Raw genomic sequence first — 111,401 nt, 5'->3', positions numbered from 1 at the left:
GACTTCACCAGCCTCGGCAAATTGGGTACGACGTGCGCCGCCCTCGTAATTCTTACCAAACTGTTTTTTGGTTGCCTTCAACTGGTCAGAAATGTTGCTCCATTGCAGCTCTTCCGAGGCCAGCAATGCAACCAGACCAGCGCGTTCTTCGCGCAGCGCGTCACGCTCGCGGACCAGCTCCATCTCTTCCAGGCGGCGCAGTGAGCGCAACCGCATGTTCAAAATCGCTTCGGCCTGAACTTCGGACAGCTCCCCCTGCCCTGCGACCGGCGAAACATATTCAGCCTCGGTCAGCGCGCGTGGGTATTCCCGGCTCCAGTCCTCACGAATTAGCGCAGCCTTGGGGTCATCGTCGTAGCGGATAATTTCAATCACCCGGTCCAGATTCAGGAAGGCGATGATAAAGCCCGCCAGCACCTCTAGCCGATGGTCAATCTTTTCCATCCGGTGTTGCGAACGCCGCTGCAATACATCACGACGGTGATCCAAAAAGGCGCGCAGCACCTCTTTCATCGAGCAGACCTTGGGTGTCACGCCGTCAATCAACACGTTCATATTGAGTGAGAATCGCACCTCGAGATCCGAACTGCGGTACATCATGTTCATCAGAACTTCGGGATCGACGTTTTTAGACCGAGGTTCGAGGATAACTCGAATATCTTCGGCCGATTCATCACGGACATCGCCCAAGATCGGAACTTTCTTGGTCTGGATGACTTCCGCTATTTTCTCGATCAGCTTGGACTTTTGCACCTGATAGGGAATTTCAGTGACGACAATTTGCCACTGGCCACGGCCCAGATCCTCGACCTCATACTTACAGCGCAGACGGAACGATCCGCGCCCAGTGCTGTAGGCTTGCGCGATATTCTCTTTTGGCTCAACAATAATGCCGCCAGTGGGGAAATCGGGGCCCGGCACATGGTTCAGCAAGGTATCGTCGCGTGCATCTGGCGTTTTGATCAGATGCAAACAGGCGTCGATCAGCTCGGCAATATTGTGCGGAGGGATATTGGTGGCCATGCCAACCGCAATACCTGCGGCACCATTAGCCAGGATATTCGGGAAAGTGGCAGGAAGAACCGCAGGTTCTGTCAAACGACCATCATAGTTGTCGCGGAAATCTACCGCGTTTTCATTCAACCCCTCCAGCATCGCCTCGGCGATGAAAGTCATCCGCGCTTCGGTGTATCGCGAGGCCGCCGGGTTATCGCCGTCGATGTTGCCAAAGTTACCCTGACCATCCACCAGCGGATAGCGGACGTTGAAATCCTGTGCCAAACGCGCCATCGCGTCATAGATCGCGGCATCACCGTGCGGATGGAAATCCCCCATGGTATCGCCCGAGATCTTCGCCGACTTCAGAAAACCGCCTGCAGAGGTCAATCGCAGACGACTCATTGCATAAAGGATTCGCCGGTGCACCGGCTTCAACCCATCACGCGCGTCTGGCAGCGCCCGGTGCATGATCGTACTAAGCGCATAGGTCAGATAGCGCTCGCCAATCGCTCGGCGCAGGGGTTCAAGGATCTCTCCTCCATCAGGAGAAGAGGGCAAGTCGGTGTGGTCTACCAAGTCGGTCATGGAATGGTGATACTTGCCCGACTGTATTTGGTAAAGCGGCAGCGTTGAAATTCATGCGTTTTGACACACTTCCGGCGAACCCGCTTACCTTTGGGGGAGAAACAGGATGACTCTCCCCTATTTTCCTATAGAGGATCCGCACTACCATTAAAGCTCCGGCAACCTGCTGTCGGTACTGTTAAACTGCCGCCGGATTATTCTAACAGATTTTCTCTGCCCGTATTTTCTCCGTCTACAAATTAATTGGGGGTTAGCGCCATGTCGCGCTTTGTAATGCTATCATTCGCGTTCATGGGTTGGGCGTTTTATGAACTGAGTGGAGGGAGCGATTTCGCCCCACCTGAAAGGCCGCAGCCCGCCCTTGTCTCCCAAACCGAAACGTCAGCAGAATATCAGGTTACTGCGGCCTCTTTGGTGTCGCAGCCAGTCATGCAGCCGGTAAAAAAGCCCGTCTTGAAGCCACGTGTTGCCAACAACACCCGATTACGACCAGATCGACCACTGGCAAATCCTAATCTACGGTCCGAAGTGGCCCTGGCGCAAATTACGGCGCTTGGCAACGATATGAAATTTGGCCTGAACCCGCTTGAAGAGCAGAGCGACGACTCTGGTATTCAGCTGGCTTCACTGTCAGGTGGGCTGGCTACGTTGACTGAAGGACGCGCGAATCCAATTATTGAAACGCCGCAAGCAGATCAGGCGCCAACCACTGCTGACATTCGGCACGTTACAGCTAGCCGAGTGAATATGCGTAGCGGTCCGGGCACCAGCTACCCCGTGATAACACAACTCAAGCAAGACGTCGCAGTCGAAGTGGTCGGCGATAAGAATACAGGATGGTTGCACCTGCGTGTCGTTGAAGGCGAAACAATTGGCTGGATTGCCGCTTCCCTGATCAGCAAGAAACGCCCATAACTCTGCCAGGGTACATTAGGTACAGCAGAGCAAAGAGGCGTTGATGCAAAAATCCATTCTGATTACAGGCTGCTCCTCGGGAATCGGCTTGGACGCTGCGCGAGGCATGCGGGATCGCGGCTGGCAGGTCTTTGCCTCGTGCCGCCAGCAGCGTGACTGTGACCGGCTGAAAGACGAAGGATTTGACAGCCCGCTGATTGACTACACCAACTCCGGAACCATCGCCTCGGGATTACAACAGGTACTAACTGCAACAGGCGGCACCCTGGACGCCCTGTTCAACAATGGCGCACATGGATTGCCTGGCGCTGTTGAGGACCTCCCCACAGAAGCTTTGCGAACTATTTTCGAAGCAAACTTTTTTGGCTGGCACGAACTGACCCGGCAGGTCATCCCGGTGATGCGCGAACAGGGACATGGTCGGATTATACAGAACTCATCGATTCTGGGGTTTGTCTCGTTTCCATGGCGCGGGGCCTATGTCGCCACCAAATATGCCGTCGAAGGCCTGACCGACACGCTTCGCATTGAATTGCGTGACACCGGCATCAACGTGGTCCTGATTGAACCCGGGCCCGTCACCTCCAAAATCCGGGAAAATTCGATCCCCCATTTCGAACGCTTTATTGACTGGAAAAATTCAGCGCTGCGGGATCTATATGAAAAGAGCCTCCTCAAGCGCCTGTACGAAAGTTCGGGCCCCGACACGTTTGAACTCCCCGCCTCGGCCGTTACATCCAAGCTGATTCACGCCTGCGAATCCCGTCGCCCAAGGCCGAGATATTATGTCACGACGCCGACCCATATCGGCGGCCTTCTTAAGCGCATGCTGACTACCCGCGCCACCGATCGAATTCTCGCAAAGCTGCGCTGAAAATCGAGGTCGCTTTCCCGCTCGGCCCGCGATAGACCAATGCACAGAATTTCATAGTCACGAGGGCGTAATGGCTGATTCACTTTTCTATCTGGTTGTTGCTGCAATGGCTTCTGTTGTTGTGGTGTTGGTCATCGGCATTGCGGGCTACGGCAAGGGCGGGGAATTCAACAAGAAACACGGTAACAAGATGATGCGGCTGCGGCTGCTGTTTCAATTTATTGCCGTCTTGCTGATTGTTGCCTACGTTTACCTGCGGAGCCAGGGAGGCCAGTAACATGGTTGTTCTGAACAAGATCTACACCCGCACCGGTGACAGGGGCGACACCGCGCTTGGTAACGGCGAGCGCGTCGCCAAACATGCCGCGCGGGTCAATGCCTATGGCACGTCAGACGAGTTGAACGCCTTTGTCGGCGTTGCCCGACTTGCCGCCAAAGATGATATGGACCAGGCTTTGGCACGCATCCAAAACGATCTGTTCGATCTTGGCGCCGATCTATGCCGCCCTGAAATGGATCTGGATGCCAAGGCCGAGTACCCACCTTTGCGCGTTGTCGCATCACAGATTGACCGGCTTGAAGCCGAAATCGACGAGATGAATAAAGACCTGGCACCCCTTCGCAGTTTTGTACTGCCCGGTGGTTCCCCCCTGTCTGCGCATCTGCATGTCTGCCGCACCGTGGCCCGCCGTGCAGAACGACTGGCGACCGAGCTCGCCACCAGCGAAGACATCAATCCCGCAGCCGTGAAATACCTGAACCGGCTGTCAGATTGGTTTTTTGTTGCATCGCGCGTGGCAAATCAAAATGGCGCAGATGATGTTCTGTGGGTTCCTGGAGCCAACCGGTAACAACAGTCCGGCTATCAGCCCTTCAACTATCGGTATAAATACTTTCGCTGCGCAATATTCTTGCAATGAAGTTGTCCCAAATCAATAAACGCGACGTCGATGATGGAAAACATGACGATTTTGCGCTGTTGTGCTGTGCTATGAGCCGATATCAACATCGCGAGAGCATGAAGGGGAGTCGTTTGCGCGGCTTGCCATTTGTTAAGGAGAGAACGCAAAATGAAGGTACTCGTGCCTGTCAAGCGCGTGATTGATTACAACGTGAAGGTCCGTGTTAAAGCGGATGGAAGCGGTGTCGATCTCGCCAATGTTAAGATGTCGATGAACCCATTTGACGAGATTGCCGTCGAAGAGGCTATCCGCCTGAAAGAGGCTGGTAAGGCAGACGAAATCGTTGCCGTGTCGATCGGTGTTAAACAGGCTCAGGAAACCCTGCGCACGGCGCTTGCCATGGGTGCGGACCGCGCCATTTTGGTTGTCGCTGCAGAAGACGTGCAGACCGACATCGAGCCGCTGGCCGTTGCCAAGATCCTTGCCAAAATTGTTGAAGAAGAGCAGCCCGGTCTGGTTCTGGCCGGCAAGCAAGCCATCGATAACGACATGAACGCCACCGGTCAGATGCTGTCAGCGCTGCTGGGCTGGTCTCAGGGTACGTTCGCATCCGAGCTGGACATCGACGGCGACAGCGCCGTTGTGACCCGCGAAGTCGACGGCGGCTTGCAGACCATCAAAGTTGCAATGCCTGCCATCGTCACTGTTGACCTGCGCCTGAACGAGCCGCGCTATGCGAGCCTTCCAAATATCATGAAGGCCAAGAAAAAGCCGATGGATGCCAAAACTGCCGAAGATTACGGCGTTGATGTCACCCCACGTCTGGAAATTGTGTCGACCACCGAACCTGACACCCGCGCCGCTGGTATCATCGTTGGGTCGGTTGACGAACTGGTTGAGAAACTCAAAGAAGCGGGGGCCGTGTAATGGCTGTTCTTCTCCTTGCTGAAGTAACCGACGGCACGCTGGCGCTGGATGCCACTGCCAAAGCGGTGACTGCTGCCGGTTCGCTGGGCGATATCACTGTGCTTTGTGCTGGCGCAGCTGCAGCTGCCGCCGGTGACGAGGCCGCCAAGATTGCAGGCGTTTCCAAGGTTCTGGTTGCCGAAGACGCATCCTTGGGCCACCGCTTGGCGGAACCCACCGCAGCGCTGATCGCAGGCTTGGCTGGCGATTACGAGCATATCGTTGCCCCAGCCACCACCGATGCCAAAAACGTTCTCCCTCGCGTCGCTGCGCTGCTGGACGTGATGGTGCTGTCCGACGTCTCTGGCGTTGTCGATGGCAACACATTCGAGCGCCCGATCTACGCCGGTAACGCCATCCAGACTGTCAAGTCGTCGGATGCCAAGAAGGTTGTTTCCTTTCGGACTTCAACCTTTGACGCAGCCACTGACGGCGGCTCGGCTTCTGTTGAAACCATTGGCGCTGCTGAAAACCCCGGCCTGTCCGAATGGGTTGAAGACAAGGTTGCAGCAAGCGATCGCCCTGAACTGACGTCGGCTGGCGTGGTTGTGTCCGGTGGTCGTGGAGTTGGCTCCGAAGAAGACTTCAAACTGATCGAAGGCTTGGCTGATAAGCTGGGTGCTGCCGTTGGCGCATCTCGCGCTGCAGTGGATTCTGGTTATGCCCCAAACGACTGGCAGGTTGGCCAGACCGGCAAGGTGGTTGCACCGGACCTGTATGTTGCTGTTGGCATATCAGGCGCGATCCAGCACCTCGCGGGCATGAAAGACTCAAAGGTCATCGTAGCCATCAACAAAGACGAAGAAGCGCCTATTTTCCAGGTTGCTGATTTTGGTTTGGTGGCTGACCTGTTCCAGGCCGTACCGGAGCTGACCGAGAAGCTGGGCTAAACACAAACGGTGCGTGCAAGCACACACCCTACACCAATAGACAACGGCCCGCTGTTTTGCAGCAGGCCGTTTTTTGTAGGCGCTGGCTATCAGCCCTTATCGAGTATCTTGCGCAACTTTGCGGTTGCTTCGTCGGCAATACGCATGTGCTCCATTGGCCCAATCACGTGCCCAGCCGTTGGCAGATCCATCTGCCCCAACACCATTCCGTCAGTATCATCAGCGCTGGCTGCAGTCTGAACCGGAAGTTCAATCACGCCCTTCACCTGCGATCTAAGCGCTTCGACCATTGATCTGTCTACCAGTGTCGGTTCTTGGTCCAGCATTGAGCCTTTGGTGTCCTCGTTGCCCAGGTTGTAGCGCAACCAGAGCAGCACCACCTTTCCATCCAGGCTTTCGATCATACTGCACATACGCGCCACCCAAGCGGTCTGCACTTCATCACGAACCGCACCAAAGCGCTCATCACAGCAACTTTCCAAGCCGGTCAGCATATGTTTGTTGAAATGATACTCTGTGAAGTCCACATCGCTATACAGCTCGCTCAGCGGCGCGCTTGCCTGAAGAAAACGATCATTGCGCCGTGGATGCACGCGATACAGCCGATTCGAGATATTCTGCGCCCCAAGCACCTGCAAAACGGTCAGATCGGCCTCGCTGCCAATCTTCTTTAAAACGCGATCTTGCTCAAAGCTGTCCAGTCCAGCATTCACGCTGCCAAGATTGATACAGCGGTGATCCAGCTGTTCTTCGATCCGCGACACAAAAGGACGCGCAACAAATCGTCCGTAGACTTCGGTCCCGCCCATAAACGCAACATAAGGCGCATCCAGGCCCCTTGCCGGGCCCCTGACCAAAAGTTTAGATTCGCCATAGCGGCATGGTTCGTCCGAAAGCGCTGACGCGCCCGTCAGTTCATAACTCATATTTCCCACCAATTTTTCACCCAAGACCCACTGTGAACTGAGTCTGTTGCCAAAATACTAATGTTAAAATTCGCTTAAATGAGTTGCGAACGGGCTTGTACCCGACGGGCGCTGCTCGGTAAGGTCGCGTCGCAGAAAACCCGAAAGGCCAATCCATGAGCATTCAAAAAATCGGCATTATCGGAGCAGGACAGATGGGTAACGGAATTGCCCATGTGATGGCTCTGGCAGATTACGAAGTCGTGCTGAACGATGTAAGCCAGCAGGCCCTGGACGGTGCCCTAGCCAATATTACCAAGAACTTAGAACGTCAGGTCAGCCGCGAGAAAATATCGGCTGATGCAATGACAGATGCTCTTGCCCGTATCACTCCAACACTGTCTCTGGCTGATGTCGGCGCCACCGATCTTGTAATCGAGGCTGCCACCGAGCGTGAGGAAGTGAAGCAAGCTATTTTCGATCAGCTGCAGCCACATCTCTTGCCACACACCATACTGACCTCGAACACGTCGTCTATTTCTATTACCCGGCTTGCCTCACGCACGGATCGACCCGAGCGCTTTATGGGGTTCCACTTCATGAACCCGGTTCCGGTCATGCAATTGGTCGAACTGATTCGCGGTATTGCAACGGATAAGGAAACCTATAGCGCCTGCCACGCAGTTGTAGAGCGCTTGGGTAAGACCGCAGCCAGTGCCGAAGATTTCCCAGCCTTCATCGTCAATCGAATTCTGATGCCGATGATCAACGAGGCCGTCTATACCCTGTACGAAGGTGTGGGCTCTGTGCAGTCAATCGACCAGTCCATGAAGCTGGGTGCCAATCACCCTATGGGGCCGCTTGAGTTGGCCGACTTCATCGGTCTGGATACCTGTCTTGCCATCATGAACGTGCTGCACGACGGATTGGCCGATACCAAGTACCGACCCTGCCCACTGCTTACTAAATACGTCGAGGCCGGATGGCTTGGTCGCAAGACACAACGCGGGTTCTATGATTACCGGGGGGAAACTCCCGTCCCTACTCGCTAAGACTTAGACAGGAACGCATTTCGCCCAGCACTTTGCGGGGCGAAATCCTGCGCGTCGTGCCTATCCGATTTAGGAAGCGTGTAAAACGCTTTAGGAGTTTTTGCCCAGCGACAAGGTATGCTCGCGAAGCCACGCCATGAAGCCACGAGGATCGCTGCTAAGCCGCTCCATCTGCTCATCGTTCAACACTTCGCCGACAACAGGGGCCTGCGGCTTGTTACAAGAGCGCACAATTTCATGCAGCAACAAACCCTGACGCAAGATTGCGGATATTTTGTTGGCAATCTGATAGGCGCGAGAGTTGCTGCCTGGAAAATACAAAGGCACCACTTTGGCACCAGAGCGTCGAATCAGCTGTGCAGTAAATACATTCCATTCGGCCTCTTGTGCCGGTCCAAACCAAGTTTCAGACGACATCACGACGCCCGAAGGGAACAGCGCCACGACGCCCCCTTCTTTTAGGTGCGCCATCGTCTTGGCCCGCATTTCAACCATCTTGCGCTGCGCTTCGGGATCATGCGGGAATGGGACGGGGATCATGAAAGACGTCGCGGCCTCGTCCAGACCGGTCAACACCGAACGGGTAAGAATGCGATAGTCCTGTCGGACCCGTCCGATGAGATCCGCAAAAATCATCCCGTCGACCATGCCATGTGGATGATTGGCAACCACTACTACAGGGCCGTCTGTGGGAATGTTACGCAGCTGTTCCTGAGGGGTTTTCAGCTCAATTCCCATGACGTCCAACGCACCACGCCAGAACGCCTGCCCACGAAACTTGGCATTTTGCTTCTCGAATTTGTTGACCATACGAAGAATGGTCAGTTTTCCCGTGAACCATTCGATGCTGCGGATTGCCAATGAAGTCCACCGGTCGTCAAAAGAATTGGCATAGGTCAGGGTACGGCGGTCATAGACCTCGCCGTTGCCCTGCCCCGCCTGCTCCAAGCGGTCGCTGTCATTGTCCTGAGCGGTATCCGCCACTGTTCAATTCCCGTTCTATTCAAACGCCGTTCGCGTTTAATACCCTTCGCCAAACTTGTCGGCGACCAAGGTCTCCAACGCATGCGCCAAGGCATCGCAGTCTGGACCCGAAGTTTCGACGTCAATAGTCGTTCCCTTCGAGGCTGCCAACATTAAAAGTCCCATGATGCTATCGCCCGACGCAGACAATCCATCCTTAGATACCTCTGCACTGGCGTCAAAGCCTTCTACAACTTCTACAAGTTTGGCTGAAGCACGGGCATGGAGCCCTTTTTCATTCACAATTTTGAGCGTTTTTTGCGTCATCTAAATCGATTGCTCCCCTTCGGGGCTGATATTCTGAGAGTTGATGTATTTCTTACCCGCTTCCAAAGCTTGACGCACAGCGTCTGCAACAGGCAGGTGACGTGTTTTTGCCAGTTTGATCAGCAGTGGCAAATTGGCTCCGTAAAGAATTCGACGATTGGTGGGTGCGCAAGCTCTTAAACTAAGATTCGAGGGAGAGCCGCCAAACAAATCGGTCACCACAACCACACCAGAACCGCTATCGACTTCATCCGCAGCAGCGCATATTTCCTGCTGCTTGGCTTCCCGGTCATCCTCGGGACTGATAGATATGGCTTTTAGCGATGGCTGTTCACCTACAACATGCTCGACCGCGGCCAGGTATTCACCAGCCAGCCCGCCGTGCGCAACAATCACAATCCCGATCAATCCGGCCTCTCCGTTCTACTGCTGGCCTTGCAGCTCGCGATGTCTAATTGACACCTGCTGGCCATCTTCTGCAAGGGCTTTAGCAAGGGTTTCTGCCAATGTTACCGACCTATGTTGCCCACCAGTACAACCAAAGGCGATTGTCAGGTGCGATTTGCCCTCTTCGCGGTAGGCCGGAAGCAACATCTGCGTCAAATCCGACACACGATCAAAGAACTCCTGGTATCGAGGATCAGCCATGACATAAGACTGCACTTCCTGATCCTGCCCATTCAGAGACCTCAGTTCTTTTTGCCAATAGGGATTCGTCAGGAAACGACAGTCAAAAACCATGTCTACGCTATGTGGAATCCCGCGTTTGTAGGAAAAACTCTGTATCGATAGGGTCAGTGAACGTCCATCCGGTGCAAACCAGTGCTCTATCTCGGCCTTCAGCTGATGCACATTCAAATCAGAGGTATCTAACAACATGTCCGCGCGATCGCGAATTGGTCGCATCAGATCCAGTTCACGGCGAACGCCAATCTCTGGTGTTTCAGCCGGTGCTAATGGATGTCGACGGCGGGTTTCTGAATAACGTCGCAACAATACTTCTGGCCTGGCATCCAGGTACAGCACCGTTAAAGCCGCGTGCTGATATCCCTCTAGGATTGCAATCAGATCCAGTAGAGATTCAGTGGAAAAATCGCGATTTCGACTATCCAGCCCTAATGCCATTGGCGACTTCATCTCATCTGTCAGGACCAGACGCGGCAGTAGCCGCAGCGGTAGATTATCTATCGCCTCGAACCCCAAGTCCTCAAGCACATTGATTGCACTAGATCGGCCGGCGCCTGATGGCCCCGTCACCAGCACCAAAGGCATCAAAGTTTCACTACGTCCTTGCATCGGGATCCTGCCGTCCAACCTTGAGGTATTGTAGCAGAGCTGGTGCAAAATAGGCAGCATCAAGTCGATGCAGCAACGTCACCTTCTGGCCTAGAATTTCGACATGACGGACTGGTGGCAGTCGCTCAGTTTCTGGCGTATCCAAGTCAACTTTTGCGCATATATCGGTCTGGCGGTACACTTCGGCCCGCAGCAAGCCCAGACCACGGGCCTCGATCAATCCGACAGTTGGCTCAGGTGCACGTGCAACCAGCACACCTCGCTGTAGGGAGATAAGCACTCTGTCATCTGCGACCAGCGTTGCGCCCATAGACATAAGCGACAGTGCCAGGGTCGACTTACCACTTCCAGAGGCCCCGCTAATAAGCAAGCCACGATTGTTCAGGGTTATACAGGTGGCATGTAGGCACAGATCTTTGCTGCCAACGCTCATGACTACACCGGCAGGCCTACCACAAACCGAGCCCCAAGAGGTTCTGACATCAGATCAACCTCGGTTGGGCGAATGTTCTCAGCCCAGACCACACCGCCGTGAGCTTCAACAATTTGCTTCGAAATCGCCAAGCCCAAGCCAGAGTTGTTGCCAAAGTGCTCTTCTGGTCGTTGCGAATAGAACCTTTTAAAGATCTTGCTCAGGGCTTGGTCAGGTATACCCGGACCAGTGTCCTCGACCACAATCAGCACCCGGTTGGCCCGGCGTCGCGCCCAAACCCGAATGGCGTCACCTTCATCACAGAAGGAAATTGCATTGGTAATCAGGTTGACAAACACCTGCGCCAGTCGCGCTTCGAGTCCGGTAATCATGATCGGCCCCTCGGCCAGATCAGTGATATAGTCGATCCCTTTGGCACGGGCATCTTCACCAAGATACTGATTCAGATTGCTCATCATCTGCAGTAGATCAAAACTCTCTTCTTCTTCTTTGACCAACTCGGCATCCAACCGTGAAGCATTTGAAATATCGCTCACCAGACGATCCAGTCGACGCACATCGTGCTCGATCACTTCCAGAAGTTTCTCCCGCTGATCGTCACGCTTGACAATGCGCATTGTACCAACCGCTGACTGCAAGCTAGCCAATGGGTTTTTGATCTCATGGGCAACATCAGCTGCAAATTGTTCGTTACTGTCGATACGACTGTACAGAGCTTTGACCATCCCGCGCAAAGCGCGGCTCAATCGACCAATTTCATCAGGTCGCGCGGATAGGTCTGGAATGCGAATACGGCCAGGTTGTACTTTGCGTGAATCCCGATCGCGACCAAGTTCCGCTGCTTCAGCCAAATCCGCCAGAGGGTTAGCTATGGTCGAGGCCAAAACCAAGGACAGGCCAACAGAGACCAGCAGCGCGATAACAAACATCTGCAGAACCCGCTCTCGCTCACTGCGGACAAAAGCATCAACTTCACCGGTAGGTGATGCAACGGCGACCACACCAATGGGCTGGCCATGTTGCAAAATTGGGGTGGCAGCCGAGAACACGGTGCCTCCGGCAGTATCGACAACGGATTCAACCTTGGTGCCATCCAACAAAGCCTGGGCCACCAGGTTACGCAGTTGATTTTCCAGAGTGTCAGGTTCAGTTGTTCGCTCTGATGGCAGAATCCGTTCTACGGCTGCCCACATGGCTGATAGTCCGTCACTAATCAGCGTCGGACCAGATTGGCTACCATTCAGATGGTCCAGAGCTTCAACGTCCGAATCGCCTTTGGTCTGACCAATGAGGTTTTCTTCTGCATCAAAGACAAGAACTTCAACACCTGTGCGCAGGCTCAGTCCAGACAATGTGTTGTCGACGTCTATACCATCACCTGTCGCCAGACTCACCGGACCACTGACGGGTAGCTGAGCTTCAAAGACATCTGCGATCAGGCGAGCTTCTCCAACCAAAGCACCAGCGCGTTGCAGCACAAGACTTTGACGCGAAGAGTTCAGATAGAGAATACCCGCAACCAAGATGATCAGTGCGATCAGATTGAAGGTGATGATTTTCCGGGTCAGCGGTGACCCTTTAAGTGAAAACAGGCCCCGACGAGCCCGCTTTGCTTGCATTTCCTGCGCAACGGTATTCTCTGGGGCGACCCAATCATCGCCCAGAACAACATCACCGTCGTGCTGGTTCTGTATCATGCCAGTGTCGCGCATTTGCGCCCTTCCACCAAGACCCACTAGGGTCGCTTATTCTTCGTTATACCGATACCCGATACCATACAGTGTCTCGATAGCCGAAAAATCAGCGTCTGCACTGCGCATCTTTTTGCGTAACCGCTTGATATGGCTATCTATTGTGCGATCATCTACATAGACTTGGTCATCATAAGCGACATCCATCAGCTGGTCACGGCTTTTAACAAAGCCCGGACGCTGGGCCAGCGCTTGCAACAGCAGGAACTCGGTCACTGTTAGCGAGACATCTTTGCCCTTCCAGCTGACCGAATGGCGCAATGGATCCATGCGCAGCTCACCACGTTCCATCACTTTGGTTTCTGTCGCAGGCGTAGTCCCCTCGGCATCACCGTTGATGGCTTCCTGACGGCGCAACAAAGAGCGAATACGCTCTACCAGCAAGCGTTGAGAGAAAGGTTTTTTGACATAGTCATCCGCGCCCATGCGCAGGCCTAAAACCTCGTCAATCTCATCATCCTTGGAGGTGAGGAAGATCACTGGCATTTGTGATTTCTGCCGCAACCGCTGCAGCAGGTCCATGCCGTCCATACGCGGCATCTTGATGTCCAGCACTGCCATATCCGGCAGTTTTTTGTTGAAGGCGTCTAACGCCGCCTGGCCATCGTTATATGTTTCAACTTCAAAACCTTCGGCTTCGAGTGTCATTGAGACGGATGTCAGGATATTCCGATCATCGTCAACCAACGCAATTTTTGACATCTTTAAGTGCCCCTAATCTGCTCTGAACTGCTTATTTTTTGCCCTATTCATCGCGGTTCTGCCGGTCCGAATCAATCCCCATTAACGAATCGCGGCAATGCTGCGTCCTAATTGAGACAAAAATGCCTTAATAACGGTTAACTGACCGCCTTGGATTTGGGCAGCTAAGCAATGGTTGCGCTAAAAGTTGGTGTGATGGCGCTAACTGCGTCAAACCTTCCTGTTCATGCCCCAAAACACCGTGTTAAGACCCCGGCCAACGGCCAAGCGGTCGTTACCATTGCCCCACGGCGGGATCACATTTGCCAGTGACCCTCGCCGCCAAAGGAGAGAGAACACATGACATCTGGACGGGTTAACCCGAACTTCCGCCTCGAAAATCAGGGCATCGAGGGACTGGGAAATGTCTATTATAACTTCTTAGAGCCTGCGCTGGTCGAAACAGCGCTGCAGCGTGGTGAGGGTACTTTGGGTAAAGGCGGCGCGTTTCTCGTCACCACCGGAAAATTCACTGGCCGTTCGCCCAAGGACAAACATGTCGTCAAGACAGACAGCGTAAAAGACACCATCTGGTGGGAAAATAACGCTGCGATGTCGCCCGAAGGGTTCGATGCGCTTTATACGGACATGCTGGAGCACATGAAGGGCAAGGACTACTTTGTTCAGGATCTGGTGGGCGGTGCGGATCCCAAACACTCGATCAATGTCCGCATGGTCACCGAGCTTGCCTGGCACGGTCTATTCATCCGCACCATGTTGCGCCGTCCCGATCGCGAAGACCTGAACGACTTCATTTCAGATTTTACCGTCATCAATTGCCCAAGCTTCCAGGCTGATCCGGCCAAGCACAACTGCCGTTCGGAAACCGTGATCGCGATGAATTTTGATCGCAAGATGATCCTGATCGGTGGTACCGAATATGCCGGTGAAAACAAGAAGTCGGTCTTCTCGCTGCTGAACTACCTGCTGCCCGAAAAAGGCATCATGCCGATGCACTGCTCGGCCAACCACGCCACAGGCAACCCGGTTGATACTGCGGTCTTCTTTGGTCTGTCCGGCACCGGCAAAACCACCCTGTCCGCTGACCCGGCCCGCACACTGATCGGCGATGACGAACACGGCTGGTCCGACAACGGCACCTTCAACTTTGAAGGCGGCTGCTATGCCAAAACCATCAACCTCAACCCCGAGGCTGAGCCCGAGATCTATGCCACAACATCCAAGTTTGGCACGGTCATCGAGAACATGGTGTTCGATCCGGAAACCAAAGAGCTGGATTTCAACGACGACAGCCTGACAGCCAACATGCGCTGCGCCTACCCGCTGCACTACATTTCCAACGCATCTGAAAGCGCAACCGGCGGCCACCCCAAAAACATCATCATGTTGACCTGTGATGCCTTTGGGGTACTGCCTCCGATTGCCCGCCTGACCCCAGCGCAGGCGATGTATCACTTCTTGTCCGGCTTCACCTCGAAGGTTGCTGGAACAGAGCGTGGCGTAACCGAGCCAGAACCAACATTCTCAACCTGCTTTGGTGCACCGTTCATGCCACGTCGCCCCGAGGTTTACGGCAACCTGCTACGTGAAAAAATCGCTGAGCATGGCGCGACCTGCTGGCTGGTGAACACCGGCTGGACCGGTGGAGCCTACGGTATCGGCTCGCGTATGCCTATCCGCGCGACCCGCGCTCTGCTAACCGCAGCTCTGAACGGATCGCTGGCTGAAACTGAGTTCCGCAAGGATAGCAACTTCGGCTTTGACGTGCCGGTATCTGCGCCTGGTGTAGCTGAGGTCCTGCTGGATCCACGTCGCACCTGGGATGATCAGGCCGCCTATGACACTCAGGCCGCTAAGCTGGTTCAGATGTTCTCAGATAACTTCAAGCAGTATCTCCCGCATATCGATGACGATGTGAAAGCCGCTGCAATCGGCTGATTCCGTCCAATCACACACAAAAGGCCCCGAATATTCGGGGCCTCTTCGTTTCTGCCACAAATCCTACTCAGGCACGGTATCACCACTGCCGCCCAACTCGGCGGGAAAGTCGCGGAGCTTGGGCAATCCGTCTTTGATCGGCAAAACCGTTTCAGCATAGTTGACATGCAGCCCCGGCTCAAATTTCTGGGTCGGGATGGTGGCGGCATAAACATCAACCAGCCCAAACCCCTTGTGACCCGTCATCACATGGCCACCGCATAGGGCACAGAACTGGCGCTGGCTGCTTTCATTCTTTTCAAACATGGTTAGATGCTCGGCGCCCTTGGTCACCGACACCGCTTCGGGCTTCCACAGAGTAAAAGCGTTCACCGGACCAGCCGACCACGACCGGCAGGATTCGCAATGGCAATAGCCCATTGCCTCGGGGGCGCCCTTTACTTCGATTGCAACAGCCCCGCAAAAACATTGCCCTTGTTGAACATCAGACATCTGTCACCTCATGAACTCATTACTGACACCCACCAATCTGTTTCAAACACAGATCAGTGGTACAATTCGATGTAGCGCTGTTTTGAGGATTGGTTCGTGCAAACACACTCCCTGCACAGAAAGTGACTGTTATGCCCTTATTCGACCTGAAACCGAACGTTCTACCGTAGCGTCCTCAGCCAAACACACCACGCCGGACTAGGTTCAACCCGGCCACAGCCAAGATCACCAACGTCGCTTTTTTGAACGTCGCCTGATCAATCCGGTCGTGCCAGCGCACCCCAGCCCACATGCCCACTAACGCTGGTGGAAGCAGCGCCAGCGACAATGGTAGCGTTTCAGCCCGCAGCACACCAGATCCGGTATGTGCAAACAGCAACGCAACTGCGCCCAAACCATAGATCACCCCCTGTACCCGGACATGTTCGCCCTTGGGCGTATCCAAAGCTGTCAGATAGGCCACAGTTGGCGGCCCCCAGACCCCAGACAGACCACCGATAAACCCTGCAAAGGCCCCAACCCCTGCCTCGACCCGAACCGAAGGTTTGGACAAGTGGAACCGAACCCCAAAAAGCTGCAAACAGGCAAAGAAGGTGATCGGCACGCCAAGGATCAGGAGGAAAGTCTGCGGCGACAACATACGTACCATCTGCGCACTGCTCAGCAGGAACACCAGCCCGACCAGCAGAAACACCCGAAACCGTTTTATCGAGCCCCAAGCTGCGCGCCAGCCTTGCCGCAAGGCCTGCAGCCCATTGGTAGCGACCGTGGCCATGATCAGCCCCGCCAGTGCCAATTCGGGGCTCAGAAACATACTCAGGCCAGAAATCAGGATCATCGGCATGCCGAATCCAACCATCCCCTTGATCACACCGGCCACCAGGGCAACGGCGAAAGCGGCGGTCAATTGTGAGGGGGAAAGCAGCAAAAACAATGTATCCATAATCCCCTGTAGCACATCCAATATGCTCTGCACTGCCTATTTCACCACGCAAGAATCGAACGCAATGCCGCAGTGCGGCGTATTTTTGTTGCGCTGAAAATGCAAACTGCTTACCACCTAACGGCAACACCTATGTGATTCATCGCTTCGACGGACAGGACCTGACTATGACACCGACACTTCTTCCCGACCTGCTGGCGCTGACCGCAGCTTCCCTGGCTCCGGTAGAGCTGGTTTTCGAGGCTGCACGCAGCGCCGTCAAAGACATGGTCACGCAAGATGGGCGCGTGTCGGGGCAGCTGGTTGAACAAAACCAAACCGCCGCACACGGGTTATCTTGGCTGGCAACCTATCAGCAGAGTCTGGTGCAAATGCAAAAATGGGCCGAGCGGCTGCAAGAGGATGGGAAGTTCGGCGAGATCGAACAGTTGATCCATCAAATCGCCTTTGGTGAATACCTTTGGCAGATCTACGGCGGTATTCAGATGAACCAGGGCGAGGTTGTCCGCCTTCAGGACATGGGTCTGCAACAGGACGACATGCGCGCGCTGATGGAACCCGCTGTCATGGCGCTGACCCAAGGCGGCAACACCCAAGCTGCTCGCACTCGACTGGTGGAGCTCATGCAAGAGCAATCGGCCAACCTCACCACTGGTGCCACAGGTTTGGATGACGAGCTGGAAATGATCCGCGAACAGTTCCGTCGCTTTTCCGTGGATCGGGTCGAACCGCATGCCCACGACTGGCATCTCAAGGACGAATTGATCCCGATGGAGATCATCGATGAACTGGCCGAGATGGGTGTCTTTGGCCTGACTATCCCCGAAGAGTTCGGCGGTTTTGGCCTATCCAAGGCCTCGATGGTTGTGGTCTCGGAAGAATTGTCACGTGGTTACATTGGTGTAGGATCATTGGGCACCCGCAGCGAGATCGCGGCCGAGCTGATCATCTGTGGCGGCACGGATGAACAAAAGCAAAACTGGCTGCCAAAGATCGCCAGCGCCGAAATCCTGCCTACAGCAGTTTTTACCGAGCCCAACACTGGATCAGACCTTGGCAGATTGCGCACCCGCGCGGTCAAGGATGCCAATGGCAATTACACCGTCACTGGCAACAAGACATGGATCACCCACGCCGCGCGTACCCATGTAATGACCCTACTGGCCCGAACCGATCCAGAAACCACTGACCATCGGGGTCTTTCCATGTTCCTGGCTGAAAAGACCCCGGGCAGCGAAGACAACCCCTTCCCCACCGAAGGCATGACCGGCGGCGAGATCGAGGTGCTGGGCTATCGCGGCATGAAGGAATACGAGCTGGGCTTTGATGGCTTCCAGGTCAAAGGTGAAAACCTGTTGGGTGGCGAAGAAGGCAAAGGCTTCAAGCAGTTGATGGAGACCTTTGAGAGCGCCCGCATCCAAACCGCCGCTCGTGCGATTGGCGTTGCGCAGTCAGCGCTGGATATCGCCACACAATATGCGCAGGACCGCAAACAGTTTGGAAAATCGCTGATCGAGTTCCCCCGCGTGTCAGGCAAGCTGGCAATGATGGCGGTGGAGATCATGATCGCCCGCCAACTGACCTATTTTTCGGCTTGGGAAAAGGACAACGGGCATCGCTGCGATCTTGAGGCCGGTATGGCCAAATTGCTTGGTGCCCGTGTTGCCTGGGCTGCGGCTGACAATGGCTTGCAGATCCACGGTGGCAACGGCTTTGCCACTGAATACAAGATCTCTCGCGTCTTGTGCGACGCCCGTATTCTCAACATCTTTGAGGGCGCCGCCGAGATTCAGGCGCAGGTCATTGCGCGCCGTTTGCTAAGCTAAGCCAGATCACTTTACAGCAACCGATTGCCCGGCCAATGTGCTGGGCTTTCTTGCGCGCGGGTGTCGCCATTGCCCAAACATCATCACCGCAGGAATGCCGGTAAAGATAATCCACTGCGGCATCGGCCACAGGGTTCCAAGCAGGGTCAGACCGTAAAGGATGAACAGGGCCGAGAAGCCCAACTGTGTAGCAATGACCATGGCATTTAGCGCCGGGTTATTGTTTCGGCTCAACCAGCCAATCGCAATCGCAAGCAGGATTAGGATCCAGGTGATTGCGTGCCAAATCACTGCCCCAACCCCACGGACAACAGGTGACAGCTCGCTGGCCTGAATAGGCGCGTGCACCTCGGGGCCTCCGGCAAAAACGTGGATCAAAACCGTCAACCACATAAGCCCAGCCGCAACGACATAATAGTAGTTAGTTCGCATGATGTTTCTCCGATTCCATACGGTAGCGTATGGAAATCAGAATCCCTTGCCAATGTCCATACGGCTCCGTATGTTTTCTTTATGACAAAACCACGCCTTACCCCTGTTGACTGGATATTTGCCGGGTTCAATGCCCTAGGCCAAGCAGGCCCCTCGGCGCTCAAGGCCGAGGTGTTGGCGCGCCGGCTGGGCACTTCCAAGGGCTCGTTCTACTGGCACTTTGCCGATGTCCCCACCTATCACGCATCAATGATGGACCTGTGGGAACAACGCGCTGTCACCGATATCATTAAAGATCTCGAGAGCATTACTGATCCAAGAGAGCGGCTCCGCGCCTTGGCCAAAGTTGCGACCTACACGCCCGAAGGGCTGGAGCCACACCATCAGGTCGAGGCCGCAATTCGCGCCTGGGCACGCTCGGCCCCTTTGGTGCAGGAAACGGTACAACGGGTCGATAGCCAACGCATGGACTATCTGAATGCACTGTTTGCCGAGGCAGGTATCCCCGCGGATCCATATGCGCGGATCACCTATGCAACCTATGTCGGGCTTGAAGAACTGCCAAAGCCCGATCAGCAATCAAAAGACGACATGAGCGAGTTGATCGAGCTCATCTTGGAGAAGTTTCCAGCACCTCGCTCATAAGCTCAGGAAAGACACTGTTTCTACCCGCAGGTGTTCTCAGCTGAACCGAATCCCGCTATGAAGCCTCATGTCTTTTGTTGTCCGTCTTTTCGCCATGATGGCCCTGCTATCCGGCTGCGTCGCCTCCGCTCCCAGTAATACCACCCCACGTATTTTGACGATGGGGGATTCCCTGTTGGCCTGGCACTCTCTCAGCGGAAAGTCCGTGTCCGACGCGGTTGCGCGCAACCTAAATGAACCTATCGTTGACCGCTCGGTCTCGGCCGCGCGCATCATCTATCGCCTGCCAATTTCGGGCAGTGCAGGGCTAAACATCCGCAAGCAATATAAACCCGGTGACTGGGATTGGATCATCATCAATGGCGGCGGCAATGATCTTTGGCTCGGCTGCGGCTGTGTGGCCTGTGACCGAAAGCTGGACAAAATGATCAGCGCTGATGGCCACAAGGGCGCGATCCCCGGCATGCTGGCAGAGCTGCGCCAAACCGGTGCCAAGATCATTTATGTCGGATATCTGCGCAGCCCGGGTGTTGGCTCCCCTATCGAAAACTGCCGTGATGAAGGCGACACGCTGGAGCAGCGCGTGACCAAACTGGCTGACACAGACGATGGCATCTACTTCCTGTCGCTCGCTGATCTAGTTCCCCATGGCGACCGCAGCTATCACGCTCTGGACATGATCCACCCATCGATCAAGGCAAGCTCAGCCATCGGCAACAGGATCGCCGAAGTTATCCGCAGCGAATAACAACGGATGGATCCGAGGCTTACATCATGAGCGCAGCACGCCCCCTCAGCCTATTAGCGCTGGCCAGCCTCAGCCTCATCTCCTGTCGCGGCGATGAAACAGTCACGGCCTATGGGGCTGCCGAAATTGAATGGACGCTGCAAGAAATTGATGGATCGCCCTTTGGCGCTGATGCATCCCTGCATTTCCCAGAGCCGGGTAAGATCGTAGGGCAAGCCCCCTGCAACCGCTTTAGCGCCACCATGGATGCCCCCTACCCCTGGTTCGAGATCCAGGACCTGATCCTCACCCGCATGACCTGTCAGGCGCAAAATGCTGAAAAATTATTCTTACGTACTCTGCAAGACATGACCCTCTCAGAGGTCTCCGGCCAAATCATGATCTTAAGCAATACCGATGGTCATGAGATGTTGTTCAAAGCCGCCGACTAAAGGCATCAACAAAGCGCCCCCGCGCCTCGGGAAGCGGGCGATGTCCAAGCGAGGGCGCCAGCCGCGCCTCAAGGAAGAAACCGGTTGTACGCAGTCCTTGCGCTATTTCGCCGTCGTCGGCTTCTCCCTCGCTACGTAGAACTGGCGGCAATGGCAACAGGCGGCTTGACCACTCACCTGCACCTTCAGCACAAACCGCACGCCCTGATTTTGGCGAAACATAGACCAAGCCCTCGGTCGCCCCAGTCACGGCACAGGCGCTAAGGTCCAAGCCAAACCCCATCTCTTCGAGCAGCGCCATTTCCCAGTGCAGATAGGCCAGTGGCCACAGCTCCTCTTGCTCCAGCAAATCCAGCAGCCGTTCAGACCTGGTATAGAGATCCGCATGTGGCTCTCTCTCAGGCAGGCAGAACGACAACAGCGCAGTGACCGCGTTTAATCCGGCCAGCGCCAGTCGGCCCGACATAGCCGCCGCCGCACGGCTGCGCAGGGGTTCGGCCTGATAGTGCCCCAAGTGATCTTCTAGCCGCGCCCGCCAGATCAAATCTAGCTGCGCCCCAGGCTGCAAAACAGGCGCCAGCTTACGACTGGTGCCCCCACGCACCACACCTGCATGACGACCGTGCTCTTCGGTGAATACATCTATGATCGCCGAACTTTCACCATGGCGGCGCAGGCTCAACAAAATGCCGTGATCACGCCATTCCACTGGCTGCCCTCCCTGGTTGATTGGTAGTGTTGCGCCAACAGACCGCAAGCATCGGCAAATCACAAGACACCTCTTGAATGCGGCCCTCTGCTGCCTATTTAAAATTAACATCTTTGTTAATTAGGAAAATCCAAAATGCGCGGCATCACCATTACCTATAAATACACCGGCGGCGAAACAGTCTGGCAGGCAGCCATGTCCGACTTCATTGACGCAATCAACACTGACCCCGAGGTCGCGGGGAAATTCACCTATCAGGTTGCTGTAGCCGACGACAAGGAAACCCGGTTTCACTGGGGCCGCTGGGACAGCGCCGAAACACTGGCCCATGTCCAGTCACAGGATTACTTCAAAACCTTTGCAGGCAAGGTGCGCGAATTTGCAGATGGAGCCCCCTCCGCCACGGGTCATGACATCTGCCTAAAAACCGACGGCTGGTAACTACTCCAGCCCCGGCTCATCCAACAGATGACGCCCTAAACGGTCCTCGACCTCGATCACCCATAGATCGGGGTCGAACTCCCGCTGTTTGCGGATTGAGGCATCAACTTCGCGCTCGTCGCCTTTGGTCAACTCGACCCACTTGCGATCACCGCTCATCAGATCAAACGAGCGCTGAAACACCACCGCCTGACCATCCAGCGTGTTCAGCTTGATCAGCACAGCCCCCGCCGTGTCATCCCCATGGGACACCACAAAGGCAGGGATCTCCTGAAACCGGAGCCGGGCAAGATAGGCATGGACCCAGAACTCAGCCGTAAGACGGGTCATGCAGCCAATACCCGCACGGCCTTCCACCACCCACAGAAAGCGCTGCCGATCGGCACCGCCGGGTACGGATGGGTGCCCCTAGGCGCAACAGTCCACCCGGCGGCCACCGAAGGGGCTAGGCCCAAGTCAAGCACAGGATCAATTCCCGTCTTTAAAGTCCAGGCCCATTTCCGAATAGCGTTCGGACTCGTCCTGCCAGTTGGGTCGCACTTTGACCTGCAGGAACAGGTGCACTTTGCGGTCCAAAAACTCAGTCAGTTCGGTGCGGGATGCCTGACCAATGGATTTGATCGTTTCGCCACTTTTACCCAGCACAATGCCTTTGTGCCCATCACGCACGACATAGACCACCTGATCGATCTTAACCGATCCATCCTTGCGATCTTCCCAGCCTTCGGTCTCGACCGTCATCTGGTAGGGCAGCTCCTGATGCAACCGTAGCGTCAGCTTTTCGCGGGTCATCTCGGCGGCGATCATTCGCAGCGGCAGGTCAGCAATTTGATCTTCGGGATACAACCAAGGACCTTCGGGCAGCTTACCGCCCAACCAGCTACGCAGATCCTCGACCCCATGGCCCCGCTCCGCTGAGATCATAAAGGTTTCAGCAAAGGCATAGCGTTCATTCAGTTTCTGGGCCAAGCCCAACAGAACTTCCGTTTCGACCTTGTCGATCTTGTTGATGGCCAAAGTCACCGTGCGCCCCTCACCAATCTCGGCCAGACCTTCCAGAATCTTCTCAACACCTTCGGTGATGCCCCGGTGGGCCTCGACCATCAGCACAATTACATCCGCATCCGCAGCACCGCCCCATGCGGCGGCAACCATGGCGCGATCCAACCGGCGACGTGGTGCAAACAGGCCAGGCGTGTCAACAAACACGATCTGGTTTTGGCCATCCATCGCCACACCGCGAATACGCGCACGTGTGGTTTGGACCTTGTGTGTCACGATCGAGACCTTGGCCCCAACCATGCGATTCAACAGTGTTGATTTACCAGCGTTTGGCTCACCAATCAGGGCCACGAATCCGGCGCGTGTGGTCATTGTTTTTGCTCCAGTTTGCTAAGCAGCGCAGTTGCTGCGGCCTGCTCGGCCTGTCGTTTTGATCCCGCAGTCGCCTGCGCTTTGGCTCCATCAGCGAGCTTCACCGCGATGGTGAAAACCGGCTGATGATCCGGACCGGTGCGTGAGACCAGCTCATATGCTGGGGGTTTCTCCCCCTTGGCCTGCACCAATTCCTGCAACGACGTTTTGGCATCACGCGCATCAGCGTCGACGGTGGATATGCGATCCCCCCAAAGACGTAGGATCATTGCCTGAGAGGCCTCGAACCCTGCATCCTTGTAAACAGCGGCGATCACGGCTTCCATCGCATCCCCCAACAGGGCAAGCTTGCGCCGCCCACCCGACATCATTTCTGAGCGGCCAAGCTTCAGCACCTCACCCAGATTGATCTCGCGTGCGACATCTGCACAGGCTTCTTTGCGGACCAGCGCGTTGAAACGTGGTGCCAACAGGCCTTCAGCGGCGGTTTTATCATTCTCCAGCAACGCAGTTGCCATCACCAGCCCCAACACCCGGTCGCCCAAGAATTCCAGCCGCTGGTTGTCGCTACGGGTCGGAGACGAGATCGATGGGTGGGTCAGCGCACGCACCAAAAGCTCGGGTCGGGCAAACTGATGCCCGATCCGCTCCTGAAAGCCACGCATTTCTGTCGACAGTTTCACTTGATCCCCTTGAAGAAACGATCACTGCGCCAAGTCCAGAAGAACAGCATAGAACGCCCGGCAGAAGAGAACATAATGCGATCCGCGCGGCCGATCAGGTTTTCAAACGGTACATACCCAACACCGCCAGCGACCTGCTTGAAACGACTGTCCGTCGAGTTGTCCCGATTATCTCCCATAAAGAAGAAATGTCCTTCGGGAACATGGAATACAGAAGTGTTGTCCGAGGTCTTGGTCACAATATTCAAGACCGGATACTCGGCACCATTTGGCAGTGTCTCAATCTTGCGCGACTTTTTACAAATGCCGCCCTCGCCGATTGCAGCATTATTCTCACAGCGTGGATAAGATCCCTGCGGCCCCTGGCGTTCCAGTATCTCTTCAAAGTCACCCGCATCTTTTTGTTCAACTGCAGTGCCATTAATAAAAATCACACCGTCTGTGATCTGGATCTTGTCACCAGGCAGGCCAATGACCCGCTTGATGAAATCGACACCACTCACTGGATGGCGAAATACGACGACGTCACCACGCTCGGGCTCATTGCCCAAAATTCTGGTGTTATCACCATCAAGAAATCCACAGATGTCTTCTGCGTCCACACCTGCAAAAGGCAAACTGGGGCAAGAAGAATAGGAATAGCCATAGGCCATCTTGTTGACGAACAGGAAATCGCCAATCAACAGAGTTTCCTTCATCGATCCTGACGGGATCCAGAAAGGTTGAAAAAACAGGGTGCGAAAAACACCGGCAATCAACAGGGCGTATACAATGGTTTTGATCGTTTCAACGATCGAACTTCCGGCTTTAACTTTGGTCGCCATCAGGCTCTCCGGTTCTGCAATAGGTCCGAGGCTACATGCGTCCCGGATGCAGGTAAGTCAAGCTTGGCTGTTTTGTTGATCTGCAGAACCAGCGGTTGGCCGCGCCTCAATCACCACGAAGGCCTGCGCCCAGGGGTGATCATCGGTCAGCGTCACATGAATCACCGCTTCATGTCCTGGTGGCGTCATGTCCTGCAACCGCTTTGCCGCCCAGCCAGTCACATGCATCACCGGCTGACCACTGCGCAGATTACTGACGGCCATGTCTTTCCAGGCAATTCCCATCCGCAACCCAGTGCCCAACGCTTTGGAACAGGCCTCTTTTGCCGCCCATCGCTTGGCATAGGTGCCTGCCACATCCAGGCGGCGTTCGGCTTTTTGCTGTTCAATGGTAGTGAAGACCCGATTTTTGAAACGGTCACCAAACCGATCCAACGTACGTTGAATGCGCTCAATGTTTGCCAGATCGGTTCCGATACCAAGGATCATACAAACAGCCTACCGTTGAGAGTTCACTCGTTTGGCAGCAGCCTTCAGTTCATTTTTCGCCCCCATCGAGACAAAAAACCTATTTCCAAAATACATTAAGGCAACCAAGAAAACGGTGATTCCGATCATCGGAACCATGCTTCCACCAATGTACGCAGCGGCGGTAGCTTTAAAAAACTCAGGCCCGACCAGCAGTACTCCCCAGAATGCCGATGCAGCAACCTCGACCACGACCCCAATCAGAGTTGCCCTGAGTGCAAAACTACTAACATCATCGGCCGGAACAGTCTGCCCATTATCTCTTGCAAACCGTTGTCCCATGAATAACGCGGCCATCATCGTTGGTAAAATCGACGTTACCGAAGAGGATAGATCCACGCCTACGGCAATCATAATCGCAATAAACGCTACTGGTAAAAGCATCCGCCAACCGATGAGCCACATTGAATAGCGAAGTAAACTAATTTTTTTCATCTAATATTCCTAAGTGCATCGCTCCAAAAAGCGTATTTCACAAGACAAATATATACATCAACAACCGTTAAGAGCGCGAACTGCAAGACAACCTTGATGATCAAATACTAGACACTGTTTGCTGAGGGCCGTCACTGGCGCGCTTCATCCATCAAACGCCGCATCTCTTGCACGGCAGGGACGAGTCCACGGAACACCGCCTCCCCAATCAGGAAATGGCCGATATTCAATTCACACACCTCAGGGAATGCAGCAATCGGCTTGACGCAATCATAGGTAAGCCCATGACCTGCATGGACCTCAAGTCCCAGGGAATGCGCATGGACCGACATCTCGCGTAGGCGTTCAAACTCGGCATCCCGCTCGTCAAACCGCTCTTCGGCGTGAAAATCGCAATAGGCCCCAACGTGCAATTCGATTATATCTGCACCTACCCGATGCGCAGCTTCAACCTGTCGCTGATCAGCCGCAATGAACAGTGAAATACGGCTACCGGCATCGCGCAGTGGTGCAATAAAGTCAGCCAGTTTGTTATGCTCGCGCGCAACTTCCAACCCACCCTCGGTAGTACGCTCTTCGCGTTTCTCGGGCACGATGCAAACCGCGTGGGGTTTATGGCGTAGTGCGATCTTTTGCATTTCATCGGTCGCAGCCATCTCAAAATTCAGCGGCAGCGTCAGCGCATCCATTAGCTTTTCGATATCGGCATCCACGATATGACGGCGATCTTCGCGCAGATGGGCCGTGATGCCATCAACACCTGCCTCCTCTGCCAGCTTTGCAGCGCGCACAGGATCCGGATACGCGCCACCACGCGCATTGCGCAGAGTCGCCACATGATCGATATTCAAACCCAATCTCAGAGAGTTATCAGCCATACATACAAATCCTAGCAAAGTGTATTTTTGGCGACAGTAGCCTTAAGCGTAAGAAGAGCAAACCATAAATGGCCTTACTGTGCTTTGCGCAGCGACCGCTTACGCCCGACCGATGGACCCACAATTCCATTTTCCACATGTGCCCGCGCCTTGATCGCACGGAACTTGGCCTTGATCTTAGAGCGGCGGCGATGCTGATACGCCCGGATCAATGGGACACTCAGGACATAACACACCACACCAGCCAGCAAGCCAGGGCCGATGCCGCCAATCAGATACGGCAGGAATACCTCGTTGTAGAACAGATAAACCCCGTCCCAATCCGCCTCACGATCGGAAACCAGCGCCACCAGATTTTCCCAAACGTCCTTGCTGACCCCAAAGAACTTGCCAATCAGGGAATGGTCGACCTCGGTGTCGAACTCGGTGCCCAGCAGCCAGTGCCCGCTTTGCAGCGAGACAACTCCAATAGGAACATAAGTCAGCGGGTTGCCAATAAAGGTACCGCTGAGGGCCGCAAGAATATTGCCGTGGCACAGGCGTGCGAACAATGCAGCTGCGACAAAGTGCAATCCATAGAAAGGGGTAAAGGCTGCAAAGACTCCCGCCGCAATCCCACGGGCAATACGTTCAGGTGAATCGGGCAAGCGACGTACGCGGTGCTTTACGTAATGAAACGCACGGGTCCAACCGCCACGAGGCCACAGAAAATCCGTAGTCGCACGTAACAAAGAACGTCGATCACGGCGCCTGAATACCAACGATTGCGTCCTTCTCAGTTGTGGCCCGGTTAAGGTCCTGTTTTTGGCTCCATCGCCTCGTTTGCAGCTATCGGCTCGCGCCGTGCTTTGCAGGCCAGTCGCGAATGCGCTCAACCGCAGCGACGTCGTTCTCTGCTTCCAGCATCAAGATCAACGAATGCAACTGCTCAACATCTCTCAATTCGACGTTTATCACCAAACGGTAAAAGTCTGGTTTCCGGTCGACAAATTCCAAGTCCGAGATATTGGCCTTTTTCTCGCCAATCAATGTGCAAATTCGTCCCAGTACCCCTGCATCGTTGCCAATGGTAAGCGCCAGAGTGATCCCGTAAACCGCTGGATGAGTGCCGTCGTGCCAATGCACGTCAACCCAGCGTTCAGGCTGATCTTCATAGTTGCCCAGATTGTCACAATCTGCCGCATGCACCACCACACCGCGACCGCGATACGTGATGCCGATGATACGTTCACTAGGCAGTGGCTGGCAGCATGGGGCACGTTCGAAACTCTGACCAGGCTCTAGTCCTATGACCGCACGTCGCGGCGAGATTTCGTCGCCATTATCGGGGGCTAGATCTGGGTAAACGGCTTGCACGACATCGTGACTAGTGATTTCAGCCGCGCCCAGTCGCGCCAACAGTTCGCGTTCATTGCCCAAACGCAGGGCGCGTGCGGCAGTTTCCAACGCCTTATCCGTTGCCTTACGCCCAACGTGATCAAACGCCGCGCGCGCCAATTCGCGCCCCAACTTCACAAAACGCTCGCGATCCGCATCACGCAAGGCCCGGCGAATAGCAGTACGCGCCTTACCCGTTGTCGCGATCTCAAGCCAGCTAATCTGCGGTGTCTGCCCTTCGGCGGTGATAATGTCGACCGACTGACCGTTGCGTAGCCGTGTCCACAATGGAACCCGTATGGCATCCACCTTGGCACCAACACAGGCATGCCCAATCCGCGTGTGAATGGCATAGGCATAGTCAATCGGCGTGGCCCCTTTGGGCAGCTTGATCACGTCCCCCTTGGGCGTAAAGCAAAACACCTGGTCCGAATACATCTCCAGCTTAACCGCTTCGAGGAACTCATCATGGTCCTCTTCAGCGTCAAACTGTTCGGTCAGCGAGGCAATCCATTTCACCGGATCCACGGCAAAGGGGTTCTGGGTTCGAACACCGTCGCGATACGACCAATGCGCGGCCACCCCGGTTTCGGCGACATCATGCATCTGCCGGGTACGGATCTGCACCTCTACTCGCTTACCATCCCGCCCTGACACTGTTGTGTGGATCGAACGATAGCCGTTGGATTTCGGCTGCGAGATGTAATCCTTGAACCGACCAGGCACCGCCCGCCAGCGTTGATGGATCGCGCCCAAAGTACGATAGGCATCCTCTTCACTGGCGGTAATAATGCGGAAACCATAGATGTCGGACAGACGCGAGAACCCCTGCTCCTTTTCCTGCATCTTGCGCCAGATCGAATAGGGTTTCTTGGCGCGGCCAAAGACCTCGGCTTCGATGTCGGCCTTTTCCAGTTCGCTGCGCATGTCGCCGGTGATCCGGTGGATCACATCGCCAGTTTCGCGTTGCAACGTGATAAAGCGACGAATGATCGACTGACGTCCTTCGGGATTTAGCACCCGAAACGCCAAGTCCTCCAACTCTTCGCGCATCCACTGCATACCCATGCGACCGGCCAAGGGTGCATAGATATCCATTGTCTCGCGGGCCTTTTGGGCCTGCTTATCCGGACGCATCGCCTTGATGGTACGCATATTGTGCAGCCGGTCAGCCAGCTTGACCAAAATGACTCGCAGGTCCTTGGACATCGCCATGAACAGCTTGCGAAAATTCTCGGCCTGCTTGGTTTCGCGGCTGGACAGCTGCAGATTGGTCAGCTTGGTGACCCCATCGACCAGCTCGGCAACTTCTGCACCAAACTTCTCGGCGACTTCTTCATAAGACGCTTTGGTGTCTTCAATGGTGTCATGCAGAAGTGCGGTGATGATGGTCGCATCATCCAGGCGCTGTTCGGTCAGAATAGCAGCAACAGCAACTGGATGGGTAAAATAGGGCTCTCCCGAATGCCGGGTCTGCCCTTCGTGCATCAGCTCACCAAAGTCATAGGCTTCGGTGAGACGCTCTGCATTGGTCTTGGGATTGTAGTTGCGGACCAGTGCAATCAGATCTTCAGTTGCAATCATACCCGGTCCGCAGCCTCAAATGTTTGTGCGGTTCAGCCCTGGCCTTGGGCTTCCATCAACGCACGCAAAAGTTTTTCTTCCGACATGTCGTCGTCAGCAGGTTTGTCAGCTTCGCCGCCCATCAGCAGAGCCATTGAATCTTCTTCAGGCTCATCAACTTCGATTTGGGTCTGGTTGCTTTCGATCAGACGTTCACGCAGCGAATCAGCGCTCTGCGTTTCGTCAGCGATTTCACGCAGTGACACAACGGGGTTCTTATCGTTGTCACGTTCAACAGTGAGCGGCGCACCAGCTGAAATTTCACGGGCGCGGTGAGCTGCCAGCATGACCAACTCAAAGCGGTTGGGAACTTTATCTACGCAGTCTTCAACCGTTACGCGGGCCATCGGCGACTCTCCAAATGAGTAAGGATCCAGAAAGCGTTTATGTAAGCCCGATTCTTTTCCTTGACAAGCGTTGAATGCCGCCGATTTGCCGCATCACAACGGTTGAACCTCTAAGACTTCGGATTTTGGTAAGGCCGCAAGCATTTCTGACACCGTTAGGCCCAACACCGGATGCACCCAATCCGGAGCAATGTCACTCAATGGCTGTAAAACAAATCCACGGTCCTGCAGCCTGGGATGAGGCAATATCAGCATTTCTGGCGCCCGGCGCATCTGCTCCTCAACAGGAAGGTTTTGCCAAAGCTCATAGGTCTCACGATCTGGTAATACCTGATCAGCGACAGCAACAAGATCCAAGTCCAGTGTTCGCATGCCCCAACGCTGGTCACGCACACGTGCAAACTGCGCTTCGACATCGTGCAAAATTGGCAAAATATCTGTGGCGGAGTCGGTACACAAAACTTCAATTGCTGCGTTTACGTAGTTAGGCCCAGCCCCGGCAGGAAAGCACGGGGTATGATAAAATCGCGACACGGATTTAATCCGCAGCCCCCTAATTGCGAGCGCAGAAATTGCAGCAACAAGTGTTTGTTGCGGGCTTCCAACACCGGAAGGAAGGTTCCCCCCAAGAGCAATTAACGCATTTGACCGGAATTCGGTCATTTTTGACCCCATTTCATATAACCGACACACTTGCAGCTCTTCGCAAATAACTTACATTAGATCTACCTGTTTCGCACAATTTAAGCATTCACTCACGGAACACTCAGTGCGGGGCGGTTTATACCGGAAGGACATTATTATGTTTTACAAAGACGAACGGCTAGCGCTGTTCATCGACGGGTCGAATCTCTATGCCGCTGCCAAAGCGCTGGGATTTGATATCGACTACAAGTTATTGCGTCAGGAATTCATGCGTCGTGGCAAAATGCTACGTGCATTTTACTACACTGCGCTGCTTGAGAACGATGAATATTCGCCGATCCGCCCACTCGTAGACTGGTTGCACTACAATGGATTTACCATGGTGACCAAACCAGCCAAAGAATACACCGACAGCATGGGGCGTCGGAAAGTCAAAGGCAATATGGATATCGAACTTGCTGTGGACGCCATGGAACTGGCTCCGCGCGTAGATCACATTGTGCTGTTTTCCGGGGATGGGGATTTCCGGCCGCTGGTTGCCAGCTTACAGCGTCAAGGTGTCCGCGTTTCGGTTGTCTCGACCATCCGTAGTCAGCCACCGATGATTTCTGATGAACTGCGCCGCCAAGCAGACAACTTCATCGAGCTGGAGGAACTGAAAGACGTCATCGGGCGTCCTCCACGCGAAGTATCTGCAGAAGAGCGCAACGTAGCCTATGCTGGCTAACCTAGCTTTTCTCTAAATTGCTTGTCAGGCGTCGGATCTATATCTGGCGCCTGATTTGTTTCTAATAACTCAATGTCAGCCTTCGACCTTGCTGTTGATCTGGTTGTGACGCTCAATCACCTCAGCAGGCCAGGTGCTCTTGATATAAGCCAGCACGGCGAGCATTTCCTCTTCGCTCAGAATGTCTTCGTACCCCTGCATCTGGCTGACATAGCCATTGCCGACCAACGCAGCCGTGCCCTTCCGAGTGATCATCAACAGCTGCGAATCGGGATGGTGCCAGGTGTGGCCACTTGCGTCATGTGGAGGCGCTGGCAGGTATCCCTCGCTGTCCCGCTCACGCCAGTTTGCCTGACCTTCAAGCTGGGTACCATGACAGCTGGCGCAATAATCCTGATACAACTCAGCCCCCTGCGCGACGGCAGTCTCGTCCTGATAGGGAAACACACCTGCCGCACTGACCTGTGCAGGCTGGCTCCAAATCGCCGCCGCTACTGCAGCCACACCCAGTGCAGCTCCACCCCAAAGATACTTCATCTCAAACCCTTCTGACTTCTCTCGAACCCGCTGTGCAGCCTTCCCCCACAGGAAACTCCAATCACATCGCTGTGATACATGCGGTCTATGGACCTAGCGCTTCAAAACCCTTACCTCTGCCAGGCAAGGAGACGCCAATGACCAAGCCCGCACTCACCCTGTATCTCGCTGCACCACGCGGTTTCTGCGCTGGTGTCGACCGCGCCATCAAGATCGTCGAAATGGCGATCGAGAAATGGGGCGCCCCGGTCTATGTGCGCCATGAGATTGTGCACAACAAATTTGTGGTCGACGGGCTTCGCGACAAGGGTGCGGTCTTTGTTGAAGAGCTGGAAGACTGCCCCGACGACCGGCCCGTTATCTTTTCGGCCCACGGCGTACCCAAATCGGTCCCAGCCGCTGCGACAGCCCGCCAGATGGTCTATGTCGATGCCACCTGCCCACTGGTCTCCAAAGTGCATATCGAAGCAAAGCGCCACGCCGAAGCCGGATTGCAAATGATCATGATCGGCCACAAGGGCCACCCCGAAACCATTGGCACCATGGGCCAGCTCCCGGATGGTGAGGTCTTATTGGTTGAAACCACCGAAGACGTCGCAACAGTCGAAGTGCGTAATCCTGAGCAATTGGCCTTTGTCACCCAAACAACTCTATCGGTTGATGACACCAAAGACATTGTTGCGGCCCTTAATGCTCGCTTCCCTGCAATCGTCGGCCCGCACAAAGAAGACATCTGTTACGCCACCACCAATCGACAGGACGCTGTAAAAACCGTTGCCCCCAAAAGTGACGCGCTTTTGGTGGTTGGTGCACCAAACTCCTCCAACTCACGCCGCTTGGTCGAAGTCGGAGCCAAAGCAGGCTGCGACTACGCCCAGCTGGTACAACGCGCCGAAAATATTGACTGGCGCGCTCTGAGTGGCATCAAAAGTATTGCAATCACTGCTGGAGCCTCGGCCCCGGAGTTGCTGGTCAACGAGGTGATCGACGCCTTCCGCGCCCGCTATGATGTTACGGTCGAAGTGGTGGAAACTGCGATCGAAGACATCGAATTCAAAGTTCCTCGGGTGCTGCGTCAATCGGCCTAGGGTCGCCTTCATCATCATTCAAGACTGTGCCAATTGCGCGGCTCCGTGTTAGGCCTAGACTATTGTTTCGCCTAGCCTGGAGCCATTTGATGATTTCCCTACATTTTCTACTCACTGCTTTTGTCGTCGTTCTGGCCCCCGGCACCGGGGTGATCTACACACTCGCACTTGGCCTGGGTCAGGGGCGTCAGGCCGCATTTTGGGCCGCTTTGGGCTGCACTGTTGGCATCGTTCCACATCTGGCTGCTGCCACTCTGGGTCTGGCCGCTGTCCTACACAGCTCGGCCGTGATGTTCCAAATCGTCAAAATCGCAGGTGTGTTGTATCTGCTTTATCTCGCTTGGCAGGCCGTCAAGTCCGGCGGAGCCCTGTCGATTACCTCCAAAACCACCAGCCAGTCCGGTCTCAAAATCGCCCAACGCGGCGCACTGATTAACATTTTGAACCCCAAACTATCGATCTTCTTCCTCGCCCTGCTCCCTCCATTCCTCAGCGGCAACGCCAGTTCGGCCACTCTGGAGATGACCCTACTTGGTTCGGTCTTCATGGCGCTGACATTTGTGATTTTTGTACTCTACGGATTGTTTGCCGCCACCGCCCGTGACTACGTTCTGGGGTCCGAGCGTGTGCTGGCGTGGCTGAACCGAGGCTTTGCCGCCATCTTTGCCGGTCTGGCCGCACGCCTTGCGATGGAACGCGCCTAACATCACCCCAGGGGGCCAATATGTCCGACCAAGAAACAATGATGGCCTATGCCAAGTCCGCGAGTGAATACGCGGATAAATTCGCCGACTCAGACGGCGAAAACCAAGATGCCGACTTTGACGCCTTTCTAAACAGCATTCCAGCAGGTGGCCGGGTTCTGGATCTGGGATGCGGCCCCGGACACTGGGCCGCCAAACTGCAAAACGCGGGACTAACCGTCGACGCCATGGATGCCTCTCCCGAAATGGCGCAACTGGCGAAATCCCGGTTTAACCTCGACGTCACAGTTGGAGCCTTCCAAGATCTGACAGCCGAATACCACTATCACGGTATCTGGGCCAACTTCAGCCTGCTGCACGCGCCACGATCAGACTTTCCCGACCATCTAACCAGAGTTCACCGCGCCCTGCGCCCCGGTGGCACACTCAGCATCGGCATGAAGCTCGGCACAGGGGAGCGTCGCGACCACCTTGGCCGGTTTTACAGCTATTACGGTGAGCAGGAATTACGCGACCTGCTGGCCAAGGCTGGGTTCAACGTAGCTCGAGTTAGACAGGGAGAGGGTGCAGGATTGGCTGGCAGTGTCGAGACCTTCGTAGTAATGACCGCGCATGTCTGAATTATATGCATATACCGACGGAGCTTGCTCCGGTAATCCCGGCCCCGGTGGCTGGGGCGTCCTGCTGCGCGCAATCGACGACGATGGCAACATCGTCAAAGAGCGCGAACTCAAGGACGGTGAACCCGACACTACTAACAACCGGATGGAGCTGCTGGCCGCGATCAACGCGCTAGAGTGCCTAAGCCACCCATCAACGCTAACTGTAGTAACTGATTCCGCCTACGTGAAGAACGGCGTCACCGGCTGGATTTTTGGCTGGAAGAAGAACGGCTGGAAAACTTCTGCCAAGAAGCCGGTCAAAAATGTTGATCTGTGGAAGCGTCTGGACGAAGCACAGATCCGCCATCAGGTGACATGGAAGTGGATCAAGGGCCACGCCGGCCACGAAGAGAACGAGCGCGCCGACGAACTGGCCCGTGCGGGTATGGCGCCGTTCAAGCCGAAAAAATCCAAATCGTGAAACGACCAAGGGGCAGACTGTCATGAGCCTTCTGTCCCTGCTGGATTACGCGTCCGTTCTGGTCTTTGCCCTAACCGGCGCGCTGGTCGCCAGCCGCGCCCAGCTGGATATCGTCGGTTTTGCCTTTGTTGCCTGCTTGACTGCTGTGGGTGGCGGCACCATCCGCGACCTGCTTTTGGACCGGCACCCTGTGTTTTGGGTCGGAGAACCCACTTATATCCTTCTGGCCACCGCCGCAGCGATCCTTGTGTTCTTTACGGCCCACCGCATGGAAAGCCGCCAAACATGGCTGATCTGGCTGGATAGTTTCGCCCTCGCCATCGCTGTATCTGCGGGGACTGGGGCAGCGCTGGCACTGGACAAATCACCTGTCATTGTCGTGCTGATGGGCATGGCCACTGGCTCACTTGGCGGCTTGATGCGCGATGTAGTCTGCAACGAGGTACCCTTGGTCCTGAAACAGGGCGAGCTTTACGTCACCTGCGCCATGGCAGGGGCTATCACAGCAGTAGGCATCGAAGCCCTCGGAGTTGCTGAAGATCATGGCCTTCCTGACCTCACAGCCCTAACCGCCTGTGCCGTAGTTTGTTGGGCCCTGCGTGCCGGATCCATCCAGTTCGGCTGGCACCTGCCCGTCTACAAAAGCCGCCCGCCGCGCAGCTAGACTATCTCTGGAAGTAATTCTGCCACAGCCAGATTAGCAGCAACGCCCCCAGCACCGCGCCAACAAATCCGGCCATCATGCCCATCACGGTTAGCAAGAACCGTAGCATCAGCCCACCAATCAGCGCTCCGGCCATGCCGATCACCACAGTGGTCACAACATTTGCATCAATCCGCATCAGCCGCGTTGCCAGAAATCCAGCCGCAGCGCCGATAATAATAAGCGCAACAATGGGCATCTCGATCACCTCTTCCAGTGAAAGGGCACAATAATCAGCGCCCCAATGGATGACACAATGGCATTCCAGCCCGCTGCATTAAAGCCCACGCCAAACATCAGCCGCACAAAATAGAACAAAAACGCGCCACCAATGCAAATGATGATCGACGACAGATATCCATTATGGGTGAACCCCGACCGCTCGGCTGCGTAGCCAACAATTCCGGCAATCACCACCGTACCCATCAAGGTCAAAAACATCCGGTTCTCCGTTTAAAAACTGTCGCCCGGCGATACTGGGAACCCGCGCAAAAAGACTTCGCGATCTTGCGCACCCTTGCCTGCCCGTTGCAAGCGCAGCAGCTCTACTGCGCCTGATCCACAGGCAACTATGAGGTTTTCAGCCAACACTTCCCCCGGCGTCCCCAGCCCCTCGGCCAGACGCGAGGCCAACACCTTGACCCGTTGCCCGCCAATCTCGCTCCAGCCCCCAGGAAAAGGCGACAACCCTCGGATCTGCCGATCCACTTCAACAGCCGGGCGGGCCCAGTCTATCCGCGCCTCTGCCTTGTCAATCTTCGAGGCATAGGTCACGCCGTCTTCGGGCTGTTCCTCGGCCTGCAAACTCGGCAACTGGCGCAACGCCTCGACAATCAGCTTAGCCCCCATGTCAGATAACCGGTCATGCAGCGCCGCCGTGGTTTCCTCGGTGCCAATCTGAGTGGCCTCACGCAACAACACAGGCCCGGTGTCCAGCCCGGCCTCCATCTGCATGATGCAAATGCCGGTTTCGGCATCGCCCGCCATGATCGCCCGGTGAATAGGCGCCGCCCCGCGCCAGCGCGGCAACAGGCTGGCATGAATGTTCAGGCAGCCCTTGGTCGGCGCATCCAGAATGACCTGTGGCAGAATCAGCCCATAGGCCACCACCACTGCGATATCAGCGCCCAGCGCAGCAAATTCTTCCTGCGCATCGGGCGTTTTCAACGACACCGGATGGCGAACTTCTAACCCCAGCTCAACAGCGCGGGCATGCACAGGTGTCGGCCGATCTTTCTTGCCCCGCCCCGCCGGGCGCGGAGGCTGGCAATAGACCGCAACAATCTCATGCCCGGCGTCCACTAGGGCATCTAGTACCGGAACCGAAAACTCGGGCGTTCCCATGAATATGACGCGCATTGCTCTGCTTTCTGCTTGGGGCGGACTGGTTGGCTCTTAGCCGTTCAACTTCTTGGCCTTGCGCAACAGCATGTCGCGTTTGACCTTGCTCAGGTTGTCAAAAAACATCTTGCCGTTCAGATGGTCGATCTGGTGCTGCACACTTGTCGCCTCGATGCCGACAAAATCCCGCTCTTCGACCTCGCCCGCCTGGTTCAAAAACCGCACTGTCACCGCGCGCGGGCGTTTGATCTTGGCGGATACGCCCGGCAAGTTCGGGCTGGCCTCCTCATGCTCGCGCAGCTCGATCGAGGCATGCAGCACCTCGGGGTTGGCCATCTTCACCGCCCTGCCCCGCTCTTTGGAGCCATCCACAACAGCCAGCCGCAGCATCACCCCGATCTGAGGCGCACCAAGCCCAACACCGGGCATCGCCTCCATGGTATCGACCATGTCATTCCAGATAGAGCGAATCTCATCGGTGATCTCTGTCACCTCTTCCGCCTTGGTGCGCAGGCGCTTGTCAGGCCAAGGCAGGCAAATACGAGCAGTCATGATTGTCTCTCCAGAAATTCGGCCTCAGCCTTGGCACGCTCCGCAGCCGGTAAATGATCCAAGGTCACAACGCCATTCAGATGATCAAACTCATGCTGAATGCAGCGCGCCTCGAACCCGTCAAAGTCAGCCATGTGAATATCGCCTTCGGGCGCGGTCCACTGCACTGTCACCGCCTTGGGCCGTTCCACATGCACCAATATACCGGGGATCGACAGGCAGCCCTCTTCGAACACCTCAGGAATGCGCTCTGCTGCCATGATGGTTGGGTTGATCATCGCCATCGGCGACTTCGCCCCCTCTTTCCAGGTGCAATCCATTACAAACAGCCGTTTCATCACGCCCACCTGCGGGGCCGCTAGCCCACGGCCCTCGGCTGCATACATCGTCTCGAACATGTCTGCGATTAGCGCGTCCAGCCCTTCGATGTCTTCACCCTGCACGGACTCACACTTCTGCGTCAGGTGGGCATCCGGCCAGATCAGGATCGGCAAAATGCTCACTTGCGCGCCATTTCTCGTTTCAGCTTTTGCATCTTGCGCGTAATCATCTGGCGACGCAGCGGCTTTAGATAGTCGATGAACAGCTTGCCCTGCAGGTGGTCGATCTCGTGCTGCACACAGGTCGCCCACAGGTCATCAAACGTCTCACGTTGCGCATTGCCGTCGCGATCCATCCATTCCACATCCACCACTTTGGGGCGGGTCACCTCACCGTATTGTTCGGGGATCGACAGGCAGCCTTCCTCATACACATTGGTCTCATCCGACGAAGCCACGATAACCGGGTTGAACATCACCAAGGGGCGCGGCGTCTCGCCCTCTTCCTTGACACAGTCGAGCGCGATCACCCGATCCAGAATACCAATCTGAGGCGCGGCCAGGCCAATGCCCGGCGCGTCATACATGGTTTCCAGCATGTCATCAGCCAGCTTGCGCAACTCGTCAGTGATATCAGTCACTGGCGCACAAACCTTCTTTAGACGAGGGTCGGGATGGATCAGTATATTACGTTTCATGCCCCCGATTTAGGGTATTGCCCCAGCCACCGCAACGCCCCCCTTGCACACATCGCATTTCCGAGTAGCTTCACGCCAAGCAAAGGAGTGACTTGAATGAGTTTTGACGACCCTATCGACCGCCGTGGCACCAACAGCACCAAGTGGGACAAGATGGAGATGCTCTATGGCGTGTCCCCTGACGACGGCTTGGCAATGTGGACGGCAGATTCGGACTACGCCACCGCGCCCTGCGTGGTCGAGGCCATCCGCAAAGCAGCCGATCACGGCGTCTTTGGTTACTCATGGGAGCACCCAGACTATCTATCCGCAGTCCAGTGGTGGATGAAGACTCGCCACAACTGGGAGATCAGGCAAAACTGGATCCTGACATCCCAGGGCTTGGGCAACGCCATCGCCCTGTGTCTGGATGTCTGGAGCGAACCCGAAGACGGCGTGGTGACATTCTCACCCGTCTATCATGAGTTTGCCCACAAGATCGCCAAAACCGGGCGCAAGCTGACTGAATGCCCCCTCAAGCGTGAAGGTGACACCTATGTTCTGGATCTGGAGGACGCCCAAAGCCGTCTGACCGGCAAGGAAAAACTGCTGCTGTGGTGTTCGCCACAAAATCCATCAGGCCGCGTCTGGTCGCCCGAGGAACTGCGCGCGGTTGCAGAGTTTGCAACCCGCAACGATCTGATCCTTGTGGCCGACGAAATCCACCACGATCTGGTCTACCCCGGTAACACCTTTGTGCCGATGGATGTCGCCGCACCTGACGCTCGCAACCGGACGGTAACGCTGACCGCTTCGTCCAAGACCTTCAACATCGCCGGCCAACGTACCGGTAACATGATCATCCCCGACGACACCCTGCGCGCTGCGATGAAACATCGCCTGAACACCTTGGACTACGGCCCCGGCAGCCTGGCGGTCAACATGATCACCGCTGCCTATTCGCCTGAAGGCGCTGAATGGGTAGATGCGCAACTCGCCCACCTTGCAGGCAACCGAGAAATTTTCGACAAGGCGATCAATGCCATTCCCGGCCTGAAATCCCTGCCCCTGCAATCCACCTATCTGGCTTGGGTCGATTTTTCCGGCACCGGCATGACTCACGACGAAGTCGCCGCCCGCATCCGCGACGTTGCCAAAATCGCGGTGTCCCAGGGCCCAAGCTTTGGCGCAGGTGGTGAGACCTTCCAGCGCTTCAACCTCGCCACCCAGCGCAGCCGTGTTGTCGAGGCCTGCGAGCGTATGGCGCATGCGTTTGCAGACCTGCAGTAAGTGCTGCGCCTTCTAACAATACTACTCACGCTGATCACCCTGATCGGCGTGGGATGGCTGGTCTGGCAAAAATACGGCCCCCGGCCCGAGTCTCCACCTCTGGCCATTCCTGTTGATCGTATTGATCATATCCTCGTCGAGAAATCCGCCAAACTTCTTACTGCCAGTCGCAATGGTGCCGTCGTGATGCAAATCCCGATCAGCCTCGGCTTCACTCCAACCGGCGACAAGCAGCAAGAAGGCGACGGCAAAACACCCGAGGGCCTGTTCCACATAGACCGCCGCAACCCGCGCAGTTCATTTTATCTTTCACTGGGCCTTGATTATCCTAGGCCCGAAGACATCGCCCGCGCTCAGGCCCAAGATGTCGACCCCGGCAGCGATATCTTCATCCATGGCCAACCCAATGCACTGGGGCATTTCAAAACACTTAGCGGCGACTGGACAGACGGCTGCATCGCCGTCACCAACGTGCAAATGGCAAAGCTGTGGCGTCTTGTCCCCATAGGTACGCCCGTTGAAATCCGGCCCTAATTAAGGTCGTGACCGACGAACCAAAGGATCTTGGTGCAAAACAATCGCCAGACCCATGGCAATAAGCCCCGCGACCTTCTGCTCCGACGTTGTGTCTCTGACAATAACAAGCGAGAGCGCATAGCCCGCTATAACTCTCCCTTGCAGCATACGAAACACCAGAAAGGTCCAGAAATCGTTAGCGAGTACGCAGACCAGCGAAGCTGGCTGAACAAAGAAGTACGTGGCCACGACCAATACGATCAGATAATGGCCCGACAACAAGCTGGACCACTGCTGTAACAGCCAGATATCGCGCAATCACAAAGCTTATCGTCGTATACGTGTGTCTCCAGATCCGCTGCAATGTTGGAGAGCGACGGCAAGAACATGTTCAACGACAGGGTCGAAAGCGCCGTCAACAGGATCAACGTTACAAGTGCGGGCGGGGTCTGAGCTTTATACATTTGGTCTAATCTCTGTCTTGAAACAAAAAAGCCCCCGAACTTGGTTCAGGGGCGCATGGATACAGATATGGAAACCGCTATCGGACCATGCACCTCTCGGATACCACAACTAGGATGTTAGCCAGTTTCATTAGAATTCTCACTTTCCACAAAGGCTAGTCAGGATCCGACGGCTAGGCAATAGCTGCGTCAGCACAACAATACGCGCTGTCTTCTATTCCAGAGGTTAGAGAGCAAACTGAATATCCGCAGCGCAGGCCGTCCCGTTTGACAGCTTGCCAAATAGAAAAAGGCCCCGCAAACCGGAGCCTTTCTGGTCAATAACCTAAACGCATTATACGGTGTCATGCCCAATCAGGCCAACCGGTGCATCCGGCGCGCGGTAGAAATCCAATGGGGCCTTGTCCGCTGCAGCCGTGGATCGCTTGAAGTCATACCGCATTTCACCCGATTCGGCGTCCGCAGCAATGATCAGACACTGATACAGATGATTTGTACCATCATAGAGATCCACCAGCCCACGCAGTTTCGGCGTGATCCGCTCTTCAACGGCGAACCCGTCTTTCCACATCCGCAACACACGATACACGTCATCCCCGACGCGCACCCGTAGGCGGCTCGACTTTTTCAGCCCGGCCAAACGGGCGGCATCCAATCCATCTTGAACTTCTTTTGGCAGGTATGTCGACATATGGCTAACCCTTGCTTTGATGAGTCTAAGGGTGCCTTTAAAAAAGATAAAATCAAGTGAACTTTTTACGAAAATCCAATTCTCTGGCGTGACGCTTGGTCGCTGAGACCACATAGCAACAGCCCCCTGTGCGCGGATGCAGAGACTCTGCGCGCTCAGGCCAATAGGCCGCATATTCGTTTCGCTCTATCTTGCCTTAACACACCTAAAGGAGCTGCATGATGGGCCTGTTGATCGACGGAAAATGGCATGACCAATGGTACGATACCGAATCGACCGGTGGCGCCTTCAAACGCACCGAGTCGCAGTTTCGCAATTGGATTACATCCGACGGCAGCGCAGGAATTTCCGGTGGCGACGGGTTCAAAGCTGAAAGTGGCCGCTACCATCTTTATGTCTCGCTGGCCTGCCCCTGGGCTCATCGCACTTTGATCTTTCGCCAGCTCAAATCCCTGCAAAACCATATCAGCGTTTCGGTTGTGCATCCTGACATGCTGGACCAAGGCTGGACCTTTGAAACAGATGATCATGGTGCCACCGGCGACACCCTTTTCGGATCCACCCATGCCCATCAGATCTACACGCGTGCCGAACCCGAAATCACCACACGCGTCACTGTTCCAATCCTGTGGGACAAGCAGCGCGAAACCATTGTGTCCAACGAAAGCTCTGAAATCATCCGCATGATGAACTCTGCTTTTAATGACATCACCGGCAACACAGCTGACTACTGGCCCGAAGAGTTGCGTGAACCGATCGAGGCGGTCAACGCCCGCATCTACAGCACCCTGAATAACGGTGTCTACAAATGCGGTTTTGCCACCACGCAAGAGGCCTATGACGCTGCCGTTGTACCGCTGTTTGAAACAATGGACTGGCTCGAAGATCTACTGTCACAGCACCGCTACCTTCTGGGCGATCAAATCACCGAAGCAGATTGGCGGCTGTTCACCACATTGGCGCGGTTTGATTCCGTTTATCACACCCACTTCAAGTGCAACCGCAAGCGTCTGATCGACTACCCCAATCTCTGGGCCTATATGCGCGAGCTGTATCAATGGCCCGACGTGGCTGAAACAGTGGGCATGCATCACATCGTGCGCCACTATTACTACAGCCATGACAGCATCAATCCGCACCGGATCATTCCGATCAATCCAGAACTCGATTGGTATGCTCCGCATGGGCGCGGCTGAAACCTAGCGCATAGCTGCGTAATGCTCGACCATCGCCGCCAGATCCTCTGGCGGCGTTCCGCTTTGCACATAGGCGCAGGCGTTTGGACTGTGGGCAAAGATAGACCCATCGGAAAAGAAGCTGGTGTTGGTGACAAAGATCACCCGTGCCTCGGGCCGTCGATAACTGGCAAAATCCGCAACAGCCAAGGCGCTACCTTGTTCGATCACCAGATCCAGAACAATGATATCAAAGGTACTGTCATGTAACGCCGCAATAGCGGTCTCTTGACTCTGCACCAAAGTGACAACGCCGCCTTGACGCTCAAGGTGTCTTTTCCAAATTAGCCCAAGCTCAGGACTGCTCTCAACAATTAAAACATTCATTCACTAACCGGGCACACTCTTAAATCCGGTGCCTCTCCCCAACTCCGGTAACTGATCCAAAGTTGTTAGCAAATTCCGCTTGTTTCACCAAGTATAGTTGCTTCGTGAACTAAATTATCCCGTAGGCAATTGCCCGGCCATATAGTAACTGGCGTTAGTCCTTTTCCGGCAGGTGCAGCATGTCCCAACGAATCGATAAACTTCCGCAAACTCAACGGGATCACGGCGGTGGCTTGGATACCGCAATGGCGCTGTATGGTGGCACACGGTCCGAATGGTTGGATCTGTCAACGGGGATCAATCCGCTACCTTTCCCCGTAGCCGACTTTCAACCTCAGGTTTGGGGGGCACTGCCGGACCACAACGCGAGCCAGAAACTGATCGAATCCGCCCGATCTTTCTGGCGAATTCCAGATGGCGCAGCCGTATTGCCAGCTCCCGGCGCATCCGCTCTGATCGCCACCTTACCTGCCTTGAAGGCTCCGCACACAGTCGAGATCACGCCACCCACATACAACGAACACGCCGCCGGGTTTCAGGCTCATGGCTGGACCGTTACAGATCAAAGCCCAGCGCAGGCGCGGGTGCTGGTTCACCCCAACAACCCCGACGGTCGGTTGTGGAGCGAGCGGGACGTCACAGCCCCGTTCACCGTGATTGACGAAAGCTTTTGTGATATCTGCCCAGAGCAGAGCCTGATTTCGCTGGCCGATCGCACTGATGTTCTGGTGCTCAAAAGCTTTGGCAAATTCTGGGGGCTGGCTGGCCTGCGACTGGGTTTTGCAATCGGGCATCCTGACCTGATCTCCAGGTTGGCTACATGGCAGGGCCCATGGGCTGTATCTGGCCCCGCTCTGGAGATCGGAGCCCAGGCCTTGCAGGATCAAGACTGGGCTACCAGCACACGAACCCGCCTGACACAGGACGCTGCCCGACTAGACGAGCTTGTTCTGGCCAAGGGTGGCAGCTTGGTCGGAGGCACGCCGCTGTTCCGCCTTTACGAGGTCGATGACGCTGCCGTCTGGCACGACCGTCTTGCCCGTGCGCATATTCTCAGCCGCATCTTCCCCTATTCCAAAACCTATCTGCGCTTGGGCCTGCCGCTCGCAGATGGATGGGATCGGATCGAGGCCGCCCTATGACCACCGCCGCCATGCTGGTTGTGGCACTGCTGCTTGATGCGGCGCTAGGGGAGCCAAATTGGCTCTGGTCGCGCCTGCCACACCCGGCGGTACTGATGGGAAAAGTGGTCAAGTCCCTTGATCAGAGCCTGAACCAAGGCGCCTCCCTCCGAATCAAAGGTGGCATCTCTGTTGTCGCTCTAATCACCTTGGCCTTAGTGCTGGGGTTCCTGCTGTCTTTGATCGGCCCTGTCGTTGAAATTGCCTGCGCCGCCATCCTGATCGCACAGCGTTCTCTGGTCGATCACGTCAATGCTGTCGCCTCGGGTTTGCGCAGTTCCTTGGCTCAGGGCCGCGCTGCGGTCGCCATGATCGTCAGCCGCGACACCGCTACAATGACCGGCCCACAAGTCGCCCGCTCCGCCATTGAAAGCGGATCTGAAAACTTCTCAGACGGGGTCATCGCGCCCGCGTTCTGGTTTCTGATTGCTGGGCTACCGGGCTTGTTGGCCTATAAGATGATCAACACCGCCGACAGCATGATCGGCTATCGCAACGACCGCTACGAGGAGTTCGGCAAGGCCGCCGCCCGTATGGATGACCTGCTGAACCTGATCCCTGCCCGGCTCACTGGTCTGCTCATCGCACTGACCAGCGGCCAACTGCGCAACTGGCGCGCCATCATCCAAGACGCCCGGCAACATCGCTCCCCCAATGCCGGCTGGCCCGAGGCCGCAATGTCGCGCGCCATCGGTGTGGCGCTGGCCGGGCCCCGCTCCTACGACGGTGAAATGCGCGACTTTCCTTGGGTGAATGATGCTCGAAACAAGGCCAGCAGCGCCCATGACATTGACCACTGCACCACCAAACTCTGGCAAGTCTGGGCTGTGGCGCTCGCCATAACGGTTGCCTTGGCCCTGATGTTCTAGCTAACAAGGGGCAACTTTACATAACGGATTGCCAGTTTTATGCGCCTATTGCCCCTTGCCCTTGCCGCCAGCCTATTGCCCGCCACCGTCTTTGCCCAATGCGGCGGTAGTTTCTCGGGGTTCGTAAAAGACCTAAGGGCCGAGGCCATTTCTGCTGGCCACGACCGCTCCACGACCAAAGCGTTTTTCAAAGGTGTGCAGCAAGACCCCAAAGTTCTGCGCGCTGACCGGGCACAGGGCGTTTTCCAGAAACCCTTTATCGAATTTACCCGCCACCTAATTTCGCAAAACCGGGTGGACCGTGGACGGTCTATGGCCAAGAAATACAACAGCACCTTTGATCGGATCGAAAGCACCTATGGCATCGACCGCAGTGTTTTGTTGGCCTTCTGGGCCTTTGAAACCGACTATGGATCGTTCCAAGGCAACTTCAACACCCTGAACGCCCTGGTGACCCTGTCACACGATTGCCGTCGGCCCGAGCTGTTCCGCCCCCAAATTTTTTCCGCGCTCAAACTCTATGAACAGGGTGATTTCGACCCACGCAATACCACTGGTGCCTGGGCGGGTGAGATTGGCATGGTGCAAATGCTGCCGGGCGATATTCTTGAGAATGGTGTCGATGGAGATGGTGACGGCAAGGTTAGCCTGAAAACCTCGGCCCCGGATGCGCTGATGTCAGGCGGCAAGATGCTGTCTCATCTCGGCTGGACCCCCAACCAGCCCTGGCTGCAAGAAGTTACAATTCCCAAAGGCCTGGATCTGACCAAAACCGGCCCCTCACAGAAAAATACGGTCTCTAACTGGGCGCAAATGGGCGTTCAACCCCGCTCAGGCTCGCTTGCCGATGGCAATCTGCAAGCATCGCTATTGCTGCCACAGGGGCACAAAGGTCCGGCCTTCCTCGCCTACCCCAACTTCGACGTCTATTTTGAATGGAACCAAAGCTTCACCTATGTGCTGACGGCCGCCTATTTCGCTACCCGGCTCGAAGGTGCGAATGTCTATAAGGCAGGCAAACCCGATCAGGGCCTGAGCGGTGCGCAGATGAAGCAGCTGCAGAAAAAGTTACAGGCGCGCGGCCATGATGTTGGCAAGGTTGATGGCATTTTGGGTTCTAAGACACGTATCGCCGTTCAAAAGGAACAGCAGCGCCTGGGCCTGCCGGCTGATGCTTGGCCAACACCCGCCTTACTGAACAAACTCTGACAAGATAGTGGCGGGGGAGCGATCCCCCGCCCAATCAAATCACCACTCGATAAAAGTTTCGAATTCGGTTTGTGCAGAGACCCATTTGCTAACCATGGCTGCAAAATCGTCCGCATCCATGCCTGTGTTGCCCAAATACAGATCGTGTTCGATCCGGGCCGATCCCCCGTCAGAAATATAGCCACGCGAATAGCGGTTTTCTGCATTCCAGTCGTTTATCTTGGCCTTACGCACACGTCCGTTAGTTTGATAGCCCGAGAAAAACTGAACGGACTTACAGTTTGCGTTGTCGCTACACCCATAGAAGTAGAGCGTGAAATCGGTGCCGTAATAGCTGACATTCAGCTCCGGATCGCCGGTGTTATCCACTGTACTTTCGACATCCGCACCTTCTTCCACAAAAAACTGCACGATACTGTCCGGATTGCTCGCAATCACCATTTCGGCAGAAGCCAGAGAGGGCAGTGAAATAGCGGCAGATGCCGCCAATAAAGCAATTTTGTTCATAGGTATTTCCTCTTATTTCGAATTCTTTGCAAATCCAGTCGCCGCTTATTCTACAAGATTTTTTGCTACTTAAGCCACCATTGCTTCGGCTTTTTTCAGGTCTACCGAAACAAGCTGGCTGACCCCTTGTTCCTGCATTGTAACACCAAACAGTCGATCCATGCGCGCCATGGTCACCGCATGGTGCGTGATGATCAGGAACCGGGTGTCGGTCTGGCGGCACATCTCGTCCAGCAGGTCACAGAACCGGGTCACATTGGCATCATCCAGCGGCGCGTCGACCTCGTCCAGCACACAAATCGGTGCTGGGTTGGCCAGGAACACCGCAAAGATCAGCGCCAACGCGGTCAGCGTTTGCTCACCGCCCGACAACAGCGACAGGGTCGACAGTTTCTTGCCAGGCGGCTGGCACATGATTTCCAGCCCCGCATCCAGCGGGTCGTCGCTTTCAACCATCACCAGGCTGGCTTCACCACCGCCGAACAGATGTCGGAACAAGGATGAGAAGCTGCCGTTGACCTGTTCAAAGGCGGTCAGCAGGCGTTCACGCCCTTCGCGGTTGAGGCTGGCAATCCCGTTACGCAGGGTCTTGATTGCCTCTTCCAGATCCGCCTTCTCGCTAACCAGTGTCGTGTGTTCTTCATTGATCTCGCGCGCGTCTTCCTCGGCGCGCAGGTTCACCGCGCCAAGGGCATCGCGCTGTCGCTTGTGCCGGTTGACCTCATTTTCCAACGTCTCGGCGTCGGGCATGTCGTCGGAATCAGAATCCAGCTGCTCCAGCAATTGTTGCGGCGTCAGCTGCTGCTCTTCCTCAATACGCTCCGCCGCGTGCAAAACAGTCTCGCGCGCGGCTTCACTCAGGGCTTCAGCACGGGCACGGGCTTCGCGGGCCTCCGATGCCAGACGCTCGGCTTCGCGCTCGGTCTGCACCTTGTCCCGCAGCATCGTTTCAGCCCCAACCAGCGCATCACTGGCCACCGCCTTGCGCGCCTCGGCGTCTTCGATCGACTCGGTCAGTTCCTCGCGCGTTTCGGCAATTTCAAACGGCAGCGCATTGGCCTCTTCCAGCTCTTCTTGCGACGCTTCGCGCCGTTCCGCCAATTCCGCAATCCGCCGGTCGGCACTATCCAACCGATGTTTCCAGCCACTGATTTCCTTGGTCACTTGCTGCGACCGCTTGGTCCGGGCCTCGCCCTCGCGACGCAACTCGTCATAAGAAGACCGGTGGGTCATCATGGTAATCCGGGCTGCTTCTACCGCCTGTTTGACATCCTCAACCCCGGCACGCGCGGTCTCCAGATCACCCAGTTCCTCCACCGCTTCCCGGGCCTCGCACAGCTGTTCCTGCGCCGCCTCTGCGTCCTCGTCATGACGCGCCACCGCAATGCCCAGTGTTTCTAGCTTACCCTCAGCCAGGTTCCTGTTGGCCTCGGCTCGGCTCAAGGCACGGGCATTGTCAGCCACCCGCTGATCCGCCGCACGCCGCGCCTGACGCGCGTCTTGGTCAGCCTGCGCCAATTGCTGCAACTTGCGCACCAGCAACTCATGTGCGGCCCGCGCCCCGTCCGCACGAGAGCCAACCCGCTCCAGATCCTGCTTCAGGGCCTCCAGCCGGTTCAGCTGCTCCAAACGCAATGCCGCCGTGCTGGGCGCATCTTCAGCCCAGGCGCGGAAGCCATCCCAGCGCCACAGATCGCCTTCGAGTGAAACCAACCGCTGCCCTGGCTGCAACTGAGCCTGAAGGCGCGAACCGGTATCTCCGTCAACCAACCCAATCTGAGCAATCCTTCGCCCCAAAGCTTCGGGTCCCGACACATGCCGTGCCAGTGGCATTGCCCCCTCGGGCATCGGCAGATCCCGCGCATAGGCTGGCAGGTCGACCCAGCCGGTGGGGCCATCAGCATCCACCAAGGGCACCCGCAGGTCATCCGCCAGCGCCGCGCCCAGCGCCTTCTCATAGCCCGGTTCCACATGCAGTTCGTCCAGCACCTGGCCGCCCTCGGCAGTGTCACGCTCCACCAACTTGGCCAGCGCCGTCACCTCGGCGCGCAGCGCGCCCATCTCTCCCTCGGCCTCGGACCGCAGTGCTCGGGCATCAGATTCCCGCGCCTGTGTCTCACTGCGCATCTCATCTGTGGCAGCCAGCGCCTCTTCGGCCAGATCTGCAGCCTCACGGGCCTCTTCCTCGGCCTCCACCGCAGCTTCAAACTCCGCCTCAGCCCGCCCCAAGGCCACTTTTGCCTCGGCCACGGCAGCCCTTGCAGTATCGCCTTCCCCCGTCGCCCGCAACAGGGCGCGGTTGTAATCTTCAACCAAGCGCTGCGCCGACTGATGCCGGGCCGCAAGGCGCGCCACGTCTTCGGTCAACTGCGCCAAATGGTCTTCGTGACCTTCCAGAATGCCCGAAGCCTCGCGTGAGTGTTCAGACGCTTGGCTCAATCGTTCGTCATACCCTTCACTCGCCTTGGCCAGTTCGCGGGCTTCCCATTCAAGCTGTTCAATCGTCTCGCCGGCATCGCGGTTTAGCCCGCTTTCGCGGTCGATATCCCGCCCCAGCTGCAACACACGGTTACTAAGGGTCTCAATCGCTTGGCGCGCCTTCGCCTCTTGGTCGGACAACGCATCGCGCTGCACCACCAGCCGCTGCAAAACCGCCGCAGCAATGGCTTCCTCTTCGCGCAAGGGAGGCAGCTTGCTCTCGGCCTCGGCCCGTTGTTCTGTGGACATCCGCGCCATCGCTTCGGCCTTGACCGCCTGCATCACCCGCGTGCGATCTTCCTCTTCAGCGCTTAGCCGAACATCATCCGCCTCGCGCCAACGGCGGTACAGCAACATGCCTTCGGCCCGGCGCAATTGCTCGCCAATGTCCCGATACCGCTGCGCTTGACGGGCTTGTCTCGCCAATTGCGACAGTTGCGCTGCCAGCTGCTCTACGACGTCATCCACACGTAGCAGGTTGGCCTCAGCCCCCTTCAACTTCAGCTCAGCCTCATGCCGCCGCTGATACAGGCCCGAAATCCCCGCCGCTTCCTCCAGTATGCGCCGCCGCGCTTTGGGCTTGGCGTTGATCAACACCGCAATCTGCCCCTGGCTCACCAGCGCCGGACTGTGCGCCCCGGTGGACGCATCGGCAAACAGCATCTGCACATCGCGTGCGCGCACATCCTTGGTATTGGCCTTGTAGGCACTGCCCACGTCGCGGGTAATCCGCCGCACAATTTCCAGCTGATCACTTTCATTGAATCCCGATGGCGCTAGCCGCTCGGTGTTATCGATCTGCAGGCTCACTTCGGCAAAATTGCGCGCGCCTCGCGAATTGGCACCGGCAAAGATCACGTCCTCCATGCCACCGCCACGCATCGACTTGGGTCGGTTCTCGCCCATCACCCAGCGCAAGGCTTCCAAAAGGTTGGATTTTCCACAGCCATTTGGCCCGACAACGCCGGTCAAACCATCCGAAATAATCAGGTCGGTCGGGTCTACAAAACTTTTGAAGCCCGTTAGTCTGAGTTTGGAAAAGCGCAAAACCGCCCCTTATGATTCCGTCTGACGGAAATCTGAGCGGTTCCAATCACCTGAGTCAACAATACAGCCACCAAACCCGGCATTTGAGGGCCGCTAATCCACCATATGTTGCGAATTTCACCGCTTTTTCAGGCATCGGGCGCACATTGATAGGTCGAATAGGCCCCTTTGCGCCCTTGTTGCAACCACTGCTGCACATCCTGACAGTCGTATCTAGGTTTTACGGTAGTTTCACGGGAACGCTCACACTCCAAAACACCCGTCATCACCGCTTGGTCCCCCAGCACACCCGACACACGGCAGCCACTCACTTGCTCCATGGCCAAGCCTGCCTGTGCCCGTAACGGTCCCAACCTTGGTGCATATTGCGCATTTATTCGCACCGCCTCGGCCAGATTTCCCCGCACCCTGACGTCAAAGCTGCTAACGTCCACAACAACGCGCAGCGGCTCAACACCCCGAAAGTGGCGGCTCTCATTGGCGCATCCAGCCAACAGGACAAAACTCAAAAACACACAAAGACGCATAACAAGATCCTTCACCTACAGGATCTCGCGCCTTGGTTAACAAATCCTTCCCGTCATGCACCATTATGCCTATCGCAACACCTTCGCCAACCGGCGCACGCCCTCAACGATTTCGTCAGTATCATTCAAAGAGAAGCTGAGCCGGATGGTGTTTGCACCACTCCCATCCGCAAAGAACGCGCTGCCGGGCACAAAGGCCACGCCAACCGTTTCCACCGCTTGCGCCAACAACGCAGCACCATCCAGTCCCGCCGGCAGGGTGATCCAGACAAACATACCGCCCTCGGGCCGGGTCCAGGTCACGCCCACGGGCATGTGCTCTTGCAATGCAGCCAACATCACATCCCGCCTCTGCCGATACGCACTGCGCACCGTTTCAACATGGCTGTCAAAGATGCCCAAGGCCACATCATGCACCGCAATCTGGTTCAGGCTTGGCGTATGCAGGTCCGCCGCCTGCTTGATCAACACCATCTGCGAAATCACCGGCTTGGCCGCAACAACCCAGCCCACCCGCAAACCCGGTGACAGTGTTTTCGAAAATGACCCACAGTAAATCGTCCGACAGTGTTCAATCGATCCCTTCTGGGCAATCTCGGTGGCCAAAACGGGCTGCACTGGCTCGCCATCATACCGCAACGATTGATAGGCGGCATCTTCGATCACCGCACAACCCAACTCGTCCCCCAGTGCCAGCAGGTCTTCGCGCCCCTGCTGCCCCAGCGTCTCACCCGTCGGGTTGGCGAAATCCGCCGAAAGATAGGCAAACTTCACCGAGCTGTCATCCGCCTTGGCCCCTTCGGCATAGCTGGCTGCTGTCCGGTTACCACTCACATTCAACTGGTCATAACGCGGTTCATAGGCATTGAACGCCGCCAGCGCGCCCAGATAGGTCGGATAGCCCACCAGCGCCGTATCCCCGGGCGACAGGAACAGCTTGCCCAGATAATCCAGCGCTTGCTGCGACCCTGACGTGATCAGCACATTGTCAGCATCACAAGGCACGCCAATCTTGGCCATTTCCCCCACGATCCACTCCCGCAGCGGCAGATACCCTTCGCTCACCGAATACTGCAACGACTGCGCCTGTTGATCAGGCCCCAACCCACGGGCGAAAGCCTCGGCAAAGGCTTCAGCCGGAAACAGCGCCGGATCGGGAATGCCGCCCGCAAAGGAAATCAGTCCTGGCTTGTCCAACAGTTTCAGCAGCTCTCGAATTTCCGAGGCCGTCATCCGCGATGCGCGGCTGGCAAAGTTCTCTGGTAGGGACGACATGCTGGCTCCTGTTCTCTGGCTAGACCTTCGACGCTAAGCAATGCCAAATAAAAGTCAACAATACTGACCTAATGTTTCAACATCGTGATCGCGCGCGCAACATTCGTTCCCTTGCAGCCCCCGCCCCCTCGTGGTCAAATGAATTGACCAATTCGAGACTACGAGCCGCAAGATGCCCTTTCAAAAAGTCCAGCCCGAGAAAATTTCTGCCTCTGTTGTGCGTCAGATCGAGCAGCTAATCCTGCGCGGCATCCTCTCCCCCGGTGAACGCCTGCCTTCTGAGCGCGAGCTGGCCGAACGGCTCGGCGTCTCGCGCCCGTCACTGCGCGACGCCATATCGGAACTGCAAGACCGTGGCTTACTCGCGTCCCGTGCCGGGTCTGGCGTGTTTGTGGCCGATGTCCTTGGCTCGGCCTTCTCTCCCGCGCTGATCCAACTGTTTGCCAGCCACCACGAGGCGGTGTTCGACTACCTCTCCTTCCGCCGCGATATGGAGGGCCTTGCCGCCGAACGTGCTGCCCGTCTGGGGTCAGACTATGACCTGCAAGTGATCCAGGCCTGTTTCGACAAGATGGAGGCCACCCATACCCCGTCGCCCTCGCCCACCATGTCCGAAGAAGACGCCAATCTGGACGCCCAGTTTCATTCCGCCATCATCGACGCCAGCCACAACGTGGTGATGCTGCACATGATGCGCTCTATGTTCGACCTGCTGCGCGAAGGCGTGTTCTACAATCGCAAGATCATGTTCCACCAGCACACCTCGCGCAGTGTTTTGCTGGAACAACACCGCGCCATCAACGCCGCCCTACAGGCCCGCGACCCCATCGCTGCCCGCGCTGCGGTTGAAACCCATCTGGACTATGTCCAACAGGCGCTGAGTGACCACCAAAAAGCCGAAGCCAACGCCGCCGTCGCGCAACTACGGCTTCAACATGAGGCTGAGAAGGGGTGAGGTGACCGCGAGCCACTGCGCCTTTTCAATCGCCTATTTTCGAGGACGTCGTTTTCACGTTGCTATCGCCCCGAGCCTTGCTTTGCTTGAACTTAAGTCCACCTCAAGCTTGGGAGATGCAAAATGCCGGACAACCAAGCACAAGCAGATTACTGGAACTCCGAAAGCGGACTTAAATGGATAGAGTTCAAAAAGGAACTCGATCTCATTTTCGGAGCTGTTGACCGGAAGCTACTAGAATTGTCAGATCCAGTACCGGGTGAACGGGTTCTGGATATTGGTTGCGGTACAGGCGCTACGACCAGGGAGTTTTCGAAACACATTGGCCCCAATGGAACATGTAGTGCAGTTGATATTTCGTCGCCGTTGATCGACCATGCACTGGGCCAATCGAGCCAATCCACGTCTGAGATTCTGTATCATTTGGCCGATGCTCAAAGTGACGAAATTCCCGGCGGACCATTTGATCTCGTTTTTTCAAGATTTGGTTCAATGTTCTTTGCTAATCCAATAGCGGCATTCAACAATATCCGGCAAAGCATGAAGCAAGACGGACGCATTGTTCTTGCGGCTTGGGCTAAAGCAAAGGGGAACCTTTGGTTTGAGGTCCCTCAAAAAGGTGCCGAGGTAAGACTTGGACCACTGGATCAATCTGACCCAAATACACCTGGCCCCCTTGGATTTCAGAACAAGGCCTTTGTTGTAAGTATCCTTAAGAAGGCCGGTTTCGATAGTATTACAAGTGAAACCATTAGCGTGGACTTGGTTCACCCCGGCCCGGTTGAACGAGTCGCAGCACTGGCATCGAACATTGGTCCAGCGGCAAGGGTTATAAAGAAATACAAAGGGACCACTACAGATATAGATGAAATTGCCAGATACGTCACAGCCAGATATCAAAAATTCATGGATGAAACAGGTGTTCGCATCCCAGCGAATCTAAACTTCTTCAGAGCAAGAAACCCACCCAAACCCGGTCCGAAAAAGGAAGAACCATCAGAGCTGCTCTAGTCTCAGAACATACCGACAAAACACCATTCAAGAAAAATGACTCAGGCTCAGGCCCGGGTCTCTAAAATTTCCAAGCGTTCCGAAAGCAGTTTAGTGCAGCTTGGCGTCCACATCTGCGATGGACGCGTCGATCAGCTTGAAGGCTGCGGTCACAGTCACATTCCTGAGGGCCCCACCCCCCTCTATCAACACCCCTCATTCTGCAATCTGACCAACACCTGCATCGCCTGCTCGCTCTTTTCAGCGGGCACAAATACATGGTCATGGTGATAGGCTGCCACCATGTTGCAGGGGATGCCGTGTTCTCCCAACGCAGTGGAAACCGCCGCGGTCAAACCAACGCCCTGCAACGACGAATAAACGTTCAGCGTGATACAGCACATTTGGTCCTCAATACTGATCCCAGCCTCTGCGGCCTCCTCCACGGGCAGGATCAGCGAGAAACCTTCCCGCTCTTTGAAAACAGAGAGTGCCAGCGGTATTAATGCGTCAGGGCTCTCACCATCAGGAGACGTCGCAAAGACAAAGCAGCCAGGGTGAAGTTCCGGGGTCATATTGGAAATCATGTCTGACTTGGTTTCTGCAATGGCACTCATGAACACCTCCCTAAAATAACAAACCGAACCCTAAAATCAGTGTAGGGTGTGTGCTTGCACGCACCACCCCCAAAACAAAAGACCCAAGCCAAGGCTCGGGTCTCTTTGATCTCGTCACTGTGGCGCGCAGCTTAGTGCAGCTTGGCGTCCACGTCTGTGATAGCCGCGTCGATCAGCTTGTTGGCTTTGGTCGCGGTTGTCTGCTTGGCGACAACCTGATCCACTGTCATCGCTGTAAACTGAGGCTGCAACACGAGCCAGAGAAACGATGATCGGCTGTGCGTATCAATTTCCCTACACTACAGCCCGCACTTCAGACGACTGGCCTATTGCCACTCCAGTAGTTGGGCTTCTTGCTCTGCACTCATTCCGCCCTTAAGCGGAACGTCCCGTCGAGACCTGTCCCAATCGACCAGCGGCTTCAACGTTTCGCCAATCGGTCGACATACAAGACCTGCTGCTTGCGCCTTATCCGTGCTCACCTCCATAAAGTGCCGAAAATCGGGGCCGGATGGTGTCATCATCGGAATGTCGACCCATGGGATAATCCCTGCCTCTATGATCGCTGTTTCAGGCACCCAAACTGCTTCGGCAGCCGACCCGGTCGCCTCACCAATCGCAGCAATCACATCCGCAAATGGCTGCGGTTTTCCGGTCACGTTCCAAACACCCGCAAGCCCATCTTCTGCGCATCGAACAGCAAATCTTGCCACGTCTCTGACGTCGATCATTTGAACAGGCCGACTGCGTGGTGCCGGGGCAGGAAACTCACCTTGGGATTCGTCGATCCGCCGTACCCACCAAGTGAGCCTGTCGGTATAGTCACCCGCACCGACCAGAAGCCCAACGCGCAGCGATGTCGCACGGTCTCCAAGACTGCGCTGAGCTTCCATTTCACAGGCACGCTTCAACGGACCATACGACGCCCCGTAGGCATATGCTGAGGAGCGTTCTTCTGCGGGAAGATCGGCAGCGATTGCATAGTCCTCATCCGTTGCGACTGGCACCTCATCAGTCTCGTTAATACCGTATTTTGCAAACGTCCCATAAGCCGAGATAGAGGATATCAAACAGTATCGTCCGACACCCTCGCCAATCATGCTTAAGAGCAATTGAACAGCGTCGGGAGAGTAGGCACAGGTATCAAAAACCCAATCAAAGTTCCGCTCCCTAAGCACTTCCAGTGATCCATGCCGGTCCGCTTGTATCACGTCGACCTGTGGGTGAGACAACCGAGATGTGCTGCCGCGCGACAAAATTGCGACCGAGTGCCCGCCCTCAACAAGTGCATCCGCAATCGCACCACCAAGAAACCCGGTTCCTCCAACCACAAGACATCGCATCTGAATCACTCCCCAAAACTTCTCAAATCTCTCCGGCATCTCAAATAACAAACCAGACATCTATGCCAGTGTAGGGTGTGTGCTTGCACGCACCACCCAAAAAGCAAAAGACCCAAGCCAGGGCCCAGGTCTCTTTAATCGTATCAGATTGGCCCGCAGTTCAGGCGTCCAAGTCTTTGATGGCCACGGCGATCTGCCTGTTGGCAGGAAGGCAAGACCAAGTCCCGCCCTCCCACAGTCGCTTAAGGCAGCGTCAGGATCAGATGCACCAGCGCGGTCAGCACCGCACAGACACGCGGTGACCGACCAAAGGCGGACCACAGCGCCAAAACGGCAAACACTGTGTTCAAGCCCGTGTCTTGCGCCAGCAGTGTGCCAGCCCAATCAATCAATAGTTGCAAGTACCACATCATAGGATAATCTCCTTTTATGCGGCGAGGCCCCGCCTGGGTTTCAGACGTTGTCCGGACACTAGAATTATGGAGGATGGAAGGCTGAGGCGCAGTCGCTCAAAGATGACTTCAAAAGCAACAAATCGCCTTATCTTTCCTTGGATTGACAGAACTTGCCTAAAATTGCCCCGGACATTCTAAAAGACTTCGGCAGAGCCGTGAAACGCGCCCGTACCCTCAAGGGATGGGACCAGCCGACCTTGGGCGGAAAGATCGAACCACCCGTCGGACCCTCCTTCATTTCCAAGGTCGAGAAGGGTCGCAAAGAAGCGCTGGATGCCCGCACCGTGGGGCGGTTCCGCATTGCGCTCGACCTTGATGAATCTTGGATCGATAAATTTCTCGACGCCGAAGACGCTGCCGAAAGTCTTGAAACCAAGTCCGAACGGGACGCCGATCTTGTCATTGATCGCCTGCGTCGCGAGGGCAAGGCAGAGGGCACCTCGGATGACTTGCTGATCCAACTGGCCAACAACTTCACCGAAGGCGACCACAAGGATCGCGAGACCGCCTATCGCAGTGTCGAAGCCGCCTTGGAAAGATTGAAGGCCAGCGAGCATATCGCCCTACTGGCAGGCAATGCTGACGCACAGTTCGCTGCGCTGATGAAAGAGGTCGATGATCTGAACAACGAGGGCGAGTTTGATCAGGCGCATGATGTGCTTGCTCGGCAAGCCGTGTGGTTGCGTGAAGAAAAAGACCGACTGGCGCGCTTATCACAGCTACAGTTAGAAAAAGAGCTCAGCCAAGATCGCCTGCGCAACCGCTCAGATCTGGCCGCTGAGAGGATCGTCGGAAACCTACTTGAATTCCCGCAAGGCAAGCTGTTTTGGGCCGTGGATGCCAAGGCCAATTATTGGAGAGAAGAAGGCGATAGGGTCGGGGATATTTTTGCCTTGCAAGTTGCGCTGGCGCTGGCAGAGGGCAATTATGCTAGGGTAAAGACCAAAAAGCCCTTGGCCGCAAGCGCGCTCCGAACCCTTGGCTGGTGTCATTTACGTTTGGCGGAGCGAGCCACTGGGGTTAGGCATCTTAACGAAGCCCGGCGCGCCCTAGAAGCGGCTGTTAAGAAAACCAGCAGGGTAAAAGAGCCAGAGAATTGGTCCGCCCGTCAAAGTAGCCTCGGCTCGGCTTTACGAGAAATGGGCGAACGTCAGAAAGACACGGCACAGTTGGAGCAAGCGGTGGCCGCCCATCACGCTGCGCTGAGGGTTCGCAAGCAGACGAATTCAGCCAGTCTAAAGGACATGTGGAACAACTTAGGCACAGCACTTCGAGCACTGGGCGAGCTGACCAAAGACGCAGACATACTGAGCAAGGCAGAAGAGGCATTCATTGAAGCCCTTGACCTTAAAAACAAAGAAACCGATCCGCTCGACTGGGAAACGTCCCAAAGCAACCTGGCTCTTGCTCAGCGTTGGTTGGGCGCGTTAACCAGCGACCCGGACAAACTGCAAGAGGCCCGCGATGGCTATGCCGCCTGCGAGGATATGGACTTTAAAAAGGACGCTCCGTTCGAGTGGGCGCGGCTCCAATGGAACATCGCCGATTTGGCCCTGGCACGCTATCAGCTTGATCCCGATCCGGCCCTGCTGGCCGAGACTCGAGCGTATGTAACCCGCGCGCGTGCCTTTTTTGTGGATGGCTCAGACTATCAAACAGAACGCTGTGATGAACTCGTGGCCCAGATCGACGCGGCCGAGGCTGGTTCATAGTGTCAGCACACACCACCACCCAAAAAACAAAAGACCCAGGCCAATAGCCCGGGTCTCTTTAATCTCGTCACTGTAGCGCACAGATTAGTGCAGCTTGGCGTCCACGTCTGTGATAGCCGCGTCGATCAGCTTGTTGGCTTCGGTTGCGGTCATCTGCTTGGCGATAACCTGATCCGCTGCCGCAATGGCAATGGTGATTGCCTGATCGCGAACGTCCTTGACCGCAGCATCTTTGGCCGAGGTGATCTGATCTTCGGCAGCGGCCAGACGGCGCGCAATCGAAGTTTCCAGATCAGCCTTGGCCTGATCAGCCGCAGCAGAGGCATCGTCACGGGCGGCCGCAACGATGCGGTCTGCCTGTTCCTGAACCTCTTTGTGCTTACGCTCATAAGACGCCAGAAGGGTCTGGGCCTCTTCACGCAGAGCACGGGCTTCGTCCAGTTCGGACTGAATGCCTTTGGCCCGGTTGTCCAACTGACCACCCAGCATGCTAGGCACTTTGACCAGCAGCAGGATGCCAACAAACAGCAGGAACGCCAGCCACACAACAAAGTTGGTGTTGGCCATCGAAAAGAACGGTCCCGATGCAGCCAGCGCCGGGCTCGCAGCGCCAAATGTCAGGGCAAGAGCGATTACATTACGCATGATCTTATCCTTTCATCCGGTTGGAAACAGCCGCAGCGATTGCCTTGGCGTCAGCTTTGCCGCCCAGAGCAGCCACAACTTCTGCCGCAGTGTCGTTGGCAACAGCAGTGATGCTGTCCAGCGCGCCTGCTTTGATTTCTGCAATGGCTTTCTCAGACACAGCCGCCTTGGCCGCAATGTCCACATCCGCCTGAGCAATCGCTTCGTCCAGACCGGCCTGAATTTCGGCACGGGTTTCAGCAGCGATACGCTGAGCTTCGGCACGGGCATCCGCCAGCGCCTTGTTATAGATGTTTTCAGCCTCAACCGCCTTGGCTTTGAGATCCTCAGCCGCTGCGATGTCATTGGTGATAGTCCCCTGACGCTCGGCCAGAACTGCCGCAATACGGGGCAGCGCAACGCGCGACAGGATAAGGTAGATCACGACAAGCGTGACCGCGAGCCAGAAAATCTGGTTCCCAAAAGTAGAGAAGTCCAGCTGCGGCATCGAAGATCCGCCATCGTGGGCGGCCTCGGCTGCACCGTGACTAGCCTCTTGCGTAGTAGATGCCATGTCGTCCTCCAAAGGAACTTGCCGTTACATCGGGCAGTATGATGGTCACACTGCCCGACCGTAAGGATTTAGGTTCCGAAGAGTCTTAGACAGCGAACATCAGCAGCAGAGCAACCAGGAACGAGAAGATGCCCAGGGCTTCTGCAAAGGCGATGCCGATGAACAGAGTAGCAGTTTGGCCAGCAGCGGCCGAAGGGTTGCGCAGTGCGCCTGCCAGGAAGTTACCAGCTACGTGGCCAACACCGATTGCGGCTGCGCCGGAACCGATTGCTGCCAGGCCTGCGCCGATGAACTGACCCATTTGTGCGATATCGCCTTCCATGTGTATTCTCCTTACGATGGAATTAGTGATTTAGGTTCAAGTGAACGGAATGCTCACCCGGTAAACTTTCAGATCCTGCCTTAGTGGCTCGGGTGCAGTGCATCCTTCAGGTACACACAAGTCAGGATGGTGAAGACATAGGCCTGGATAAAGGCCACCAGGACCTCCAGGGCGTAAACTGCGGTGATCGCAAAGATCGGCAGGAAGCTGAACAAACCCAATGCGCCAGCAAAGCCTGCGAACACTTTCAGAACTGCGTGGCCCGCCATGATGTTGCCGCCCAAACGAATGGAGTGGCTCACGGGGCGCACAAAGTACGAGATCAGCTCGATGACGGCCAGGATCGGGCGCAGGGCCAGAGGGGCGCTGGACACCCAGAATAGACCCAGGAAGCTAGCGCCGTTTTTGACAAAACCAACGATGGTCACGGTCAGGAACACCAGCATCGCCAGAACTGCGGTGACTGCGATGTGCGACGTTGTTGCAAAACTCTGTGGGATCAGACCCAGAGCGTTGGACATCACGATGAACATGAACAGGGTCATGATATATGGGAAGAACTTGATGGCGTCCTTGCCAGCAACATCTTCAACCATCTTGTAAACAAAACCATAGGCCAGTTCAGCAATCGACTGACCGCGTGAAGGAACGATTGCGCGGCGCGACGACCCCATCACCATCAGTGCAAATACGGCGGCTACAGCCAGCAGCAACCACAGGGTGGCGTTTGTTGGGGTGTACCAGGAAATCTCACCGTGACCGAACAGCGGCTGAACAACGAATTGCTCCATTGGGTGAATTTGCAGGCCAGCTTCCTGTGGCGCGAAAATCAGGCCGGAAACAACGGCCAGTGCCAAAGCCACGTAAAAGAAAATCTTGCCCATCAGTCCGCTTCTCCTGTCGCCGGGGGGTCGCCCCGGTCTTTCGCATTTTTTTCGGCCTGTTCGGCCATTGTCTTTTCCTGGATCTCCTGCGCGCTGCGAAGCATTGTCTTCACCCCGGCCGCAAGACCCAGCATTATAAACAGCACCATGAAGATCGGGAGTGTCCCGAACAGGCTATCCAGCCCATATCCGATGCCAAAGCCGATCCCAAGACCGGCTACTAATTCTATCACCATCCGCCAGGCCATATTGGCCATCGAGTAGTGTTCATCCGCGCGCGGCTTGGGCTCTTGTGCCTTACGCGCCGCTGCCAGCTTGTCCTCCAGCTGCGCCATACGCTGCTTTTGGTCGTCATCTGTCACGGCGCCATCCTCACGCGAAATCTGTCTGTGGTGCTAAGGGCGTAGGAGCGCAGAGTCAATTAATCAATTGCTAGCGACGCGATTTCATCAAGCCGTTGTTATATTGTGTGTTTTTAGCAAAAAGAAACACGGGCGCGCACCGCAAACCGCTACGTGCGCGCCAAAATGGAGGTAAATCCGTTATTCAACCGTTGGGTTGATTTTGCTTTCTACAGGGGTTGGTCGCAATGCGCGCGCAATGCGGCCATCGATCAACAGTAGCCCCGCCAAGATCGCCGCCATGCCAATCAAATGTGCGGGCAGCAAAGTTTCACCCAAAATCCAGCTTCCCAGAATTAGGGCTGAAATCGGCGCAATAAATGTAACCATGGTGATATTGGTTGGCCCCACTCTGGGCAATGCCCAGTAGAACAGGATGAAGGCCGCCGAGGTTAAGATAAACCCGATAACAGCCAGCGAGGCCCAAGTCTCCACCTTAGTGATCACCGGCACCCCTTCGCTCCACAGTGTCAACGGTATGATCGCAATCGTTGCCCCTGTCAGGGCCAAGGCAACCAGCACAACCGGTTCCATATCACGAAAGGCGCGCGCCAGATTGACCGAGAATGCATAGCAAAGAGGCGCACATAGAGTCAGCAACACAGCCCAGAGCGCCGAAGTCTGACCAGATTGCAGTACAGGAAGCGACAAGACCACAATGCCGCCAATGCCGCAGAGCACGCCGAATGACTTAAGCACGGTGGCGCGCTCGCCGCCGGGCCAGAAATGGGAGACTATAACGGCAAATGCAGGGGTAATTGCGTTGATAATACCTGCAACTCCACTGGCGATATGCTGCTGGCCCAGCGCGTAAAAGGCAAAGGGCGCGGCATAGCTCAGCACGCCAAATCCCAGCAACGCCACCGCACGGCGCAAAGTGATCTTTACCGGTTTTCGCGCAGCCAGTACATAGATCCAGCAGCCCAGCGCACCCAGCCCAACCCGGCCCATCGATACCGACAATGGACCAAGTTCGCGCAGCAGTATGGCGTTGAACATGAACGACATGCCCCAGCCGATGCCCAAAACAAAAATCACCGCCCAATATTTGAGTGCCATTGCGCCTACCCCTCGTGCCGCTTTGCGCCCTTATGACCGCAGACCCGTGGGATTGTCGATCCAGAACTTGCGGTTTAGGTAGGGCTGTATGAGCGATCACCTAGATACCGTTTTTGCCGCACTGGCCGACCCCACTCGACGGGCAATTCTGACCATGTTGTTAGAAGACGATATGGCAGTGACAGATGTGGCCGAGCCGTTCGAGATTTCCCTGGCCGCGATTTCCAAACATCTGATGATCCTTGGCCGGGCCGGACTGATTGCGCAGGAAAAACGTGGCCGGGTGAAATGGTGCAAGCTGCAACCCGACGCCATGCGCAACGCCAGTATCTGGATGCAGGGGTTTGGCCAGTTTGAACCGGTTCACCTAGATGCGTTCGAGCGGTTTCTGGCGGCCGAGCTACCGGATACCGCGCAAGATTAAGATCAGGCTTTAACCTGCTTAGTCTTTGTATGATCCTCAAGTAACATCACAAGTGCGATCACTGTCATCACAATCCCCACCAGAACCATTCCCGCCGGGGCAGAACGCCCCTGTGCAATTTCCCAAATGATAACCCAACTAGGGGTCAGATAGGTATAGGCCATCACCTTGGCCGACGGCAGATACAGTGTGGCAAACTGCAATAACACAAAAGTGGCTGAGCTGGCGCAGATCGCCAGATAGCCAAGCCCGATCCAGACAATCCCCGGCAGGTTCATCCAATCCGTGGCCCGAATTTCTGACCAACCAAACACCAACAGGATTGCCCCCCCTGCCACCAGCATACCAAATGTAAACACCACCGGCGGTTCACCCCGGTTCAGCTTGCGCACCATTGGCGTATAGACTGCATGCGCCACGCAGCCCCAGAAATAGATCGCCTCGCCTTTGCCCAGCTGAAACGCACCAAGCGCCGCCCAGTCTGCGTCAAATATCACCCACAGGGCCCCGGCCCCACCGATGGCCAGCGCCAGCGCCATACGCGGCGTGGTGACCTGACGCAGCAGGAACCAGCCCGCGATGGCGCTTAACACTGGCGTCAGAGTGAACACCGCCGCCGCGCTAACCGGCGCAGCGGTCTTGAGCCCATAGAACATCAATACAAAATAAGCTGCAAACATGCCGCCCAGCAGCACATATCGCCACGGCGCGCGGAATTGTTCCACCCGTAACCCGTGGGTGACGCTGGCCACCGTGCCAATCACCATGGCCGCAATGACAAACCGGGCTGCATTCAACGCTGCGGGTGTGATCTCGTTGGCAATCATCGATCCCAGCGAAAACGACCCCGCCACCAGCGCCGAAAACGCCAGCATCGCCAAATGCCCCCGCATTACATTGCTCATTTACACCAATCCTTGGCGTGATCTTTCAGGAAGGTCAGAAAGCTCTGCACTTTGGTGGTGCGATGCAGGTCCACATGGGTCACCAGCCACAATCGGCCCTCCCATTCCGACAGATGGTCCATCATTTGCACCAAATTCGGATGGCGGTCGGCTTCCCAGACAGACATAAAGCCGATCCCCGCTCCGGCCAGCACCGCCTCTTGCATGGTCACGCTATTCGTACACCGAAATGCGATGGCTTCGTCCGACGCATGCTCGCGCAGCCAGCGGGAAAACGGCGCGCGCGAGTTTTCATCGTCGCTGCCAATGAATTTGTGATTGTCAAAATCATCCAACCCTTTCAGTGGGCCGTACTGATCCACATAAGCCTGCGTGGCATAGAGCCCGATCCGTTGCGGCATAAAGGGCTGCACCACATTGTCAGGCTGATCCGGCGCCGATCCAGCCCGGATGGCCACATGTGCCTCTCCGTATTCCAACCGGAACAAACGATCCCCTGTCAGATAGCGGATGATCAAACCGGGATGCAGGTCCTGGAATTCTTTGAGTACCGGCACCAACAGGGGCGCAAAAGACGCCAGCGAAGTCACCACCAGCTCCCCCGAGACATCATCTCCCTGCCCCTTGAGCCGCCCTACCAGCTGGCTGAACTGATCATCGGTGGCCTGCGCTACACGCAGCAGATCCGTGCCTGCCTCGGTGGCCGTGTAACCGCGCGCATGGCGTTGGAACAGTTTCACTCCCAGCCGCGCTTCAATAGCGTCGATATGGCGAATGACCGTAGCATGGTGCACGCCCAGAACCTCAGCAGCGCCACTGACAGTACCCATTCGGGCCACTTGATACGCAGTGCGAACTTCGTCCCAATTTTCCATTCCAGCGCTCCCTCTTCACATCTTTGAATGTGCAAATACGCACAATTTGTGTGAGATATCCGGCATTGCGTTCAAATTTGCAATAGTCCATTTCTGTACTCAACAAACCAATACACAGGACCAGCGACATGACCAAGACCGTACTCCACATCGACTCCTCTGCCCGCACCCAGGGCTCAACCTCGCGCGATCTCACCGCCAAGATCGTAGACCGCCTTGGCGCTGATCAGGTGATCCGCCGCGATCTGGCAGCGCCCCTTCCTCAGCTGAGCGGCGATTGGATCGGCGCCAACTTCACACCTGCCGATGACCGCAACGCTGATCAGCGGGATCTGCTAGCGCAATCCGACCAACTGGTCGCCGAGTTGCAAGAGGCTGATACCGTGGTGATTGGCGTGCCAATCTACAACTTCGCCGTCCCCTCCAGCCTCAAAGCCTGGATTGATCTGGTTGCCCGCGTTGGCGTGACCTTCTCCTACTCCGAAACCGGTCCCAAGGGCCTGCTCGAAGGCAAGCGCGCCATCATCGCCGTGGCCTCGGGCGGCACTCAAGTGGGATCAGACATCGACTTTGCCACCGGATACCTGCGCCATGTGCTTGGCTTCATCGGCATCACCGATGTTGAGTTCGTTGCCGCCGACGCATTGATGGCCGATGCCGATGCCGCCCTGACACGCGCCAACACCGCGATTGACGCCCTGGCGGCCTAAACCGCCACCTGCCGCCGGTCAGCCCTTGGTCGGCGGCACCCCACTTGCACCCAGCCCCACCTTAGGACAGGCTGCACCTATTGCAGCAACAGGTGGATAATTTCGATGAAGAAGATTGGCATTCTTGGCGGCGTTGGCTGGGCCTCAACCGTGGATTACTACCGCGCCATTGCCCAAGGCTCTGGTGCCTTCTTCGCCGCCCGTGGCGCCACCTCGCCGCTGCCCGTGCCCCCCATCACAATCGAATCCGTCACCCAAGCCCACACCCGCAGCCTGCGCGGCGCGCCGGGAAATGAAGCCAGCTGGGAGGCGTTCGACGCCGTCTTTCGCATCGCGATGCTGACGCTTGAAAAGGCAGGGTGTGACTTTGCCCTAATGGCCAGCAATACGCCTCATGCCCGGTTGCACTCCATCCGTCGTGGGGTAAACATTCCGATCATCAGCATTCTGGACGAAACCGCCAAAGCCACCGCCACCACAGGTGCAACCTCGGCCTTGGTTTTGGGCACCGCCGTCACCATGCAGGCCAGCAACTATGCCGAGGCCCTAACCGCTCATGGGATCACTGCAAACAGCCGCCTCCCCGATGGCGAGATCGCAGAAATGCAGGCCATGATCGACGAGGATTTCTATTCCGGCGGATCCGATGCAGCCCGCGAACGCCTGCTGCGTTTTTGCAAACGCCACGCCAAACCCGACACCGCCATCCTACTGGCCTGCACCGAGCTGCCACTGGCCTTTCCCGATCACATCGATGACGTCAGCTTCCACGCCGAAGGGTTTCTGTTCATCAACCCCTCAGCCGCCCATGTCGCCGCCGCCCTAGATCTGGCGCTGAGTGACGAAAAGGTTCTGTGACATCTGGCAGGCCTCCTTGCAGAACAGAGGACATGAGACTGCCAGGGCTGGCGCGAATGCGCCTGCCAAGGGGGCAGGCAGGCGCATGTCCGGACAACCTGCTGCTACCAGATGCATTTTCCGCCATACAGTTCGGGTGTTGCGCACCCACCGTACGGTCAGGTTACGAGATATTCTGAATTCACTGAGATAGTGCCTGTCGATCGCGATCACCGACCGGTTTAGCAAGCCCGGCAAAGGAACAGGGCCCCCTTGTGGAAGGGGTGCTTTTGGGAATGCATTTACGCTCGAGGGATATTAAAGGGCAAGTTACTCATCGTTGCCACGTCGTCTAATAACTTTTTTCAAAATTTGAACCAGTGGATACAAAAACAATGGAACCACAATAAGTAGAAAAGTTACCGCTCCCAGCCTTTCTGAAACACTATTTTCGGCATTTAGCGCCACGTGCAGCGCCCTTGAAATGAATGCACATATAATTAGCGAGCCAATTATATATTGAAGAATGGATTTCAACTTTTCTTGTCCCAACACTAGTAAGAACCTAAAACGTTTAGTGAGCAGTAAACAACCGAAACGGCGCCTTGGCGTTGAAAAGTCACCGACCAAATCCGCTTTTGGCGGCGTCGCCACATGTAACAACATCGGTCAAGAACAGGACCACACAACTCAACGGCAATTAACCCGGCAAGGCAAACACCCTGTCGGGCCAAAAGGTTGACTTAAACCCAGCTCACCTCGCACCCAACGCGATCAAAAAACGCCATCAAATCGGTGCGCTTCATTGCGATTGTGCGGGTGTTCACCAGCGGGTGCATATAGATGACATCGGCATCCTTGCCCGTCGCATCCATGAAAAACCGCACGTTGTTCGACACACCATTGATCATCGCCAGTGGCGTCACCGCACCGGGCAGCACCCCAAGGTTCTGCATCAACCGATCTGCCGAGCCAAAGGACAACCCGCCCACGCCCAGCTCACCGCCCAGCGCTTTCAGATCAATGGCGCGGTCCTGCTCCAGCGTCACCAGATAGTTCCGCTTCTTCTTGTCACGCAGGTACAGGTTCTTGACCCGCAGCGCGTTTTCCCCCGGCACCGCGATATCCGCCTCAACCTGTTTGGCATCCTCGACCGTGCGCAGCGCCACGTGTTCGTGCAGCACATAATCCAGCCCCCAATCATCCAGCTGTGCTAACAGCGCATCTGAAGAAAGTGGCATCTGATCCAGATCCTGAGGAGAAGCGTTCATAACAACCGTCCGAGTGTGAGATTTCAGTCGGCGCAGATCACGTGGAATGTATGGGAAATGCAATACGGAAAACGCCCGGCCATGTTCAGCCGGGCGTTTCCCAAGTTCAATCAAGCATCGGCAAAATCCGCCCGCCGCGCCTCTTGGTAGTGATCGAAATCAGTGCTGAACCACCCGGTGCCACGGGTGACGCTGGCCAGAGAATTGCACAGCTCATCCTGAACCGCCATCGGCAGCAAGGTTTCAAACACATCCCAGCCAGCCGCATCCGGGTTGTTTTCAAACCCCAGGATCTGCCCTTTCATACCGCTGACCACCGGCACCAACCCACCTGTGAACACGGTCGGCACATGGATATGCACCCGCATGATCGGCTGCAACAGCACCGGCCCAGCTTCCTTCAGTGCCTCGCGCACGGCGTTCTTGCCAGCTGTCCGAAAGGCAAAGTCTGAGCTGTCCACCGCGTGGTGCTTGCCATCCTTCAAGATCACACAAAGATCATCCACCGGATGCCCGTTCAACCCTTGCATCAATGCATCTCGCGCCCCCGCCTCGACCGAGGGGATATAGTTCTTGGGGACAGCGCCGCCTTTGATGGTCTCTTCAAACCGAAACCCACTGCCACGCGGTTCAGGGCGCAGCTCGATCTTGATATCGGCAAACTGCCCGGCTCCACCGGATTGCTTGCGATGTCGATGATGGATTTCCACCGACCGTGTGATGGTTTCACGCAATTCCGGCGGCACTCTGGACTCTTCGACCTTGATGCCAAATCCCTGCCTCAGCGTTTCCAGTACCCGACGCATATGCAAGGGCCCCTGCACATTCAGCACCGCATGACCGGTCTGTGCGTGTTGCTCGACCACCAGCGCCGGGTCAATTTCACCCAGCCGTTCCAGTGCCACCGACAGTCGCGCATCATCGCGGTCCCGTACCGGAGTCACCACCCGGCGAAAGGTTGACGGATGCGGCTGCGCCCAACTCGGCAACTCGGCACTGCCGTCGCGCAAATAGGCATAGCCCATGTTCAAGTGATCAGACTTTACCGCCTGCCCCATATCCCCCGAGGACAACCCATCGCCATTTGATCCCTTGGCCAGCCCGGTCAACGATCCCAGCGTCGCACCCGCTACAGGTACACCGTTGCCCATGTCGCCATCCATCGCGCGCACGGTTATCGTCTTGCCCAGGTGTTTGACCAAATCCGCCAAACAACCAACCGCAACAACCTCGCCACCCTTTTGCGAATTCTGCGATAATCTTTCTAGCGTCACGCTGACATCAGGCGCCTCATGGCGCAGTGATTTCATCAGCCGCATTACACCATTACAATGGCTGGCCGCCCCCAGCAGCACCGGCAGTAGATCATTGTGCTGCAACACTTTGGTGGCAACATCATAAACTTCTGCCGTCAGAATCTTATGATCCTCGATCAGCTCTTCCATCAGGTGATCATCAAAATCAGCCAGTGTCTCCAGCATCTCGCCGCGCGCCTCTTGCTCGCGATGCATCATGTCGCGGGGCAGTTTGATCAGCGCCGAGGGTCTACCCTCGTTATATTTCCAGGCCCGTTCCGAGATCAGATCAACCGCGCCGACAACCTCGCCATGTTCGCGCATTGGTACCTGCCGCAACACCAGATTATGCCGACAATAGGTTTGCAAGGATTCGACAATCCGGGCCACCCGGTGGGGGGCCACATCCATGCGATTAATAAAAAGAAAGGCGGGGATGCCCGCCTCTTCGATCAGCCTGATATACGGCGCGCTCAGCACCGCCGCCTCGGCATCAGCCGGGACCACCAATACCGCAGCGTCACTGGCCGCCAGTGCCGGACCGGCCTGAGACAGGTTCTCCGGACCACCGGCAATATCAATCGCTGTCCAGTCTTCTTTCATAAATTGGAACGGCTGCAACGCCGCCACATGCGCCACGTCCTGACGCTTGCCCGCCGTGCCCTCCAGCGCGGCCAAAGCTGCCGCAAGTGTCGATTTACCCGACTGCGACGGCCCCAAAATCGTAAATACCCTCATACTCTCATCCTTCCTCGGCGTCCAAATGGCTGCACGAAAAGGAAGCGCGGATGTATATGGCCGCGTTGACTGTCTGAATATGAGCTCTGCCTCGCCCCGTCTGGTCGCTTGGTGACCCCCCGGTTCGGGAGTCGGGCCATGGCGGTATGGTTCCAAGTGTTTGCCAAGGGCAGGCTGGGGTCAAGAGGCAATTGCCACTAAGCCACTAAGCCACTAAGCCACTAAGCCACTAAGCCACTAAGCCACTAAGCCACTAAGCCACTAAGCCACTAAGCCACTAAGCCACTAAGCCACTAAGCCACTAAGCCACTAAGCCACATGATAACCTGCCCTTGTGCTTGCGGTCCATTCTTATTGCGGGTCACATTATGTCCGTGATCGTACAAGATTGATTTTAGGCGATGAACTAACAAACAGTCGTAGATGGTTCAAAACTACTGCGGAGACATTTTCCGGCTAAGAATACCCAGGCTTGAAAGGCTTCTTTTTAGTTGCATCATAGTGGCGTAAACAAAGTCGAATTCGGTATCGCTGACTAATCCGCAGTCGTATTTTTTAAAGGCGCTGAAGTAATGTACACCGTGATTTATCTCCTACTGACGATTTCTATTGTTGGCCTATTCGTGACAATTTTTCACTTTGTCAGGTTCATGGCCTCTTTCGTGGGCCTGATCCTTATGGCGAACAACACAGGTCGAGACCGCCCTTGGGAATCTGTGTTAACTGGTGGTTTCGGCCCCATGTGGCGTGTCCTGCGTCACAATGAGGGCGCACATCCACTAAGGATGCTTGTAAAATACATGGCTCTCTTCTGCGCGTCGTTTGCTGTAACGATGGGTGCGGCGATGCTAATGCTACACCTGAACACAGAACACTGCGTCTTCAATATGACCGAGACTTCCTCCGACGGGATTACAACAGTAAATTGCAAACCCTCCTCAACGACAACTGGTAATAAAGTTACTGAGGAAAAACGGTAACGGAAGCTTCCTCAACGCTGAAATGTCGTCCAATCAGGACACAAGTCAAACTCCAGCTGCTCTCTGCAAACCCACAGTATCACTCCCCCCAAAAACCCACTACCCTACCCCCATCATGAAAGTCATCCGCAACACACCTCAGCAACTGATCCTCGCCAACAAGCCTTGGCTGATTGGGATTGCTTTGCTCCTGTTTATTCTGGTCTTTGTCGGCGCCGGACTGATGGTTGCAACCGAAGAGCCTATGTTTGGCATTCCTTTTGGATTGTTTGGAGGCGGCATCGGGGCGGTCTGTTTTGTCGTCTTTGTGCGCCGGGTGCAGGTGATATTTGACTGCACCAGCAACCTCATCACCATCCGCACACAATCACTCTATGCCTATAGCGAAGACACCCACCCCCTGTCACAGCTGAACAAGGCAGTGTTGGAAACCACGGTTTCGTCCATGAACAATGGCAATGCCAGCACCATGTACCGCCCCTCGCTGGATATCGGCGGCACGCTGCATCCCATAGTCATCAGCTATACCAACACCCGCGGCCCGGCCCGTCTGGTCAACGCTGTAAACAAGTGGATCGAGACCGCCCCGCTTGACTCTGCGCGCGATCAGGCGTAACGCCTCCCTCAACATCCGGAAGAACCAGAATCTTCCGGTCCCTGCTCGTACCAGGGATCGCCCCCCACCAGCGTGTTACGCCCGTGGGGGCAATTGTGTATGGACCACTTGCTCCCTATCTATAGGGGCGCCACGACAGAAACCGGCAAAGGAGCCCAAGAGGCATGTTTGAAAATCTATCCGAACGCCTATCAGGTGTCTTTGACCGGCTGACAAAACAGGGCGCGCTTTCTGAGGAAGACGTCAAAACCGCCCTGCGCGAAGTCCGCGTTGCGCTGCTTGAGGCCGATGTCTCGCTGCCGGTTGCGCGGGATTTTGTCAAAAAGGTTCAGACCGAAGCCACCGGTCAGGCGGTTACCAAATCGGTGACCCCCGGTCAGCAGGTTGTCAAAATCGTTCACGACGCGCTGATTGCCACCCTGCAGGGTGAAGGCGATCCCGGTCAGCTCAAGGTCGACAACCCACCTGCCCCAATCCTGATGGTTGGTCTGCAGGGTTCGGGTAAGACCACCACCACCGGTAAGCTGGCCAAACGCCTGAAAGACAAAGAAGGCAAAAAGGTCCTGATGGCCTCGCTTGACGTCTATCGTCCGGCGGCGATGGATCAGTTGGCGGTGCTGGGCACCCAGATCGGTGTCGACACCCTGCCAATCGTCAAAGGCCAGAACCCGGTTGATATCGCCAAGCGGGCCAAGCAGCAGGCGATGCTGGGTGGCTATGACGTCTATATGCTCGACACTGCCGGTCGTCTGCACATTGATGAGACCCTGATGCAAGAGGTCGAGGACGTCCGCAATGTGGTCGAGCCTCGGGAAACTCTGCTGGTGGTCGATGGCCTGACAGGTCAGGTCGCCGTCGAGGTTGCACAGGAATTCGACGACAAGATTGGTGTGTCGGGCGTAGTCCTGACCCGGATGGACGGTGATGGACGCGGCGGTGCGGCCCTGTCCATGCGTGCCGTCACTGGCAAGCCCATTCGCTTTGTCGGCCTTGGCGAAAAGATGGACGCGCTCGAAACGTTTGAGCCTGACCGTATTGCTGGCCGTATCCTTGGCATGGGCGACATCGTAGCGCTGGTTGAAAAGGCGCAGGAAACCATCGAGGCCGAACAGGCCGAGCGCATGATGAAGCGCATGATGAAGGGTCAGTTCAACATGAACGACCTGCGCACTCAGCTGGAACAGATGCAGCAAATGGGTGGCATGGAAGGCATGATGTCGATGATGCCCGGCATGGGCAAAATGGCCAAGCAGGTCGAAGAAGCCGGGTTTGACGATAAGATCCTGAAACGCCAGATCGCGCTGATCCAGTCGATGACCAAGAAAGAACGCGCCAACCCCAAGATCTTGCAGGCCAACCGCAAAAAGCGGATTGCGCGCGGTGCGGGCATGGAAGTCTCCGACCTGAACAAGCTTCTGAAAATGCACCGCCAGATGGGCGACATGATGAAGAAGATGGGCAAAATGGGCAAAGGCGGCATGCTCAAGCAAGCCATGAAGGGCATGATGGGCAAAGGTGGCGGCATGCCCGGCGCTGGCGACATGGGCGGTATGGATCAAGCGGCTTTGGAAGCAGCAGCCAAACAGATGGGCGGTAAGCTACCCGGTCTGGGCGGCGGCATGGGCCTGCCCCCTGGTCTAAGCGGGTTTGGCAAAAAGAAATGATCACCTGCACCCTGCGATATGAAATTGACCCCAATCAGGTCGACGTCTTTGAGGCGTACAGCCGGGTATGGATCGGGCTGGTCAACCGCATGGGCGGCACCCACCATGGCTATTGGCTGCCCCACGAGGGCGCCAATGATATCGCCTATGCCCATTTCTCGTTTCCATCACTGGCCGCTTACGAAGCCTATCGCATCGCATCGGTAGATGACGCTGACTGTCAAAAGGCCTTTGCCTTTGCGAAAACCACCGATTGCATTCGCCGCTATGACCGCAGCTTCACCCGCCCGGTGCTGGACGCCCTACCTATTGAAGCGCTCGAGGATCTGGCCTGATGCTGATCCCCACAATCTCGACCCCACGCCTGACGCTACGTGCGCCCGAAGCCGGTGATTTCCCCGACTTCGCCGCCTTCTACGCGTCTGAGCGGTCGAAATTTGTGGGTGGTCCCGCAACCGAAGAACAAAGCTGGCGCATGCTGGCAACCGAGCTAGGCCATTGGCCTCTGCGTGGTTATGGCCGTTGGGCGGTTGAAGAAACTGCAACTGGCAAGCTGGCCGGTATCATCGGGTTGTGGTTCCCCTTTGGCTGGCCCGAGCCCGAGCTGGGTTGGGATCTTATGAACGGGTTCGAGGGCAAAGGCTACGCAACCGAAGCCGCCTTGGCAGCCCGTGAATACGCCTATGGGACCCTGGGCTGGACCACCACCATCAGTCTGGTTGCCCCGGCCAACGATGGCTCGCGCGGTGTGGCCAAACGCATGGGTGCGACCTTTGATGGTATGTTCGACCACGAGCGCCACGGCACCCTGGAAATCTGGCGCCACCCGTCATCCGAAACTCTGGAAACAGACGGCAGCCCGGAGGCCTATGCATGACCTCTGTAACGCTGAATATTCCTGTTGTGGAAACCGAACGCCTGATCCTGCGCGGCCACCGCATGGAAGATCTTGACGCGATGGTCGATTTCTTTGCCACGGATCGCAGCAAGTTTGTTGGCGGTCCGATGGACCGTAGCGATTGCTGGCGTGGCACTTTGCGCGGCTTGGGCCACTGGGCCATGCGCGGTTACGGCATCTGGCATGTCGAAGAAAAAGCAACCGGCAAAGTCGTCGGCTGGGCCGGTATTCTGCACCACATCGAATGGCCCGAACCCGAACTGGCCTATACCCTGTTCAACGGGTTCGAAGGCAAAGGTTTTGCATTCGAGGCCGCCAGCGCAGCACGCGACTACGTGGCGCGCGAGTTTGGTCTTGACCGCGTGATCAGTCTGATCGCTCACGAAAACACCCGCTCTCAGGCCTTGGCCAAGCGGATGGGTGCTGTTTGCGAAAAAGACACCGTGGTGATGGACTATCCCTGCCAGATCTGGCGTCACCCAAGTGTTTTGACAGATGGGGGAGCAGCCTGATGCCTGCAGCAAACATCCCCACGATTGAGACCAACCGCCTGATCCTGCGCGGCCCCGAAGCCTCGGACTACCCGAATTTCAAGGCCACTTTCAGCTCCTACCGTGCGCGTTTCATGGGTGGCCCGCTGAACCAGTATGAGTCCTGGATGCTCTATGCGGCTGAAATCGGTCACTGGCAGATCCACGGTTTTGGCATGTGGATGATCCACGACAAGGTAACAGATGAGACCTATGGCATGGCCGGCGGCTGGATGCCTGCTGGCTGGCCCGAGCGTGAGATCGCCTGGATCATCTGGCCCGATGCCGCTGGCCGTGGTTACGCGCTCGAAGCAACACATGCTGCGCGCAACTACTTCTACACCCAGCAGGGTTGGGACGGCGCAGTCAGCTATATCGACCCCAAAAACCTGGATTCCATCCGCCTGGCCGAACGTCTGGGCGCGACCAAAGACAAAGATGCCAAGACCATCGACGGCAATGACGCGGTCTATCGCCACCCTTCGCCCTATGTGCTGAAGGATAGCCAAGTCAAACACGGTATCGAGATGGAAATCAGCCACTACGCCGACCCGCTGTTCAAACCAAAAGGATGGGCCCTTGACTGACAACGTGACACGCGCTGCGGAGATCCTCAAAGGACACCGCGAAAGCATCGACCGTCTGGATGCGATCCTCGTCTATACTTTAGGCGAGCGGTTCAAGCACACCCAGGCGGTGGGCCGTCTCAAGGCGGAACACGATCTGCCGCCGTCGGATCCAACCCGCGAGTCCAGCCAAATTGCCCGTCTCGAAGATCTGGCCGATCGCGCCGACCTGGACCCCGAATTCGCCAAGAATTTCCTGAACTTCATCATCACCGAGGTGATCCATCACCACAAGAAGCATCAGGAATAACCAACAGGGCACGCATCTGCAAACCCCACCAGAACAACCAAGAATGCCGGTGGAGATACCACCGACAAAGCCACTTAAAGGAGAAACTCTCATGGCTATGAAAATTCGTCTCGCCCGCGGCGGTTCCAAAAAACGTCCTTTCTATCGCATCGTTGCGGCTGACAGCCGTATGCCACGCGATGGTCGCTTCATCGAAAAGCTGGGCACATATAACCCGCTGCTGCCGAAAGACAGCGAAGAGCGTGTAAAAATGGACATCGAGCGCGTTCAGTACTGGATCTCCAAAGGCGCCCAGCCAACTGACCGTATCGCACGTATGCTGGAAGCAGCTGGCGTTCGCGAAAAGGCAGAGCGCAACAACCCTAAAAAGGGTACTCCAGGCAAAAAAGCCGTTGAGCGCGCTGAAGAAAAAGCTGCCAAGTCTGCTGAAGCAGCCGACGCGGAATAATCAGGTGAGGCTGCGGGACTCTGAGTTTTCCGAGGATTTTCGCAGCCAGCTTGATCTGCTGATGCGGCTCCGGCGCGATGTGCGCCGGTTCCGCAAAGATCCGATGGACGAGACGGTGCTGACGCGCTGTCTCGACGCCATCCGCCTGGCCCCCTCTGTGGGCCTCAGCGAACCCTGGCGCATCTTGCGCGTTGAGAGCGAGACGGCCCGCGCCGCCGCTTTGAAAAATTTCCAAGCCGCGAATTCAGATGCTCTGGCGGGTTACTCAGGTGACCGGGCCAAGACCTATTCGCAGCTTAAACTGACTGGCATGCAGGACGCGCCGGTGCAGCTGGCGATTTACTGTGATGACTCGACCTCCAAAGGCCACGGTCTGGGCGCAGGCACCATGCCGGAAATGCGCCGCTATTCCGTCGTCACCGCCATCACCCTGTTCTGGCTAGCCCTACGCGCCGAGGGTCTCGGGCTGGGCTGGGTGTCGATCCTAGATCCCGACCAGCTGAACCGCGATCTGAATGTACCAGATGATTGGCAGCTGATTGGCTACTTCTGTCTGGGCCATCCCGAAGAGGTTTCCGAAACCCCTGAGCTGGAACAGAAAGGCTGGGAAGCCCGACAGGACCGGCTAAAGATTGAAACCCGATGAGCCTGCTGCTACGTCCCATTCGAACAGTGATGATGTTTGCCCTGGCCTTTGCGCTTGGCATTGGCTTTGACCGGATGAAACACACCGAACGGTGTCATCTGGCAGGCGGATCGGTAAAGGCCGGATTGTGCACAGGAGAAAACAATGAGTGATCTGATCTGCATTGGCGCAGTTGCTGGCTCTTTTGGTGTGCGCGGCGAAGTTCGCCTCAAAAGTTTTTGTGCGGTCCCCGAAGATATCGAGAGCTATTCACCGCTGCAATGCGAGGATGGCAGCCAGAGCTTCACAGTCTCGTTGACCCGTGTCACCAACAATGGGTTTGTTGCCATTTTGGGCGGTATCGACACTAAGGAACAGGCCGACGCCATCAAGGGCCTGCGCCTATTTACAACGCGCGACGCCCTGCCCAACCTGCCAGATGATGAATACTACTACTCCGATCTGACCGGGCTGGATGTGTTTGATACCGGCGGCACCTTACTGGGCCAGGTGAAGTCGGTGGTGAACCATGGCGCCGGAGATCTGCTGGAAATCCACGGACCAGGATTGAAGGACACCGTATTGCTGCCGTTTACACAGGACGCGGTGCCAACTGTAGACATGGACCAAGGCCGTATCATCGCTGATCCACCTGACGGATTATTCTAGGCCCCTTTCTCCCCCTATCGACTAAAATGGAAGCCATCTTGTGACCGAGGACAAAAAAGCAAAATCTCACGGTCGTAAGGCCATCCGCCCAACATTCAAGCCGCGCGAACTGATGACACCAACACCGGATCTGGTTGGCGTGTGGAAAGCCAAGATCCTGACCCTGTTCCCAACCGCCTTTCCCGGTGTGCTGGGTGAGAGCCTGACCGGCAAGGCCCTACAAGAGGGGTTGTGGCAGTTGGAGACCATCGACCTGCGTCAGTTTGGGCTGACCAAGCACCGCAATGTTGATGACACTCCGGCCGGTGGCGGTGCGGGCATGGTGCTGCGCCCTGATGTGCTGGGCAATGCGATCGAACACGCGATGGAAGGCGTCACGGGCAATCACCCGCTGATCTATTTGACCCCACGCGGCAAGCCGATGGATCAGGCGATGATGCAGAACCTTGCCCGGGCTGATGGCGTTACCCTGCTCTGTGGCCGGTTCGAAGGTGTCGATGAGCGGGTACTGGAGCACTACAACATCCAAGAGGTCTCGCTCGGGGACTTTGTGATGACCGGCGGAGAGCTGGCGGCGCAGGCGATGATTGATGCCACGGTGCGACTGATCCCCGGCGTACTGGGCAACCAGGCCTCAGCCGAGGAAGAGAGCTTTTCTTCGGGCCTGCTAGAGCATCCGCAATATACCCGCCCGGCCGAGTGGAACGGTCGCAAGATCCCCGATGTGCTGATGTCTGGCCATCACGGCAATGTCGCCAAGTGGCGGCACGAACTGAGCGAAGAAATCACCAAGCAACGTCGCCCCGACCTGTGGGAAGCATACTGCCGCAAGAAAGACGAAGACCGCTAATCTGGCGACCCTTACAGCCCTCCCACCGCAATGGTTGAACCAAATCGTTGCTGTCTTGGCCTAGCCGTGTTTTAGTCGCCTCATATTTATTGAGAAATAGGAGACAGCAGCGTGGCTGGGAAATTCGAACTCTACACCGACAAAGCAGGTGAATTCCGGTTCCGTTTGAAAGCGGGCAACGGCGAGAATATTCTGGCCAGCGAGGGCTACAAACAGAAATCCAGCGCCGAAAACGGCATCGCATCGGTTCAGAAAAACGCCGGTGATGATGCACGTTATGAGCGCAAGGAAACTGCATCGGGCAAGCATATGTTCAACCTGAAAGCCACCAATGGCCAGGTGATCGGCACATCGCAGAGCTATACCAGTGCTTCGGGCCGCGACAACGGAATCGAGTCGGTGATGCGCAATGCACCAGAAGCTAAGATTGACGATCAGACCGACTGATACCTCAGGATCTCTGCCACAAGTGGCGGCAGATCAACCTGAGCCTTGGTCCTTACTGTTATCAAGGTTCCCAGGCCCAACGGATATCCACTGGCCAGCGCGGCCATGCCTGCTGCCAGATCCGCTGGGTCCCGTTCCTGATCTAGATGTCCTGGATGCCGGGTTCGGTTCAAAAATCGAGTGGTCGCCACATCTGGCGGACACTCACAATAAACCTCGATTGTCCGGGGGAAGGCCTGTGACAGCCAGTCCGTCGGCGTCCCGGTGTTTTGTGGACCACCTAATGGCCGCCAGTGGGACACCAAAACCACCGCATCCAGATCCAACGCGCTTTGTTGAAAATGCCGGTCACTGATCTGGCTCAGCTCACGCCGTTCAGCCTGCGACTTGGGGAACTTCGCCTCATACAGCTCTTCCAGAAAATCGTCCTTGTCCAATAAAGGGAGATTCAAGTTTTGGGCGAGGTGTCTGGCCACGGTGGTTTTACCGCTGGCGGGGAGGCCGGTGACGATAATCGCTTGTTTCATGGACAGTCCTCCCTCCTCAGATCAACGCATTATGCGCCCATTGCAGCAGGGCTTGCCGTTGTCGCGGACGGCAAAAGGGATCGCCGGGATCACAGTTGGCCCTGACCTGCCCCGCATGACGGCGAAAGGCTTTCCAACGTTTGATCTGGATCGCATCAATCTCTGGCAGGCGACGTCCAAGGTAATAACGGCAGTACCACTGAAACCATTCGCGTGGGTCGGGCCCATAGATCCACCCCTTGTCCTTCCAAACCGACAGCGGCTGACGGCTTTTGATACCAAAGTAATTGAGGCTGGGGTCAGGTGTGTCTGACAGCTTAGCCTCCGCAAACCACTCGGCGGGGAATTCATCGGTGCAGTCATTGCAATACTTTCCCTCGAACACGCCCATGTGCAGCATCTGTTGCGGCGTGTAATAGGGGGTAAACTCCGCAGCAAACTCAGCCCCTGTGGGGGCCTCGAGGTCATACTGGTAGTTGGATTGCATTGTGTCCGAGACAATGATGGTTTTCGCGTGCTTCAACGTGGAGGCCTTAAATACTTTGTCGCTATGTTTTCAGTTGTCACCCGTCGGATACGCAGCGCCCTCATCCTGAGATCCCGCCGCAGCCGAGGCATGGCGGTGGACCCATTTCCAATCGGTGCCGATTTTGACCAAAGAAACGGTCCACCTGACCGGAACCGTCAGGCTCTCACCGTCGATGTCCAGATGAATGTCCAGTGTCACCGCTGCAGTGGCCGCCGTATCGTGAACGGCGATGTCCTTCCATTTCCACGCAAACTGCTTGGCAGTCGCATCACGGAAATTGCGTTCAAACACAGCTGCCACTTGCGCCCGCCCCGAACACAGCTCATCCGCGCCGGTACCGATCAGCGAGATACCCTCGCCATCGACAAAGATCGCCATCAAACGATCCAGATCCTTGGCGCAATAGGCTGCGGCGTATTCGTCCAGTGTTGCGAATATCTTGTCTGTCTCGGTCATTCCGGTTTCGCTTTCTGCGTTTAACGATCTGAATGGGTTAATTGCTACATCAGCTTCGCCCCACTTGCACATTTTATTAGCTTTCAAAAAGACGAGATTGGCAAAGACAATTGTTCGAACAAAGCCGCCATCCACCTTTTGGCCGGACTACCTAACACCCGGGCACCCCGTCTTGCTTGGCGGTAATAGAAATCAGGTCGCGTCTGTGATACGACTAGTGAGTGATGTGTAGGCTGAAATGATCAGTTGCGTGGGCATTATCAATTTGGGGATAGTACAGTGGGATCGAACTCATCAGATTTTTCGGCTTCCAGTGGCGATGGCTATGAGTTGCAAATGGGGCGTTTTAGCCGCTTGCTAGCACCAAAGTTTTTGGATCTCATAAAGCTTGAGGATAGCAGCAACATTCTCGACGCCGGATGCGGTACAGGCGCACTGACGTCAGAGATATTGGGCCGCACCGAAACCGCAGACATTACCGGTGTCGACATCTCTAATGCTTATGTTGAATATGCTTCACAACAAATTTCAGACCCACGCGTTTCGTTCGAAGTTGCTGACCTGAATGCTCTTCCAATGCCGGATGAAACATTCGATCATGTTGTATCCCAACTTGTCTTAAATTTTGTTCCAAACACAAGCGTCGCGATCTCTGAGATCTCGCGCACTTTGAAGATGGGTGGCCGTTTTTCGGTAGCCATTTGGGATGTAAGAGGAGGCCTCGTGTTCAATCGCTTCTTTCTGGACACAGCTTCAATGCTGGACCCTGAGGCTAGCGAACTCCGAAAAAAGAACTTCACTCGACCGCTTACGCGACCGGGACATCTGGAAAATGCTTTGAAGTCAGCGGGCTTTGCCCAGGTTCAGATCAGTGAGATCCACATCCGAACTGAATTCGCCTCCTTCGAAGACTATTGGAAACCGTTCGACGGGAAGGACGGCCCAATTCCATCCTACCTTTCGAAGAGACCCGCCGAACTGAAAAAACAGATAAAAGATGCCGTGCGAGATGCCTATCTAGATGGCGAAGCTGACGGACATCGTTCTTATGTTGCAACAGCATGGGTAGCAACGGGGCGACGACAATAGCGAACTTCATAGTCTGATCTGGACCCGGACCGAACTTTGCGAGATCGACTTCCCCCAACAATTGCCCCTTGCCACATAGTCCCAGCAGGCCTAAAAGGCGCTGTCTGGATTCGCATTTGTGGCTCCGGGCCGTTTGGTTTGGAGCCTACATACTGTCTGATCTTCTTCGATCACTGGCAGTGGGCGGAAAATCAGCACACAGGAATGGACGGATCGAACTCTGGCGGGCGCTTCTGCGGACCCGGTGAAGACCAAGAGCTCTCGGACTGCATAAATCGTCGTGGGATAACCCACGATCTAAAAATTAGGAGTTTGCGATGAACCTGATCGCACAGTTGGAGGCGGAACAAATTGCCGCCCTGGGGCACGACATCCCCGATTTCAAAGCCGGCGACACCATCCGCGTTGGCTTTAAAGTGACCGAAGGGTCGCGCACCCGTGTTCAGAACTACGAAGGCGTCTGCATTGCGCGCAACAACGGCCGCGGCATCGCCGGCTCGTTCACCGTGCGTAAGATTTCCTTTGGTGAAGGCGTAGAGCGCGTATTCCCTCTGCACTCGACCAACATCGACGCAATCACAGTAGTCCGTCGTGGCCGCGTTCGTCGCGCCAAGCTGTACTATCTGCGCAGCCGTCGCGGTAAGTCTGCTCGTATCGCCGAAGATACGAACTACAAAGCCAAAAAAGCGTAAGGAGTGGTATCATGAAAAAAGACATCCATCCCGAGTACCACACCATCAACGTCAAAATGACCGATGGCACCATTCTGGAAATGCGCTCGACCTGGGGCAAAGAAGGCGACCAAATGGCGCTGGACATCGACCCTTCGGTTCACCCTGCCTGGACCGGTGGTAACACCCGTCTGATGGACGCCGGTGGCCGTGTATCCAAATTCAAAAAGAAATACGAAGGTCTGGGCTTCTAGGCTTAGCACCATTTCGGTTTTCGAAAACGCCGCTCCATCGGGGGCGGCGTTTTTTGTTTGAGCGGATAACCGTCAAAATGCGTAAAAACAGGCCCTAATAAAGGGATTTGAGCGCTTTTCATCAAATCCAAGCGCTTCTATAGTCTCGCCAACCAACGCGCTGGATCGCGCGGTAACGAAGGGACTATTGATGGCGCATATCATTGTCGTCGGGAACGAAAAGGGTGGCGCAGGCAAGTCCACCGTATCGATGCATCTGGCAACAGCACTGGCCCGCCATGGCCACAAGATTGCTGCGCTGGATCTGGATTTGCGGCAGCGTTCGATGGGCCGCTATCTGGAAAACCGTCAGGAATTCATGGACAAAGCCGAGCTGGAGCTGGCGACTGTTCAATGCCATGATCTGCCCGAGATTGATCCTGCAACCCTGCAACCAGGTGAGAATATCTATGACCATCGTCTGTCCGCGGCGGTGGCTGCGCTAGAGCCAGACAATGATTTCATCCTGATCGACTGCCCCGGATCGCACACCCGCCTTAGCCAGGTGGCGCATTCGCTGGCGGATACCCTGATCACGCCTCTGAATGACAGCTTTGTTGATTTCGACCTGCTGGCGCATATCGACCAAAAGGGCGAAAAGATCCTTGGGCCATCGGTTTATTCCGAGATGGTTTGGAACGCCCGTCAGCTGCGCGCACAGGCCGGGTTGAAACCCATCGACTGGGTGGTGATCCGCAACCGTGTGGGTACTCAGCGAATGGTCAACAAGGAAAAGATGGAGCGCGCCATTGCGATGCTGTCCAAGCGCATCGGGTTCCGGGTTGCCCCCGGTTTTTCCGAGCGGGTGATCTTCCGCGAGCTGTTCCCGCGCGGCCTAACGTTGCTGGATCTGAAAGACATCGGCGTCAAACAGATGAACATCTCGAACATTGCCGCCCGGCAAGAGCTGCGCGATATGATGAAGGCTGTCAATCTGCCGGGTGTCGAGATCGACATCTAAGCATTCCAGCCCGCCCCCAACCGGTGCGGGTTATTTTTTGCCTTCGTAAATGGTGTACAACTCGACCGGGGCAGACACACCGCGCAGCATATAGCGGCCCAATGATACCAGATCATGTGGCGATGATTGCGCGGCGCGCTGGACCACCTCGGACACAATAATGCTCTGCCCGACCTCTCGGTGAAGACCGGAAATCCGCGAGGTCAGGTTTACAGTTGGGCCGATCACGGTGAAATCCAGCCGGTTTTCAGCCCCGATGTTCCCATACAGAATTTCCCCAGCATGAAGCGCCAGGGTAAAGTCAGCAATTGGCAGGCCTGCAGCAGCCCGCTCGCTATTGCGAACGGCAATCTTGGCACGCAATTCGCTGGCCGCATCCAGCGCTGCAATCGCGTCTGCCTCGATACTGCCAAGGTCAAACATGGTCAGGATGCCATCCCCCATGAACTTGAGGATATTGCCGCCGTGGCACTGGATCGTTGCAACGGCCAAGGCGAAATAATCGTTCAACATATCGATCAGATCAGAGCCGGGCAGCTGCTCGGCAAGGCGGGTGAACCCTTTGAGGTCAAAGTAGCAGATCACAGCGTCAATCTGCTGAGATGATCCGCGCTGAATTTCGCCCGACAGCACCCGGCGACCGGCATCGCGCCCCAGATAAACCTGCAACAGGTCACTCGCCATTTGCCGATGCGACGAGGATTTCAAAGCCAGGCCCAGATGCGGTAACAGCCGACGGAACAAGTTCAGGTTATCGTCCGAAAACCCACCCTCTTGGTCTGAGGTCCAGGACACCATCATCCCCTCGGAAGGTTCATTCGGATTGATCGGCACATCCATTGGCTCACCAAACATTTGCCGTGTGGCAAAATAATCTGTCGCGCCGGTTGCGGCCAGCTCTTTCAGCACCGGGAAATCAGTGACATCATCAGTGCCAAAGGAAGAGCGGAACTCTTCATTGTCCATTTGCAGCATCCGGTAGAATGGGCTGCGCAACCAGGCCTCAATCGGAGTTTCTTGGCGCTGAAAATGTTGGTGTGTCAGGCCCTCGGCGCTGGTCCAGCTGAAGCCGATGCCGCCGAACTTGGGGTGGTAAGCACGCTGTGCCAGATGAAAGCGCAACAAGGGAACACCCGCCTGAACCAGACGCTCGCAGTACCCGCGCAGAATATCCTCACGGCTGAGCCCCTGTAATCCTTGCTCGGTGATCCAAGCGATTAGCGGTGCTGCGATTTTGTCAATTTCAGTCATTCAGGCCTCGATAGGTTTGCCCCATGTGGGCATGCCTTTGGGAATTTTCTATTCTTGGATACCGGATAATTTCCGCAACATGCGTCGCAGGGTTTCCACCTCGTCTGCACTGAACTGAGCCGTCAGCTTGTCGTCATAGTTCTTGGCAACCGAGCGGAGGTCTCGATAGGCCGCTTCGCCAGCGGATGTCAAACTCAGATGTTCTGCCCGACGGTCATTTTCATCACGATCCCGTGCAACAAACCGACGCTCAGCCAGTTTGGCCACTGCCCGGCTGATCTTGGTCTTGTGGATCTTAGCGCGCAGGCCAATCTCCTTGGCGGTCATACTGCCATAATTCCCAAGGTGAAACAGCACCCGCCACTCGGTGCGCAGCATCCCATAGCGGTCTTTATACTGGGCCTGAAACTCCAGCGAACTGTCCTCGGCGGCGCGGTTCAGCAGGAAGGGCAGGAAATCTTGCAGGGCGAAGTCATCTTTTTGTGTCATGAGGGCCTTCTATCCCTTGTTAGTTACAAAAACAACTATTACCGAAACAGGCAGACATGGAAGGAAACGCGCGATGACACACCCTGTTGATCCCATCGAGATGATCCAGGCGCCCTCGCTTGAGGGTCCGCACACCGGCTATATGCCCGGTTTTGGCAATGACTATGAGACCGAGGCCCTGCCCGGTGCTTTGCCACAGGGCATGAACTCGCCGCAGAAATGTGAATATGGGCTGTACGGCGAGCAGCTGTCTGGCACGGCATTCACTGCGCCCAGCCATCAGAACGAACGCACCTGGTGCTACCGCATTCGCCCATCGGTCAAGCATAGCCATCGCTATGAAAAGATTGATCTGCCGCAGTGGAAATCTGCGCCGAATGTGGATCCAGATGTGATCAGCCTGGGCCAGTACCGCTGGGACCCGCTGCCCCACAGCGACACCGGCCTGACCTGGCTGACCGGCATGCACACAATGACCACCGCCGGTGATGTGAACACCCAGGTCGGCATGGCCACCCATATCTATCTGGTCACCGAAAGCATGGTCGATAGCTATTTCTTCTCAGCCGACAGCGAGATGCTGGTGGTGCCACAAGAGGGTCGCCTGCGGTTCAGTACCGAATTGGGCATTATCGACGTTGAACCGCAAGAGATCGCCATCATCCCGCGTGGTTTGCTGTACCGCGTAGAGGTGCTGGAAGGTCCTTGCCGTGGCTTTGTCTGCGAAAACTACGGCCAGAAATTTGAATTGCCGGGTCGTGGTCCGATTGGCGCCAACTGCATGGCCAACCCACGGGACTTCAAAGCGCCGGTTGCTGCGTTTGAAGACCGTGAAGTTGAATCCACTGTCACCATCAAGTGGTGCGGCCAGTTCCACGAAACCAAGATCGGCCAGTCACCGCTGGACGTGGTGGCTTGGCACGGCAACTATGCGCCGGTGAAATACGACCTGCGCACCTATTGCCCAGTTGGGGCAATCCTGTTTGATCACCCAGATCCGTCGATCTTTACCGTGTTAACTGCGCCCTCGGGCCAGCCCGGCACCGCCAATATCGACTTTGTCCTGTTCCGCGAGCGTTGGATGGTGGCCGAAAACACCTTCCGTCCGCCATGGTACCACAAGAACATCATGTCTGAGCTGATGGGCAACATCTATGGCCAGTATGACGCCAAGCCCAAAGGCTTCATCCCCGGCGGCATGAGCCTGCACAACATGATGATCCCACATGGTCCGGACAAAAACGCCTTTGAAGGCGCGTCGAATTCGAACCTTGGGCCTGAAAAGCTGGACAATACTATGTCGTTCATGTTCGAGACCCGCTTCCCGCAGCACCTTACAGCATTTGCAGCCAAGGACGCGCCGTTGCAGGATGACTATATCGACTGCTGGTCGGATATTGAGAAGAAGTTCGACGGCACCCCCGGCAAGAAATAGAACCAGAGGTGCGTGTAAACACGCACCCTACACCAACAGTACACGTAGGGTGTGTGCTTGCACGCACCGCCCAACAAAGGACCCGCGCATGACATTGATGAAAAGCTGGGTGGCCTCGGCCAACGATGCAAACCACCCCTTCCCGCTGAACAACCTGCCCTATGGCGTTTTTTCCACTGAAGACGGTGATCCCCGCTGTGGTGTTGCCATTGGAGATATGATCCTGGACATGCAGGCCGCCGAAGAAAGTGGACTGATTGCCCTGACCGACGAGCCGCTGTTCGAGGTTCCTTATTGGAATGACCTGATGGATGAAGGCCCCGCCGTCTGGGCCGCACTGCGTGAACGACTGGCCGCGCTGTTGGCCAAGGGGTCTGCGGATCAGGACAAGGTAGAGCCACTGCTGGTACCCATGGCGGATGCCGAAATGCATATGCCAATGGCCGTCAGTGAATACACCGATTTCTATGCCGGTCGTCACCATGCCACCAATGTGGGCACCATGTTCCGCGGCGCCGAAAACGCGCTTCCGCCGAACTGGCTGCATATCCCAATCGGTTACAACGGCCGGGCCTCGTCTGTTGTGGTATCGGGCACCGAAGTGCGCCGTCCTTGGGGTCAGTTGAAGGGACCAAATGACGCTGCTCCACGCTGGGCTCCCTGCGCACGGTTCGATATTGAGCTGGAGATGGGCGCCATTGTGGGCACCTCGTCCGATGGGCCGATCACCGTGCAAGAGGCGGATGACAACATCTTTGGCTATGTGCTGCTGAACGATTGGTCGGCGCGTGACATTCAGGCCTGGGAATACCAGCCGCTGGGCCCGTTTCAGGCCAAGGCCACCGCGACATCCATCAGCCCGTGGATTGTCACCAAGGCTGCGCTGGAACCGTTTCGCTGTGACACGCCAGAGCGCGAGGTTGAGCTGCTGGACCACATCAAGGACTGTGGTCCGATGCTGTACAACATCGACCTTGAGGTCATGATGGCGCCTGAGGGCAAAGACGCCACCACGATTGCCCGCACCAACTATAACCAAATGTATTACTCGGCTGCGCAACAGCTGGCGCATCACTCCACATCTGGCTGCCCGATGAATTCGGGCGATCTGTTGGGCTCGGGCACCATTTCCGGCCCAACCAAGCCCGAACGTGGATCACTGCTGGAACTGAGCTGGGGTGGCAAAGAGCCGCTGACGCTGGACACTGGCGAAGAACGCTCGTTCATCGCAGATGGCGACACGCTGACATTGAAAGGCGCGGCCAAGGGCAAGGGTTACACCATCGGCTTTGGCGACTGCACCGGCACCGTGATTGCCGCGCTTGACGATCCATATGCGCGTTAAGTGATGCTGACGCTCGACCATATCCAGATTGCGATCCCCAAAGGGGGCGAGGACCTGTGCCGCGCCTTCTGGGGCGATCTAATCGGTCTGCGCGAAATCCCTAAGCCTGACGCGCTACAAGCGCGCGGTGGGTTGTGGTTTGCGCTGGCTGGCAGTGAATTGCATCTGGGTGTGGAAGAGCCGTTTGCTCCGGCGAAGAAAGCCCATCCGGGGTTACGCGCAACAGATATTTCCGCGCTGGCGGCGCGGTTTGAAACAGCAGGCCATGACATGGTCTGGGACACCACAATTGAGGGGCGCAAACGGTTCTTTGCAAATGATCCGTTTGGAAACCGCCTCGAATTCCTGCAAGAGGATTAAGACCATGGCCAAGGCATTTGCGTCCCAAGGGGACATGACGGAAAAGAAAATCACCTTCGACGAAATCGGCGAAGGGCTCTATGCCTTTACCGCTGAGGGCGACCCAAACTCGGGGGTGATCATCGGCGATGATAGCGTGATGATTGTCGAGGCGCAGGCGACACCACGTCTGGCCAACAAGGTGATCGAATGTGTGCGCTCGGTCACCGAAAAACCGATCAGCCATGTTGTGCTGACCCACTACCACGCGGTGCGCGTGCTGGGGGCTTCGGCCTTTGGTGCCAGTCAGATCATCATGGGCGACACCGCCCGTTCGATGGTAGTTGAGCGCGGCCAAGAGGACTGGGACAGCGAATTCCAACGCTTCCCTCGCCTGTTCGAAGGCCACGAGTCGATCCCCGGCCTGACATGGCCCACCACCACGTTCAGCGAAGATATGACCGTTTATCTGGGCAACCGCCGTGTTGACCTGATGCATCTGGGTCGTGCGCATACGGCGGGTGATATCGTCATTCATGTCCCAGATCAGAATGTCATGTTCACTGGTGATATCGTCGAAGATCATTCCGCCTGTTACTGTGGCGATGGTCACTTTGCCGACTGGGGCGACACGCTGGACAACATCGCCGCCTTTGACGTCGACGCAATTGCGCCGGGTCGCGGCGGCGCATTGATCGGCAAAGAGGCCGTGGCCCGTGCCATTGAAAGCACCCGTGACTTTGTCGAGAGCACCTATCGCCCAGCCGCCAAAGTTGCTGCCCGCAATGGTACATTGAAAGAGGCTTGGGACGCTGTGCGCGAAGCCTGTGACCCGAAGTTCAAGGATTACGCCATCTACGAGCATTGCCTGCCGTTCAACGTCGCCCGCGCCTATGACGAAGCCCGTGGTATCGACACCCCCCGCATCTGGACCGCCCAGCGCGATCTGGAAATGTGGGAGGCGCTGCAAGGATAAGCGCGGAAAAGGCCAATAAAATCAGGTGAAACGCATTGATCCAGATCGTGTCGCCTTGGTCTGAATAATGAGAAAATAAGCCAATAGTCCCGGCGGGTGCCGCCGGGAAACGATCGAACTGTGCCCATGGCACACCCATCCTGGGAGGAGACCAGATGAACAAGATCTTTGAAGTTCCCATGTACCCGTATGAACGCCATGCGGATCAGGATGCGCCTGCGCCTGTGCGGCACAAGGTCATCGTTATCGGAGCCGGCCCAATTGGGCTGGGCGCTGCGATTGACCTTGCCCAGCAGGGCATCGAGGTTGTGGTACTGGATGACAACGACAAGGTCAGTTTTGGCTCGCGTGCCATCTGTTTCGCGAAACGCCCACTAGAAATCCTCGACCGGCTGGGATGTGGCCAGCCTATGGTCGACAAAGGGGTGCAGTGGAATGTCGGCAAGGTGTTCTTTGATGACCGCGAGGTCTATGAGTTCAACCTGCTGGATCAGGAAGGCCACAAGCGCCCGGCCTTTATCAACCTGCAACAGTATTATTTCGAAGAGTACATGGTGCACCGGGTCCGCGAATTGCAGGCCCAGGGGGCGCCAATCGAAATTCGCGGTCGCAACAAGGTCTCGGCGATTGGCACACATCCGGATCATGCAACCATTGAAATCGATACGCCTGAAGGGTCCTACAACCTTGAGGCCGACTGGTTGATTGCCTGTGACGGCGCCGGATCACCTACGCGGTCGATGCTGGGGTTGGATTTTGTCGGCCGGGTGTTCGAAGATAACTTCCTGATTGCCGATGTGGTGATGGAGGCTGATTTCCCAACCGAGCGTTGGTTCTGGTTCGATCCGCCGTTCAACAAGGGCCAGTCGGCGCTGTTGCACAAACAACCCGATGGCGTTTGGCGCATCGACTTGCAGCTGGGCTGGGACATCGACAAAGAGCGTGAGAAACGCCCTGAAAACGTGATCCCCCGCCTCAAGGCGATGCTGGGGGATGATGTGGAGTTTGAGCTGGAGTGGGTATCAATCTATACCTTCCAGTGCCGTCGCATGGAGCAGTTCCGCCATGGTCGGGTGTTGTTTGCTGGCGACGCCGCGCATCAGGTTTCACCCTTTGGTGCCCGTGGGGCCAACTCGGGCCTGCAGGATACCGACAACCTGTGCTGGAAGCTGAAGCTAGTGCTCGAGGGCAAGGCCCCCGAAAGCCTGCTGGCCAGCTATGATGATGAGCGGATCTTTGGTGCCGATGAAAATATCCTGAATTCCAGCCGGTCGACCGACTTTATCACCCCTAAATCTGAGACATCACGGCTGTTCCGTGATGCGGTTCTGGATTTGGCCGAGCAGTATGAGTTTGCCCGACCCTTGGTGAACTCTGGCCGCCTGTCGGTGCCCTGCACCTATGACGGATCGCCGCTGAATTCAGCCGATGCATTGGCAGGGCCTGCTGCAACGCGCCCCGGTTCGGCCTGCCCGGACGCACCGCTGGGAGATGAGTTCCTGCTGCCAAAACTGGCCGACAGGTTCACTCTTCTAACCATCGACGCCGATGCCCCGGATATCATCGAGGAGGCCGGGATCACGGTTGAGCGGTTGGCGCTGTCGGTCAAGGACGACAAGACCTTGGCGTTGAAAGAGCGTTACCTTGGCGATCTGGATAGTGGCGTTTACCTGATCCGGCCGGATCAGCATGTCGCGGCCCGTCGCCCATCTTATGATGAAAACCTGTTCCGCGCTGCCATTCGCCGCGTCACAGGCCAGGAGTGATATCATGACCGACCAACTGACACTGACCCCGAACATTGATGGAGGCGACGATTTCTATGCTGAACTCCTCGCCTCCCACGAGGGCCTGAGCAAGCCGGACAGCGATGCGTTGAACGCACGGCTGATTCTGGTGCTGGCCAACCAAATTGGAAACCGCGCGATCCTGACACAGGCGTTGGCTGCTGCCGCGCTGAAACCGGAGGTTTAACCATATGAAAATCGAACAAATCCACCACGTGGCCTATCGCTGCAAGGATGCCAAGCAGACCGTGGAATGGTACAACAAGATGCTGAAGATGGACTTTGTTCTGGCGATTGCCGAGGACCACGTTCCTTCAACGCACGAGCCCGACCCCTACATGCATATCTTTATGGATGCAGGCAACGGCAATGTGCTGGCGTTCTTTGAGTTGCCAACAAAGCCAGACATGGACCGAGACCGCAACACGCCGATCTGGGTGCAGCACATCGCGTTCAAGGTCAAAGATCGCAACGTGCTATTGGAGTTCAGGGATCACCTTGAGGCCAATGGGGTTGAGGTTTTGGGTGTAACCGATCACTCGATCTTCCACTCGATCTATTTCTTTGATCCCAACGGCCACCGAGTTGAGCTGGCCTGCCCCGATCCGGCCGAAGAGGCCATGTTGGCCAAGCTGGATGCGGTGAAATGGGAGATGCTGGAAGAATGGTCGAAGACCAAAAAGGCGCCCAAACATGCGGAATGGATGCATTCCAAAGAACTGAGCAACGTTTAAACTGGACAGCGGTGCGTGCAAGCACGCACCCTACACAGACAGCATCCGAGCTGTAGGGGGACAGGGATGAGTGAAACGGTTCTGTATGATTATTGGCGCTCGTCCGCCAGTTACCGGCTGCGTATTGCGTTGAACCTGGCGGGGATTGCGTACCAGGCGGTTTCGATTGATCTGGTTAAGGGCGAGCAGAAGTCGCCAGAGCATCTGGAGCGCAACCCGCAAGGGTTGGTGCCGGTGCTGGAGATCGACGGGCTGCGGATGACGCAGTCGCTGGCGATTTTGGAATATCTGGACACAACCCGCGAGATGGGACTACTGCCCAGTGACCCCGCACAGCGCGCGCGGGTGCATGCGCTGGCGCATTCGATTGCTGTGGATATTCACCCTGTTTGCAACCTGCAGGTGGTGGCCTATGCGGCCTCTAAATCTGACACGCCAGCCGAGGCGCGCGTGGACTGGATGAAGCACTTTATTCGTCCCGGTCTGCAGGCCTTTGAAACGCTATTGGGTGATTTTGAACAGAGCCCCTATTGCACGGGTGACACGCCGGGGTTGGCCGACATTTGCCTGATGCCGCAGATCTATAATGCGCGGCGGTGGGATGTGGATATTTCTGACCTGCCCCTCCTGTTGGCGGTTGAGGCTGCCTGTGCCGAGCACCCGGCCTTTGCCGCGGCCTACCCGGATCAGGTTCAGCCGTAACGCTGTTTCGTTCGGCGGCACGCCGGGCAGCACCCGCCCGCCCCCACGGCGGGTGCTTTTGCACCCACCTCGGACGGGCACTGCCCTTAGTTCTAATTGGATGAGTTCTCGCCTTAAAACCGCAGGGACAGGCAGGACATGCCGCCATCAAGCTTGGCGCATTCGGTGTTGCTGATCTGAACCACGTCAAACCCTTCACGGCCCAGCATTTCGGCGGTGCGTGGAAAGCCAGCCGCCATCAGCACCAGGTTGTTAAAGCGGATCGCATTGGCGGCGGCTTCTTCGCCCTCGGCAACATGCAGCACGCGGTAACCTTCGAAACAGCCCGAGGCATCAAGACGTTTGGTGGACAGGATGGTTTCACCATCCATCAGCGAGCAATCGGTTTTGAAGTGCAGCACACCCGGAGGAGTAAAGACCTCTCGCAGGCTGTGCCCCCATTCGCCGGTGATCTCGGCCAGTTCGGCCACGCCCGCCTCGTCGGTGCGATCAGAGCGACCCACCAGAATTTCCTTAGCCGTCACCAGAATATCGCCGCCTTCGATATGGCCCGGTCCCTTGATCTCGCGCACGTCGTCGTAACAGGCGCGGATTGCAGGTGCCATTTCAGCAACCTCACCTAAGCGCGACGGCGCACCGGGGCGCATCAGGATTGCGCCCTGTGGCAGGCACAGAGTTGTATCCTCGACAAAAACCGCATCGGGGTAGGCCTCCAGCGGGTCCAGCTCGATCACCTCGGCCCCGGTGCTTTTCAGCGCTGCGACATAGTCCGCATGGGCGGCGAGCATCTTGTCCAGATCCGGGGTGCCGATGTCTTCGGCCCGTAGCCCGTCAACAATGCTGCCTGCCGGACGCCTTGTGATGGCGCGGGTGAATTCAAAACTTGGGTTGGTCATTTGCTCTTGTCCTGGTTTGGCACAAACTGCGGTGCCTCGATTTCAATCATGCTGGGGCCTGTAGCGCGGGCCAGATCAGCCAACCCCAAGGCCACGTCCTGAGGTGTGGTACTGCAGCGCCAATAGGGGATGCCAAAGGATTTGGCCGTTGCCTTGAAATCCGGTGGGGTTGGGTCGCAACCCACAACCGTTACATCCACGGCCTCCATCGAGGTGGCGATTTCGCGATAGCCGTGGTTGTTCCACACCACAAAGGTGATCGGCAGGTTTTCATCCACTGCGGCCATTACTTCGGGCAGGCTGAACTGCGCGCCACCATCGCCAACAATGCAGATGACACGGGCATCGGGATCAGCAATGGAAGCGCCTATTGCTGCGGGAATGCCATAGCCAAGGGCACCATAGCCGGTAGCAGCGTTGAACCAGCCGCCTGCACGATCATGGTCGTAGTACAAGTTACCCGCGTAAATGGGCTGAGCTGAATCGCCAACCATAACGGAGTTCGGCAAGGCGTCCCGCATTGCATCAAGGACCAGAACTTGCGAGCGGTAGTCTTCGCCTAGTTCCTGCCAGGCTGCAGATCGTACCTGATTGGCACGTAGCGCACCACCACCGGTTTTTCTGTTCTTAGCTCCCACTTCAGAGCATAGCGCTGACAGCACCTGGCCAGCGTCGGCTTGCAGTGTCAGCTCGGCCTCGTGACGGCCCAACTGTTCGGCGCAAACGTCCACCCGGATCAGGCTCTGCATCTGCGCCATGTGACCGGTGGCATACATGTCATAGTCGGTTGGCCCTAACTCGGTGCCTATTGCGAGCACCACGTCGGCCTCTTCGATCAGATTACGCACGGCCTGCAGGCTGGGGCTGGCAGGCACAGACAGATCATGGCCAAACATCACGCCGCGGGCATTTACGGTTTGCACCACCGGAGCGTCCAGCTTCTCGGCGAGCTTACGCAGAGCTTCGCCGCTCTGCTTGGCTCCACCACCGGCCAAAATCACCGGACGTTGTGCGGATTGCAGCATCTCGGCGGCGCGCGCCAAGTCCTGAGGGTGCGGTGCGGGATGAGCCACATCGGAGGGATCAGAGACTGTTTCAGCCTGCGGAATACCGGCGACATCCAATGGGATTTCAATATGCGTGGGTCCGGGGCGTCCATTTGAAAAGGGCATAAAGGCTTTATTTAGAGCCTGCTCCAGCTCTTCTGGAGCCTTCACCTGTTCGGACATCAATGCCAGTGTTGCCATCATAGCCTGCTGATTTGGCAGTTCGTGCAGATGGCCCATTCCCTTACCTAAGGTTGGCAGAGCGTTGACCCCAGACAGCACCAGCATGGGTACGGAATCGGCCCGCGCCTGTGCCATTGGGGTCAATGTGTTGGTTAGCCCCGGCCCGGTGATGACAAAGGCCACACCAGGCTTGCGCGACACGCGCGCATAGCCGTCGGCCATAAACCCGGCACCTTGTTCGTGACGTGGGGTAACATGACGAATGCCCGAGGCTGCCAAGCCGCGGTACAGCTCGACAGTATGCACGCCAGGAATGCCAAACACGGTATCAACACCACGCGCAGCCAGCTGCGCCACCAGCGCCTCGCCCACACTGGTCATGCGACGGCCTGCTTTAATGCGTTGGCATGAGCCACGATCCGCTGGATCCCGGTTTCAAAAGCATCATCGTCAATAGTAAGTGCCACCCGCACCCAGTTTTTCAAACTGTCGCCAAAGGACGCCCCTGGCATTACGGCGACGCCAGTGGTTTCCAGTAGATCCAATGCGTAGGCTTCGCCGTCCATCCCGGTTGACGACACATCGACAATGGCGAACATGCCGGCCTCGGGCTGATGAACTGTCAGCTCGGTTTCGGAGGTCAGGCGTTCACAGATGATCGCCGCACGGCGGGCGAAGCGCTGGCACATACCTGGGGCCACTTCGGAGCCTTCGCGCACCGCAACCTCGGTCATGTCGGCAATGAAAGGCTGGTTGCCGAACAGCATCGACTCGGACAGGGGCAACAGGGCATCGCAGAACGATGTAGAGCCCACGCACCAGCCGCTGCGAAAGCCGGGTGCTGCGTGGGATTTGGAGATTGAGGACACTGCAACCACACGGTCGGCAATATCGGGAATTGCCAAAGGGGAGACAAAAGTGGAGCCTTCGAACACAAGTTGCTCGTAGACCTCGTCCGAGATGATCCAGAGGTCGTTTTCAACGGCCAGCTTGCCGATGGCGTCGATATCCTCGGCCGTCAGAATAGCCCCGGTGGGGTTGTGCGGCGTGGTCAGCAGGATGGCGCGGGTGCGGGGTGTGATGCGTTCGGCCAGATCTGCCGCCTGCATGCGAAACCCATGTTCGGGGCGCAGGGGGACCGTCACCAGATCAGCACCTGTTGCCCGCACCACACCTTCGTAGGTGGCATACATCGGGTCGCCCACCAGCACTTCGTCACCCTGTTCGGCCACGCCCATCATCACATTGAACAAGGAGGTTTGAGTGCCCGGAAAGCAAAGGAAGTTGTCGGGGGTAAACTCGCGTCCAGTGGTTTGGCTATAGCGCTCGGCCAAGGCCTGGCGCAGGTTCAACTCACCGCGTCCGTCTGAATAAGCTGTGCGCCCAGCACGCATGGCTGAATCGGCCACATCCATCAGCGCAGTGGGAGCTGGGACATCCGGCTCACCAATGGTCATCAACACAATGTCAGCCCCTGCTGCCATCATGTCCTTGGCCTTCAGGTGGACCTCCCACTTGGCCGCGCCCATGCCGGCCACCCGTTTGGTGATCGCAGTTGTCTTCATGGCTGTTTTGCCTTCTGTTCCAAATTCAATCCAATGATGGCACCGACGGATTCCAATCCGATGCTTGGCAGCTCTCCCGACTCAAATGCATCGGGCAATGCGCCGCCCTCCATCCACAATCCATCGATCACGCCGTTACAGGCGGTTGCTAGATGGTGCAGCCGTTTGGGGCTCGCCTCTTGCCCGGCTTCGTTGAGCGCGGCGCGGATCAGGTCACGCAGCTGGTCGCGAAAATAGGCATAGGTACGCTCATGTGTCGCCTTCATCTGCGGGTCGGTCTGCACCTTGTTCAAGAAGCTGGCCCACAGGGCAACCGCACGGGGATCTGCAACCGGTGGTTCCAGCGAGGCGCGGACCAAAGCGGCCAGCTTGTCACGCGCCGATGTGTCGACCTCGGCTGCAAAGGCAAAAGTCTGATCGGTCATTGTGGTCATGTGATGTTCATAGGCTGCGATGATCAGGTCCTCTTTGGAACTGAAGTAATGCCGGATCAAACCCTGGGTCACGTCGGCCCGCTGTGCGATGCCACGCACCGTGGCACCGCGCACGCCATTTTCGGCCACCAGCGCCAAAGTAGCCCGTATTAGAGCCTCTTTTCGCTGCTCGGCAGTCTCGCGTTTGAACTTGCGGCGCTCTTCGCTCACAGGGCTTCCTCTCGGCACGTCAGTAATTATACACTTGCATAATTACGAAGCTTGCGCATTACTACAAGCACAAATGTGAGGAAGCCGGAAATGCCGACAGCTGCATCTGCAGACCCATCACCTGTGCCCGACACGCGGGAAGAGGCCATTCATGTAGAGGATTTGCACAAGTCCTTTGGCAATCTGGAAGTGTTGAAAGGCGTGTCGCTGAGCGCCAGGAAAGGCGATGTGGTTGCCATCATTGGCGGGTCCGGGTCCGGCAAATCTACGATGCTGCGCTGCATCAATTTTCTGGAAACCCCTTCATCAGGGCGTATCGTCATTGATAGCGAAGAGGTTGAGATGAACGCCGATGGCAGCCCGGCCAACAAACGCCAGATCGAGCGCATTCGCACCCGGCTGGCCATGGTGTTTCAGCAATTCAATCTGTGGACCCACCGCACCCTGCTGGAAAACGTGATCGAAGTACCGGTCCATGTGTTGAAAGTCCCCCGTGCCGAGGCCATTGCACAGGCCAAGGTCCTGCTAGATCGGGTGGGGCTGGGCGAAAAAGCTGATACATTCCCAGCTTACTTGTCTGGTGGTCAACAGCAACGCGCTGCAATTGCGCGGGCGCTGGCCGTTGATCCCAATGTGATGCTGTTTGATGAACCGACATCAGCGCTAGATCCGGAATTGGTGGGCGAGGTTTTGACGGTGATCCGCGACCTTGCCGCCGAAGGACGCACCATGCTGCTGGTCACTCATGAAATGAAGTTCGCACGCGAGGTCGCCAACCACGTCGTGTATTTATTTGAAGGCCGCATTGAAGAGCAGGGACCACCTGCCGAGGTCTTCGGCAACCCTCAGTCGGCCCGGCTGAAACAGTTCCTCAGCTCGGTCGCCTAACGGGAAACAGACTCTAAATATGACAATTCAGGGAGAAACGTCATGAAACTGAAGACCATTCTTGCCGCCACAGTTGCTGCGGCCACCCTTGTTGCTGGTGCGGCCAGCGCCGAACAGGTCAAGATCGGCATCGCTGCCGAAGCCTATCCTCCGTTTGCGTCGGTTGATTCTTCGGGCAAGTGGGTTGGCTGGGAAATCGAAGTCATCGACGCGGTGTGCGCCGCTGCCGAGCTGGATTGCGTGATCACCCCAGTAGCTTGGGATGGCATCATCCCGTCGTTGACCGGCCAGCAGATCGACGCGATCATGGCGTCGATGTCGATCACCGAAGAGCGGTCAAAAACCATCGACTTCTCGAACCCCTATTACAACACGCCGGCTGTGATCGTGGCTGACAAGTCCATGGACATCGAGCCAACACCGGAATCTCTGGCTGGTAAGATCATCGGCATTCAGGCCTCGACCATCCACCAGGCCTATGCGCAGGCGTATTTTAAAGATTCCGAAATCCGCGTGTATCAGACACAGGATGAAGCCAATCAAGATCTGTTCGCAGGCCGTATTGACGCCACCCAGGCTGATAGCATTGCCATGGCAGATTTCGTTGGTTCAGACGCTGGCGGTTGCTGCGAAATCAAAGGCCCAGTGGCCAATGACGTCTCTATTCTGGGCAAAGGCGTTGGCGCTGGCACCCGTCAGGGGGATGAAGCTCTGCAGGCCGCGTTAAACGCTGGCATCGCGGCCATTCTGGCTGATGGCACGCACGAGAAAATCACCGCGCGCTATTTCAACGCCAGCATCTACAGCGAATAAGGTCTCGCTTTGGAATTGATCCTCGAAACGCTTGGTCTGGCCGAGAGCGCGCAGCTTTTGTCGCTCTCGGCCCCTGGCTGGGGTGCCAACCTGCTGCGTGGGCTGGCGAACTCTTTGAAAATCGCGTTCGGAGCCTTTGGCTTTGGATTGCTGATTGGGCTTTTCGGGGCCTATGGAAAACTCTATGGCGGGCCGGTCCTTCGCGACCTGTTGGCCATATACACCACTGTAATCAGGGCGGTGCCCGAGCTGGTTCTGATCCTGATCCTGTATTACGTCGGCACCGACCTGATCAACCAACTTGCCAGCGCCATGGGCTATGGCCGGGTTGAGATCAGCGGTGTGGTGGCCGGCATCTGGGTTCTTGGTATTGTGCAGGGCGCCTATTCTACCGAAGTCTTGCGTGGAGCCATTCAGGCGGTGCCACCTGGCCAGATCGAAGCCGCGCGGGCCTTTGGCATGCCCGCCTTTATGACCATGCGCCGGGTAACGATCCCGGCGATGATGGCCTTTGCCACGCCGGGGCTGGCAAACCTGTGGCTAATCGCCACCAAGGACACCGCCCTGCTGGCCATTGTTGGCTTTTCCGAGCTGACGTTGGAAACCCGCCAGGCCGCCAGCAGCACCCGCGCCTACTTCACCTTCTTTCTTGCCGCCGGGGCGCTCTACCTGATGGTGACGCTGTGTTCCGGGGTTGTGTTTGCCTGGATTGAAAAATGGGCACGTCGAGGTCAACCATCACTGCGGGAGGGTCGATCATGACAACATTGAAATCCCTCATGGTTCCGCACCGTATCGTCATGATGGTGCTGTTTGCAGCACTGGTTCTGTGGTGTGCTGTTTTCCTGCGCTGGGACTGGATCCCGAAATACGCGCCACTGGCGCTAGAAGGTCTGTGGGCCACGATTTGGATCTTGGTAGTCACCACGGTTTTGGGTTTTCTGCTGGCCGTGCCTCTGGGGCTCGCCCAGGCGATCGGGCCCTGGTACCTTGCCGCCCCGGCCCGCGGGTTCTGCACCATCATTCGCGGCACGCCCCTGCTGTTGCAGATTTGGCTTCTTTACTACGGTTTAGGGTCTCTTTTCCCGCAATTCCCGTGGATCCGCAGCAGTGAGCTGTGGCCCTACTTACGCCAAGCCTGGCCCTATGCCGTACTGGCGCTGACCCTGTCATATGCTGGGTACGAGGGCGAGGTTATGCGCGGTGCATTTTCAAGTGTCGCCAAGGGGCAGCTTGAGGCCGCCAAAAGCTTTGGCATGCCGCGTTTCACCATGTTCCGCCGGATCTGGTTGCCACAGGCAATCCGCAACGTGTTGCCCACCCTAGGCGGTGAAACCATCCTGCAGTTGAAGGCAACGCCACTGGTGGCAACGATCACCGTGGTCGAGATTTACGCGGTATCATCGCGCGTGCGGTCCGATACCTTTATTGTGTACGAACCACTGCTGTTGTTGGCACTGGCCTATATGGCCATTGCCGGGGTTATCGCACTGGCATTCCGGAAATTTGAAAATCAGGTTCCTCGATAGCCAAACAAAATGGCCTCGCGATCAACGAGGCCATTCCCACTTTTGACCCTAATAGGGGCTTAGTGGCTATTTCCCCTTCCAGACCGGGTCACGCTTTTCGGCAAAGGCACGGGCTCCCTCCAGCTGATCGTCGGACCGATAAAGCATATCAACCGAGGCCAACTGGCTTTTGGTGATGCGGTTCATGGCATCCTGAAACTTGCTATCCTCAGCATCGCGCACGATCTCTTTGATTGCGGCGTAAACCAGCGGCGGGCCACTTGCCAACAGGCGCGCCAGCTCCCAGGAGCGATCCATCAGTTGGTCGGCGGCAACGATCTCGTTTACCAGCCCCCAACGGTGCGCCTCGTCCACGTCGAACCAACGCCCAGTCAGCAGCAGCTCCATGGCGATGTGATATGGGATGCGCTTGGGCAGCTTGATGCTGGCGGCATCGGCAACGGTGCCGGACCGGATTTCCGGCAGCGCAAAAGAGGCATGATCGGCGGCCAAGATCATGTCGGCCGACAGCGCGAGCTCTAGCCCGCCGCCACAACAAATGCCGTTCACGGCGGCGATCACCGGTTTGTTCATGTCACGCATTTCCTGCAGGCCACCAAAGCCGCCAACGCCGTAATCGCCATCCACAGCGTCACCATCGGCGGCGGCTTTGAGATCCCACCCGGGGCAAAAGAACTTGTCCCCACCGCCGGTCACGATGGCCACCCGCAGGTCCGGGTCATCCCGGAAATCGCGAAAGACCTCTCCCATAATCTTGCTGGTTTTCAAGTCGATGGCGTTGGCCTTGGGACGGTCCAGTATGACCTCAAGAATGGCGCCTTCGCGTTTGGTTTTAATCGGAGACATGTCTTAGGCCTTTCGAATAAGAGCATCTACTGCCACGGCCCGGTCAGGCGTGCAGAGCAAGGGGTTGATTTCAACTTCGCTAACCGTGTCAGCGTTGGCAAGGACGTAGGATTGTACTCCCAACACCGCCTCAACAATTGAATGCAAATTGGCGGCGGGTTTGCCACGATAGCCTACCAACAGAGGGGCACAGTTTAGTCGGGTTAGGGCGGCTTCGATATCAGCGGCCTGAACCGGCAACAGCATTGATACCGTATCGCGCAGAACCTCGGTCAGCACGCCCCCTGCCCCGATAGTTAGTACAAAGCCATGCGCCGGGTCGCGGGTGACGCCAACCAGCAGTTCCACCACTGTTCCCGTGACCATCTCTTCGATCAGGATCTCATCTGTCCCGATTTCGGATGCAACGGCAGGGGCATCGTCGGGCGAGATTTCCAGTCTCACCGCAGCGTGCTCAGATTTATGGGCCAATCCCACGCCTTTGATGGCAAAAGGCGGACGCAGTTCTGCAACAACCCTGGCAACATCATCCGCACCGCGTGCGGTTCTGTTCTGGGGAGTGACAACGCCATGGTCCGAGAACACCTGTTTGGATGCAGCCTCGGTCAGAGTGATGATGGCCAAGGCCCTGCCCGGAAGGCACACCGGTTCCGATTGTGGGGTACGCAAGCTTGCAGCCGCTTCGGTGGCGGCCAGTGCTTCGCGTAGCCCCAGAAACGGCACCACGCCTCCGGCCATCAGTTCAATTGCCACATCTGGCGGCATCAACTCTGGCAAAGTGGCGACGACGGCGAAGTTTGCCCGGGTTTCTGCGCGCACCTGAAGTGCAGCCCGCGTTGCGCAACTCCAGTCTGTCGAATCCGTGGTCGGGTAATCCACTATGGAAAAAGTCATGGCGATGTCGTCGCCGGTCATGCCTGACCAGGCCCGTGCCATCGCGGGTTCGTCGCGCCAGATATAGGTGTGGTAGTCGAGTGGGTTGTTCAGCGCCACCATTGGGCCCAACGCGTCGCGCAGCTGTGTTTGCTGGCGGTCGGTCAGGGGCGGGAAGTTCAGGTCCGTCCCAACGGCCATATCCGCGATCAAGCTGGCCTCACCGCCGGAACAGCTGATCGAAGCGATGTTGCCGTTGGGCAATGGGCCATAACAATGCAGCAGCTTTAGAGTTTCCAATAGATCCGGCAAAGCCCGCAGTCGAGGGATACCAAGCCGATCCAGAAACGCCTGCGCCCCTGCATCGCTGCCCGCCAATGATGCTGTATGTGACACGGTGGCTTGCTGCGCTTGCTCGGATGCGCCGACTTTGAGCGCGACCAGCGGTACGCCCTTGTCGTGCGCTTTCTTAGCCAAAGCCTCCCAATCGCGTAGTTTGCCAAAGCCTTCGATATGCAGACCCACGGCGGAAACCCTGGGGTCATCCAACAGCGCCGAGGCGATCTGCGCCTGCGATGTTTGCGCCATGTTTCCGCAGGTCACAACATAGGCAACCGGCAAGGCGCGCTGCTGCATGGTCAGGTTGATCGCAATGTTCGAGCTTTGCGTCAGGATCGCAACGCCACGGCCCACCGGTAGGCAGCCATGCTGATCCGGCCAGAGCAGGGCCCCGTCCAGCGCGTTGACAAAGCCATAGCAGTTGGGCCCCAGGATCGGCATGTCACCAGCCGCCGCGACCAACTGCGCTTGCAGATCATTTCCGGTGGCATCCTCGGCCACCGCCTCGGAGAAGCCTGAGGCAAAGCAGACCGCGCCGCCTGCCCCCATTTTTGACAACTCGCCAACAAGTTCGATTGTGGTGTGGCGATTGACCCCGATGAAGACTGCATCGGGCGCACTGGGCAGATCTGCCAGACCTGGGTAAGTCTGGCACCCGGCGATCTCTTTGGCCTTGGGATGAACCGGCCAGATTTCACCGGAAAAGCCCATGGCCTGAGATTGTTTGAGAACCTGTTCACACCAAGCCCCGCCACCAATAACGGCAATGGATTTGGGCTGGAACAGGCGGCTAAGCGTTTTGGTCATGGCTTGGCACCTTACGCGCCAAGCGGGCGCAATAGATCGCGGGAGATAATGTGACGCTGGATTTCCGAGGTGCCATCCCAGATCCGCTCGACCCGGGCGTCGCGCCAGAAACGTTCGATTGGGAAGTCATCCATCAGCCCCATGCCACCAAAGATCTGTAGCGTGGTGTCTGTGACCCGCGCAAGTGCTTCGGATGCATAGAGCTTGGCAGAGGCAATTTCACGGTTGGAGGGTAGCCCCTGATCCAGACGCCAGGCTGCCGCAAGGGTCAGCCAGTCGGCAGCGTCGATTTCAGTGATCATATCCGCGATCTGAAAGCCAATGCCCTGAAACTTGCCGATGGGCTGGCCGAACTGCTTACGCTCGGCGGCATAGTTCAGGGCATAGTCAAAACAGCGACGTGCCCGACCCACGGAAGAGGCCGCAACGGTGATACGGGTGGCATAGAGCCATTCGTTCATCACGGCAAAACCGCCGTCGACCTCGCCCAGCACCTGCGCATCTGGCAGACGGCAGTCATCAAATGTCAGGATGCAGTTCTTGTAACCCTTGTGGCTGACCGAGTTATAGCCATCGCGCACCTCGAAACCAGGTGTGCCGCGATCCACCAGGAACGTGGTGATCCGTTTTTTCGGACCTTTGGGTGTTTCATCTACGCCGGTTGCAACGAACACGATAAAGAAGTCAGCGTGTTCAGCGCCGGAGATAAAGTGTTTGGAGCCGTTGATGACCCAATCGCCACCTTCACGTACTGCCTGACATTTCATGCCGCGCACATCTGACCCGGCGTCTGGCTCGGTCATCGCCAAGGCATCCATCCGTTCACCGCGTACTGCGGGAAGGAGATAGCGTTCGCGCTGCTCCGCGTTACAGGCCATCAGGATATTCTGCGGGCGGCCAAAGAAATGGGTCAGCGCCATGGAACCGCGACCAAGCTCGCGCTCAACCAGCGTAAAATCAACATGGCTGAGGCCCGCACCACCAACTTCCTCGGGGAAGTTGCAGGCATAGAATCCTAGGTCGATGCACTTTTGCTTGATCGCCTCGCCCAGTTCATGCGGCACCTGTCCGGTACGCTCGACCTCGGCCTCGTGCGGGTAGATTTCTTTCTCAACAAAACTGCGAACGGTTGAGACGATCATCTCTTGTTCTTCGGACAGGCCAAACTGCATCGCGCAGGCTCCTTTAACTCGGTGACTGCAGAAATTAGATCGCGCATTGCGTTGGACTGGCGTGCAGAGTTAGGCTTTGATCATGCAGAGTTCCCCAAAAAACACATCTAGAAGGCAGAGTTTTGACATCCTACTGTTCGATCAATTCTCGAACCATTGTTTGGCCAATACGATCGAACCCCTGCGTGCCGCCAATACACTGGCGCGGCAACCGCTATATGACTGGCGATTTCTGACGATGACGGGTGATCCAGCATCAAGCTCAAGCGGTATGCAGGTCGCCCCACATGACGCGCTGATGGATGCCGCAGGTGAGATGCTGATGGTCATGCCGTCCTATGGCTATCGTGCGTGGGACAACTGGGACACCATAAGAGGGTTAAGGCGCGCGGCCAAGCGATATGACACCTTAGCTGGGCTGGACACCGGCAGTTGGCTGCTGGCCAGCGCTGGCTTGCTGGACGGGTATCGCGCCACCATTCACTGGGAAGAGCTGGCCGGGTTTGCCGAGGCCTTTCCGCTGGTTGATAGCTTGCGCGAGCGCTTTGTCATCGACCGGGACCGCATTACCTGCTCGGGCGCCATGGCGGCGTTTGATCTAATCATGCATCTGATCGGCGAGGGTAATGGCCAAATGCTGGCAATGGAGGTGGCGCAGCTGTTCATGACACGCGATTCTGCTCGGTCACACCGATCGCAAGCCAGCACCAGTAGCAAGCTGGTAGATCGCGCGCTGGCGATCATGCAGGAGAACCTGGAAAGCCCATGGGCTATTGGTCGTATTGCGCAGCAAGCAGGGTGCACCCAAAAGTCGTTGGAAATTCGGATGAAACAGGAGCTCAAGGCAACGCCACAAGCCGTGTACCGGCGGCTAAGGCTAAATCTAGCGCGTAAGCTGGTGTGTGAAACAGATCAGCCTGTTTCGGAAATTGCCAGTCGCTGTGGCTATGACAATGCCAGCGCGATGACCCGTGCGCTTAAGGCAGAGTTCGGCCAGACACCTCGTATGTTGCGCAATCCAGCCTAGCACCGGCGGGCCAACAAAAAAGGGCAGACCTTAGCGGTCTGCCCTTGAATTTGATTACGATGTTTGATCACACCCGAAACTTAGAAGTCTTTCCAGACAACCTGATGATCTGTGCCAGTTGCTGCTTCCTCGGGCCACGCGTCGTCCTCGACATCCCAGCCTTCTGGCGCATCCATTGGCATGCTTGCTGGGGCGGCAGGCGCCACAGTTGCGTGTGAAGCGTTGCCATTGCCGATTTCGAAATGGTTCATCAATTCGGACAGCTTGGCAGCATCCGTCTTGAGCAAGTGCCCCGCTGCTGTAGCCTCTTCAACCATCGCCGCGTTCTGTTGCGTCACTTGATCCAACTGGGTCATACCGGTGTTGATCTCGTTCAGACCGATTGACTGTTCGCTGGCCCCTTCGGCGATACCTGACACAAGATCAGTGATGTGGCTAACCTGGCCGACAATGCCCTGCAGGGCTTCACCCGCCCGACCAACAAGGTCCACACCCCGTTCAACCTGCTTAGAGCTGTCATCAATCAGCGTCTTGATCTCCATCGCAGCGTCCGAGGACCGTTGCGCCAAAGCCCGGACTTCGCTTGCCACAACAGCAAATCCACGGCCCGCTTCACCCGCCCGGGCTGCTTCGACCCCAGCATTCAAGGCCAACAGGTTGGTCTGGAATGCGATATCGTCAATCACCGAGATGATTTGTGAGATCTGGTTTGAAGACTGTTCGATTTCAGTCATGGCGGTTACTGCGCTTTGAACAACCTCTCCGCTGGCTTTAGCCTCGCCTCCGGCTTCCTTCATGGTGCCCTCAACACTGCGCGCACCGTCAGCGGCAGAATTCACCGATGCAGTCAGTTCATCCAGTGCCGCAGCGGTTTGTTCCAGCGTAGCGGCCTGGCTTTCGGTTCGGTGAGACAGATCATCCGAGGCCTGGCTGATCTCATCGGCGCCATTGCGAATGCTGCTCGAGGTGTCGACAACCTGCCCCACAATTTGATGCAGTGTCGTCACCGTTGTGTTGAAGTCCTGACGAAGCTGTTCGTAGTCTTCCGGGAAGACCTCGTTGATCTGGACTGTCAGTTTCCCTTGGGACAATTGCGCCAAACGGTTGCTCAATTTTTGTACAACCGCGTTTTGCTCGGCATCTCGTCCTTCGGCTTTTTGCTTCTCGGCGTCCTGCATCTTCGACAGCTCATCTCGGAACACCTCAAGCGCGCGGGCCATTTCGCCCACTTCATCGCCGCGGCGCTGCCCCTTGATGCGAACCAAATTATCACCTTCGGCCAGTTTGCCCATCGCAACGGTAATGAGTTTTACGGCATTCGAGAGGTTGGTGCCAATCCACAATGCCAGCGCAGCACCCAGGATAAGGGCAACAGCAATCGCAGCCGGAATCATGGTTTTGGTCGAGGCCGAGGTTTGCTCATTCGCGGCCTGACGCACGTCCATCAAAGCCTGTTCTTCGGCCTCGAAAGCTGCCATGACAGACCGGAATCCATCGAAATAGGTTTTACCCCGACCCTCTTTCACCAAGTCCGCCATGTCATCCATGGTTGCGGCATCGCCAATCACGCGGCGCATCTCCAAAATCGGTTCAACAACTTTGCCCTGCCATTCTGAAATGATCTCAGCGGCTCGGTCCAAGCGTTCGACTTGGGATGGATTTTCGCTGACTGTTTTGGTCAGTTCTGCAATCAGTTTTTCAAACTGCACGGCCCCATTCTCAAAGGGCACCAGAAAAATTGGATCACCCGCCAACAAGAACCCACGCATGCCCGTTTCCATATCAACGGCGGCCGCAAGAATATCCTTGGCAACGCTGATCACCCGATAAGTGTGCTCGACGTGTTTCATCCCTTCGTCGATAGCGACTGCGTTGATAAAGGGGCTGTTCATGATGGTGGCGAGCTTTTCCTTACGCTGTCCCAGCAGCGCTTGCTCGGCCTCGATGAAGGCCGCAATTTCGACACGAAACTTGTCAAAATAAACACTGCCCTTGGCCCTTTTCACTTCTTCCGCCATGTCGTTCATCGTCAAGGCTTCGCCAATGTCGCGACGCAACTGAATGGCGCCTTCGGCTACATCAGTCTGCCAACCGCGCAGGGCTTGCTCGGCCTCCTGCAAACGCGCCACCTGAGGCGCATTGTCACTGACCGTTGCGCGCAGGCTTTCCAAGGCCTGATAGGCCCGTTCCTGCCCACCGAAATAGGGATTCAGATACTCGTCCTGACCGGCCAGCAAATAGCCCCGGAGGCCAGTTTCCATATCAACGGCTGATGCAATGATCCCCCGCGATTCACCCAGGACATTCTGAGTATGTTCTACCAAGGCCGTGGTTTTTTCCATGTGATTCAAGTTCACCATCGTGAAGACGCCGACCCCCAGCATCAACAGCAATGGAAATAGCGCAACCGATATAACCTTCGGTTTTGTCTTGAGATTTGCGAGTGATAAGCGCCGTTTCTTGGGCAGTTTACTCTCAGTCACAGCAGTGTCCTTTTCCTAATGTTGCCGGCACATAGAACACAGTGAAATGAAGATAGGGTTTAACTTCACGAGCTTGTTAAGATGTTCGCTATTTTACGTTGCAAAAGAACGGCGCCGACAAAGTATCGGCTGACGTGAGATCGCCACAAAGACAAAGCCGCTTTTACTGCAGAACCGAGTTTTCAAAAAGCTGCCTGGAACGAGACGTTCCACCCGCCATAATCTTCTGTCAGCTTCAGCGTCCGTTTGTTATCAGATCCTACGTAACCAAATCTCGTTAGAGCGGCCACAATTAGCCAATTCACGTGTTCCTTGGCTCCACATGGAGCAGGAATGCCAAGCAGCCTTCTATTTTAGGTTCAATAGCTTGACAGACAAAGAGTACTTCCACGTTTGACGCTCTGCTCGACATTTGTATGTGAGGATATTTGTTCGAAATCGGTACCAAATGTGGTTGTGACCGTGGTGTCTTCATACCGGTCGCGATAACCGTTACATCGATCATCGTCGTCATAAAAAACCCGATTTGAATTCGCGACTGTGAGTTTGTAGCCTTCAAGTGTTTCAAGATAATCAGAGGTTACCGGCTCTGGACGTTCGAGCCCCTCGGGAAAGCGCGGCCACAGAACAACCCGAGTTTCTCCCCTGTCAGGGCAATCAAACCTAAGTGTTTTTGCGATCTCCAGTGACGTTGGGTCCAACAAATCGACCCTTTCGTCTTCGCAAGAAATCTCGGCATGCAAATAGCGCCCCGCCAGCAAATCATGTTCCCAATAGTCAACCTCCCGAACGTGTTCTCCATCCCAAGTGGCAATCCGTTTAATGTCGTCAGAAATTCTTTCAGATCTATACAGGGTTTCAGTAGGTCTCTCGTCGACCCATTGCTGATAGGCGGTAGCCTCGGCGTCATAGGCACTTTCGTCCGGGATCAGTTCGACCAAAATCTGTTCGGTTTGGGTGGAAATATCATCGCGCTCTGCCTGGTAATCTTGTACCTTGTCCGCTGGCACATATCGGGCTGGTATCCCATCCCTGAGCTTCTGGGCCGCAGCCTCTACCTGTTGCCGAATTTCAGCAATCTCAGCAGCTGATCTGGCGGCGTATAGCATCGAGGTCAGGCGATCGAATTCGGATATTGCATCATCAACAGGCAACCCCAACGTCTCGCTCAGAACTGCTAGCTGACGTTGTGATCCAGTGATCATTTCTGTAACGGATCTCTTGTCAAAACTCTTATGAATCCACCGCAAGGCTTCGCCCAGGGCAATTTTCCCTGTGACTTTCAGGTCGTCAACATCCCCACACAGGTTCGGTGTGGTCATTACTGACTTGGCGGTATCCTTGGACAGTGGCACACCTTGGAAATCGGTCATGAACTCAGCCCAGTTGGGTGATCCGGTGACGTTGTAACTCCATTTGTCGCCCGGCTTGGCCGGGGCGCCTGCATCAAACGTTACATAACCTTCGGCCACCACAGAGACCGCATAGAGAGACGAGCAATCATATCCGGCTGGCCTCCCCCGAAACCCCATCGGAATTTTCACATCATACAGTCGGATGTTGTCCTGAATGTCCGGTGGCAGGTTCTTGACCAAAAAATTCGCCGGCGCCCCCTCATACGCGGGGTCATTGGGCAGACGTATCGCGGCAAATCTTGGCAGTCGCCAGCGAATTTTCAGGTTTCGAGTCGGCTCGCCCATCAAAGAGCTGAGCTTCCACTTCACATCATAATCAACCGCAATTGATGCACCGTGGATGCTTTCAGCAATCAGTTTCAAGTCCCTTTGCTCACCTTCAAAAGCCGCAGCAGTCAGCGGACAAGCCAAGGCAAATGCGGCTGCGATCAGTTTTCGAACAGCCATGTGCCGAACTCCTCTTTAAACTCTTCTTCCCGGTTGAAGACCGACAGTATGACGTTTTGATGATTGTTGCCCCACCATTGCAGACGATTTTCAGGCCGATGTGACGTCTCAGCCGGTTCACCGTCAGGGGCAAGAACGATCTCCATCTCCACTTTGGCGCTTTCGCCCGGGTAAATCGGTGGTTCAGGCTTAATGGTTTTCCATATGCCGGATCGGAATGGGTCAACCTGCAGCGAGTTCAACACCCCATCTGTGTTGTTAGTGAGCGTCAGGGTCAGGACACCCTTGCCGTTGTCGACCTGCCAATCCCTACCATCCACGGTCACACCATTTATCCGGTCGGTCGATGATCTAAATTTGTCACCAGAGGTTGGCCGGGTGGAAACGCGGTAGGTCGAGAATTCAGCATCCAATCGTTTGACAATGTTCAGGAAGGTATTGGCCTGAGCTGTTGGAAACTCTAAGGCGATGGACTGCACTTGGGACATGTCGGGCGAGAACAGATATTTCTCAAAAAACGTATTGGCACCACGCTGGCCGCTCAGAAGGAACCAGTCTGCCCCCACTTGGCTGCGCTTCAACTGCTCGTGGCGGCCGTGGCTTAAAAGCTGTGATTTATAGTCCTGAACGTTACGAATGAGGGTTAGGCCGCCGGTAATTGCCAGAACAGATCTTGCGTCAGTGCTTCGAAAAATCCGTACCGAAGAGCTGTTGGTCTCTGTGGTCGCATACAATACATTCGCCGGATAGCTGACCGTCCAACCTGCTGCCGTATTCTGATACTGACGCCAGTCCGTCTCCTGCGGTCCTGTTACACGGTCAATAATCTTTTGCGCCGCAGAAATCGCCCGATTTCTGCGGTCCTCCTCAGATTCCCAATTGGATCCTACATAGGTAAAATTGGCGGCCATCTGTTCGGCGATTGGTTCATAGGTCGCGCTTTGGTTCTGATCATATTCCAATAGAAAAGCGCGGGCGAAGTGGCGTTTCTTGTCAAAAACGTATTTTGCAAAATATCTGGTTGAATTGCGCTGGCCAGCCAAGGCAAACCAACCGTCGCCCTGGGTGTGCATGGCACCGCGAAACTGCACATCACGCAACAGGTCTTGCTGGAAAGCCTGGTAGTCAGCCGCCGATCTGACTGCGCTGAAAATAACCAGTTTGGCGGCTTGGTTTCGACTGACATAGGTCTTACCAAGTCCGCTTGGCCCAGAAACAGCCGACATCAAACCTGCGGGATATTCGATTTGCCAGCCTAACTCGTGAACATAGTTCCGCCAGCCAGGATCCTGTTGCGCAGCACTACCGTTGGCCACACTCAACATTGCAAGAGACAGACAAGTGGCTTGCCCAAATTGCTTGGCGCGCATCAAGACAGAGGAAGCAAAAGTGTATTGTGACAGACGTCTCAACCACATTGGCAAAATGCTCCCAATGCAGCCTGACTTCCCCGGCCAAAAGCTCCATCAATTGGTCCGTTGTAGTACCCTCGACTTTTCAGCTGCCGTTGCAGATCTCTAGCGATATCCTTGTTCGCGAATAGTTTCCCCATAAGGTCCCTGGCCTGCCTATCCCCCTGCGCGGCGGCTGTACGAAACAGGATTGCCGCCTCCATGACATTCCTGCTGACACCACGACCATCGCGGTAAATGCGACCAGCTGCTGTCAATGCCCTAACTTCCCCCTTACCTGAAGCTCGGAAATACAGAGCCAGGGCTTCGTTGCTGTCCTGAGAGACCCCTAGCCCACCTTCGTACAAGGTCCCTAATCGATACATCGCCGAGGCATGACCTCTGTGAGTGGCGTTTGAATACATTTCGGCCGCCCGCTGATAGTTTTGCGGAACACCCCGGCCTTTTTCGTACATCCAACCGAGGTTGTACTCGCCGTTCCGATACTCCTGATCAGCCGAGAGCTGATACCAATACACGGCCTCGGTATCGCTTTGTGGCACCCCTCGTCCTTTTTCATACATTAGGCCCAAATTGAACTGCGCAGGTGCATACCCTTGGATAGCAGCAGCCCGGAACAGGCTGGCGGCGTCCTTACTCCGGTCAGGAGAGTTCTTTCTATCGCGGTAGATGGTGCCAAGATTGAACAAGGCAGCGCGATAGCCCATGTTCGCTGCCTTGAAATACTCTCGCAGCGCCATTTGCTTTTGCCCAACGGCATCCAATGCGCGGCCCAACTGGAAGTACATCCGAGGTTCGTTCGGGTATTTCAGAGAGGCTCTCTTGCATGCAGGGATGGCTTGGCTTGCATTAATCTCCGAAAACTTGACACCTGAAACTCCAGCCGGGTTATCTGGGTTAAGTGGGTTGGCGGCAAGCGTGTCACATTGGCCCAGAATAGATGCACGGCTTTCGTTTGCCATACCAGAGACCGGGGAGAGTCCCCACAAAACAGCGAGCATCAACGCACCAAATTTGGTAGAGTGTTGTATTGTTAGGTAGCGCTTCCTGTGTTCATCCATTCTCGGCTGATTAAGGGAATTCAGGTCATTGCTTTTGAGTTGCATTGGCAACCCGGCCCACTGGCCAGATCTCAGCCAAATTACCTGCAAGTATCTCTTCATCCATCGGCCTTCTTCAGTCATTAACAACATACCATGCAATTGTCTGCCGGTGATAAGACTGCCATCATTTTGTGAGCGCACCAAGCGCTCAATTGTTGCAACTTTTAGAGCGCCTTCACCATGGTCATATTTTCAAGTCGTGGTACAGGTTCAGTCTTCGATCTGTGTTGCAATTCGAATGATCGAAGAGCAGACTTTACTGGTTGTGGCAGCAAATGTCCGGTTTCCACCGGTGGTTTCGATAGGCCTTGTCAGCTTAAGGCAGAGAGAGGTCATTGACGAAAAATGCAGCATGGTCGGCTTTGGGCTGTTCATTCCCTAACACCCGTGTTCCTGTGTTGCGCGACCGCAACGCCCAGTTTCCTCGAGTATGGACCTGTCGCGATTGTGTGCCGCCCCAAGTGCTCGTTCAGGCCACTTTCCGTTCGAAAGTGACCGGGCTTTTCCA

Annotated in this window: 128 protein-coding genes and 1 pseudogene (1 of these 129 running past the window's edge); 61 read left to right on the top strand and 68 right to left on the bottom strand. The window is 56.2% G+C overall.

The features are described 5' to 3' along the window. A protein-coding gene (gene parC, locus AC2T28_RS20700; protein ID WP_486750550.1) for a DNA topoisomerase IV subunit A crosses the window boundary here: on the bottom strand, positions 1–1,584 show its 5' portion. The gene continues 765 nt to the left of window position 1, outside the view; the window shows 1,584 of its 2,349 coding nt (coding positions 1–1,584); its start codon is at positions 1,582–1,584; its stop codon lies off the left edge, out of view. 258 nt (positions 1,585–1,842) lie between these two features. Here parC and AC2T28_RS20695 point away from each other — a divergent pair, with 258 nt between their 5' ends. The 6 genes from AC2T28_RS20695 to AC2T28_RS20670 all read left to right on the top strand — a co-directional run bounded on the left by AC2T28_RS20695 (position 1,843) and on the right by AC2T28_RS20670 (position 6,131). Next, positions 1,843–2,499 (top strand): SH3 domain-containing protein, encoded by a 657-nt coding sequence (locus AC2T28_RS20695; protein ID WP_486750549.1) that lies wholly within the window; start codon positions 1,843–1,845, stop codon positions 2,497–2,499. Positions 2,500–2,542: 43 nt separating this feature from the next. Next, a complete protein-coding gene (locus AC2T28_RS20690) occupies positions 2,543–3,373 on the top strand; it encodes an SDR family NAD(P)-dependent oxidoreductase (RefSeq protein ID WP_486750548.1) in 831 nt (276 codons plus the stop codon). Positions 3,374–3,443: 70 nt separating this feature from the next. Continuing rightward, positions 3,444–3,650, top strand: a complete 207-nt coding sequence (locus AC2T28_RS20685) for a twin transmembrane helix small protein (RefSeq protein ID WP_486750547.1) — start codon at positions 3,444–3,446, stop codon at positions 3,648–3,650. 1 nt (position 3,651) lies between these two features. Further along, the gene (locus AC2T28_RS20680) at positions 3,652–4,224 is read left to right on the top strand and encodes a cob(I)yrinic acid a,c-diamide adenosyltransferase (RefSeq protein WP_486750546.1); all 573 of its coding nucleotides are present in this window, start codon (positions 3,652–3,654) and stop codon (positions 4,222–4,224) included. 219 nt (positions 4,225–4,443) lie between these two features. Then, complete coding sequence (locus tag AC2T28_RS20675; RefSeq protein ID WP_486750545.1) at positions 4,444–5,202, top strand: electron transfer flavoprotein subunit beta/FixA family protein; 759 nt, start codon at positions 4,444–4,446, stop codon at positions 5,200–5,202. Next, positions 5,202–6,131 (top strand): electron transfer flavoprotein subunit alpha/FixB family protein, encoded by a 930-nt coding sequence (locus tag AC2T28_RS20670; protein ID WP_486750544.1) that lies wholly within the window; start codon positions 5,202–5,204, stop codon positions 6,129–6,131. The genes AC2T28_RS20675 and AC2T28_RS20670 overlap by 1 nt, the downstream gene beginning before the upstream one ends. 89 nt (positions 6,132–6,220) lie before the next feature. Here the strand turns inward: AC2T28_RS20670 and AC2T28_RS20665 are convergent, their stop codons facing one another. Next, a complete protein-coding gene (locus AC2T28_RS20665) occupies positions 6,221–7,057 on the bottom strand; it encodes a DUF6473 family protein (protein WP_486750543.1) in 837 nt (278 codons plus the stop codon). Between the two features lie 155 nt (positions 7,058–7,212). Here AC2T28_RS20665 and AC2T28_RS20660 point away from each other — a divergent pair, with 155 nt between their 5' ends. Next, complete coding sequence (locus AC2T28_RS20660; protein WP_486750542.1) at positions 7,213–8,088, top strand: 3-hydroxybutyryl-CoA dehydrogenase; 876 nt, start codon at positions 7,213–7,215, stop codon at positions 8,086–8,088. 90 nt (positions 8,089–8,178) lie between these two features. Here the strand turns inward: AC2T28_RS20660 and AC2T28_RS20655 are convergent, their stop codons facing one another. From AC2T28_RS20655 to AC2T28_RS20625, 7 genes are read right to left on the bottom strand one after another with little or no spacing between them, the layout of a single operon-like run. Further along, positions 8,179–9,072 (bottom strand): lysophospholipid acyltransferase family protein, encoded by an 894-nt coding sequence (locus tag AC2T28_RS20655; RefSeq protein ID WP_486750541.1) that lies wholly within the window; start codon positions 9,070–9,072, stop codon positions 8,179–8,181. A gap of 36 nt (positions 9,073–9,108) precedes the next feature. After that, complete coding sequence (locus AC2T28_RS20650; RefSeq protein ID WP_486750540.1) at positions 9,109–9,378, bottom strand: HPr family phosphocarrier protein; 270 nt, start codon at positions 9,376–9,378, stop codon at positions 9,109–9,111. Continuing rightward, a complete protein-coding gene (locus AC2T28_RS20645; protein ID WP_486750539.1) occupies positions 9,379–9,786 on the bottom strand; it encodes a PTS sugar transporter subunit IIA in 408 nt (135 codons plus the stop codon). A 15-nt stretch (positions 9,787–9,801) separates the two neighbouring features. Then, complete coding sequence (gene rapZ / locus AC2T28_RS20640) at positions 9,802–10,674, bottom strand: RNase adapter RapZ (protein ID WP_486750538.1); 873 nt, start codon at positions 10,672–10,674, stop codon at positions 9,802–9,804. Beyond that, on the bottom strand, positions 10,661–11,107 hold the full coding sequence (locus AC2T28_RS20635; RefSeq protein WP_486750537.1) for an HPr kinase/phosphorylase: 447 nt from the start codon (positions 11,105–11,107) through the stop codon (positions 10,661–10,663). Before AC2T28_RS20635 ends, rapZ begins: the two co-directional genes overlap by 14 nt. 2 nt (positions 11,108–11,109) lie before the next feature. After that, on the bottom strand, positions 11,110–12,819 hold the full coding sequence (locus AC2T28_RS20630; RefSeq protein ID WP_486750536.1) for a sensor histidine kinase: 1,710 nt from the start codon (positions 12,817–12,819) through the stop codon (positions 11,110–11,112). 33 nt (positions 12,820–12,852) lie between these two features. After that, entirely contained in the window at positions 12,853–13,560 is a 708-nt protein-coding gene (locus tag AC2T28_RS20625; protein ID WP_486750535.1) for a response regulator transcription factor, read from the bottom strand. Positions 13,561–13,899: 339 nt separating this feature from the next. On the opposite strand from AC2T28_RS20625, the gene AC2T28_RS20620 reads away from it, so the two are divergent. Then, entirely contained in the window at positions 13,900–15,498 is a 1,599-nt protein-coding gene (locus AC2T28_RS20620; protein ID WP_486750534.1) for a phosphoenolpyruvate carboxykinase, read from the top strand. 63 nt (positions 15,499–15,561) lie between these two features. Here AC2T28_RS20620 and AC2T28_RS20615 read toward each other — a convergent pair whose 3' ends face one another. After that, positions 15,562–15,990, bottom strand: coding sequence for a GFA family protein (locus tag AC2T28_RS20615; protein ID WP_486750533.1), 429 nt, complete (start codon positions 15,988–15,990; stop codon positions 15,562–15,564). A gap of 175 nt (positions 15,991–16,165) precedes the next feature. Further along, the gene (locus AC2T28_RS20610; RefSeq protein WP_486750532.1) at positions 16,166–16,933 is read right to left on the bottom strand and encodes a sulfite exporter TauE/SafE family protein; all 768 of its coding nucleotides are present in this window, start codon (positions 16,931–16,933) and stop codon (positions 16,166–16,168) included. Between the two features lie 167 nt (positions 16,934–17,100). On the opposite strand from AC2T28_RS20610, the gene AC2T28_RS20605 reads away from it, so the two are divergent. Further along, entirely contained in the window at positions 17,101–18,759 is a 1,659-nt protein-coding gene (locus AC2T28_RS20605) for an acyl-CoA dehydrogenase family protein (protein WP_486750531.1), read from the top strand. A 6-nt stretch (positions 18,760–18,765) separates the two neighbouring features. On the opposite strand, the gene AC2T28_RS20600 is transcribed toward AC2T28_RS20605, so the two are convergent. After that, positions 18,766–19,191, bottom strand: coding sequence for a hypothetical protein (locus AC2T28_RS20600; protein ID WP_486750530.1), 426 nt, complete (start codon positions 19,189–19,191; stop codon positions 18,766–18,768). Between the two features lie 81 nt (positions 19,192–19,272). Here AC2T28_RS20600 and AC2T28_RS20595 point away from each other — a divergent pair, with 81 nt between their 5' ends. From AC2T28_RS20595 to AC2T28_RS20585, 3 genes are all read left to right on the top strand, one after another. Beyond that, positions 19,273–19,836: a TetR/AcrR family transcriptional regulator gene (locus AC2T28_RS20595; protein ID WP_486750529.1), complete on the top strand. Its 564-nt coding sequence runs from the start codon at positions 19,273–19,275 to the stop codon at positions 19,834–19,836. A gap of 67 nt (positions 19,837–19,903) precedes the next feature. Further along, a complete protein-coding gene (locus AC2T28_RS20590; protein WP_486750528.1) occupies positions 19,904–20,584 on the top strand; it encodes an SGNH/GDSL hydrolase family protein in 681 nt (226 codons plus the stop codon). 26 nt (positions 20,585–20,610) lie between these two features. Then, positions 20,611–21,015 carry an META domain-containing protein gene (locus tag AC2T28_RS20585; protein WP_486750527.1) on the top strand — a complete coding sequence of 135 codons (405 nt, stop codon included), beginning with the start codon at positions 20,611–20,613 and terminating at the stop codon, positions 21,013–21,015. On the opposite strand, the gene recO is transcribed toward AC2T28_RS20585, so the two are convergent. After that, positions 20,999–21,724: a DNA repair protein RecO gene (gene recO / locus AC2T28_RS20580; RefSeq protein WP_486750526.1), complete on the bottom strand. Its 726-nt coding sequence runs from the start codon at positions 21,722–21,724 to the stop codon at positions 20,999–21,001. The two genes, AC2T28_RS20585 and recO, sit on opposite strands and share 17 nt — an antisense overlap. Before the next feature lie 135 nt (positions 21,725–21,859). Here recO and AC2T28_RS20575 point away from each other — a divergent pair, with 135 nt between their 5' ends. Next, positions 21,860–22,165: a hypothetical protein gene (locus tag AC2T28_RS20575; RefSeq protein WP_486750525.1), complete on the top strand. Its 306-nt coding sequence runs from the start codon at positions 21,860–21,862 to the stop codon at positions 22,163–22,165. Here AC2T28_RS20575 and AC2T28_RS20570 read toward each other — a convergent pair whose 3' ends face one another. The 11 genes from AC2T28_RS20570 to folK form a co-directional block, all read right to left on the bottom strand. Next, positions 22,166–22,495 carry a DUF1491 family protein gene (locus AC2T28_RS20570; RefSeq protein WP_486750524.1) on the bottom strand — a complete coding sequence of 110 codons (330 nt, stop codon included), beginning with the start codon at positions 22,493–22,495 and terminating at the stop codon, positions 22,166–22,168. A gap of 138 nt (positions 22,496–22,633) precedes the next feature. Continuing rightward, the gene (gene era / locus AC2T28_RS20565) at positions 22,634–23,539 is read right to left on the bottom strand and encodes a GTPase Era (RefSeq protein WP_486750523.1); all 906 of its coding nucleotides are present in this window, start codon (positions 23,537–23,539) and stop codon (positions 22,634–22,636) included. Next, positions 23,536–24,222 carry a ribonuclease III gene (rnc, locus tag AC2T28_RS20560; RefSeq protein WP_486750522.1) on the bottom strand — a complete coding sequence of 229 codons (687 nt, stop codon included), beginning with the start codon at positions 24,220–24,222 and terminating at the stop codon, positions 23,536–23,538. Before rnc ends, era begins: the two co-directional genes overlap by 4 nt. Continuing rightward, the gene (lepB, locus tag AC2T28_RS20555; RefSeq protein WP_486750521.1) at positions 24,219–25,046 is read right to left on the bottom strand and encodes a signal peptidase I; all 828 of its coding nucleotides are present in this window, start codon (positions 25,044–25,046) and stop codon (positions 24,219–24,221) included. The genes rnc and lepB overlap by 4 nt, the downstream gene beginning before the upstream one ends. Positions 25,047–25,103: 57 nt before the next feature. Further along, positions 25,104–25,535, bottom strand: a complete 432-nt coding sequence (acpS, locus tag AC2T28_RS20550) for a holo-ACP synthase (protein ID WP_486750520.1) — start codon at positions 25,533–25,535, stop codon at positions 25,104–25,106. A gap of 9 nt (positions 25,536–25,544) precedes the next feature. After that, positions 25,545–26,009: an ABZJ_00895 family protein gene (locus AC2T28_RS20545; RefSeq protein ID WP_486750519.1), complete on the bottom strand. Its 465-nt coding sequence runs from the start codon at positions 26,007–26,009 to the stop codon at positions 25,545–25,547. A gap of 131 nt (positions 26,010–26,140) precedes the next feature. Then, on the bottom strand, positions 26,141–26,887 hold the full coding sequence (locus tag AC2T28_RS20540; protein WP_486750518.1) for a pyridoxine 5'-phosphate synthase: 747 nt from the start codon (positions 26,885–26,887) through the stop codon (positions 26,141–26,143). A 74-nt stretch (positions 26,888–26,961) separates the two neighbouring features. Then, on the bottom strand, positions 26,962–27,648 hold the full coding sequence (locus tag AC2T28_RS20535; protein ID WP_486750517.1) for a DUF2062 domain-containing protein: 687 nt from the start codon (positions 27,646–27,648) through the stop codon (positions 26,962–26,964). Between the two features lie 67 nt (positions 27,649–27,715). After that, positions 27,716–29,848 (bottom strand): RelA/SpoT family protein, encoded by a 2,133-nt coding sequence (locus AC2T28_RS20530; protein ID WP_486750516.1) that lies wholly within the window; start codon positions 29,846–29,848, stop codon positions 27,716–27,718. Between the two features lie 32 nt (positions 29,849–29,880). Beyond that, complete coding sequence (gene rpoZ / locus AC2T28_RS20525; RefSeq protein ID WP_486750515.1) at positions 29,881–30,234, bottom strand: DNA-directed RNA polymerase subunit omega; 354 nt, start codon at positions 30,232–30,234, stop codon at positions 29,881–29,883. A gap of 93 nt (positions 30,235–30,327) precedes the next feature. Then, positions 30,328–30,897: a 2-amino-4-hydroxy-6-hydroxymethyldihydropteridine diphosphokinase gene (gene folK / locus AC2T28_RS20520; RefSeq protein WP_486750514.1), complete on the bottom strand. Its 570-nt coding sequence runs from the start codon at positions 30,895–30,897 to the stop codon at positions 30,328–30,330. A 139-nt stretch (positions 30,898–31,036) separates the two neighbouring features. Here folK and AC2T28_RS20515 point away from each other — a divergent pair, with 139 nt between their 5' ends. After that, positions 31,037–31,606, top strand: coding sequence for a LabA-like NYN domain-containing protein (locus AC2T28_RS20515; RefSeq protein ID WP_486750513.1), 570 nt, complete (start codon positions 31,037–31,039; stop codon positions 31,604–31,606). A 75-nt stretch (positions 31,607–31,681) separates the two neighbouring features. Here the strand turns inward: AC2T28_RS20515 and AC2T28_RS20510 are convergent, their stop codons facing one another. Continuing rightward, positions 31,682–32,143, bottom strand: a complete 462-nt coding sequence (locus AC2T28_RS20510) for a c-type cytochrome (protein ID WP_486750512.1) — start codon at positions 32,141–32,143, stop codon at positions 31,682–31,684. A 137-nt stretch (positions 32,144–32,280) separates the two neighbouring features. Here AC2T28_RS20510 and ispH point away from each other — a divergent pair, with 137 nt between their 5' ends. From ispH to AC2T28_RS20485, 5 genes are all read left to right on the top strand, one after another. Next, positions 32,281–33,231: a 4-hydroxy-3-methylbut-2-enyl diphosphate reductase gene (gene ispH, locus AC2T28_RS20505; RefSeq protein WP_486750511.1), complete on the top strand. Its 951-nt coding sequence runs from the start codon at positions 32,281–32,283 to the stop codon at positions 33,229–33,231. A gap of 89 nt (positions 33,232–33,320) precedes the next feature. Beyond that, on the top strand, positions 33,321–33,935 hold the full coding sequence (locus AC2T28_RS20500) for a LysE family translocator (RefSeq protein WP_486750510.1): 615 nt from the start codon (positions 33,321–33,323) through the stop codon (positions 33,933–33,935). Positions 33,936–33,955: 20 nt separating this feature from the next. Then, positions 33,956–34,555: a class I SAM-dependent methyltransferase gene (locus AC2T28_RS20495; protein WP_486750509.1), complete on the top strand. Its 600-nt coding sequence runs from the start codon at positions 33,956–33,958 to the stop codon at positions 34,553–34,555. Next, on the top strand, positions 34,548–35,018 hold the full coding sequence (gene rnhA / locus AC2T28_RS20490; protein WP_486750508.1) for a ribonuclease HI: 471 nt from the start codon (positions 34,548–34,550) through the stop codon (positions 35,016–35,018). The genes AC2T28_RS20495 and rnhA overlap by 8 nt, the downstream gene beginning before the upstream one ends. A gap of 22 nt (positions 35,019–35,040) precedes the next feature. Then, on the top strand, positions 35,041–35,682 hold the full coding sequence (locus tag AC2T28_RS20485; RefSeq protein ID WP_486750507.1) for a trimeric intracellular cation channel family protein: 642 nt from the start codon (positions 35,041–35,043) through the stop codon (positions 35,680–35,682). Between the two features lies 1 nt (position 35,683). Here the strand turns inward: AC2T28_RS20485 and AC2T28_RS20480 are convergent, their stop codons facing one another. Genes AC2T28_RS20480 through def (AC2T28_RS20455) form a run of 6 tightly spaced genes read right to left on the bottom strand, consistent with a single transcriptional unit; the run spans position 35,684 to position 38,632 of the window. Then, a complete protein-coding gene (locus AC2T28_RS20480) occupies positions 35,684–35,920 on the bottom strand; it encodes a GlsB/YeaQ/YmgE family stress response membrane protein (protein ID WP_486750506.1) in 237 nt (78 codons plus the stop codon). A 5-nt stretch (positions 35,921–35,925) separates the two neighbouring features. Next, on the bottom strand, positions 35,926–36,162 hold the full coding sequence (locus AC2T28_RS20475; RefSeq protein WP_486750505.1) for a hypothetical protein: 237 nt from the start codon (positions 36,160–36,162) through the stop codon (positions 35,926–35,928). A gap of 12 nt (positions 36,163–36,174) precedes the next feature. Beyond that, entirely contained in the window at positions 36,175–37,080 is a 906-nt protein-coding gene (gene fmt / locus AC2T28_RS20470; RefSeq protein ID WP_486750504.1) for a methionyl-tRNA formyltransferase, read from the bottom strand. Positions 37,081–37,116: 36 nt separating this feature from the next. Beyond that, entirely contained in the window at positions 37,117–37,614 is a 498-nt protein-coding gene (gene def / locus AC2T28_RS20465) for a peptide deformylase (protein ID WP_486750503.1), read from the bottom strand. Next, positions 37,611–38,117, bottom strand: coding sequence for a peptide deformylase (def, locus tag AC2T28_RS20460; protein ID WP_486750502.1), 507 nt, complete (start codon positions 38,115–38,117; stop codon positions 37,611–37,613). Before def (AC2T28_RS20460) ends, def (AC2T28_RS20465) begins: the two co-directional genes overlap by 4 nt. After that, on the bottom strand, positions 38,114–38,632 hold the full coding sequence (gene def, locus AC2T28_RS20455; protein WP_486750501.1) for a peptide deformylase: 519 nt from the start codon (positions 38,630–38,632) through the stop codon (positions 38,114–38,116). The genes def (AC2T28_RS20460) and def (AC2T28_RS20455) overlap by 4 nt, the downstream gene beginning before the upstream one ends. A 96-nt stretch (positions 38,633–38,728) precedes the next feature. Between def (AC2T28_RS20455) and AC2T28_RS20450 the strand changes: the two genes are divergently transcribed. Both AC2T28_RS20450 and AC2T28_RS20445 read left to right on the top strand, forming a co-directional pair. Then, complete coding sequence (locus AC2T28_RS20450) at positions 38,729–39,901, top strand: MalY/PatB family protein (RefSeq protein ID WP_486750500.1); 1,173 nt, start codon at positions 38,729–38,731, stop codon at positions 39,899–39,901. Further along, complete coding sequence (locus AC2T28_RS20445; protein ID WP_486750499.1) at positions 39,902–40,435, top strand: L,D-transpeptidase family protein; 534 nt, start codon at positions 39,902–39,904, stop codon at positions 40,433–40,435. Here the strand turns inward: AC2T28_RS20445 and AC2T28_RS20440 are convergent, their stop codons facing one another. After that, positions 40,436–40,735, bottom strand: coding sequence for a hypothetical protein (locus tag AC2T28_RS20440; protein WP_486750498.1), 300 nt, complete (start codon positions 40,733–40,735; stop codon positions 40,436–40,438). A gap of 480 nt (positions 40,736–41,215) precedes the next feature. Beyond that, positions 41,216–41,572, bottom strand: a complete 357-nt coding sequence (locus tag AC2T28_RS20435) for a hypothetical protein (RefSeq protein WP_486750497.1) — start codon at positions 41,570–41,572, stop codon at positions 41,216–41,218. Between the two features lie 221 nt (positions 41,573–41,793). Between AC2T28_RS20435 and AC2T28_RS20430 the strand changes: the two genes are divergently transcribed. Then, a complete protein-coding gene (locus AC2T28_RS20430; protein ID WP_486750496.1) occupies positions 41,794–42,768 on the top strand; it encodes a glutathione S-transferase family protein in 975 nt (324 codons plus the stop codon). 3 nt (positions 42,769–42,771) lie between these two features. On the opposite strand, the gene AC2T28_RS20425 is transcribed toward AC2T28_RS20430, so the two are convergent. Continuing rightward, positions 42,772–43,134 carry a response regulator transcription factor gene (locus tag AC2T28_RS20425; RefSeq protein WP_486750495.1) on the bottom strand — a complete coding sequence of 121 codons (363 nt, stop codon included), beginning with the start codon at positions 43,132–43,134 and terminating at the stop codon, positions 42,772–42,774. Positions 43,135–43,313: 179 nt separating this feature from the next. On the opposite strand from AC2T28_RS20425, the gene AC2T28_RS20420 reads away from it, so the two are divergent. Genes AC2T28_RS20420 through AC2T28_RS20410 form a run of 3 tightly spaced genes read left to right on the top strand, consistent with a single transcriptional unit; the run spans position 43,314 to position 46,393 of the window. Then, on the top strand, positions 43,314–44,276 hold the full coding sequence (locus AC2T28_RS20420; RefSeq protein ID WP_486750494.1) for a threonine-phosphate decarboxylase: 963 nt from the start codon (positions 43,314–43,316) through the stop codon (positions 44,274–44,276). Further along, complete coding sequence (cbiB, locus tag AC2T28_RS20415; protein ID WP_486750553.1) at positions 44,273–45,184, top strand: adenosylcobinamide-phosphate synthase CbiB; 912 nt, start codon at positions 44,273–44,275, stop codon at positions 45,182–45,184. Before AC2T28_RS20420 ends, cbiB begins: the two co-directional genes overlap by 4 nt. A gap of 39 nt (positions 45,185–45,223) precedes the next feature. After that, entirely contained in the window at positions 45,224–46,393 is a 1,170-nt protein-coding gene (locus AC2T28_RS20410; protein ID WP_486750493.1) for a lytic murein transglycosylase, read from the top strand. Between the two features lie 39 nt (positions 46,394–46,432). On the opposite strand, the gene AC2T28_RS20405 is transcribed toward AC2T28_RS20410, so the two are convergent. The 4 genes from AC2T28_RS20405 to AC2T28_RS20390 form a co-directional block, all read right to left on the bottom strand. Then, complete coding sequence (locus AC2T28_RS20405) at positions 46,433–46,900, bottom strand: YbjN domain-containing protein (protein ID WP_486750492.1); 468 nt, start codon at positions 46,898–46,900, stop codon at positions 46,433–46,435. Positions 46,901–46,969: 69 nt separating this feature from the next. Beyond that, positions 46,970–50,425 (bottom strand): chromosome segregation SMC family protein, encoded by a 3,456-nt coding sequence (locus AC2T28_RS20400; RefSeq protein ID WP_486750491.1) that lies wholly within the window; start codon positions 50,423–50,425, stop codon positions 46,970–46,972. Between the two features lie 128 nt (positions 50,426–50,553). Continuing rightward, positions 50,554–50,952, bottom strand: a complete 399-nt coding sequence (locus AC2T28_RS20395) for a hypothetical protein (protein WP_486750490.1) — start codon at positions 50,950–50,952, stop codon at positions 50,554–50,556. A gap of 69 nt (positions 50,953–51,021) precedes the next feature. Continuing rightward, on the bottom strand, positions 51,022–52,227 hold the full coding sequence (locus tag AC2T28_RS20390) for an aminotransferase-like domain-containing protein (RefSeq protein ID WP_486750489.1): 1,206 nt from the start codon (positions 52,225–52,227) through the stop codon (positions 51,022–51,024). 172 nt (positions 52,228–52,399) lie between these two features. On the opposite strand from AC2T28_RS20390, the gene AC2T28_RS20385 reads away from it, so the two are divergent. Together AC2T28_RS20385 and AC2T28_RS20380 are read left to right on the top strand one after the other, a co-directional pair. Beyond that, complete coding sequence (locus tag AC2T28_RS20385) at positions 52,400–53,182, top strand: FadR/GntR family transcriptional regulator (RefSeq protein WP_486750488.1); 783 nt, start codon at positions 52,400–52,402, stop codon at positions 53,180–53,182. Positions 53,183–53,305: 123 nt separating this feature from the next. Further along, a complete protein-coding gene (locus tag AC2T28_RS20380; RefSeq protein WP_486750487.1) occupies positions 53,306–54,193 on the top strand; it encodes a class I SAM-dependent methyltransferase in 888 nt (295 codons plus the stop codon). A gap of 185 nt (positions 54,194–54,378) precedes the next feature. Here the strand turns inward: AC2T28_RS20380 and AC2T28_RS20375 are convergent, their stop codons facing one another. The 4 genes and pseudogenes from AC2T28_RS20375 to AC2T28_RS20360 form a co-directional block, all read right to left on the bottom strand. Further along, a complete protein-coding gene (locus AC2T28_RS20375; RefSeq protein WP_486750486.1) occupies positions 54,379–54,789 on the bottom strand; it encodes an ACT domain-containing protein in 411 nt (136 codons plus the stop codon). A 131-nt stretch (positions 54,790–54,920) separates the two neighbouring features. Next, positions 54,921–55,010, bottom strand: a pseudogene (locus AC2T28_RS20370) (F0F1 ATP synthase subunit B); the annotation flags it as partial. Positions 55,011–55,115: 105 nt separating this feature from the next. Continuing rightward, positions 55,116–56,132, bottom strand: coding sequence for an NAD-dependent epimerase/dehydratase family protein (locus tag AC2T28_RS20365; RefSeq protein WP_486750485.1), 1,017 nt, complete (start codon positions 56,130–56,132; stop codon positions 55,116–55,118). A gap of 242 nt (positions 56,133–56,374) precedes the next feature. Beyond that, positions 56,375–56,545 carry a hypothetical protein gene (locus tag AC2T28_RS20360; protein ID WP_486750484.1) on the bottom strand — a complete coding sequence of 57 codons (171 nt, stop codon included), beginning with the start codon at positions 56,543–56,545 and terminating at the stop codon, positions 56,375–56,377. 197 nt (positions 56,546–56,742) lie between these two features. Here AC2T28_RS20360 and AC2T28_RS20355 point away from each other — a divergent pair, with 197 nt between their 5' ends. After that, on the top strand, positions 56,743–58,299 hold the full coding sequence (locus AC2T28_RS20355; RefSeq protein ID WP_486750483.1) for a hypothetical protein: 1,557 nt from the start codon (positions 56,743–56,745) through the stop codon (positions 58,297–58,299). Between the two features lie 84 nt (positions 58,300–58,383). Here AC2T28_RS20355 and AC2T28_RS20350 read toward each other — a convergent pair whose 3' ends face one another. From AC2T28_RS20350 to AC2T28_RS20325, 6 genes are all read right to left on the bottom strand, one after another. Further along, positions 58,384–58,944 carry a F0F1 ATP synthase subunit B gene (locus AC2T28_RS20350; protein ID WP_486750482.1) on the bottom strand — a complete coding sequence of 187 codons (561 nt, stop codon included), beginning with the start codon at positions 58,942–58,944 and terminating at the stop codon, positions 58,384–58,386. A 4-nt stretch (positions 58,945–58,948) separates the two neighbouring features. Then, positions 58,949–59,497, bottom strand: coding sequence for a F0F1 ATP synthase subunit B' (locus AC2T28_RS20345; protein WP_486750481.1), 549 nt, complete (start codon positions 59,495–59,497; stop codon positions 58,949–58,951). Positions 59,498–59,582: 85 nt separating this feature from the next. Then, complete coding sequence (locus tag AC2T28_RS20340) at positions 59,583–59,819, bottom strand: F0F1 ATP synthase subunit C (RefSeq protein ID WP_048599181.1); 237 nt, start codon at positions 59,817–59,819, stop codon at positions 59,583–59,585. 80 nt (positions 59,820–59,899) lie between these two features. Further along, positions 59,900–60,703, bottom strand: coding sequence for a F0F1 ATP synthase subunit A (locus tag AC2T28_RS20335; protein ID WP_486750480.1), 804 nt, complete (start codon positions 60,701–60,703; stop codon positions 59,900–59,902). Further along, entirely contained in the window at positions 60,703–61,065 is a 363-nt protein-coding gene (locus AC2T28_RS20330) for an AtpZ/AtpI family protein (RefSeq protein WP_486750479.1), read from the bottom strand. Before AC2T28_RS20330 ends, AC2T28_RS20335 begins: the two co-directional genes overlap by 1 nt. 180 nt (positions 61,066–61,245) lie before the next feature. Then, positions 61,246–62,163 carry a DMT family transporter gene (locus AC2T28_RS20325; protein ID WP_486750478.1) on the bottom strand — a complete coding sequence of 306 codons (918 nt, stop codon included), beginning with the start codon at positions 62,161–62,163 and terminating at the stop codon, positions 61,246–61,248. An 88-nt stretch (positions 62,164–62,251) separates the two neighbouring features. Between AC2T28_RS20325 and AC2T28_RS20320 the strand changes: the two genes are divergently transcribed. Next, positions 62,252–62,587 carry an ArsR/SmtB family transcription factor gene (locus tag AC2T28_RS20320; protein ID WP_486750477.1) on the top strand — a complete coding sequence of 112 codons (336 nt, stop codon included), beginning with the start codon at positions 62,252–62,254 and terminating at the stop codon, positions 62,585–62,587. 2 nt (positions 62,588–62,589) lie between these two features. Here the strand turns inward: AC2T28_RS20320 and AC2T28_RS20315 are convergent, their stop codons facing one another. Beyond that, a complete protein-coding gene (locus AC2T28_RS20315) occupies positions 62,590–63,492 on the bottom strand; it encodes a DMT family transporter (protein WP_486750476.1) in 903 nt (300 codons plus the stop codon). Beyond that, positions 63,489–64,367, bottom strand: a complete 879-nt coding sequence (locus tag AC2T28_RS20310; protein WP_486750475.1) for a LysR family transcriptional regulator — start codon at positions 64,365–64,367, stop codon at positions 63,489–63,491. Before AC2T28_RS20310 ends, AC2T28_RS20315 begins: the two co-directional genes overlap by 4 nt. A gap of 128 nt (positions 64,368–64,495) precedes the next feature. Between AC2T28_RS20310 and AC2T28_RS20305 the strand changes: the two genes are divergently transcribed. Then, positions 64,496–65,077, top strand: coding sequence for an FMN-dependent NADH-azoreductase (locus AC2T28_RS20305; RefSeq protein WP_486750474.1), 582 nt, complete (start codon positions 64,496–64,498; stop codon positions 65,075–65,077). A gap of 105 nt (positions 65,078–65,182) precedes the next feature. Beyond that, a complete protein-coding gene (locus AC2T28_RS20300) occupies positions 65,183–65,935 on the top strand; it encodes an aspartate/glutamate racemase family protein (protein ID WP_486750473.1) in 753 nt (250 codons plus the stop codon). Positions 65,936–66,657: 722 nt separating this feature from the next. Here the strand turns inward: AC2T28_RS20300 and AC2T28_RS20295 are convergent. Both AC2T28_RS20295 and AC2T28_RS20290 read right to left on the bottom strand, forming a co-directional pair. Then, a complete protein-coding gene (locus AC2T28_RS20295; protein ID WP_486750472.1) occupies positions 66,658–67,185 on the bottom strand; it encodes a prolyl-tRNA synthetase associated domain-containing protein in 528 nt (175 codons plus the stop codon). A gap of 110 nt (positions 67,186–67,295) precedes the next feature. After that, positions 67,296–69,218: an elongation factor G gene (locus tag AC2T28_RS20290; RefSeq protein WP_486750471.1), complete on the bottom strand. Its 1,923-nt coding sequence runs from the start codon at positions 69,216–69,218 to the stop codon at positions 67,296–67,298. Positions 69,219–70,313: 1,095 nt separating this feature from the next. On the opposite strand from AC2T28_RS20290, the gene AC2T28_RS20285 reads away from it, so the two are divergent. The 13 genes from AC2T28_RS20285 to AC2T28_RS20225 all read left to right on the top strand — a co-directional run bounded on the left by AC2T28_RS20285 (position 70,314) and on the right by AC2T28_RS20225 (position 77,821). Further along, positions 70,314–70,814, top strand: a complete 501-nt coding sequence (locus AC2T28_RS20285; RefSeq protein WP_486750470.1) for a hypothetical protein — start codon at positions 70,314–70,316, stop codon at positions 70,812–70,814. 164 nt (positions 70,815–70,978) lie between these two features. Next, positions 70,979–72,478, top strand: a complete 1,500-nt coding sequence (gene ffh, locus AC2T28_RS20280) for a signal recognition particle protein (protein ID WP_486750469.1) — start codon at positions 70,979–70,981, stop codon at positions 72,476–72,478. Continuing rightward, entirely contained in the window at positions 72,475–72,813 is a 339-nt protein-coding gene (locus AC2T28_RS20275) for an NIPSNAP family protein (RefSeq protein WP_486750468.1), read from the top strand. The genes ffh and AC2T28_RS20275 overlap by 4 nt, the downstream gene beginning before the upstream one ends. Continuing rightward, the gene (locus AC2T28_RS20270; protein WP_486750467.1) at positions 72,813–73,355 is read left to right on the top strand and encodes a GNAT family N-acetyltransferase; all 543 of its coding nucleotides are present in this window, start codon (positions 72,813–72,815) and stop codon (positions 73,353–73,355) included. Before AC2T28_RS20275 ends, AC2T28_RS20270 begins: the two co-directional genes overlap by 1 nt. Next, positions 73,352–73,888 (top strand): GNAT family N-acetyltransferase, encoded by a 537-nt coding sequence (locus AC2T28_RS20265; RefSeq protein ID WP_486750466.1) that lies wholly within the window; start codon positions 73,352–73,354, stop codon positions 73,886–73,888. Before AC2T28_RS20270 ends, AC2T28_RS20265 begins: the two co-directional genes overlap by 4 nt. After that, positions 73,888–74,493, top strand: a complete 606-nt coding sequence (locus AC2T28_RS20260; RefSeq protein ID WP_486750465.1) for a GNAT family N-acetyltransferase — start codon at positions 73,888–73,890, stop codon at positions 74,491–74,493. Before AC2T28_RS20265 ends, AC2T28_RS20260 begins: the two co-directional genes overlap by 1 nt. Beyond that, the gene (locus AC2T28_RS20255; protein ID WP_486750464.1) at positions 74,486–74,782 is read left to right on the top strand and encodes a chorismate mutase; all 297 of its coding nucleotides are present in this window, start codon (positions 74,486–74,488) and stop codon (positions 74,780–74,782) included. The genes AC2T28_RS20260 and AC2T28_RS20255 overlap by 8 nt, the downstream gene beginning before the upstream one ends. Positions 74,783–74,873: 91 nt before the next feature. After that, complete coding sequence (gene rpsP / locus AC2T28_RS20250) at positions 74,874–75,230, top strand: 30S ribosomal protein S16 (protein WP_157024005.1); 357 nt, start codon at positions 74,874–74,876, stop codon at positions 75,228–75,230. Between the two features lie 10 nt (positions 75,231–75,240). Further along, on the top strand, positions 75,241–75,876 hold the full coding sequence (gene bluB, locus AC2T28_RS20245) for a 5,6-dimethylbenzimidazole synthase (RefSeq protein ID WP_486750552.1): 636 nt from the start codon (positions 75,241–75,243) through the stop codon (positions 75,874–75,876). Further along, positions 75,873–76,028 (top strand): hypothetical protein, encoded by a 156-nt coding sequence (locus tag AC2T28_RS20240; protein WP_486750463.1) that lies wholly within the window; start codon positions 75,873–75,875, stop codon positions 76,026–76,028. Before bluB ends, AC2T28_RS20240 begins: the two co-directional genes overlap by 4 nt. Then, the gene (gene rimM / locus AC2T28_RS20235; RefSeq protein WP_486750462.1) at positions 76,021–76,524 is read left to right on the top strand and encodes a ribosome maturation factor RimM; all 504 of its coding nucleotides are present in this window, start codon (positions 76,021–76,023) and stop codon (positions 76,522–76,524) included. The genes AC2T28_RS20240 and rimM overlap by 8 nt, the downstream gene beginning before the upstream one ends. A 40-nt stretch (positions 76,525–76,564) precedes the next feature. Beyond that, complete coding sequence (gene trmD, locus AC2T28_RS20230) at positions 76,565–77,374, top strand: tRNA (guanosine(37)-N1)-methyltransferase TrmD (RefSeq protein ID WP_486750461.1); 810 nt, start codon at positions 76,565–76,567, stop codon at positions 77,372–77,374. Positions 77,375–77,485: 111 nt separating this feature from the next. Continuing rightward, positions 77,486–77,821 carry a YegP family protein gene (locus AC2T28_RS20225; protein ID WP_486750460.1) on the top strand — a complete coding sequence of 112 codons (336 nt, stop codon included), beginning with the start codon at positions 77,486–77,488 and terminating at the stop codon, positions 77,819–77,821. Here AC2T28_RS20225 and AC2T28_RS20220 read toward each other — a convergent pair. The 3 genes from AC2T28_RS20220 to AC2T28_RS20210 form a co-directional block, all read right to left on the bottom strand. Continuing rightward, positions 77,809–78,348 (bottom strand): P-loop nucleotide/nucleoside kinase family protein, encoded by a 540-nt coding sequence (locus AC2T28_RS20220; protein WP_486750459.1) that lies wholly within the window; start codon positions 78,346–78,348, stop codon positions 77,809–77,811. The genes AC2T28_RS20225 and AC2T28_RS20220 overlap by 13 nt on opposite strands. Positions 78,349–78,364: 16 nt before the next feature. Further along, positions 78,365–78,835, bottom strand: a complete 471-nt coding sequence (locus AC2T28_RS20215; protein ID WP_486750458.1) for a hypothetical protein — start codon at positions 78,833–78,835, stop codon at positions 78,365–78,367. Positions 78,836–78,904: 69 nt separating this feature from the next. Then, positions 78,905–79,333, bottom strand: coding sequence for a nuclear transport factor 2 family protein (locus tag AC2T28_RS20210; protein WP_486750457.1), 429 nt, complete (start codon positions 79,331–79,333; stop codon positions 78,905–78,907). 279 nt (positions 79,334–79,612) lie between these two features. Between AC2T28_RS20210 and AC2T28_RS20205 the strand changes: the two genes are divergently transcribed. The 4 genes from AC2T28_RS20205 (at position 79,613) to AC2T28_RS20190 (ending at position 82,347) form a co-directional block, all read left to right on the top strand. After that, positions 79,613–80,422, top strand: coding sequence for a class I SAM-dependent methyltransferase (locus AC2T28_RS20205; protein ID WP_486750456.1), 810 nt, complete (start codon positions 79,613–79,615; stop codon positions 80,420–80,422). Between the two features lie 317 nt (positions 80,423–80,739). Further along, positions 80,740–81,114 (top strand): 50S ribosomal protein L19, encoded by a 375-nt coding sequence (rplS, locus tag AC2T28_RS20200; protein WP_486750455.1) that lies wholly within the window; start codon positions 80,740–80,742, stop codon positions 81,112–81,114. 11 nt (positions 81,115–81,125) lie between these two features. Continuing rightward, positions 81,126–81,347: a 50S ribosomal protein L31 gene (gene rpmE / locus AC2T28_RS20195; protein WP_138163801.1), complete on the top strand. Its 222-nt coding sequence runs from the start codon at positions 81,126–81,128 to the stop codon at positions 81,345–81,347. Between the two features lie 190 nt (positions 81,348–81,537). After that, the gene (locus AC2T28_RS20190) at positions 81,538–82,347 is read left to right on the top strand and encodes a division plane positioning ATPase MipZ (RefSeq protein ID WP_486750454.1); all 810 of its coding nucleotides are present in this window, start codon (positions 81,538–81,540) and stop codon (positions 82,345–82,347) included. A gap of 30 nt (positions 82,348–82,377) precedes the next feature. Here AC2T28_RS20190 and AC2T28_RS20185 read toward each other — a convergent pair whose 3' ends face one another. Both AC2T28_RS20185 and AC2T28_RS20180 read right to left on the bottom strand, forming a co-directional pair. Continuing rightward, complete coding sequence (locus AC2T28_RS20185) at positions 82,378–83,598, bottom strand: adenylate/guanylate cyclase domain-containing protein (RefSeq protein WP_486750453.1); 1,221 nt, start codon at positions 83,596–83,598, stop codon at positions 82,378–82,380. Positions 83,599–83,646: 48 nt separating this feature from the next. Next, positions 83,647–84,087 (bottom strand): MarR family winged helix-turn-helix transcriptional regulator, encoded by a 441-nt coding sequence (locus tag AC2T28_RS20180; protein WP_486750452.1) that lies wholly within the window; start codon positions 84,085–84,087, stop codon positions 83,647–83,649. A 73-nt stretch (positions 84,088–84,160) separates the two neighbouring features. On the opposite strand from AC2T28_RS20180, the gene hmgA reads away from it, so the two are divergent. The 8 genes from hmgA (at position 84,161) to maiA (ending at position 91,405) form a co-directional block, all read left to right on the top strand. Then, on the top strand, positions 84,161–85,522 hold the full coding sequence (gene hmgA / locus AC2T28_RS20175; RefSeq protein ID WP_486750451.1) for a homogentisate 1,2-dioxygenase: 1,362 nt from the start codon (positions 84,161–84,163) through the stop codon (positions 85,520–85,522). 88 nt (positions 85,523–85,610) lie between these two features. Continuing rightward, positions 85,611–86,867, top strand: a complete 1,257-nt coding sequence (gene fahA / locus AC2T28_RS20170) for a fumarylacetoacetase (RefSeq protein WP_486750450.1) — start codon at positions 85,611–85,613, stop codon at positions 86,865–86,867. A 3-nt stretch (positions 86,868–86,870) separates the two neighbouring features. Then, positions 86,871–87,227 carry a VOC family protein gene (locus AC2T28_RS20165; protein WP_486750449.1) on the top strand — a complete coding sequence of 119 codons (357 nt, stop codon included), beginning with the start codon at positions 86,871–86,873 and terminating at the stop codon, positions 87,225–87,227. A 4-nt stretch (positions 87,228–87,231) separates the two neighbouring features. Next, positions 87,232–88,182: an MBL fold metallo-hydrolase gene (locus tag AC2T28_RS20160; protein WP_486750448.1), complete on the top strand. Its 951-nt coding sequence runs from the start codon at positions 87,232–87,234 to the stop codon at positions 88,180–88,182. 155 nt (positions 88,183–88,337) lie between these two features. Then, positions 88,338–89,948, top strand: a complete 1,611-nt coding sequence (locus AC2T28_RS20155) for an FAD-dependent oxidoreductase (protein ID WP_486750447.1) — start codon at positions 88,338–88,340, stop codon at positions 89,946–89,948. A 4-nt stretch (positions 89,949–89,952) separates the two neighbouring features. Beyond that, positions 89,953–90,156 carry a DUF2783 domain-containing protein gene (locus tag AC2T28_RS20150; protein ID WP_486750446.1) on the top strand — a complete coding sequence of 68 codons (204 nt, stop codon included), beginning with the start codon at positions 89,953–89,955 and terminating at the stop codon, positions 90,154–90,156. A 4-nt stretch (positions 90,157–90,160) separates the two neighbouring features. Further along, positions 90,161–90,703, top strand: coding sequence for a VOC family protein (locus AC2T28_RS20145; RefSeq protein ID WP_486750445.1), 543 nt, complete (start codon positions 90,161–90,163; stop codon positions 90,701–90,703). A 66-nt stretch (positions 90,704–90,769) separates the two neighbouring features. Then, positions 90,770–91,405 (top strand): maleylacetoacetate isomerase, encoded by a 636-nt coding sequence (gene maiA / locus AC2T28_RS20140; RefSeq protein ID WP_486750444.1) that lies wholly within the window; start codon positions 90,770–90,772, stop codon positions 91,403–91,405. A 113-nt stretch (positions 91,406–91,518) separates the two neighbouring features. Here maiA and AC2T28_RS20135 read toward each other — a convergent pair whose 3' ends face one another. From AC2T28_RS20135 to AC2T28_RS20120, 4 genes are read right to left on the bottom strand one after another with little or no spacing between them, the layout of a single operon-like run. Next, positions 91,519–92,301 (bottom strand): arginine deiminase family protein, encoded by a 783-nt coding sequence (locus AC2T28_RS20135; protein ID WP_486750443.1) that lies wholly within the window; start codon positions 92,299–92,301, stop codon positions 91,519–91,521. Beyond that, positions 92,298–93,911, bottom strand: a complete 1,614-nt coding sequence (locus AC2T28_RS20130; RefSeq protein WP_486750442.1) for a 5-guanidino-2-oxopentanoate decarboxylase — start codon at positions 93,909–93,911, stop codon at positions 92,298–92,300. Before AC2T28_RS20130 ends, AC2T28_RS20135 begins: the two co-directional genes overlap by 4 nt. Then, on the bottom strand, positions 93,908–95,095 hold the full coding sequence (locus AC2T28_RS20125; protein ID WP_486750441.1) for a pyridoxal phosphate-dependent aminotransferase: 1,188 nt from the start codon (positions 95,093–95,095) through the stop codon (positions 93,908–93,910). Before AC2T28_RS20125 ends, AC2T28_RS20130 begins: the two co-directional genes overlap by 4 nt. Continuing rightward, positions 95,092–95,739, bottom strand: a complete 648-nt coding sequence (locus tag AC2T28_RS20120) for a TetR/AcrR family transcriptional regulator (protein WP_486750440.1) — start codon at positions 95,737–95,739, stop codon at positions 95,092–95,094. Before AC2T28_RS20120 ends, AC2T28_RS20125 begins: the two co-directional genes overlap by 4 nt. 90 nt (positions 95,740–95,829) lie before the next feature. Between AC2T28_RS20120 and AC2T28_RS20115 the strand changes: the two genes are divergently transcribed. From AC2T28_RS20115 to AC2T28_RS20100, 4 genes are read left to right on the top strand one after another with little or no spacing between them, the layout of a single operon-like run. Then, entirely contained in the window at positions 95,830–96,627 is a 798-nt protein-coding gene (locus AC2T28_RS20115) for an ABC transporter ATP-binding protein (RefSeq protein WP_486750439.1), read from the top strand. 42 nt (positions 96,628–96,669) lie between these two features. Next, positions 96,670–97,440, top strand: a complete 771-nt coding sequence (locus AC2T28_RS20110) for a transporter substrate-binding domain-containing protein (RefSeq protein WP_486750438.1) — start codon at positions 96,670–96,672, stop codon at positions 97,438–97,440. 9 nt (positions 97,441–97,449) lie between these two features. Continuing rightward, positions 97,450–98,202 (top strand): ABC transporter permease, encoded by a 753-nt coding sequence (locus AC2T28_RS20105; protein ID WP_486750437.1) that lies wholly within the window; start codon positions 97,450–97,452, stop codon positions 98,200–98,202. Further along, on the top strand, positions 98,199–98,969 hold the full coding sequence (locus tag AC2T28_RS20100) for an ABC transporter permease (RefSeq protein ID WP_486750436.1): 771 nt from the start codon (positions 98,199–98,201) through the stop codon (positions 98,967–98,969). Before AC2T28_RS20105 ends, AC2T28_RS20100 begins: the two co-directional genes overlap by 4 nt. A 66-nt stretch (positions 98,970–99,035) precedes the next feature. Here the strand turns inward: AC2T28_RS20100 and AC2T28_RS20095 are convergent, their stop codons facing one another. From AC2T28_RS20095 to AC2T28_RS20085, 3 genes are read right to left on the bottom strand one after another with little or no spacing between them, the layout of a single operon-like run. Further along, positions 99,036–99,815, bottom strand: a complete 780-nt coding sequence (locus AC2T28_RS20095) for a carnitinyl-CoA dehydratase (protein ID WP_486750435.1) — start codon at positions 99,813–99,815, stop codon at positions 99,036–99,038. A 3-nt stretch (positions 99,816–99,818) separates the two neighbouring features. Then, a complete protein-coding gene (locus tag AC2T28_RS20090) occupies positions 99,819–101,834 on the bottom strand; it encodes an acetate--CoA ligase family protein (protein ID WP_486750434.1) in 2,016 nt (671 codons plus the stop codon). An 11-nt stretch (positions 101,835–101,845) separates the two neighbouring features. Then, positions 101,846–103,006: an acyl-CoA dehydrogenase family protein gene (locus tag AC2T28_RS20085; protein ID WP_486750433.1), complete on the bottom strand. Its 1,161-nt coding sequence runs from the start codon at positions 103,004–103,006 to the stop codon at positions 101,846–101,848. Positions 103,007–103,166: 160 nt separating this feature from the next. Between AC2T28_RS20085 and AC2T28_RS20080 the strand changes: the two genes are divergently transcribed. Beyond that, on the top strand, positions 103,167–104,033 hold the full coding sequence (locus AC2T28_RS20080) for a GlxA family transcriptional regulator (protein WP_486750432.1): 867 nt from the start codon (positions 103,167–103,169) through the stop codon (positions 104,031–104,033). An 80-nt stretch (positions 104,034–104,113) separates the two neighbouring features. On the opposite strand, the gene AC2T28_RS20075 is transcribed toward AC2T28_RS20080, so the two are convergent. From AC2T28_RS20075 to AC2T28_RS20060, 4 genes are all read right to left on the bottom strand, one after another. Beyond that, positions 104,114–106,375: a CHASE3 domain-containing protein gene (locus tag AC2T28_RS20075; RefSeq protein WP_486750431.1), complete on the bottom strand. Its 2,262-nt coding sequence runs from the start codon at positions 106,373–106,375 to the stop codon at positions 104,114–104,116. Positions 106,376–106,875: 500 nt separating this feature from the next. Beyond that, positions 106,876–108,378 (bottom strand): hypothetical protein, encoded by a 1,503-nt coding sequence (locus tag AC2T28_RS20070; RefSeq protein ID WP_486750430.1) that lies wholly within the window; start codon positions 108,376–108,378, stop codon positions 106,876–106,878. Then, positions 108,360–109,703 carry a hypothetical protein gene (locus AC2T28_RS20065; protein ID WP_486750429.1) on the bottom strand — a complete coding sequence of 448 codons (1,344 nt, stop codon included), beginning with the start codon at positions 109,701–109,703 and terminating at the stop codon, positions 108,360–108,362. The genes AC2T28_RS20070 and AC2T28_RS20065 overlap by 19 nt, the downstream gene beginning before the upstream one ends. A gap of 83 nt (positions 109,704–109,786) precedes the next feature. Next, positions 109,787–110,578: a peptidoglycan-binding protein gene (locus tag AC2T28_RS20060; RefSeq protein ID WP_486750428.1), complete on the bottom strand. Its 792-nt coding sequence runs from the start codon at positions 110,576–110,578 to the stop codon at positions 109,787–109,789. Positions 110,579–111,401 lie beyond the last annotated feature (823 nt).

Source organism: Parasedimentitalea nitratireducens, assembly GCF_057444295.1.
This window is presented reverse-complemented; position numbering and strand designations above follow the sequence as displayed.

Coding starts and splice junctions, on each gene's coding strand:
- AC2T28_RS20185 (WP_486750453.1), bottom strand. CDS start 83,598: ATGACTGAAATTGACAAAATCGCAGCACCGCTAATCGCTTGGATCACC.
- AC2T28_RS20600 (WP_486750530.1), bottom strand. CDS start 19,191: ATGCGAACTAACTACTATTATGTCGTTGCGGCTGGGCTTATGTGGTTG.
- AC2T28_RS20260 (WP_486750465.1), top strand. CDS start 73,888: ATGCCTGCAGCAAACATCCCCACGATTGAGACCAACCGCCTGATCCTG.
- AC2T28_RS20345 (WP_486750481.1), bottom strand. CDS start 59,497: ATGGCATCTACTACGCAAGAGGCTAGTCACGGTGCAGCCGAGGCCGCC.
- AC2T28_RS20430 (WP_486750496.1), top strand. CDS start 41,794: ATGGGCCTGTTGATCGACGGAAAATGGCATGACCAATGGTACGATACC.
- AC2T28_RS20630 (WP_486750536.1), bottom strand. CDS start 12,819: ATGCGCGACACTGGCATGATACAGAACCAGCACGACGGTGATGTTGTT.
- AC2T28_RS20585 (WP_486750527.1), top strand. CDS start 20,611: ATGAGCGCAGCACGCCCCCTCAGCCTATTAGCGCTGGCCAGCCTCAGC.
- AC2T28_RS20365 (WP_486750485.1), bottom strand. CDS start 56,132: ATGCGATGTCTTGTGGTTGGAGGAACCGGGTTTCTTGGTGGTGCGATT.
- AC2T28_RS20275 (WP_486750468.1), top strand. CDS start 72,475: ATGATCACCTGCACCCTGCGATATGAAATTGACCCCAATCAGGTCGAC.
- AC2T28_RS20685 (WP_486750547.1), top strand. CDS start 3,444: ATGGCTGATTCACTTTTCTATCTGGTTGTTGCTGCAATGGCTTCTGTT.
- AC2T28_RS20295 (WP_486750472.1), bottom strand. CDS start 67,185: ATGAACGCTTCTCCTCAGGATCTGGATCAGATGCCACTTTCTTCAGAT.
- AC2T28_RS20495 (WP_486750509.1), top strand. CDS start 33,956: ATGTCCGACCAAGAAACAATGATGGCCTATGCCAAGTCCGCGAGTGAA.
- ispH (WP_486750511.1), top strand. CDS start 32,281: ATGACCAAGCCCGCACTCACCCTGTATCTCGCTGCACCACGCGGTTTC.
- AC2T28_RS20320 (WP_486750477.1), top strand. CDS start 62,252: ATGAGCGATCACCTAGATACCGTTTTTGCCGCACTGGCCGACCCCACT.
- AC2T28_RS20070 (WP_486750430.1), bottom strand. CDS start 108,378: ATGGCTGTTCGAAAACTGATCGCAGCCGCATTTGCCTTGGCTTGTCCG.
- AC2T28_RS20160 (WP_486750448.1), top strand. CDS start 87,232: ATGGCCAAGGCATTTGCGTCCCAAGGGGACATGACGGAAAAGAAAATC.
- AC2T28_RS20395 (WP_486750490.1), bottom strand. CDS start 50,952: ATGCGTCTTTGTGTGTTTTTGAGTTTTGTCCTGTTGGCTGGATGCGCC.
- AC2T28_RS20625 (WP_486750535.1), bottom strand. CDS start 13,560: ATGTCAAAAATTGCGTTGGTTGACGATGATCGGAATATCCTGACATCC.
- AC2T28_RS20090 (WP_486750434.1), bottom strand. CDS start 101,834: ATGACCAAAACGCTTAGCCGCCTGTTCCAGCCCAAATCCATTGCCGTT.
- AC2T28_RS20485 (WP_486750507.1), top strand. CDS start 35,041: ATGAGCCTTCTGTCCCTGCTGGATTACGCGTCCGTTCTGGTCTTTGCC.
- AC2T28_RS20635 (WP_486750537.1), bottom strand. CDS start 11,107: ATGAGCGTTGGCAGCAAAGATCTGTGCCTACATGCCACCTGTATAACC.
- AC2T28_RS20110 (WP_486750438.1), top strand. CDS start 96,670: ATGAAACTGAAGACCATTCTTGCCGCCACAGTTGCTGCGGCCACCCTT.
- AC2T28_RS20575 (WP_486750525.1), top strand. CDS start 21,860: ATGCGCGGCATCACCATTACCTATAAATACACCGGCGGCGAAACAGTC.
- AC2T28_RS20690 (WP_486750548.1), top strand. CDS start 2,543: ATGCAAAAATCCATTCTGATTACAGGCTGCTCCTCGGGAATCGGCTTG.
- AC2T28_RS20435 (WP_486750497.1), bottom strand. CDS start 41,572: ATGTCGACATACCTGCCAAAAGAAGTTCAAGATGGATTGGATGCCGCC.
- AC2T28_RS20375 (WP_486750486.1), bottom strand. CDS start 54,789: ATGAGTGCCATTGCAGAAACCAAGTCAGACATGATTTCCAATATGACC.
- AC2T28_RS20665 (WP_486750543.1), bottom strand. CDS start 7,057: ATGAGTTATGAACTGACGGGCGCGTCAGCGCTTTCGGACGAACCATGC.
- AC2T28_RS20390 (WP_486750489.1), bottom strand. CDS start 52,227: ATGTCGTCCCTACCAGAGAACTTTGCCAGCCGCGCATCGCGGATGACG.
- rpoZ (WP_486750515.1), bottom strand. CDS start 30,234: ATGGCCCGCGTAACGGTTGAAGACTGCGTAGATAAAGTTCCCAACCGC.
- AC2T28_RS20595 (WP_486750529.1), top strand. CDS start 19,273: ATGACAAAACCACGCCTTACCCCTGTTGACTGGATATTTGCCGGGTTC.
- AC2T28_RS20125 (WP_486750441.1), bottom strand. CDS start 95,095: ATGAAGACAACTGCGATCACCAAACGGGTGGCCGGCATGGGCGCGGCC.
- AC2T28_RS20540 (WP_486750518.1), bottom strand. CDS start 26,887: ATGGCTGATAACTCTCTGAGATTGGGTTTGAATATCGATCATGTGGCG.
- AC2T28_RS20060 (WP_486750428.1), bottom strand. CDS start 110,578: ATGTACTTCCAGTTGGGCCGCGCATTGGATGCCGTTGGGCAAAAGCAA.
- AC2T28_RS20660 (WP_486750542.1), top strand. CDS start 7,213: ATGAGCATTCAAAAAATCGGCATTATCGGAGCAGGACAGATGGGTAAC.
- AC2T28_RS20240 (WP_486750463.1), top strand. CDS start 75,873: ATGAGCCTGCTGCTACGTCCCATTCGAACAGTGATGATGTTTGCCCTG.
- AC2T28_RS20265 (WP_486750466.1), top strand. CDS start 73,352: ATGACCTCTGTAACGCTGAATATTCCTGTTGTGGAAACCGAACGCCTG.
- AC2T28_RS20315 (WP_486750476.1), bottom strand. CDS start 63,492: ATGAGCAATGTAATGCGGGGGCATTTGGCGATGCTGGCGTTTTCGGCG.
- acpS (WP_486750520.1), bottom strand. CDS start 25,535: ATGATCCTTGGTATCGGAACCGATCTGGCAAACATTGAGCGCATTCAA.
- AC2T28_RS20675 (WP_486750545.1), top strand. CDS start 4,444: ATGAAGGTACTCGTGCCTGTCAAGCGCGTGATTGATTACAACGTGAAG.
- AC2T28_RS20305 (WP_486750474.1), top strand. CDS start 64,496: ATGACCAAGACCGTACTCCACATCGACTCCTCTGCCCGCACCCAGGGC.
- AC2T28_RS20425 (WP_486750495.1), bottom strand. CDS start 43,134: ATGAATGTTTTAATTGTTGAGAGCAGTCCTGAGCTTGGGCTAATTTGG.
- AC2T28_RS20220 (WP_486750459.1), bottom strand. CDS start 78,348: ATGAAACAAGCGATTATCGTCACCGGCCTCCCCGCCAGCGGTAAAACC.
- cbiB (WP_486750553.1), top strand. CDS start 44,273: ATGACCACCGCCGCCATGCTGGTTGTGGCACTGCTGCTTGATGCGGCG.
- AC2T28_RS20545 (WP_486750519.1), bottom strand. CDS start 26,009: ATGAAAAAAATTAGTTTACTTCGCTATTCAATGTGGCTCATCGGTTGG.
- AC2T28_RS20420 (WP_486750494.1), top strand. CDS start 43,314: ATGTCCCAACGAATCGATAAACTTCCGCAAACTCAACGGGATCACGGC.
- AC2T28_RS20475 (WP_486750505.1), bottom strand. CDS start 36,162: ATGTTTTTGACCTTGATGGGTACGGTGGTGATTGCCGGAATTGTTGGC.
- AC2T28_RS20210 (WP_486750457.1), bottom strand. CDS start 79,333: ATGACCGAGACAGACAAGATATTCGCAACACTGGACGAATACGCCGCA.
- AC2T28_RS20145 (WP_486750445.1), top strand. CDS start 90,161: ATGAAAATCGAACAAATCCACCACGTGGCCTATCGCTGCAAGGATGCC.
- AC2T28_RS20410 (WP_486750493.1), top strand. CDS start 45,224: ATGCGCCTATTGCCCCTTGCCCTTGCCGCCAGCCTATTGCCCGCCACC.
- AC2T28_RS20300 (WP_486750473.1), top strand. CDS start 65,183: ATGAAGAAGATTGGCATTCTTGGCGGCGTTGGCTGGGCCTCAACCGTG.
- AC2T28_RS20165 (WP_486750449.1), top strand. CDS start 86,871: ATGCTGACGCTCGACCATATCCAGATTGCGATCCCCAAAGGGGGCGAG.
- rimM (WP_486750462.1), top strand. CDS start 76,021: ATGAGTGATCTGATCTGCATTGGCGCAGTTGCTGGCTCTTTTGGTGTG.
- fahA (WP_486750450.1), top strand. CDS start 85,611: ATGACATTGATGAAAAGCTGGGTGGCCTCGGCCAACGATGCAAACCAC.
- AC2T28_RS20570 (WP_486750524.1), bottom strand. CDS start 22,495: ATGACCCGTCTTACGGCTGAGTTCTGGGTCCATGCCTATCTTGCCCGG.
- AC2T28_RS20310 (WP_486750475.1), bottom strand. CDS start 64,367: ATGGAAAATTGGGACGAAGTTCGCACTGCGTATCAAGTGGCCCGAATG.
- AC2T28_RS20130 (WP_486750442.1), bottom strand. CDS start 93,911: ATGACCAGTGTGGGCGAGGCGCTGGTGGCGCAGCTGGCTGCGCGTGGT.
- rapZ (WP_486750538.1), bottom strand. CDS start 10,674: ATGCAAGGACGTAGTGAAACTTTGATGCCTTTGGTGCTGGTGACGGGG.
- AC2T28_RS20115 (WP_486750439.1), top strand. CDS start 95,830: ATGCCGACAGCTGCATCTGCAGACCCATCACCTGTGCCCGACACGCGG.
- folK (WP_486750514.1), bottom strand. CDS start 30,897: ATGACCGAATTCCGGTCAAATGCGTTAATTGCTCTTGGGGGGAACCTT.
- AC2T28_RS20290 (WP_486750471.1), bottom strand. CDS start 69,218: ATGAGGGTATTTACGATTTTGGGGCCGTCGCAGTCGGGTAAATCGACA.
- AC2T28_RS20215 (WP_486750458.1), bottom strand. CDS start 78,835: ATGCAATCCAACTACCAGTATGACCTCGAGGCCCCCACAGGGGCTGAG.
- AC2T28_RS20510 (WP_486750512.1), bottom strand. CDS start 32,143: ATGAAGTATCTTTGGGGTGGAGCTGCACTGGGTGTGGCTGCAGTAGCG.
- AC2T28_RS20695 (WP_486750549.1), top strand. CDS start 1,843: ATGTCGCGCTTTGTAATGCTATCATTCGCGTTCATGGGTTGGGCGTTT.
- maiA (WP_486750444.1), top strand. CDS start 90,770: ATGAGTGAAACGGTTCTGTATGATTATTGGCGCTCGTCCGCCAGTTAC.
- AC2T28_RS20325 (WP_486750478.1), bottom strand. CDS start 62,163: ATGGCACTCAAATATTGGGCGGTGATTTTTGTTTTGGGCATCGGCTGG.
- rnhA (WP_486750508.1), top strand. CDS start 34,548: ATGTCTGAATTATATGCATATACCGACGGAGCTTGCTCCGGTAATCCC.
- AC2T28_RS20150 (WP_486750446.1), top strand. CDS start 89,953: ATGACCGACCAACTGACACTGACCCCGAACATTGATGGAGGCGACGAT.
- def (WP_486750501.1), bottom strand. CDS start 38,632: ATGAAACGTAATATACTGATCCATCCCGACCCTCGTCTAAAGAAGGTT.
- AC2T28_RS20285 (WP_486750470.1), top strand. CDS start 70,314: ATGAAAGTCATCCGCAACACACCTCAGCAACTGATCCTCGCCAACAAG.
- AC2T28_RS20480 (WP_486750506.1), bottom strand. CDS start 35,920: ATGCCCATTGTTGCGCTTATTATTATCGGCGCTGCGGCTGGATTTCTG.
- AC2T28_RS20085 (WP_486750433.1), bottom strand. CDS start 103,006: ATGCAGTTTGGCCTGTCCGAAGAACAAGAGATGATCGTCTCAACCGTT.
- AC2T28_RS20075 (WP_486750431.1), bottom strand. CDS start 106,375: ATGGAAAAAACCACGGCCTTGGTAGAACATACTCAGAATGTCCTGGGT.
- AC2T28_RS20615 (WP_486750533.1), bottom strand. CDS start 15,990: ATGTCTGATGTTCAACAAGGGCAATGTTTTTGCGGGGCTGTTGCAATC.
- AC2T28_RS20515 (WP_486750513.1), top strand. CDS start 31,037: ATGTTTTACAAAGACGAACGGCTAGCGCTGTTCATCGACGGGTCGAAT.
- AC2T28_RS20340 (WP_048599181.1), bottom strand. CDS start 59,819: ATGGAAGGCGATATCGCACAAATGGGTCAGTTCATCGGCGCAGGCCTG.
- AC2T28_RS20605 (WP_486750531.1), top strand. CDS start 17,101: ATGACACCGACACTTCTTCCCGACCTGCTGGCGCTGACCGCAGCTTCC.
- AC2T28_RS20350 (WP_486750482.1), bottom strand. CDS start 58,944: ATGCGTAATGTAATCGCTCTTGCCCTGACATTTGGCGCTGCGAGCCCG.
- AC2T28_RS20610 (WP_486750532.1), bottom strand. CDS start 16,933: ATGGATACATTGTTTTTGCTGCTTTCCCCCTCACAATTGACCGCCGCT.
- AC2T28_RS20360 (WP_486750484.1), bottom strand. CDS start 56,545: ATGATGTGGTACTTGCAACTATTGATTGATTGGGCTGGCACACTGCTG.
- AC2T28_RS20590 (WP_486750528.1), top strand. CDS start 19,904: ATGTCTTTTGTTGTCCGTCTTTTCGCCATGATGGCCCTGCTATCCGGC.
- AC2T28_RS20530 (WP_486750516.1), bottom strand. CDS start 29,848: ATGATTGCAACTGAAGATCTGATTGCACTGGTCCGCAACTACAATCCC.
- AC2T28_RS20155 (WP_486750447.1), top strand. CDS start 88,338: ATGAACAAGATCTTTGAAGTTCCCATGTACCCGTATGAACGCCATGCG.
- AC2T28_RS20135 (WP_486750443.1), bottom strand. CDS start 92,301: ATGACCAACCCAAGTTTTGAATTCACCCGCGCCATCACAAGGCGTCCG.
- AC2T28_RS20095 (WP_486750435.1), bottom strand. CDS start 99,815: ATGTCTCCGATTAAAACCAAACGCGAAGGCGCCATTCTTGAGGTCATA.
- rplS (WP_486750455.1), top strand. CDS start 80,740: ATGAACCTGATCGCACAGTTGGAGGCGGAACAAATTGCCGCCCTGGGG.
- AC2T28_RS20680 (WP_486750546.1), top strand. CDS start 3,652: ATGGTTGTTCTGAACAAGATCTACACCCGCACCGGTGACAGGGGCGAC.
- AC2T28_RS20650 (WP_486750540.1), bottom strand. CDS start 9,378: ATGACGCAAAAAACGCTCAAAATTGTGAATGAAAAAGGGCTCCATGCC.
- AC2T28_RS20620 (WP_486750534.1), top strand. CDS start 13,900: ATGACATCTGGACGGGTTAACCCGAACTTCCGCCTCGAAAATCAGGGC.
- rpmE (WP_138163801.1), top strand. CDS start 81,126: ATGAAAAAAGACATCCATCCCGAGTACCACACCATCAACGTCAAAATG.
- AC2T28_RS20500 (WP_486750510.1), top strand. CDS start 33,321: ATGATTTCCCTACATTTTCTACTCACTGCTTTTGTCGTCGTTCTGGCC.
- rpsP (WP_157024005.1), top strand. CDS start 74,874: ATGGCTATGAAAATTCGTCTCGCCCGCGGCGGTTCCAAAAAACGTCCT.
- lepB (WP_486750521.1), bottom strand. CDS start 25,046: ATGGCGACCAAAGTTAAAGCCGGAAGTTCGATCGTTGAAACGATCAAA.
- AC2T28_RS20335 (WP_486750480.1), bottom strand. CDS start 60,703: ATGGGCAAGATTTTCTTTTACGTGGCTTTGGCACTGGCCGTTGTTTCC.
- fmt (WP_486750504.1), bottom strand. CDS start 37,080: ATGCGCGTCATATTCATGGGAACGCCCGAGTTTTCGGTTCCGGTACTA.
- AC2T28_RS20270 (WP_486750467.1), top strand. CDS start 72,813: ATGCTGATCCCCACAATCTCGACCCCACGCCTGACGCTACGTGCGCCC.
- AC2T28_RS20385 (WP_486750488.1), top strand. CDS start 52,400: ATGCCCTTTCAAAAAGTCCAGCCCGAGAAAATTTCTGCCTCTGTTGTG.
- era (WP_486750523.1), bottom strand. CDS start 23,539: ATGACCACACGCGCCGGATTCGTGGCCCTGATTGGTGAGCCAAACGCT.
- AC2T28_RS20380 (WP_486750487.1), top strand. CDS start 53,306: ATGCCGGACAACCAAGCACAAGCAGATTACTGGAACTCCGAAAGCGGA.
- hmgA (WP_486750451.1), top strand. CDS start 84,161: ATGACACACCCTGTTGATCCCATCGAGATGATCCAGGCGCCCTCGCTT.
- AC2T28_RS20100 (WP_486750436.1), top strand. CDS start 98,199: ATGACAACATTGAAATCCCTCATGGTTCCGCACCGTATCGTCATGATG.
- AC2T28_RS20670 (WP_486750544.1), top strand. CDS start 5,202: ATGGCTGTTCTTCTCCTTGCTGAAGTAACCGACGGCACGCTGGCGCTG.
- AC2T28_RS20190 (WP_486750454.1), top strand. CDS start 81,538: ATGGCGCATATCATTGTCGTCGGGAACGAAAAGGGTGGCGCAGGCAAG.
- AC2T28_RS20405 (WP_486750492.1), bottom strand. CDS start 46,900: ATGAACAAAATTGCTTTATTGGCGGCATCTGCCGCTATTTCACTGCCC.
- ffh (WP_486750469.1), top strand. CDS start 70,979: ATGTTTGAAAATCTATCCGAACGCCTATCAGGTGTCTTTGACCGGCTG.
- AC2T28_RS20065 (WP_486750429.1), bottom strand. CDS start 109,703: ATGTTGAGTGTGGCCAACGGTAGTGCTGCGCAACAGGATCCTGGCTGG.
- AC2T28_RS20450 (WP_486750500.1), top strand. CDS start 38,729: ATGAGTTTTGACGACCCTATCGACCGCCGTGGCACCAACAGCACCAAG.
- def (WP_486750503.1), bottom strand. CDS start 37,614: ATGACTGCTCGTATTTGCCTGCCTTGGCCTGACAAGCGCCTGCGCACC.
- AC2T28_RS20180 (WP_486750452.1), bottom strand. CDS start 84,087: ATGACACAAAAAGATGACTTCGCCCTGCAAGATTTCCTGCCCTTCCTG.